111 protein-coding genes, 4 tRNA genes, 1 other RNA gene and 1 pseudogene are annotated in these 107,977 nt (G+C 69.4%); 73 read left to right on the forward strand and 44 right to left on the reverse strand.

Annotation, left to right across the window (positions count from 1 at the left end; genetic code table 11):
• Nucleotides 1-81 precede the first annotated feature (81 nt).
• The 3 genes from FG385_RS23355 to FG385_RS23365 all read right to left on the reverse strand — a co-directional run bounded on the left by FG385_RS23355 (nucleotide 82) and on the right by FG385_RS23365 (nucleotide 2,207).
• A complete protein-coding gene (locus FG385_RS23355; protein ID WP_139098924.1) occupies nucleotides 82-489 on the reverse strand; it encodes a hypothetical protein in 408 nt (135 codons plus the stop codon).
• The gene (locus tag FG385_RS23360) at nucleotides 482-847 is read right to left on the reverse strand and encodes a hypothetical protein (protein ID WP_139098925.1); all 366 of its coding nucleotides are present in this window, start codon (nucleotides 845-847) and stop codon (nucleotides 482-484) included. The genes FG385_RS23355 and FG385_RS23360 overlap by 8 nt, the downstream gene beginning before the upstream one ends.
• Nucleotides 848-935: 88 nt before the next feature.
• Complete coding sequence (locus FG385_RS23365) at nucleotides 936-2,207, reverse strand: hydroxyacid-oxoacid transhydrogenase (protein ID WP_139098926.1); 1,272 nt, start codon at nucleotides 2,205-2,207, stop codon at nucleotides 936-938.
• A 131-nt stretch (nucleotides 2,208-2,338) separates the two neighbouring features.
• Here FG385_RS23365 and FG385_RS23370 point away from each other — a divergent pair, with 131 nt between their 5' ends.
• The 6 genes from FG385_RS23370 (at nucleotide 2,339) to FG385_RS23395 (ending at nucleotide 10,234) form a co-directional block, all read left to right on the forward strand.
• Entirely contained in the window at nucleotides 2,339-3,955 is a 1,617-nt protein-coding gene (locus tag FG385_RS23370) for a thiamine pyrophosphate-binding protein (protein ID WP_139098927.1), read from the forward strand.
• 118 nt (nucleotides 3,956-4,073) lie between these two features.
• Complete coding sequence (locus FG385_RS23375) at nucleotides 4,074-5,012, forward strand: acyl-CoA desaturase (protein WP_139098928.1); 939 nt, start codon at nucleotides 4,074-4,076, stop codon at nucleotides 5,010-5,012.
• A 160-nt stretch (nucleotides 5,013-5,172) separates the two neighbouring features.
• Complete coding sequence (locus FG385_RS23380; RefSeq protein WP_091508143.1) at nucleotides 5,173-5,376, forward strand: cold-shock protein; 204 nt, start codon at nucleotides 5,173-5,175, stop codon at nucleotides 5,374-5,376.
• Between the two features lie 141 nt (nucleotides 5,377-5,517).
• A complete protein-coding gene (locus FG385_RS23385; protein WP_139098929.1) occupies nucleotides 5,518-6,912 on the forward strand; it encodes a hypothetical protein in 1,395 nt (464 codons plus the stop codon).
• Nucleotides 6,909-7,865 carry a glutamate ABC transporter substrate-binding protein gene (locus FG385_RS23390; RefSeq protein WP_139098930.1) on the forward strand — a complete coding sequence of 319 codons (957 nt, stop codon included), beginning with the start codon at nucleotides 6,909-6,911 and terminating at the stop codon, nucleotides 7,863-7,865. The genes FG385_RS23385 and FG385_RS23390 overlap by 4 nt, the downstream gene beginning before the upstream one ends.
• Nucleotides 7,866-7,873: 8 nt before the next feature.
• Nucleotides 7,874-10,234: a serine/threonine-protein kinase gene (locus FG385_RS23395; RefSeq protein WP_139098931.1), complete on the forward strand. Its 2,361-nt coding sequence runs from the start codon at nucleotides 7,874-7,876 to the stop codon at nucleotides 10,232-10,234.
• On the opposite strand, the gene FG385_RS23400 is transcribed toward FG385_RS23395, so the two are convergent.
• A complete protein-coding gene (locus tag FG385_RS23400; protein WP_235022750.1) occupies nucleotides 10,231-10,797 on the reverse strand; it encodes a PaaI family thioesterase in 567 nt (188 codons plus the stop codon). The genes FG385_RS23395 and FG385_RS23400 overlap by 4 nt on opposite strands.
• Before the next feature lie 160 nt (nucleotides 10,798-10,957).
• Here FG385_RS23400 and FG385_RS23405 point away from each other — a divergent pair, with 160 nt between their 5' ends.
• Nucleotides 10,958-12,313: an MFS transporter gene (locus FG385_RS23405; RefSeq protein ID WP_139098932.1), complete on the forward strand. Its 1,356-nt coding sequence runs from the start codon at nucleotides 10,958-10,960 to the stop codon at nucleotides 12,311-12,313.
• 60 nt (nucleotides 12,314-12,373) lie between these two features.
• Here the strand turns inward: FG385_RS23405 and FG385_RS23410 are convergent, their stop codons facing one another.
• On the reverse strand, nucleotides 12,374-12,631 hold the full coding sequence (locus tag FG385_RS23410; RefSeq protein ID WP_139098933.1) for a hypothetical protein: 258 nt from the start codon (nucleotides 12,629-12,631) through the stop codon (nucleotides 12,374-12,376).
• A 39-nt stretch (nucleotides 12,632-12,670) separates the two neighbouring features.
• On the opposite strand from FG385_RS23410, the gene FG385_RS34030 reads away from it, so the two are divergent.
• A complete protein-coding gene (locus FG385_RS34030; protein WP_160148870.1) occupies nucleotides 12,671-12,838 on the forward strand; it encodes a hypothetical protein in 168 nt (55 codons plus the stop codon).
• Nucleotides 12,839-12,842: 4 nt separating this feature from the next.
• On the opposite strand, the gene FG385_RS23415 is transcribed toward FG385_RS34030, so the two are convergent.
• On the reverse strand, nucleotides 12,843-14,048 hold the full coding sequence (locus FG385_RS23415; RefSeq protein ID WP_139098934.1) for a L,D-transpeptidase: 1,206 nt from the start codon (nucleotides 14,046-14,048) through the stop codon (nucleotides 12,843-12,845).
• 387 nt (nucleotides 14,049-14,435) lie between these two features.
• On the opposite strand from FG385_RS23415, the gene FG385_RS23420 reads away from it, so the two are divergent.
• Entirely contained in the window at nucleotides 14,436-14,639 is a 204-nt protein-coding gene (locus FG385_RS23420; RefSeq protein WP_027941311.1) for a cold-shock protein, read from the forward strand.
• Between the two features lie 117 nt (nucleotides 14,640-14,756).
• Here the strand turns inward: FG385_RS23420 and FG385_RS23425 are convergent, their stop codons facing one another.
• A complete protein-coding gene (locus tag FG385_RS23425; RefSeq protein WP_139098935.1) occupies nucleotides 14,757-15,176 on the reverse strand; it encodes a hypothetical protein in 420 nt (139 codons plus the stop codon).
• 729 nt (nucleotides 15,177-15,905) lie between these two features.
• Between FG385_RS23425 and FG385_RS23430 the strand changes: the two genes are divergently transcribed.
• The 4 genes from FG385_RS23430 (at nucleotide 15,906) to FG385_RS23445 (ending at nucleotide 16,613) form a co-directional block, all read left to right on the forward strand.
• Entirely contained in the window at nucleotides 15,906-16,157 is a 252-nt protein-coding gene (locus tag FG385_RS23430; protein WP_139098936.1) for a hypothetical protein, read from the forward strand.
• Nucleotides 16,158-16,347: 190 nt separating this feature from the next.
• Nucleotides 16,348-16,420, forward strand: a tRNA-Glu gene (locus FG385_RS23435).
• 14 nt (nucleotides 16,421-16,434) lie between these two features.
• A tRNA-Asp gene (locus FG385_RS23440) sits at nucleotides 16,435-16,508 on the forward strand.
• Between the two features lie 31 nt (nucleotides 16,509-16,539).
• A tRNA-Phe gene (locus tag FG385_RS23445) sits at nucleotides 16,540-16,613 on the forward strand.
• Nucleotides 16,614-17,157: 544 nt separating this feature from the next.
• Here the strand turns inward: FG385_RS23445 and FG385_RS23450 are convergent.
• Nucleotides 17,158-17,628, reverse strand: a complete 471-nt coding sequence (locus FG385_RS23450; RefSeq protein WP_139098937.1) for an SRPBCC family protein — start codon at nucleotides 17,626-17,628, stop codon at nucleotides 17,158-17,160.
• Nucleotides 17,629-18,008: 380 nt separating this feature from the next.
• Here FG385_RS23450 and FG385_RS23455 point away from each other — a divergent pair, with 380 nt between their 5' ends.
• On the forward strand, nucleotides 18,009-18,566 hold the full coding sequence (locus FG385_RS23455) for a GrpB family protein (RefSeq protein WP_235022751.1): 558 nt from the start codon (nucleotides 18,009-18,011) through the stop codon (nucleotides 18,564-18,566).
• Between the two features lie 14 nt (nucleotides 18,567-18,580).
• On the opposite strand, the gene FG385_RS23460 is transcribed toward FG385_RS23455, so the two are convergent.
• A complete protein-coding gene (locus FG385_RS23460) occupies nucleotides 18,581-18,865 on the reverse strand; it encodes a hypothetical protein (RefSeq protein WP_139098939.1) in 285 nt (94 codons plus the stop codon).
• 211 nt (nucleotides 18,866-19,076) lie between these two features.
• On the reverse strand, nucleotides 19,077-19,244 hold the full coding sequence (locus FG385_RS34035; protein ID WP_160148871.1) for a hypothetical protein: 168 nt from the start codon (nucleotides 19,242-19,244) through the stop codon (nucleotides 19,077-19,079).
• A 285-nt stretch (nucleotides 19,245-19,529) separates the two neighbouring features.
• Here FG385_RS34035 and FG385_RS23465 point away from each other — a divergent pair, with 285 nt between their 5' ends.
• Nucleotides 19,530-20,219, forward strand: a complete 690-nt coding sequence (locus FG385_RS23465; RefSeq protein WP_139099018.1) for a class I SAM-dependent methyltransferase — start codon at nucleotides 19,530-19,532, stop codon at nucleotides 20,217-20,219.
• On the opposite strand, the gene FG385_RS23470 is transcribed toward FG385_RS23465, so the two are convergent.
• Nucleotides 20,144-20,911, reverse strand: coding sequence for an NAD(P)H-dependent oxidoreductase (locus FG385_RS23470; protein WP_139098940.1), 768 nt, complete (start codon nucleotides 20,909-20,911; stop codon nucleotides 20,144-20,146). The genes FG385_RS23465 and FG385_RS23470 overlap by 76 nt on opposite strands.
• 71 nt (nucleotides 20,912-20,982) lie before the next feature.
• Here FG385_RS23470 and FG385_RS23475 point away from each other — a divergent pair, with 71 nt between their 5' ends.
• Nucleotides 20,983-22,011, forward strand: a complete 1,029-nt coding sequence (locus FG385_RS23475) for a GlxA family transcriptional regulator (RefSeq protein ID WP_235022752.1) — start codon at nucleotides 20,983-20,985, stop codon at nucleotides 22,009-22,011.
• A gap of 52 nt (nucleotides 22,012-22,063) precedes the next feature.
• Nucleotides 22,064-22,678, forward strand: a complete 615-nt coding sequence (locus tag FG385_RS23480) for a TetR/AcrR family transcriptional regulator (RefSeq protein ID WP_139098942.1) — start codon at nucleotides 22,064-22,066, stop codon at nucleotides 22,676-22,678.
• Between the two features lie 2 nt (nucleotides 22,679-22,680).
• Here FG385_RS23480 and FG385_RS23485 read toward each other — a convergent pair whose 3' ends face one another.
• Complete coding sequence (locus tag FG385_RS23485) at nucleotides 22,681-25,413, reverse strand: sensor domain-containing protein (RefSeq protein ID WP_139098943.1); 2,733 nt, start codon at nucleotides 25,411-25,413, stop codon at nucleotides 22,681-22,683.
• 192 nt (nucleotides 25,414-25,605) lie between these two features.
• Here FG385_RS23485 and FG385_RS23490 point away from each other — a divergent pair, with 192 nt between their 5' ends.
• The 6 genes from FG385_RS23490 (at nucleotide 25,606) to FG385_RS23515 (ending at nucleotide 31,570) form a co-directional block, all read left to right on the forward strand.
• The gene (locus tag FG385_RS23490) at nucleotides 25,606-26,766 is read left to right on the forward strand and encodes a beta-ketoacyl synthase N-terminal-like domain-containing protein (protein WP_139098944.1); all 1,161 of its coding nucleotides are present in this window, start codon (nucleotides 25,606-25,608) and stop codon (nucleotides 26,764-26,766) included.
• A 98-nt stretch (nucleotides 26,767-26,864) separates the two neighbouring features.
• Nucleotides 26,865-27,986: a 5-methyltetrahydropteroyltriglutamate--homocysteine S-methyltransferase gene (locus FG385_RS23495; RefSeq protein WP_139098945.1), complete on the forward strand. Its 1,122-nt coding sequence runs from the start codon at nucleotides 26,865-26,867 to the stop codon at nucleotides 27,984-27,986.
• 15 nt (nucleotides 27,987-28,001) lie between these two features.
• Nucleotides 28,002-28,778, forward strand: coding sequence for an IclR family transcriptional regulator (locus FG385_RS23500; RefSeq protein ID WP_139098946.1), 777 nt, complete (start codon nucleotides 28,002-28,004; stop codon nucleotides 28,776-28,778).
• A gap of 77 nt (nucleotides 28,779-28,855) precedes the next feature.
• Nucleotides 28,856-30,025 (forward strand): 4-hydroxybenzoate 3-monooxygenase, encoded by a 1,170-nt coding sequence (locus FG385_RS23505; protein ID WP_139098947.1) that lies wholly within the window; start codon nucleotides 28,856-28,858, stop codon nucleotides 30,023-30,025.
• A gap of 83 nt (nucleotides 30,026-30,108) precedes the next feature.
• A complete protein-coding gene (locus FG385_RS23510; RefSeq protein WP_139098948.1) occupies nucleotides 30,109-30,819 on the forward strand; it encodes an RNA-binding domain-containing protein in 711 nt (236 codons plus the stop codon).
• 49 nt (nucleotides 30,820-30,868) lie between these two features.
• Nucleotides 30,869-31,570, forward strand: a complete 702-nt coding sequence (locus tag FG385_RS23515) for a Clp protease N-terminal domain-containing protein (RefSeq protein WP_139098949.1) — start codon at nucleotides 30,869-30,871, stop codon at nucleotides 31,568-31,570.
• A gap of 64 nt (nucleotides 31,571-31,634) precedes the next feature.
• Here the strand turns inward: FG385_RS23515 and gndA are convergent, their stop codons facing one another.
• Entirely contained in the window at nucleotides 31,635-33,074 is a 1,440-nt protein-coding gene (gene gndA / locus FG385_RS23520; protein WP_139098950.1) for an NADP-dependent phosphogluconate dehydrogenase, read from the reverse strand.
• Between the two features lie 202 nt (nucleotides 33,075-33,276).
• Between gndA and FG385_RS23525 the strand changes: the two genes are divergently transcribed.
• Nucleotides 33,277-34,140: a helix-turn-helix domain-containing protein gene (locus tag FG385_RS23525; protein ID WP_139098951.1), complete on the forward strand. Its 864-nt coding sequence runs from the start codon at nucleotides 33,277-33,279 to the stop codon at nucleotides 34,138-34,140.
• Between the two features lie 23 nt (nucleotides 34,141-34,163).
• Here FG385_RS23525 and FG385_RS34040 read toward each other — a convergent pair whose 3' ends face one another.
• Nucleotides 34,164-34,340 (reverse strand): hypothetical protein, encoded by a 177-nt coding sequence (locus FG385_RS34040; protein ID WP_160148872.1) that lies wholly within the window; start codon nucleotides 34,338-34,340, stop codon nucleotides 34,164-34,166.
• Nucleotides 34,337-34,762, reverse strand: a complete 426-nt coding sequence (locus FG385_RS23530) for a hypothetical protein (RefSeq protein WP_235022753.1) — start codon at nucleotides 34,760-34,762, stop codon at nucleotides 34,337-34,339. Before FG385_RS23530 ends, FG385_RS34040 begins: the two co-directional genes overlap by 4 nt.
• Nucleotides 34,763-34,986: 224 nt before the next feature.
• On the opposite strand from FG385_RS23530, the gene FG385_RS23535 reads away from it, so the two are divergent.
• A complete protein-coding gene (locus tag FG385_RS23535) occupies nucleotides 34,987-35,238 on the forward strand; it encodes a DUF397 domain-containing protein (RefSeq protein WP_139098952.1) in 252 nt (83 codons plus the stop codon).
• A gap of 134 nt (nucleotides 35,239-35,372) precedes the next feature.
• Here FG385_RS23535 and FG385_RS23540 read toward each other — a convergent pair whose 3' ends face one another.
• Nucleotides 35,373-35,939, reverse strand: coding sequence for a hypothetical protein (locus FG385_RS23540; protein WP_139098953.1), 567 nt, complete (start codon nucleotides 35,937-35,939; stop codon nucleotides 35,373-35,375).
• A gap of 181 nt (nucleotides 35,940-36,120) precedes the next feature.
• Here FG385_RS23540 and FG385_RS23545 point away from each other — a divergent pair, with 181 nt between their 5' ends.
• The 6 genes from FG385_RS23545 (at nucleotide 36,121) to FG385_RS23570 (ending at nucleotide 43,800) form a co-directional block, all read left to right on the forward strand.
• A complete protein-coding gene (locus FG385_RS23545; protein WP_139098954.1) occupies nucleotides 36,121-36,870 on the forward strand; it encodes a response regulator transcription factor in 750 nt (249 codons plus the stop codon).
• A complete protein-coding gene (locus FG385_RS23550; RefSeq protein WP_139098955.1) occupies nucleotides 36,848-38,389 on the forward strand; it encodes a HAMP domain-containing sensor histidine kinase in 1,542 nt (513 codons plus the stop codon). The genes FG385_RS23545 and FG385_RS23550 overlap by 23 nt, the downstream gene beginning before the upstream one ends.
• Before the next feature lie 41 nt (nucleotides 38,390-38,430).
• Nucleotides 38,431-39,663 (forward strand): bifunctional glycosyltransferase family 2/GtrA family protein, encoded by a 1,233-nt coding sequence (locus FG385_RS23555; RefSeq protein WP_139098956.1) that lies wholly within the window; start codon nucleotides 38,431-38,433, stop codon nucleotides 39,661-39,663.
• Between the two features lie 13 nt (nucleotides 39,664-39,676).
• A complete protein-coding gene (locus FG385_RS23560) occupies nucleotides 39,677-41,569 on the forward strand; it encodes an ArnT family glycosyltransferase (protein ID WP_139098957.1) in 1,893 nt (630 codons plus the stop codon).
• Nucleotides 41,570-41,581: 12 nt separating this feature from the next.
• An RNA gene (ffs, locus tag FG385_RS23565) (signal recognition particle sRNA small type) lies at nucleotides 41,582-41,674 on the forward strand.
• A gap of 215 nt (nucleotides 41,675-41,889) precedes the next feature.
• On the forward strand, nucleotides 41,890-43,800 hold the full coding sequence (locus tag FG385_RS23570) for a DNA polymerase III subunit gamma and tau (protein WP_139098958.1): 1,911 nt from the start codon (nucleotides 41,890-41,892) through the stop codon (nucleotides 43,798-43,800).
• Here FG385_RS23570 and FG385_RS23575 read toward each other — a convergent pair.
• Nucleotides 43,797-44,639, reverse strand: coding sequence for an N-acetylmuramoyl-L-alanine amidase (locus FG385_RS23575; RefSeq protein ID WP_235022754.1), 843 nt, complete (start codon nucleotides 44,637-44,639; stop codon nucleotides 43,797-43,799). The genes FG385_RS23570 and FG385_RS23575 overlap by 4 nt on opposite strands.
• Before the next feature lie 94 nt (nucleotides 44,640-44,733).
• On the opposite strand from FG385_RS23575, the gene FG385_RS23580 reads away from it, so the two are divergent.
• The 9 genes from FG385_RS23580 (at nucleotide 44,734) to FG385_RS23620 (ending at nucleotide 52,949) form a co-directional block, all read left to right on the forward strand.
• Nucleotides 44,734-45,096, forward strand: coding sequence for a YbaB/EbfC family nucleoid-associated protein (locus tag FG385_RS23580; protein WP_139098960.1), 363 nt, complete (start codon nucleotides 44,734-44,736; stop codon nucleotides 45,094-45,096).
• 12 nt (nucleotides 45,097-45,108) lie between these two features.
• Nucleotides 45,109-45,705 (forward strand): recombination mediator RecR, encoded by a 597-nt coding sequence (gene recR, locus FG385_RS23585; RefSeq protein ID WP_139098961.1) that lies wholly within the window; start codon nucleotides 45,109-45,111, stop codon nucleotides 45,703-45,705.
• Nucleotides 45,677-46,312: a uridine kinase family protein gene (locus FG385_RS23590; RefSeq protein ID WP_235022755.1), complete on the forward strand. Its 636-nt coding sequence runs from the start codon at nucleotides 45,677-45,679 to the stop codon at nucleotides 46,310-46,312. Before recR ends, FG385_RS23590 begins: the two co-directional genes overlap by 29 nt.
• A gap of 77 nt (nucleotides 46,313-46,389) precedes the next feature.
• Nucleotides 46,390-48,054 (forward strand): ABC transporter substrate-binding protein, encoded by a 1,665-nt coding sequence (locus tag FG385_RS23595; protein ID WP_200834623.1) that lies wholly within the window; start codon nucleotides 46,390-46,392, stop codon nucleotides 48,052-48,054.
• Between the two features lie 86 nt (nucleotides 48,055-48,140).
• The gene (locus tag FG385_RS23600; RefSeq protein WP_139098962.1) at nucleotides 48,141-49,145 is read left to right on the forward strand and encodes an ABC transporter permease; all 1,005 of its coding nucleotides are present in this window, start codon (nucleotides 48,141-48,143) and stop codon (nucleotides 49,143-49,145) included.
• Entirely contained in the window at nucleotides 49,142-50,068 is a 927-nt protein-coding gene (locus tag FG385_RS23605; RefSeq protein WP_139098963.1) for an ABC transporter permease, read from the forward strand. The genes FG385_RS23600 and FG385_RS23605 overlap by 4 nt, the downstream gene beginning before the upstream one ends.
• A gap of 2 nt (nucleotides 50,069-50,070) precedes the next feature.
• On the forward strand, nucleotides 50,071-51,057 hold the full coding sequence (locus FG385_RS23610; RefSeq protein WP_139098964.1) for an ABC transporter ATP-binding protein: 987 nt from the start codon (nucleotides 50,071-50,073) through the stop codon (nucleotides 51,055-51,057).
• Nucleotides 51,058-51,144: 87 nt separating this feature from the next.
• Entirely contained in the window at nucleotides 51,145-52,245 is a 1,101-nt protein-coding gene (locus FG385_RS23615) for an ABC transporter ATP-binding protein (protein ID WP_139098965.1), read from the forward strand.
• Between the two features lie 50 nt (nucleotides 52,246-52,295).
• Nucleotides 52,296-52,949, forward strand: coding sequence for a DedA family protein (locus tag FG385_RS23620; protein WP_139098966.1), 654 nt, complete (start codon nucleotides 52,296-52,298; stop codon nucleotides 52,947-52,949).
• On the opposite strand, the gene FG385_RS23625 is transcribed toward FG385_RS23620, so the two are convergent.
• Nucleotides 52,898-53,812, reverse strand: coding sequence for an EamA family transporter (locus FG385_RS23625; RefSeq protein WP_139098967.1), 915 nt, complete (start codon nucleotides 53,810-53,812; stop codon nucleotides 52,898-52,900). The genes FG385_RS23620 and FG385_RS23625 overlap by 52 nt on opposite strands.
• A gap of 77 nt (nucleotides 53,813-53,889) precedes the next feature.
• Between FG385_RS23625 and FG385_RS23630 the strand changes: the two genes are divergently transcribed.
• The gene (locus FG385_RS23630) at nucleotides 53,890-54,789 is read left to right on the forward strand and encodes a LysR family transcriptional regulator (protein ID WP_139098968.1); all 900 of its coding nucleotides are present in this window, start codon (nucleotides 53,890-53,892) and stop codon (nucleotides 54,787-54,789) included.
• A 53-nt stretch (nucleotides 54,790-54,842) separates the two neighbouring features.
• Here the strand turns inward: FG385_RS23630 and leuA are convergent, their stop codons facing one another.
• On the reverse strand, nucleotides 54,843-56,621 hold the full coding sequence (gene leuA, locus FG385_RS23635; RefSeq protein ID WP_139098969.1) for a 2-isopropylmalate synthase: 1,779 nt from the start codon (nucleotides 56,619-56,621) through the stop codon (nucleotides 54,843-54,845).
• 223 nt (nucleotides 56,622-56,844) lie between these two features.
• On the opposite strand from leuA, the gene FG385_RS23640 reads away from it, so the two are divergent.
• Nucleotides 56,845-57,231, forward strand: coding sequence for a hypothetical protein (locus tag FG385_RS23640; protein WP_139098970.1), 387 nt, complete (start codon nucleotides 56,845-56,847; stop codon nucleotides 57,229-57,231).
• On the opposite strand, the gene FG385_RS23645 is transcribed toward FG385_RS23640, so the two are convergent.
• Entirely contained in the window at nucleotides 57,228-58,046 is an 819-nt protein-coding gene (locus tag FG385_RS23645; RefSeq protein WP_200834624.1) for a sigma-70 family RNA polymerase sigma factor, read from the reverse strand. The two genes, FG385_RS23640 and FG385_RS23645, sit on opposite strands and share 4 nt — an antisense overlap.
• 67 nt (nucleotides 58,047-58,113) lie before the next feature.
• Between FG385_RS23645 and FG385_RS23650 the strand changes: the two genes are divergently transcribed.
• On the forward strand, nucleotides 58,114-58,605 hold the full coding sequence (locus FG385_RS23650; RefSeq protein WP_160148873.1) for an NAD(P)H-dependent oxidoreductase: 492 nt from the start codon (nucleotides 58,114-58,116) through the stop codon (nucleotides 58,603-58,605).
• Here FG385_RS23650 and FG385_RS23655 read toward each other — a convergent pair.
• Together FG385_RS23655 and FG385_RS23660 are read right to left on the reverse strand one after the other, a co-directional pair.
• A complete protein-coding gene (locus tag FG385_RS23655; RefSeq protein WP_139098973.1) occupies nucleotides 58,590-59,180 on the reverse strand; it encodes a nitroreductase family protein in 591 nt (196 codons plus the stop codon). The two genes, FG385_RS23650 and FG385_RS23655, sit on opposite strands and share 16 nt — an antisense overlap.
• Before the next feature lie 23 nt (nucleotides 59,181-59,203).
• The gene (locus FG385_RS23660) at nucleotides 59,204-59,407 is read right to left on the reverse strand and encodes a hypothetical protein (protein ID WP_139098974.1); all 204 of its coding nucleotides are present in this window, start codon (nucleotides 59,405-59,407) and stop codon (nucleotides 59,204-59,206) included.
• Between the two features lie 229 nt (nucleotides 59,408-59,636).
• Between FG385_RS23660 and FG385_RS23665 the strand changes: the two genes are divergently transcribed.
• The 4 genes from FG385_RS23665 (at nucleotide 59,637) to FG385_RS23680 (ending at nucleotide 64,762) form a co-directional block, all read left to right on the forward strand.
• The gene (locus FG385_RS23665; RefSeq protein ID WP_139098975.1) at nucleotides 59,637-60,899 is read left to right on the forward strand and encodes an aspartate kinase; all 1,263 of its coding nucleotides are present in this window, start codon (nucleotides 59,637-59,639) and stop codon (nucleotides 60,897-60,899) included.
• Nucleotides 60,899-61,936 (forward strand): aspartate-semialdehyde dehydrogenase, encoded by a 1,038-nt coding sequence (locus FG385_RS23670; protein ID WP_139099021.1) that lies wholly within the window; start codon nucleotides 60,899-60,901, stop codon nucleotides 61,934-61,936. The genes FG385_RS23665 and FG385_RS23670 overlap by 1 nt, the downstream gene beginning before the upstream one ends.
• Before the next feature lie 98 nt (nucleotides 61,937-62,034).
• The gene (locus tag FG385_RS23675; RefSeq protein WP_235022756.1) at nucleotides 62,035-64,380 is read left to right on the forward strand and encodes an SdrD B-like domain-containing protein; all 2,346 of its coding nucleotides are present in this window, start codon (nucleotides 62,035-62,037) and stop codon (nucleotides 64,378-64,380) included.
• A 28-nt stretch (nucleotides 64,381-64,408) separates the two neighbouring features.
• A complete protein-coding gene (locus tag FG385_RS23680; RefSeq protein ID WP_139098976.1) occupies nucleotides 64,409-64,762 on the forward strand; it encodes a hypothetical protein in 354 nt (117 codons plus the stop codon).
• On the opposite strand, the gene FG385_RS23685 is transcribed toward FG385_RS23680, so the two are convergent.
• On the reverse strand, nucleotides 64,759-65,304 hold the full coding sequence (locus tag FG385_RS23685) for an AAA family ATPase (RefSeq protein ID WP_235022757.1): 546 nt from the start codon (nucleotides 65,302-65,304) through the stop codon (nucleotides 64,759-64,761). The two genes, FG385_RS23680 and FG385_RS23685, sit on opposite strands and share 4 nt — an antisense overlap.
• A gap of 147 nt (nucleotides 65,305-65,451) precedes the next feature.
• Between FG385_RS23685 and FG385_RS23690 the strand changes: the two genes are divergently transcribed.
• From FG385_RS23690 to FG385_RS23705, 3 genes are all read left to right on the forward strand, one after another.
• Complete coding sequence (locus FG385_RS23690; protein WP_139098978.1) at nucleotides 65,452-66,939, forward strand: DHA2 family efflux MFS transporter permease subunit; 1,488 nt, start codon at nucleotides 65,452-65,454, stop codon at nucleotides 66,937-66,939.
• Complete coding sequence (locus FG385_RS23695) at nucleotides 66,920-67,513, forward strand: acyl-CoA-like ligand-binding transcription factor (RefSeq protein ID WP_139098979.1); 594 nt, start codon at nucleotides 66,920-66,922, stop codon at nucleotides 67,511-67,513. The genes FG385_RS23690 and FG385_RS23695 overlap by 20 nt, the downstream gene beginning before the upstream one ends.
• A gap of 517 nt (nucleotides 67,514-68,030) precedes the next feature.
• On the forward strand, nucleotides 68,031-68,561 hold the full coding sequence (locus FG385_RS23705; protein WP_139098980.1) for a hypothetical protein: 531 nt from the start codon (nucleotides 68,031-68,033) through the stop codon (nucleotides 68,559-68,561).
• A gap of 69 nt (nucleotides 68,562-68,630) precedes the next feature.
• Here FG385_RS23705 and FG385_RS23710 read toward each other — a convergent pair whose 3' ends face one another.
• Nucleotides 68,631-69,677 (reverse strand): alpha/beta hydrolase, encoded by a 1,047-nt coding sequence (locus FG385_RS23710; RefSeq protein ID WP_139098981.1) that lies wholly within the window; start codon nucleotides 69,675-69,677, stop codon nucleotides 68,631-68,633.
• 127 nt (nucleotides 69,678-69,804) lie between these two features.
• On the opposite strand from FG385_RS23710, the gene FG385_RS23715 reads away from it, so the two are divergent.
• The gene (locus tag FG385_RS23715) at nucleotides 69,805-70,353 is read left to right on the forward strand and encodes an NADPH-dependent FMN reductase (protein WP_139099023.1); all 549 of its coding nucleotides are present in this window, start codon (nucleotides 69,805-69,807) and stop codon (nucleotides 70,351-70,353) included.
• A 71-nt stretch (nucleotides 70,354-70,424) separates the two neighbouring features.
• On the opposite strand, the gene FG385_RS23720 is transcribed toward FG385_RS23715, so the two are convergent.
• Nucleotides 70,425-70,988 carry a helix-turn-helix domain-containing protein gene (locus FG385_RS23720; protein ID WP_139098982.1) on the reverse strand — a complete coding sequence of 188 codons (564 nt, stop codon included), beginning with the start codon at nucleotides 70,986-70,988 and terminating at the stop codon, nucleotides 70,425-70,427.
• A gap of 95 nt (nucleotides 70,989-71,083) precedes the next feature.
• On the opposite strand from FG385_RS23720, the gene FG385_RS23725 reads away from it, so the two are divergent.
• Genes FG385_RS23725 through FG385_RS23740 form a run of 4 tightly spaced genes read left to right on the forward strand, consistent with a single transcriptional unit; the run spans nucleotide 71,084 to nucleotide 75,311 of the window.
• The gene (locus FG385_RS23725) at nucleotides 71,084-72,178 is read left to right on the forward strand and encodes an aryl-sulfate sulfotransferase (RefSeq protein WP_139098983.1); all 1,095 of its coding nucleotides are present in this window, start codon (nucleotides 71,084-71,086) and stop codon (nucleotides 72,176-72,178) included.
• Complete coding sequence (locus FG385_RS23730) at nucleotides 72,166-73,494, forward strand: uracil-xanthine permease family protein (protein ID WP_139098984.1); 1,329 nt, start codon at nucleotides 72,166-72,168, stop codon at nucleotides 73,492-73,494. The genes FG385_RS23725 and FG385_RS23730 overlap by 13 nt, the downstream gene beginning before the upstream one ends.
• Nucleotides 73,445-74,836 carry a glutamate decarboxylase gene (locus tag FG385_RS23735; RefSeq protein WP_139098985.1) on the forward strand — a complete coding sequence of 464 codons (1,392 nt, stop codon included), beginning with the start codon at nucleotides 73,445-73,447 and terminating at the stop codon, nucleotides 74,834-74,836. The genes FG385_RS23730 and FG385_RS23735 overlap by 50 nt, the downstream gene beginning before the upstream one ends.
• A 40-nt stretch (nucleotides 74,837-74,876) precedes the next feature.
• Nucleotides 74,877-75,311 (forward strand): hypothetical protein, encoded by a 435-nt coding sequence (locus FG385_RS23740; RefSeq protein WP_139098986.1) that lies wholly within the window; start codon nucleotides 74,877-74,879, stop codon nucleotides 75,309-75,311.
• On the opposite strand, the gene FG385_RS23745 is transcribed toward FG385_RS23740, so the two are convergent.
• The 3 genes from FG385_RS23745 to FG385_RS23755 are packed head-to-tail and all read right to left on the reverse strand — an operon-like array spanning nucleotide 75,286 to nucleotide 79,143.
• Nucleotides 75,286-76,590 (reverse strand): HAMP domain-containing sensor histidine kinase, encoded by a 1,305-nt coding sequence (locus FG385_RS23745; protein WP_235022759.1) that lies wholly within the window; start codon nucleotides 76,588-76,590, stop codon nucleotides 75,286-75,288. The two genes, FG385_RS23740 and FG385_RS23745, sit on opposite strands and share 26 nt — an antisense overlap.
• 2 nt (nucleotides 76,591-76,592) lie before the next feature.
• A complete protein-coding gene (locus tag FG385_RS23750; protein WP_139098988.1) occupies nucleotides 76,593-77,264 on the reverse strand; it encodes a response regulator transcription factor in 672 nt (223 codons plus the stop codon).
• Between the two features lie 43 nt (nucleotides 77,265-77,307).
• The gene (locus tag FG385_RS23755; RefSeq protein ID WP_139098989.1) at nucleotides 77,308-79,143 is read right to left on the reverse strand and encodes a S9 family peptidase; all 1,836 of its coding nucleotides are present in this window, start codon (nucleotides 79,141-79,143) and stop codon (nucleotides 77,308-77,310) included.
• 38 nt (nucleotides 79,144-79,181) lie between these two features.
• On the opposite strand from FG385_RS23755, the gene FG385_RS23760 reads away from it, so the two are divergent.
• Nucleotides 79,182-79,928: a class I SAM-dependent methyltransferase gene (locus tag FG385_RS23760; protein WP_139098990.1), complete on the forward strand. Its 747-nt coding sequence runs from the start codon at nucleotides 79,182-79,184 to the stop codon at nucleotides 79,926-79,928.
• Nucleotides 79,929-80,177: 249 nt separating this feature from the next.
• Here the strand turns inward: FG385_RS23760 and FG385_RS23765 are convergent.
• From FG385_RS23765 to FG385_RS23775, 3 genes are all read right to left on the reverse strand, one after another.
• Nucleotides 80,178-80,251 (reverse strand) — tRNA-Pro (locus tag FG385_RS23765).
• A gap of 29 nt (nucleotides 80,252-80,280) precedes the next feature.
• The gene (locus tag FG385_RS23770) at nucleotides 80,281-81,231 is read right to left on the reverse strand and encodes a metallophosphoesterase (RefSeq protein ID WP_139099024.1); all 951 of its coding nucleotides are present in this window, start codon (nucleotides 81,229-81,231) and stop codon (nucleotides 80,281-80,283) included.
• A gap of 38 nt (nucleotides 81,232-81,269) precedes the next feature.
• Nucleotides 81,270-83,420 (reverse strand): transglycosylase domain-containing protein, encoded by a 2,151-nt coding sequence (locus tag FG385_RS23775; protein WP_139098991.1) that lies wholly within the window; start codon nucleotides 83,418-83,420, stop codon nucleotides 81,270-81,272.
• A 237-nt stretch (nucleotides 83,421-83,657) separates the two neighbouring features.
• Here FG385_RS23775 and FG385_RS23780 point away from each other — a divergent pair, with 237 nt between their 5' ends.
• Nucleotides 83,658-83,945 carry a WhiB family transcriptional regulator gene (locus FG385_RS23780; protein WP_139098992.1) on the forward strand — a complete coding sequence of 96 codons (288 nt, stop codon included), beginning with the start codon at nucleotides 83,658-83,660 and terminating at the stop codon, nucleotides 83,943-83,945.
• Here FG385_RS23780 and FG385_RS23785 read toward each other — a convergent pair whose 3' ends face one another.
• Nucleotides 83,946-85,058, reverse strand: coding sequence for an ArsA family ATPase (locus FG385_RS23785; protein WP_139098993.1), 1,113 nt, complete (start codon nucleotides 85,056-85,058; stop codon nucleotides 83,946-83,948).
• On the reverse strand, nucleotides 85,058-86,062 hold the full coding sequence (locus FG385_RS23790; RefSeq protein ID WP_139098994.1) for an ArsA family ATPase: 1,005 nt from the start codon (nucleotides 86,060-86,062) through the stop codon (nucleotides 85,058-85,060). The genes FG385_RS23785 and FG385_RS23790 overlap by 1 nt, the downstream gene beginning before the upstream one ends.
• Before the next feature lie 109 nt (nucleotides 86,063-86,171).
• On the opposite strand from FG385_RS23790, the gene FG385_RS23795 reads away from it, so the two are divergent.
• The 6 genes from FG385_RS23795 (at nucleotide 86,172) to FG385_RS23820 (ending at nucleotide 90,221) form a co-directional block, all read left to right on the forward strand.
• Entirely contained in the window at nucleotides 86,172-86,333 is a 162-nt protein-coding gene (locus FG385_RS23795) for a DUF4177 domain-containing protein (RefSeq protein ID WP_139098995.1), read from the forward strand.
• Complete coding sequence (locus FG385_RS23800) at nucleotides 86,330-86,782, forward strand: RidA family protein (protein WP_139098996.1); 453 nt, start codon at nucleotides 86,330-86,332, stop codon at nucleotides 86,780-86,782. Before FG385_RS23795 ends, FG385_RS23800 begins: the two co-directional genes overlap by 4 nt.
• Before the next feature lies 1 nt (nucleotide 86,783).
• Nucleotides 86,784-87,404 (forward strand): hypothetical protein, encoded by a 621-nt coding sequence (locus tag FG385_RS23805; protein WP_139098997.1) that lies wholly within the window; start codon nucleotides 86,784-86,786, stop codon nucleotides 87,402-87,404.
• Nucleotides 87,405-87,440: 36 nt separating this feature from the next.
• Nucleotides 87,441-88,601 (forward strand): hypothetical protein, encoded by a 1,161-nt coding sequence (locus FG385_RS23810; protein WP_139098998.1) that lies wholly within the window; start codon nucleotides 87,441-87,443, stop codon nucleotides 88,599-88,601.
• An 85-nt stretch (nucleotides 88,602-88,686) separates the two neighbouring features.
• Nucleotides 88,687-89,457 (forward strand): NUDIX hydrolase, encoded by a 771-nt coding sequence (locus tag FG385_RS23815; protein ID WP_139099025.1) that lies wholly within the window; start codon nucleotides 88,687-88,689, stop codon nucleotides 89,455-89,457.
• Nucleotides 89,454-90,221 carry an MBL fold metallo-hydrolase gene (locus FG385_RS23820; RefSeq protein ID WP_139098999.1) on the forward strand — a complete coding sequence of 256 codons (768 nt, stop codon included), beginning with the start codon at nucleotides 89,454-89,456 and terminating at the stop codon, nucleotides 90,219-90,221. Before FG385_RS23815 ends, FG385_RS23820 begins: the two co-directional genes overlap by 4 nt.
• Here FG385_RS23820 and FG385_RS23825 read toward each other — a convergent pair.
• Entirely contained in the window at nucleotides 90,213-90,728 is a 516-nt protein-coding gene (locus tag FG385_RS23825) for a hypothetical protein (protein ID WP_139099000.1), read from the reverse strand. The genes FG385_RS23820 and FG385_RS23825 overlap by 9 nt on opposite strands.
• On the reverse strand, nucleotides 90,725-91,024 hold the full coding sequence (locus tag FG385_RS23830; RefSeq protein ID WP_139099001.1) for a hypothetical protein: 300 nt from the start codon (nucleotides 91,022-91,024) through the stop codon (nucleotides 90,725-90,727). The genes FG385_RS23825 and FG385_RS23830 overlap by 4 nt, the downstream gene beginning before the upstream one ends.
• Before the next feature lie 361 nt (nucleotides 91,025-91,385).
• Here FG385_RS23830 and FG385_RS23835 point away from each other — a divergent pair, with 361 nt between their 5' ends.
• The 4 genes from FG385_RS23835 to FG385_RS23850 are packed head-to-tail and all read left to right on the forward strand — an operon-like array spanning nucleotide 91,386 to nucleotide 95,076.
• Nucleotides 91,386-92,687 carry a helix-turn-helix domain-containing protein gene (locus FG385_RS23835; protein WP_139099002.1) on the forward strand — a complete coding sequence of 434 codons (1,302 nt, stop codon included), beginning with the start codon at nucleotides 91,386-91,388 and terminating at the stop codon, nucleotides 92,685-92,687.
• 1 nt (nucleotide 92,688) lies between these two features.
• Nucleotides 92,689-93,435: a hypothetical protein gene (locus FG385_RS23840; protein WP_235022760.1), complete on the forward strand. Its 747-nt coding sequence runs from the start codon at nucleotides 92,689-92,691 to the stop codon at nucleotides 93,433-93,435.
• Entirely contained in the window at nucleotides 93,432-94,016 is a 585-nt protein-coding gene (gene dcd, locus FG385_RS23845) for a dCTP deaminase (RefSeq protein WP_200834626.1), read from the forward strand. The genes FG385_RS23840 and dcd overlap by 4 nt, the downstream gene beginning before the upstream one ends.
• Nucleotides 94,000-95,076: a thiamine-phosphate kinase gene (locus FG385_RS23850; protein WP_139099004.1), complete on the forward strand. Its 1,077-nt coding sequence runs from the start codon at nucleotides 94,000-94,002 to the stop codon at nucleotides 95,074-95,076. Before dcd ends, FG385_RS23850 begins: the two co-directional genes overlap by 17 nt.
• On the opposite strand, the gene FG385_RS23855 is transcribed toward FG385_RS23850, so the two are convergent.
• Nucleotides 95,060-95,965 (reverse strand): LysR family transcriptional regulator, encoded by a 906-nt coding sequence (locus FG385_RS23855; RefSeq protein ID WP_139099005.1) that lies wholly within the window; start codon nucleotides 95,963-95,965, stop codon nucleotides 95,060-95,062. The two genes, FG385_RS23850 and FG385_RS23855, sit on opposite strands and share 17 nt — an antisense overlap.
• Before the next feature lie 71 nt (nucleotides 95,966-96,036).
• Between FG385_RS23855 and FG385_RS23860 the strand changes: the two genes are divergently transcribed.
• Entirely contained in the window at nucleotides 96,037-96,870 is an 834-nt protein-coding gene (locus FG385_RS23860) for an oxidoreductase (protein WP_139099006.1), read from the forward strand.
• Here the strand turns inward: FG385_RS23860 and FG385_RS23865 are convergent.
• The 3 genes from FG385_RS23865 to FG385_RS23875 form a co-directional block, all read right to left on the reverse strand.
• Nucleotides 96,856-98,076, reverse strand: coding sequence for an MFS transporter (locus FG385_RS23865; RefSeq protein WP_139099007.1), 1,221 nt, complete (start codon nucleotides 98,074-98,076; stop codon nucleotides 96,856-96,858). The two genes, FG385_RS23860 and FG385_RS23865, sit on opposite strands and share 15 nt — an antisense overlap.
• Nucleotides 98,077-98,593: 517 nt before the next feature.
• Complete coding sequence (locus tag FG385_RS23870) at nucleotides 98,594-99,268, reverse strand: Crp/Fnr family transcriptional regulator (RefSeq protein WP_139099008.1); 675 nt, start codon at nucleotides 99,266-99,268, stop codon at nucleotides 98,594-98,596.
• A 210-nt stretch (nucleotides 99,269-99,478) separates the two neighbouring features.
• The gene (locus tag FG385_RS23875) at nucleotides 99,479-99,730 is read right to left on the reverse strand and encodes a hypothetical protein (RefSeq protein ID WP_139099009.1); all 252 of its coding nucleotides are present in this window, start codon (nucleotides 99,728-99,730) and stop codon (nucleotides 99,479-99,481) included.
• Between the two features lie 172 nt (nucleotides 99,731-99,902).
• Here FG385_RS23875 and nth point away from each other — a divergent pair, with 172 nt between their 5' ends.
• From nth to FG385_RS23895, 4 genes are read left to right on the forward strand one after another with little or no spacing between them, the layout of a single operon-like run.
• Nucleotides 99,903-100,586: an endonuclease III gene (gene nth / locus FG385_RS23880; RefSeq protein WP_139099027.1), complete on the forward strand. Its 684-nt coding sequence runs from the start codon at nucleotides 99,903-99,905 to the stop codon at nucleotides 100,584-100,586.
• Nucleotides 100,583-101,176, forward strand: a complete 594-nt coding sequence (locus FG385_RS23885; protein ID WP_139099010.1) for a TlpA family protein disulfide reductase — start codon at nucleotides 100,583-100,585, stop codon at nucleotides 101,174-101,176. Before nth ends, FG385_RS23885 begins: the two co-directional genes overlap by 4 nt.
• Entirely contained in the window at nucleotides 101,173-101,856 is a 684-nt protein-coding gene (locus FG385_RS23890; RefSeq protein ID WP_139099011.1) for an NUDIX hydrolase, read from the forward strand. Before FG385_RS23885 ends, FG385_RS23890 begins: the two co-directional genes overlap by 4 nt.
• Nucleotides 101,853-103,049, forward strand: coding sequence for a MarP family serine protease (locus tag FG385_RS23895; protein ID WP_139099012.1), 1,197 nt, complete (start codon nucleotides 101,853-101,855; stop codon nucleotides 103,047-103,049). Before FG385_RS23890 ends, FG385_RS23895 begins: the two co-directional genes overlap by 4 nt.
• 2 nt (nucleotides 103,050-103,051) lie before the next feature.
• Here FG385_RS23895 and FG385_RS23900 read toward each other — a convergent pair whose 3' ends face one another.
• Genes FG385_RS23900 through nhaA form a run of 3 tightly spaced genes read right to left on the reverse strand, consistent with a single transcriptional unit; the run spans nucleotide 103,052 to nucleotide 105,712 of the window.
• Entirely contained in the window at nucleotides 103,052-103,987 is a 936-nt protein-coding gene (locus tag FG385_RS23900) for an alpha/beta fold hydrolase (RefSeq protein ID WP_139099013.1), read from the reverse strand.
• A gap of 14 nt (nucleotides 103,988-104,001) precedes the next feature.
• The gene (locus FG385_RS23905; RefSeq protein WP_139099014.1) at nucleotides 104,002-104,487 is read right to left on the reverse strand and encodes a phage holin family protein; all 486 of its coding nucleotides are present in this window, start codon (nucleotides 104,485-104,487) and stop codon (nucleotides 104,002-104,004) included.
• A 37-nt stretch (nucleotides 104,488-104,524) separates the two neighbouring features.
• Complete coding sequence (gene nhaA / locus FG385_RS23910; protein ID WP_268815937.1) at nucleotides 104,525-105,712, reverse strand: Na+/H+ antiporter NhaA; 1,188 nt, start codon at nucleotides 105,710-105,712, stop codon at nucleotides 104,525-104,527.
• A gap of 218 nt (nucleotides 105,713-105,930) precedes the next feature.
• On the opposite strand from nhaA, the pseudogene FG385_RS23915 reads away from it, so the two are divergent.
• Nucleotides 105,931-106,347, forward strand: a pseudogene (locus tag FG385_RS23915) (MFS transporter); the annotation flags it as partial.
• Here FG385_RS23915 and FG385_RS23920 read toward each other — a convergent pair.
• Nucleotides 106,344-107,072: a VIT1/CCC1 transporter family protein gene (locus FG385_RS23920; protein WP_139099015.1), complete on the reverse strand. Its 729-nt coding sequence runs from the start codon at nucleotides 107,070-107,072 to the stop codon at nucleotides 106,344-106,346. The pseudogene FG385_RS23915 and the gene FG385_RS23920 sit on opposite strands and share 4 nt — an antisense overlap.
• A gap of 237 nt (nucleotides 107,073-107,309) precedes the next feature.
• Nucleotides 107,310-107,729 carry a DUF6319 family protein gene (locus FG385_RS23925; protein WP_139099016.1) on the reverse strand — a complete coding sequence of 140 codons (420 nt, stop codon included), beginning with the start codon at nucleotides 107,727-107,729 and terminating at the stop codon, nucleotides 107,310-107,312.
• Between the last annotated feature and the right edge of the window lie 248 nt (nucleotides 107,730-107,977).

The raw sequence follows: 107,977 nt of genomic DNA on the forward strand, positions 1-107,977 counted from the left end.
GCTGTCTCATTGTCAGACACGCAGGCGCCACACAGACCCACTTGACATCAACTCGCAAGCCCTAACTACGCGGCATTGAGGTTAATCCTGCGCCACGCGGGCCGTGCGCCGGAGCCACAGCAGGCCGATCACCGGCAGTACCAGCGGGATGAAGAAGTACCCCTCGCCGTACCCGGACCAGACGGTCGCGTCGGGAAACGCCTCGCTGTCGACGACGCTCAGGGTGCCCACGGTCAGCACACCGAGCAGTTCGATGGACAGGCACACGAGCGCCACCCGCCACGACGTCGAGCCCCGGCGCCCGAGCGCCACCGTCGCGACGATGTAGATCACCCCGGCGACCGCGGATAGGACGTAGGCCAGCGGAGCTTCGTGGAACTTGGTCGCGATCTGCACCGCGGCGCGCGCCGTCGCCGCCAGCGCGAAGATCGCGTACACGGCGACGAGTACACGGCCCGGCCCGGTGGCGGTGTTCTTCCGTTCAGGCACTCGCGCCTCCCCAGATCTCGTGCAGCCGCAGTTCCATCACCGGGATCGCGACGCACGCGACGCCCAGGATCACGGTGCTCGACCGGCTGCGTTCGGCCAGCGCCCACCCGGCCCCGGCCGGGATGATGACCAGCGAGCTGATCAGGTAGGCCAGGAACGTCACGAGATTGCCCGGCCGCCCGCCGGCGATCAGCAGCACGACCCCGATCACCAGTTGCGCGACGAGCAGCACCTCGACGAGCGCGAGCCCGCTCAGCAGCACGCGCCGCGGTTCCCGGTTGCGCGCGGCGAGCAGGAAGCTCCACGCCGCGACGATGAGCGAGGCCACCGCCACGACCACCGTGAAACCCGGAATCACTCGTCGAGACTAGCCCGCACGTCTTCCCGCGGTTCACGCAGCTTCCCCGGCGACCGGCGTCGACATCGCCTGCCTCTGCGCGAGCCGCTCACCAGAGGGAAACCGAACGTCGCATGATCCCGGCGAGATCGTCCGCCGAGGGGGTGCGCGGCGCGGTGGCGAGCAGTCGCTGCTGCTTGAGCGTGCCCTCGACCAGTCCGTCCACATCGGACTCCGAGTAGCCGACCGCACCGATCCCGTTCGGGATCCCGATCCGGTTCATCAGCCGCCGGAGCACGTTCGGCAGGTGGTCGGCGTCGTCGGCGGGACGTTCGGCATCCGGCGCCAGCAACTGCGCGACCCGCAGATGCCGTTCCGGTGCGGCCGCGAAGGTGAACCGGAACGCCTCGGGCGCGGTCAGCGAAACGGCCATACCGTGCGGGACGAGGGCTTCTCCGGGTGGGTAGCCCTCGGGCACGAACTCGCGGACCTGCCCCGCGATCGGATACGCGTTGGCATGCGGGATGTGCACCCCCGCGTTACCGAAGCCGAGGCCCGCGAAGGTCGCGGCGAGCGCCAGATTCTCCCGCGCGTGCACGTCCTCGCCGTTCTCGACGGCGGCCGGCAGCGAGTCGCGCAGCAGCACGAGCGCGCGCTCGGCGAACATGTCGGAGATCGGGTTCGCGCCGCAGTACGGCACCCGCTCCGCAGGCTTCTTGCGCTCGAAGTCGGTGTACGCCTTGGACGTGTAGCTCTCCGCGGCGTGGCAGAGGATGTCCATCCCGCTGGCCGCGGTCACCCCGGCGGGCTGGCTCACGGTCAGGCGCGGGTCGACGACCGCGAGCGTCGGGCGCAGGCGCAGGTGGCTGATGCCGGTCTTCACCTTCAGTGACAGCACGTCCAGCACGCAGACCGTCGTGCTCTCGGATCCGGTGCCGGTCGTGGTCGGCACCGCGACCAGCGGTTTGAGCGGCTTGCCCGGCGCGCGGCCACCCCCGACCGGCGGGTTGACGTAGTCCATCAACTCGCCTTCGTTGCTGGTCAGCAGGTTCACCGCCTTCGCGGTGTCGATTGTGGACCCGCCGCCCACGGCGACGAACGCGTCCCACGGCCCGGTGCCACGCGCGTGGTCCACGGCCTTCGCCATGCTCACGTCCGTCGGCTCGACGTGCACGCCGTCGAAGATCTCCGCCTGCAGGCCGTAGCCCACGAGCCCCCGGGCGATCCGCTCCGGCCAGCCGGTCGCCGCGACGGCCGGATCGGTGAGCACCAGCACCCGCCGGGCATCGGCCTGGATCAGGTCGTATCCGATCTCCTCGCACGCGCCAGCCCCGTACTTGAGCGCGGGCGCGCCATAGGTGAAGACGGTCTCAGTCGCCATATCTCGACGATAGGCGTGCTACTCAGAGGTGATCGGCTCCCACTTCCGATACCACGCCTTCACTTGACCGGGCTAGTGGACGTTGCTTACCTTGATCCATCACGTATCAGCAGGGATGGACCGTAGCGCGGATGGCGGTCCGGGTAATGAGCGATGCCGGGGTGCACCGCGCGTACACCGTCGCCGGTGACTCGTTCCTCGAACTGCTCGACGTGTGCCATTTCGAAGGCCTGCTGACGCTGGTCACCGCCCGTCACGAAGCCGGAGCCGCGTTCATGGCCGAGGCCGAGGGCAAGCTGCGCGACCGGCCGGCCCTGCTGCTGGGCATGCGGGGTCCCGGCATGCTGAACCTGCTGTCCGGGGTGCAGACCGCGTTGCAGGACGAGACCCCGCTGATCGTGCTGCTGGCCGACCGGCCGTCGGTGAACCTCACCGGCGACGAAGCCGACGGGCCGGACCCCGCCGACCTGTTCCGCCCGTTCGCGAAGTGGATCGGGCGCGCCGAGGTCCCCGCCGAGGTCCCGGAACTGCTGGCCGAGGCGCTCGGCGAGGTCCAGCGGGGCCGCCGCGGCCCGGCCGTGCTCACCGTGCCCGACGATTTCTGGGTCGCGCCCTGCGACGGCGCCGTGCCCCAGCCGGAACCACGACCCGACCGCACCGGCGCGCTGCTGCGGTCCGCGGACGAGGTGGCCGCCCTGCTCGCCGACGCCCGCTACCCCGTCGTGATCGCGGGCAGCGGGGTCCGCCCGGCGCGCGAGGAGCTGATCGCCGTGGCCGATCAGCTCGGGCTCTCGGTCTACAACGCCTTCCGCCGCCAGGACGCCTTCCCGGAGAACCACGCCCGCTACGCCGGGCATCTCGGGTTGGGGATCCCCGCCCGGCAGCTCGACGCGCTCGACCGCGCGGACCTCGTCCTCGCGATCGGCGCGCGGCTCGACGAGGTCACCACGCAGAACTACCGCTACCCGTCGCCGAGCCAGACGCTCGTCATGATCGGCACCGGGCTGGTCCCGACCCGCCGCCGCGGCCTGACCTTCCGCATCGAAACCGAGGTCGCGCCGTTCCTGCGCGAACTCGCCGGGATCGCGATCCCGCGCACGCGGCGCAGCTCGGCGGCCAACGCCGCGACGCATACGTTCATGACCCCGCCCGACACGCGCGAGAACGTGCTGGTGCATCCGGCCGAGGTGGTGCGCGCCGTGCGCAAGGTGGTCCCCGAGGACACCATCGTGGTCAGCGACACCAGCAACTTCGCGAGCTTCGTGCATCGCTACTGGTGCTTCACCGAACCCCGGACCCAGCTCGGCCCGGCTGATCGCGTCGTCGGCTACGCGGTGCCGGCCGCCGTCGCCGCGAAACTCGCCGCGCCGACGCGCACGGTCGTCGCGATGGTCGGCGACGGCAGCCTGATGACCAGCGGTCAGGAGCTGGAGACCGCGGTCCGGTGCCACGCGCCGATCATCGTGGTCGTCAGCCAGAACGGGCTGAACGGCGACGTCGCGATGCACCAGGCGCGCACGCACGGGCGGCTGTCCGGAGTGGCCATGGGCACGCTCGACTTCGCTTCGTGGGCGCGGGCGTTCGGGGCGGTCGGCTACACCGTCGAATCGCCGGAGCAGCTGGAACCGACGGTCGGCCGGGCGCTGCGGCACCAGCGGCCGAGCGTGATCGACGTCCGCACCGATCCGGACGTGATCGATCCCGACCTCCGGCTCAGCGCACTGTTCCGGGCGGACCGTTCGTCCTAACCCGCCGTTGTGGGATCGGTGTGTGGTCGATCAAGCCGATCCTCGCCTTTCCGCGCGCCCTCGCGTAGGGTCTGAATTTCCTTGCTATTTCCCAGATTCTGAAAATTGGTACTCCTTTATGGTCACCGAGACCCCTGTCCGTCAACCGAAACCGATCATTTCGGGTACTCGTTCGCTGCCCGAACACGTGCTGGTGAAGGTGTTCGTCCTGCTGCCGCTGGTCGCGCTCGCCGTGGCGGTGCCGTTCGCCTGGGGCTGGGGGTTGAGCTGGCTCGACATCGCGCTCGGTGCCTTCTTCTACGTCGTGTCCGGGCTCGGCGTCACCGCCGGGTACCACCGGCATTTCACGCACGGCTCGTTCAAGGCACACCGCCCGCTGCGGATCGCGCTGGCCATCGCCGGACAGCTGTCCGCGCAGGGGCCGGTGACCACCTGGGTCGCCGATCACCGGCGCCACCACGCGTTCTCCGACCGCGCGGGCGACCCGCATTCGCCATGGCTGTTCGGCACCGGCGCGCGTGCGCTGGCCAAGGGTTTCTGGCATGCGCATATGGGCTGGCTCTTCGAGCGCGAGATGACCAACGCGGAGCGGTTCGCACCGGACCTGCTCGCCGACCGCGACATCCGCGGCGTCGACCGGCTGTTCGCGGTCTGGGTGGCCGCGACCTTCCTGCTGCCGGCGATCACGGGTGGACTGCTCACCTGGTCGGTCTGGGGTGGGGTGACCGCGCTGTTCTGGGCGGGGTTCGTCCGGGTGGCGCTGCTGCACCACGTGACCTGGTCGGTCAACTCGATCTGTCACATGATCGGCGAGCGGCCGTTCGCCAGCCGGGACAAGGCCGCGAACTTCTGGCCGCTCGCGGTGTTCTCCTTCGGCGAGTCCTGGCACAACCTGCACCACGCCGACCCGACCTGCGCGCGCCACGGTGTCCGGCGCGGTCAGATCGACATCACGGCGCGGCTGATCTGGATCTTCGAGAAGCTCGGCTGGGCCTGGCAGGTGCGCTGGCCGACCGAGCGGCGGCTGAACCGGTTGGCATTGGGCGCTCAGGTGTGATTCACTGATCGTGGTCTCAAGCTTTTGTGTTCGTGTTAACCCACGCTCGCAAGACTTCGCGGGCGTAGTGGTTTCCCAGTCGGGAGAGCAAGCCGCCTCGCGTGACCCGGAGCACCGCAGCGGTGCTCCGCTTGCTTTGCTGTATATGGAGATTGTTTTTATGGTTCAGGGCACTGTGAAGTGGTTCAACTCCGAGAAGGGGTTCGGCTTCATCACCCCCGACAACGGTGGCGGCGACGTCTTCGTGCACTACTCGGAGATCCAGGGCAACGGCTTCCGTAGCCTGGAAGAGAACGCGCGAGTGGAGTTCGAGATCGGCCAGGGCCAGAAGGGTCCGCAGGCCACCTCGGTCAGCGTCATCTGAGTTCCGAGTTTCGAAACGAGCCCCCGTCTCGAACCCGAGACGGGGGCTCGTTCGTCCGTCAATCGGCCGGACTCGATGGCGGGGCCCCCGCCCTCTCGGATACCTTCATCCCGGTACGTGAACGCCGAGGGGTGGAAATTCATGACGAGTACCGCGGTGCGGCCGGGGGCGCCGAGCGGGCCCGTGCCGGATCCTTCCGCGTCCGAACCAGGCGGCGACGAGGCCGGGCGCAGCGGTTTCGCCGGTCTGATGGAGCTGCCGGTCACGGCGTGGCGCGGCTTGAGCCGTTCGCTGCGCCGAAGTCCGGGCCGGCTCACCGCGATGGGGGTCGGGCTCGTCGTGCTGGCACTCGTCTTCGGCGTCGTCGGCACCTTCGCGGTGCAGGGTAAGAAGGACACGATCGGCGAACTGATCGACCATCGCGAGCCGCTGACGGCCGCCTCGCAGGAGATCTACCGCGCGCTGACCGACGCGGACGCCACCTCCGCCAACGCGTTCCTGGTGATCGGCGCCGAACCGCCCGCGCTGCGCGACCGGTACAACGTCGACATCGCCCGCGCCGCTGCCGCCCTCGCGAAGGCCGCGTCGGATTCGGAGGGCTACGCGGACGCCGCGGTCAAGGTCGACATCCTCAGCCGGAACCTGCCCGTCTACACCGGAATCATCGAGCGCGCCCGCGCGAACAACCTCCAGGGCTTCCCGGTCGGCGCGTCCTACCTGCGCGAGGCCTCGAACCTGATGCGTACGGTGATCCTGCCCGCCGCCGCGGACCTGTACAACATCGACACCGGCCGGCTGAGCGCCGAGCAGGAGGACGTCAACGGCTTCCCTTGGTTCAGCGCGATCCTGCTCGTAGCCGTGCTCGCCGCACTCGTCGCCACGCAGATCTACCTGACCCGGCGGACTAACCGGCTGCTGAACGTCGGGCTCGTCGTCGCGACCGGCGCGATGGTGGTCGTCCTGCTGTGGGGTGCGGTCGCGCTGATCATCCAGGGTGTCATGGTCGGCGGCGGCCGGGACGACGGCAGCCATCCGGTCGACGTGCTCGTCCGCGCGCGCACCGCCGCGGTCCAGGCCCGCGCCGACGAGCTGATGACGCTGGTCGCCCGCGGCGACGGCGGCAGCTACGAGCAGGACTACCAGCAGGTCGCCCAGCTCTACACCAACGAGCTCAAGCAGGCGCAGTCGCTGCTGTCCGGCCAGGCCGCGCAGGAGATCGACCTCGCGCTGACCAGCGGGAACACCTGGCAGCGGATACACAGGGACATCCGTGCGAAGGACGACAGCGGCAACTACGCCGACGCGGTGCACGACGCGGTCGACACGAGCGCGCCGGACGGTGCGGCGGCTTCGTTCGGCAAGCTCGACCAGGCGCTGGTGACCGCGATCGACGTCGGCCGCCAGAACTTCCTCGACGACACCAACAGCGGCGGTTCGGCGCTGACCCTGCTGGCGCCCGGGGTCGCGGTGCTGTCCGTGGTCGCCGCCGGCGGCGTCACCATGGGGATCCGGGACCGGCTGAGGGAGTACCGGTGATCAGAACGCGTGTGGCCACGGCGCTCGTCGTGGTCGCCCTGCTGGTGACGGGTTGCGGCAGCGCGGGCTCCCCGGCCGACCCGGCGCCGGTCGGTACGGTGCGCGCGCCGGAGCCGGCGGGTGTCGGCGGCGCCGACAAGGTCGGTGCCGGTTCCGCCGGCGCGAACTGTGACACCCGCAGCCTCGCGCCCAGCCCCGGTATCCCGTCCGGGTCCACAATGGCCGATATCCGGCGGCGCGGCAGGCTGATCGCCGGCGTCGACCAGACCACGTACCTGTTCGGCTTCTTCAACCCCGCCAACGGCCAGCTCGAGGGTTTCGACATCGAGATGGTCAAGCAGATCGCCGACGCGATCTTCGGCAGCTGGGAAGGCCACGTGCAGTGGATGACGATCCCGTCGTCCCAGCGGGAGAACGTGCTGCGCACGCACGCGGTCGACATCGTGGTCCGCACCTACAGCATCACCTGCTCGCGGCTGAACGATGTGGACTTCTCGTCCACCTACTACCTCGCCGGCCAGCGGGTACTCGTACCGCGGAACTCCGGCATCACCGGGCTGTCCGGGCTGGGCGGCAAGAAGGTCTGCGCCGCGAAGAGTTCCACCTCGCTGACCGCGATCAAGGACGCGCCGTCGAAACCGATCCCGGTGTCGGTGAACGACTGGTCCGACTGCCTGGTGCTGCTGCAGCAGGGCCAGGTCGACGCGATCTCCACGGACGACGTGATCCTGGCCGGGATGGCCAAGCAGGATCCGAACCTCGCGGTCGTCGGCGAGCGGTTCACCGAGGAGGACTACGGCGTCGGCATCCCGAAGGGTGAGGACGACATGGTGCGGTTCGTCAACTCCGTACTCGAGAACGTCCGCACTGGCGGTGTCTGGCAGCAGAACTACGACAGGTGGGTCGCGCCCGTGCTCGGGCCCGCCGGCCCGCCGCCCGTCTCGTACCGGTGAGGAAACCCATGCCCGACAACGAGCCCATCTCCGGCCGCCTCGACGAGTCCCCGGCCGAGGCGACGCAGTACATCCGCCCGGTCGAACCGCAGGCGACGAGCGTGCTCGCGGCGCCGGCCGCGACGACCAGCATCCGCCCGCCGCAGCCGGCGCCCGAGCCGAGCGGACCGGGTGTGCTACCGGATCCGGGCACGGAAAGCGTGCTGCCCGAGACGTCGAGTGGCCGCCACTCCGGTTCCGGCAGTGGCCCGGGCACCGGCCCCGGCACCGGTTCGGGCTCGTTCCCCGGCACCTCGCGGCGCACCGGCCGCCGGACGTCCCGGCGCGGCCGGCTCGGGCTCGGCCTCGTCGAAGTGCCGCCGGTGCCCTACCGCGACCCGGCGGCCGCGGTGCTGACGAATCCGGTGGTGTCGGAGGAGAAACGCTACTGCGGCAACTGTTCGGCGAAGGTCGGTCGTGGTGAAGCCGGGCCCGAGGGCGGGTGCGAAAGCTGCGGCACACCGTACTCGTTCCTGCCGAAGCTTCGCCCCGGCGACCTCGTCGGCGGGCAGTACGAGGTGCTCGGCGCGCTCGCCTACGGCGGGCTCGGCTGGATCTATCTCGCCAAGGACCACAACGTCAACGGCCGCTGGGTCGTCCTCAAAGGACTGATCGACACCGGCGACGCGACCGCGATGGCCGCCGCCGTCAACGAAACCCGGTTCCTTGCCGAGGTCGAGCATCCGAACATCGTCAAGATCTACAACTTCGTCCAGCATCCGGATGGGCAGACCGGGCATTCGGTCGGCTACATCGTGATGGAGTACGTGGGCGGGCAGTCGCTGCGCCAGCTCGCGCTCGCGCACTACCGCAGGGCGGGCCGGCCCGATCCGCTGCCGATCGGCCAGGTCATCGCCTACGGGCTGGAGATCCTGCCTGCGCTGGGCTACCTGCACAGCCAGAACCTGCTCTACTGCGATCTCAAGCCGGACAACGTGATCCAGACCCATGAGCAGCTCAAGCTGATCGACCTCGGTGCGGTGCGGCGGCTCGACGACTACGAGAGCCCGCTGTTCTTCACCACCGGCTACAGCGCTCCCGAACTGGCCACGCAGGGCGCGTCCGTCGCCTCCGACCTGTACACGGTCGGCCGCACGCTCGCCGTGCTCAGCTTCGAGTTCAACGGCTACACCACGAAGTACAAGGACTCGCTGCCCAGCCCGGACGACATCCCGCTGCTCAAGCTCTTCGGTTCCTACCACCGGTTCCTCAAGCGCGCGACACACCGCGACCCGGACCGCCGGTTCATCGCCGCCGAGGACATGGCGGATCAGCTCGCCGGTGTGCTGCGAGAGATCATGGCTCTGGGCACCGGAAAAGCGCGGCCCGGTGTGTCCACTGTGTTCGGTCCGGAGACCAACACCTTCGGCATGGACATCGTCGTGCCCGAGCCGGGACAGCCGGTCCCGCTGCCCAAGGGGGCGGAGGTCGTCGGGGGGCTCCCGATCCCGCAGGTCGACACGAGTGACCCGGCCGCCGGTGTCCTCGCCACGACGACGGCGCTGGATCCGCAGGGTGCGATCGACGCGCTGACCGGCGCGCCCCGCGAGTCGATCGAGGTGCGGCTGCGCATCGTCCGCGCCCGGATCGAACTCGGGGAACTCGCGGAGGCGAACCGGCAGCTGCAGGCCGCGCAGTACCTCGCCATCCGCGCCGGGTACCCGCACGACTGGCGGATCGACTGGCACCGCGGGCTGATCGAGCTCGCCGGCGGTCGGCAGCGCGTCGCGCAGGTGGCCTTCGAAGCGGTGTACGACGACCTTCCCGGCGAAATCGCGCCGAAGCTCGCGCTCGCGGTGAGCGCGGAGGGCGTCGGAGACTACTTCGCGGCTTCGCGCCTGTACGAGCTGGTGTGGCGAACGGACCGCGGCTACGTGAGTGCCGCCTTCGGCCTGGCAAGGGTGTATCTGGCGCAGGGCGCCAGGGCGAGCGCGATCGAGGTGCTCGAGACGGTGCCCTCGTCCTCGACGCACTACGTCGCCGCGCAGATCGCCGCGATCAAGATCAGGACGCGGACGACGGGCGACGGCTCGGTGACCGAAGGCGACCTCGCGGACGCGAGCGCGCGGCTCGAGCGGCTCAGCCTCGACGCGGAGAGCCACACGACGTTGTCGGCCGAGGTGCTCGAAGCCGCGTTCGGATGGGTGAAGTCCGTGGCGCCGGGGCACACCTCGCCGACGAGGGTGCTGGGTTGCGCGTTGTCCGAACGGGACGTCCGGTTCGGGCTCGAACGCTGTTACCGCACGCTGGCCCGCCTGGCGCACACCTCCGGCGACCGCATCGATCTCGTCGACAGGGCCAACGCCATCCGCCCGAGGACTTTGACTTAGGGGTTGACCTGGTCCGGCGTCTGCCGGAACTTCGCCAGCGCATCCGGGTCGCCGTGCGTCGTGAAGTGCTCGAACGTGACCTCGACGAACAGCGCGCGGGCACGGACCGCGACCGGTCCGTCCTCGGCGTCGAGGCGGCCTTCGGCACTCGCGTAGAGCTTGCGGCCCGCGACGCCGTCGATCTTCGCCGTGATGAACAGCGTCGAGCCGACCGGCACCGGGCGCAGGAAGTCGGTCTCGAGCTTGCCGGTGACCGCCGGGCGGCGCAGCAGGTTACCGACCGTCGAGCCGAGCGCCTCGTCAAACGCGCAGGCCAGTAGTCCGCCGTGGGCGAGGCCGGGTGCGCCCTGATGCGCCTCGGTCACCGTGAACTGGGAGTGCACGAGCGCCTGCTCGCCCATCGCCGAGCGCATGTGCAGCCCGCCGTTCAACTCGCCGCAGCCGAAGCACTGGTCGTAGTGCATCGGCAGCTTCGTGCCGGATGGCGGCGCGTCCGGATGCGGTACCGGCTGCTCCGTCTCGACCGGAGGCCACGGGGCCGACCTGCGGGTTCCCTCGCTCATTCACCCAAGCTAGCCCCTGTTGTCCGGAAAACCGGCAGCACCCCCGTCCTGAACGAGACAAGAAACACCAGTAGCGAGAAAATTACTATCCATGGCGAGTAACCGACTAGGGTCGCAACCTTGACCGCTGGTTACGGAACTGGAGGAGGAGGTCGGGCGCATGACAGAAGCGGCTCAAGCTGCGGACGTTGACCAGAGAACGGTCAAACGGGCAGTGATCGCGTCGGCGATGGGTAACGCGACAGAATGGTACGACTACGGTGTGTTCACCTCCGGGGCGATCGCGACGAGCATCGGCACCGTGTTCTTCCCCGGTGAAGGCAACGCCGTCCTGAAATCGCTCGCATTGGTCGCGATCGGCTTCGTGGTGCGCCCGTTCGGGGGCGCCTTCTTCGGCCCCCTGGGTGACAAGCTTGGCCGCCAGAAGGTCCTGGCGATCACCATCCTGCTGATGTCCGGCTGCACGTTCCTGGTCGGCTGCCTGCCCACCTACGCGGGCGGCTATTCGGCGGGTCTCGGCGCGCCGATCCTGATCCTGCTGCTGCGCCTGATCCAGGGCTTCTCCACCGGTGGTGAATACGGTGGCGCCGCGACGTTCATCGCGGAGTACGCGCCGACCCGTCGTCGAGGGTTCTTCGGCAGCTTCCTCGAGTTCGGCACGCTGGCCGGCTACGTGCTGGGCAACGTCGTCGTGCTCGCGGTGACGCTGTCGTTCACCGCCCAGCAGGTCGACAGCTGGGCCTGGCGGATCCCGTTCTTCGTCGCGCTGCCGATCGGTCTCGTCGGGCTCTACCTGCGCACGAAGCTCGAGGACACGCCCGAGTTCCAGCGGCTGGAAAAGGCCGGCGAGAAGGCGGAGAAGGCGCCGCTGAAGGAGACGCTCGTCGGCAACTGGCGGATGATCCTGAACCTCATCGGGATCGTGCTGCTGCTCAACATCGCGGACTACATGCTGCTGACCACGATGCCGACGTACTTCACGGACACGTTGAAGATCAACGACAACACGTCCACCTTGATCATCATCGGGGTGGAGATCGTGCAGATGGCGCTGATCGCGCCGCTGGGCGCGCTGTCGGACCGGATCGGCCGGAAGCCGTTGCTGCTCACCGCGGCGATCGGGTTCATCGTGCTGAGCTACCCGTCGATCAAGCTGATGCAGAGCGGGAGCCTCGCGCTGCTCATCATCGGGTTCCTCGTGGTGGCGATCCTGCTGGTGCTGATGCTCGCGGTGATCGGCTCGACGTTCCCGGCGATGTTCCCGACGCGCGTGCGCTACGGCTCGTTCGCGATCGGGTACAACGTCTCGACGTCGATCTTCGGCGGTACCTGCGGGGTGGTTGTCACCGCGCTGATCCACGGGACGGGCAACGAAGACTGGCCGGCCTTCTACCTGATGGTCGCCGCCGCGATCGCACTCGTGCCCATCATGCGGATCCCCGAGACCGCCCGGGTACCGATGGCACGGATCGAGGTCCAGGCCGCACCGGCGCAGGGGTTGGCCGCGTCGAGCTGAGGCACTGAGACAACGAAAAGGGCCGCACCTTTCCAGCGGAGGTGCGGCCCTGCCTTTTGCCTACTCGGCCGAGGTCTCGGCGGTGCGAGGAGCGAAGTGGCGTCGCGACCACGCCGCCAGCGCCGCCGCAATACCGAACGCCAGGCCACCCTCCACGAGCAGCACAGTGAACACCATGGACTTCCTCCTCTTCGGATATCGTCCGGCGAGCGCCGGAACGGTGATCGGCTGAACCGTCACGTGGTTCCACCATGTGCATCGTTCACCGACTGTCGGGTATTTCAGGAAAATCTGGCGTTGAGTCGTGATCTCGGCCACGGCAAGATGGGCGGCAGCGCAACTTACGAGAGGGCGGCGATGACCGACCGCAACGAGATCCCCGGCATGGCGGATGCCGCGCGGCTGCTCGACGACATGACCCAGCAACTGACCCCGGTGCCCGCGTTCCTCGACGAGCAGGTGATCACCGAGCGGATCCAGTACACGCCGGCCGCCGAGGAAGACCTCGACGGCCACGCGTTGTAGGAAGTCAGGCGTTCAGGGCGGACAGCTTGGTCCAGTCCTGCCAGGAATAGGTCCAGTCCGAGAAGTCGCCGTCCTTCGGGCCCAGCTGCTGGGTGCTGCCGGTGATCTCCACCGGGTCGCCGATCAGCACGCCGTCGTAGTACTCCTTGGCGCGCGCCGGCGACAGGTTGACGCAGCCGTGCGAGACGTTCTTCTTGCCCTGGGCCCATACCGAGGCGGCCAGCCCGTGGATGAACTCGCCGTTGTTGGAGATGCGCACCGCCCACGGCACGTTCACGTCGGTGTAGCCGTAACGCGGGTTGCTCATCGAGTACGTCGAGTGCTTCGACATCACGACGTGGGTGCCGCTGTGCGTGACCCGGCCGGGGTCGGAGTCGAGTCCGTAGCTGGCCGGGTAGTCCGCGATCTGCTGCCCGTCGCGGAACACCTGCAGCCGGTGGGTGCGGGTGTCGCCCTTGACGATCTGCGAGCGGCCGATCGTGAACGAGGACGAGATGTCCTGCTTGCCGTACGTCCCGTCGCCGATCTTGACGCCGTAGATCTTCGCGTTCACCGTGACCTTGGTGCCCGGCTGGAAGTAATCCTTGGGACGCCAGTGCACCTGGGTGTCGGACAGCCAGGCCCAGGAGCCCTCGGTCTTCGGCGCCGTCTCGACTGAAAGCGCTTTCTCCGCGGCCGCCTTGTCGGTCACCTTGCTGGAGAAGGTGAGCGCGATCGGGATCGCGATGCCGTAGGTCTGCTCGTCGCCGACGTTGAGCCGGCCGGAGATCTGGCGCTTCGGGGTGACGGTGGTGAACTGACCGGTCAGCGGTACCTGCTTGCCGTCCATCCCGGTCGCGGTGCCGGACCAGGTGTAGGTCTTGCCGTAGCCGAGCGGTTCGGTGACCATCCAGCCGTGCTTGTCGGCGGTGAGCTGGCCGGAGACCTGCTTGCCGTCGGTGTTGGTGAGGGTGACCGACTGGAGCACCCCGTTGGCGACGGACACGTTGACCGGGTCGCCGGGGGCGACGTCCGTGGCCCCGGCCGTGGGCCGGGTGGTGAACTTGGCCGGCTGGACCTGCGCCGCGGGGCCGCTGCCGCCAGCAGGGCCGGTGGTAGTGGTGGGGGCCGGGGTGGGATCGCCCGAGCAGGCGCCGAGTCCGAGCGCGGCCGCGAGGCCGAGCGTGATCACTGCGACTGACAGGCGACGTCTGGTCTTGAGTACGCTCACCGGTGGATGCCCCTTCTCCCCGTTTGCCCCGAAAGACGCTCCGTGGCTTCCCCACGTTGACACCCGAACGGGTGACAGCACGCACCTTCGCCCGGGTATCGGCGCAGATGATCAGCGTATCGGGCCGAGCGGCCGCGGGGACAGCATTCGCCGTACGACGTTCCGGTGACATCGAGGAACCGGTGTGGAAGGGCTTTCGATTTCGCCAGATCCCGGTAGGCTGCCTCTAGGCCGTCGTTTTGCGTGTTCGTGGCTTCACACTCGCGGAACTTCTGACGCGAGCCATGAGCCCGGACCCGCGCTCTCGCTCGTCTCGTTGGAACCGCCCGGGGCGGCCCGGGTTCCGTCGCGGCGGTTCCCGATGCGGATGTAACGAGGAGTAAAGCGGTGGCGCAAGGCACTGTGAAGTGGTTCAACGCCGAGAAGGGTTTCGGCTTCATCGCCCAGGACGGTGGCGAGGGCGATGTCTTCGTGCACTACTCGGAGATCGACGGGCGCGGCTTCCGCACCCTCGAGGAGAACCAGCGCGTTGAGTTCGAGGTCGGGCAGGGCCAGAAGGGTCCGCAGGCCCAGAAGGTGCGCGTCATCTGAGACGCTTCCTGCAGAACGTTGCAAGCCCCCGGTGGGTTTTCCCGCCGGGGGCTTGTTCGTTTTCAGGGTCGGGTTTTCCGGAGCGCCGACGGGGGAATCGGCGGCTTTCGGGCGGGGTCAGGCCCAGTTCTTGCTCTTGTCGAAGAAGTGCTGGTCGGTGTGGGCGGTCCCGGTGTGGTCCGCGAACTGCCGTCGCTGGGTGGACGCGGCCTGCGCTTCCCAGGACAGGCGCTCGAGGACCCAGTCGCGGGCCAGCGCCTGCGGAGAGGTGCCGCGCTCGTCGGCGAGCTCACGCAGCTGGGCGCTCGCGACGAGGTTGACGCGGAGCTGGAACACCTGCGCCTCGCCGAAGCGCTTGCCGGTGCCGGTGCTCTCCGGTCCGGTCTCGGGGGCGAGTGCGGCGAGGTAGCTGGTGAGCTCGTGATCTTCGGCCGCGACCTCGGATTCCCGGGACGGGGAGTTCCGGTGGCGCCCGGGGTTGACGGGTTTCATGTCGGTTCTGGTGTTACCGCGACGTCCTAGTGATGGAAGAGGCACCCGGCAACGATAACGGTTGAGTCACGCCCCCATGTCCAATGTGACCCGAACCACACCGTGTCGCCGCCGGAATTACTCCATCCGGGCCACGTCCCCACCCACACATCGCAACGGTCGGTCTACTGCCCGTAATCCTCGCAGCTTATCCGCCAACTCCCAACCAACCGCACTCCCATCACGTAATCCTCCCCCGTCCCACCAAACCCGCACGCGACAAGGGGACCCCGAGCCCGGCGCCGACCGCTGCAAATGCGGTGAGGGTTTGCGGAAGCCCAAGACCGCCGACGCGACCCGAACTCACGCCGGGCCCGGCGCTGGTCATTCGAAAAGGCGCCCACGCTCGCCAACAGAAGGAGCTCGCACCGCGGGGGCCCGGGGGCTCGGCCCCCCGGAAGCAATGAGGTCAACGCGAAACCGCAAAGCGGTGAGTAGGAGAGGAGAGGCCCCCGCGCCAGGGGGAGGAACGCGGGGGCCGGAGGGGATCTCCACAGGCGCTGACCGGGGGTGTGTCAGCACTTCGATTGTTACATGACGGTGGGCTAGTTCGCGAGTGGTGAACGGGAAAAAGTCAGGCGCTGCGTCATCTGGTCGTCGCCGCCTGTTCATCCGGCTTCGTGGCTCTGCGTGGGCACGGCGACTGGGCAGGTTCACTCGGCGGGGGGCTGTGGTGTCGTTATTTCTCTGGCTAGCCTCGCGCCCAGTTGCTGGCACGAAGTCTTTGGAGGAGCTATGAGCGGCTCTGCGGAAGTGCGACAGTTCCTCCTTCGGTGCGAAGGCGGCGACACGGGTTCCGGCGGTCTGGGTGGTGTGCCGTCTCAGCGCGCCGGTCACGCCGATGCGCCGAGGGTGTCCGATGATCAGGTCCGGCGGGCTCGGCTGGCTGTCGCCGCCGGCGCCAGGGATGCCGAGGACTGCGCGCAACTGCTGGACATGCTCGGTCTGGTCCCTGATGACGAAGGCCAGATCCCGGCGCAGCGATAAGTGGCAGCCGGCGTGACCGCGGCCACTACTGCTCGCAAACTCGTTGGCGGGACTGGTGTTTTCGCAGCTCGCCGGGGTTCCGCGAGGTTTGGGGATACCGGGTTGGAGGGCGTTCGGGGTGTGCCCTATGCTGGTATCGCTCCCGGGGGGACCTGAGAGCGCGGTCGGTCGGTTCGCCGAAACCGGCCGAGCTCCCATCGTCCAGCGGCCTAGGACTCCGCCCTTTCAAGGCGGCAACGCGGGTTCGAATCCCGTTGGGAGTACGCAGTGCAAGCAAGGCCCTGTGGCGCAGTTGGTTAGCGCGTCGCCCTGTCACGGCGAAGGTCGCGGGTTCGAGTCCCGTCAGGGTCGCAATAACGTCTGGCACGTAGCCGGCGTTTCCGGCCAGGTAGCTCAGTTGGTACGAGCGTCCGCCTGAAAAGCGGAAGGTCGCCGGTTCGACCCCGGCCCTGGCCACCCTCCACGAAGCCGCTCTGGCCCAGGTCAAGGCGGTTTTTTCATGTCCGGGGTCGAGCATGCTGCTGTCCGGTGTTGACCTTGGTTGACCGCTGAGTGCCGTCCCGTGGGGGCACGGCTCTGCTCCCCTTCCCCACTCGTCCGTGCTGAGGTGATCTCCTTGCGGCGCTGTTTTTCGACCCGGCCACCCGCGAGCTGCTGCGGACCCGGCCCAACCCCCTGGAACCCGGTGAAGCGACCCGGCTCCGACGTCAGCGACCGGTTCGGGCCGGTCCCGCGACCCTCGACCGAGCCGATCACCGTGCAGCGTCGGGCGTCTAACACGGGCGTGATCACCGTGGCCGGCCAGAAGGTCGCTCTCGGCCGGCAACACCAGCACCACACCGTGACCGTGCACGTGTCCGACACGACCATCGCAATCGACCTGCCCGGGGGCGACACCATGCTCAGGTGGCAGACACCGGTCGCACGTCACCTGCCGGATGACAGGCCCGACAGTCGCCGCCGGATGCGTGCGCTGTCCTTGGTCGGTGTCTGGGGTGGGTCAGGTGCTGAGGATGCGGGCGAGGTTGGCCAGTTCGTTGGCGCGCCCGTCGAGGAGGCGTTGGGTCCAGGTCTGATCGTGTAGCGGTTCGACAGACATCACGACACGGGTTCCGCTGTCGGTCGCGGCCAGTTCAACCTCGGTGCCGAACTCGTAGGGTTCGCGGTCGGGCACGAAGTCGACTAGCGAGGCGTAGGCCAGCGTCGTGGGCTCGTCGAGGCGGGTGAAGCGCTTGCGCGACACGGTCGCCAGTGGCATTCCCGCCGATTGCATGAACTCGATCGTCTCAGGTGCGGTTGCGGTCATCGTGTAGACCAGTTCCCCGCCTTCGCTCAGGTCCAGGGAGTCGACGGTGGTGGTGAACCCGTCGGGAGCCCACCAGCGGGCGATCCCGCCAGGGGTGGTCCAGAGCGTCCAGATCGTGGTGGGGTCGGCGGGGTAGGTGCGCTCGAGCCGGTGGGTCGTGGTCATGATCAAGTCTCCCTGTGTTCGGGTTCGGACATAGCCAGGACGGAGCCCCGGACGTCCTTTCGACATCCCATGACGTGATGACCGTCACACAGTATGGTCGTGCTCGGCCACGAGGTGCGCCCGATGCCTCCACCACGTTTTCCTACGCCGTTGAGCGCAAGAACCATGTGCCGTGACCATGCACGTGTCCGACACGACTGGGTCATCGACCTGCCCGACGGCGACACCACGACCGTCCGGCGCACCACCGACCAGGCGGCAGACATCCGTCGCACGTCACCTGTCGGATCACATTTGAATTGAGCCTCGATAGCGGCTTTTGGTGCTTGCGGTCGTGAGCCGCGCTATGTTGGTCTGCTGCCTACTGGAAGGTCGCGATGATGTCCGATGCGCTCGATGACGCCAAGCTGTCCGCGATTCTCGTCCACCCGTTGCGCCCCACGAAGGTCATCCTCGTCGACTACGACCCCGGGTGGCCGAGCCGGTTCGCACGGCGTGCCGCCGAGCTCCGGAAAATTCTGGGCGGCCGTGCTCGGTTGATCGAGCATATCGGGTCCACCTCGGTCCCCGGTCTGGTCGCCAAACCGATCGTCGACATCGTCGTCGGCATCGACGATCCGGACGACGAGCAGGCGTACTTGCCCGATCTCGAAACGGCGGGCTACGACCTGCGCGTCCGCGAACCGGAGCATCGGTGCTTCCGGATCGGCGAGCCCGACGAGCCGGTGAACTTGCACTGTTATCCACCCGACCATCTCGAAACGCGCCGGTACCTCGCATTCCGGAATCGCCTGCGGGCCAGCGAAGCGGACCGGGATCTCTACGCCGCGACCAAGCGGGAGTTGGCGAAACGCGAGTGGCGTGACATCAACTACTACGCCGAAGCGAAGCGGCCGGTGATCGACGAGATTCTGGGGCGCGCAGGCTGGCGGGAGTAGCCCTCGACGGCCTGTCACGGAAACGCGGATCGGTACTTGCCGTCGACGAGCTTGACCCAGTTTTCGGTCCAGCCACTGGAGATGGCGATGTCATCGATCGCGCCGGTGGGCAGGCACAGGATCCTGAACTCTTGGCGCGCCGCCCCGTCGCCGTTGCTGATGCGGCCGCGAAGCTGCTCCAGTTCTGCGACGACCTGGTCGACCGAGTCGAACCGAGTCCAGAGGACATCGTGTTCGCCGACGCGGAGGATGGCCAGCAGGTCGTCTATGAAGTCGCAGAGCCGGTCGTCGCCCGTCATCGCTCGATTGTCGCGGATGGCTCGCTGCTTTTCGCTGTCCTGATTGGATGGCGGACGGGATCGGCCTTAGGCTCGCGCGGTGACCAGCGAGGCTTGGGAAGCGCAAGCGAGGAACTGGGTCGCCTGGGCGCGCACGCCTGGCCTGGACTCCTACTGGCGATACCGGTCCGACTTGTTCGGCCTCGTCCCGGCACCAGGGCAGGCGGACGCCTCACCGACCCTGATCGGCGCCGCACGGGATGCGCACCCGGAGGGTGAGTACGTCGTCGCCGACGCGGCGGACCTCCCGTTTGCCGGGGACTCGTTCGACCTGGGCGCAGTGCGCGAGGCGGGCCGTGTCCTCGTGCCTGGCGGGCGGCTCGTGCTTTCGGTGCTCCATCCCGCGAATACGGGTAACAGGACAGTGGCCACCTCGCGTTCGTCGTCGACCGGTCGCGTTCCACGAGCAGGCGGACGGGGACAACGTTCGCGGATTCGCGCGGGCATAACGGACCGTGGCCACTCGCTCGATGATCCGGCGTGCGGTTCATGACGCTCTCGACCACGGGGTGCTCGTCACCGAGGCCGCCGATCCGCCACCAGGCAGCATGACGCCGTGTCATCGCAGGTGTACGACGACATCGGGCGTGCCTACTCGCACGGTCGGCGCACCGATCCCCGCTGGATGGCGGCGATCGCCGCCGCGCTGGGCGGGGCCGGTTCGGTCATCGACGTGGGAGCTGGAACCGGGTCATACGAACCCGCGGCGACGGTGCTGGCGGCCGAGCCTTCACGGCAGATGCTCGGCCAGCGCCGTCCTGGCGCTCCGCCCGCCGTGCAGGCGGTTGCTGAGCGCCTTCCCCTGCGGGACAAGGCTGCGGACGTCGCGATGGCTGTGCTGACCGTGCACCACTGGCGTGACTGGCGAGGTGGGCTTGCCGAGTTGCGCCGCGTCGCGCACTGCCAGCTCGTGCTGGCTTACGACACGCGCCTGCATGCCGAGTACTGGCTTACGCGCGAATACATCCCGGAAATCGCCCGGCTGGAGCTCGCGCGCCCGTCAGCCGGGGACATCGCGGACGAGCTCGGTGCGGACGACGTTGTCGCCCTGCCCGTGCCGTGGGATTTCCGGGACGGCGTGTATCCGGCCTACTGGCGACGCCCCGGCGCGTACCTCGACCCGGGGGTGCGCCGGAACTGTTCCGCCCTCGCGCAAACCGACCCGGCGGCCGTATCCCGCGGCATCGAGCGGCTGCGCCGTGATCTGGACTCGGGCCGCCGGCGCGTGACAGGCCGGCCCTACCCGCGGGTATGCACTGCCAGCCCGGTTCGGCCTGGCTCCACGTGCGGCTTCAGGACCAGGTCCTCGTCGTAGTCCCCGCCGTTCTGGGGGCGGTACGAGATCGGGTCGTCGGTCGCGAGCGTTTCCAGCCGGGCCCGCAGGCCCTTCGCGGCGGCCTCGAACTCCGGCGCGCCCGCGCGGTCCGAGCTGTGCACGGCGAACGGCGGCAGCGCCGACATCCCGGTGTACCAGAAAGTGCCGTGCAGCAAGGGGAACAGCGCCTCCGGCAAAGCCCCGTTGATGCCGCGCGGGCCGAACGGCATCGCGCGGCTGCCGATGGTGATGGCCGCCAGCGCTCGCTTGCCGGCGAGCTTCCCCTCGCCGTACCGCAGGACCCGCCCGCCGTCGCCGGTGAGCCCGTAGCCGAAGCCCTTGACGAAGACCCGGTCGACCCAGCCCTTGAGGATCGCGGGCAGGCCGTACCACCACAGCGGGAACTGCAGGACGAGCGCATCGGCCCACTCGATCTTCTCCTGCTCCGCCCGGATGTCGGGGCTGAGCTGGCCCGATTCGTACGCCGCCGCGGACTCGCCGGGGACGAGAAGGCGCTCGTCCGGGCCCAGCGCGTAATCCTCGCGGTCGACGACCGGGTTCCAGCGCATCGCGTACAGATCCGACTCCCGGTACTCGTGGCCGAGCTCGGTGAGCGCGCGGAGCCCCTCGTCACGCAGTGAGCCGGTCAGCGACCGCGGTTCCGGATGGGCGTAGATCCACAAAACCTTCATGACCACCATCGTGCGATCTGATTGAGCTCGCAACCAGTGGCTTGAAGGCCATGTTGTGCAAGGATCGGGCCATGCACCGTATCGCGTCTCTTGTCCGGCCCGGGCTGCTGCCGATCGAACTCGGCATCGTGCACCAGCTGTTCGGCAACGCGCGCTCGGCCTCGGGCGCACCCCTCTACGAGATCGTCACCTGCACGATCGTCCCCGGCCAGGTGCCCACGGACGCCGACTTCACGATCGCTGTCGAGCGCGGGCCGGAGGCGCTCGCCGCGGCCGACACGGTGATCGTGCTGTCCTCCAAAGGGGACTACCAGCCGCAGACCGGCGGCCGCTTGGACGGGCCCATGGCCGACGCGTTCGCCCGCATCCGCCCCGGCACGCGGATCGCGTCGATCTGCACCGGTGCCTTCCTGCTCGCGGCGGCCGGGCTGCTCGACGGCCGTCGCGCGACCACGCACTGGCGCTCGGCACCCGACCTCCGGGCGCTGTACCCGGCGGTCGAAGTCGAGGAGAACGTGCTCTACACCGACTCCGGGGACGTGCTGACCTCGGCCGGCGTCGCGGCCGGCATCGACCTGTGCCTGCACATGATCCGCCGTGATCACGGCGCCACCGTCGCGAACGAGGTCGCGCGCGGCACGATCGTCGCACCGCATCGTGAAGGCGGGCAGGCGCAGTACATCTCGCGCCCGGTACCCGAACCCCGCAGTTCCTCCACGGCCGGCGCGCGCTCCTGGGCGTTGCGGCATCTGGACCGTCCACTGTCACTTCGGGAGCTCGCCGCGCGGGATTCGATGAGCGTGCGGACCTTCACCCGCCGGTTTCGCGAGGAAGTCGGCATCTCCCCGCTGCAATGGCTCACCCAGCAACGCCTCGAGCGGGCGCGCCAGCTCCTCGAAGAGACGGATCTGGCGATGGACCGGATCGCCTCGGACGCCGGGTTCGGCACGGCGGCTTCGTTGCGCCAGCACTTCCAGTCCGCGGTCGGGGTTTCGCCGAGCACCTACCGGGCAACCTTCCGGGGCGCTCACGGTAGCGAATGGACAGTTCGCGAAAGCGCTTTCTCGGGGGCCAGTGGATCGCGCGGGCAGCGACGATGATCATTGCGGCACACGGAAATCCCGACTTGCCCGGTACCGATAAAGTGATCGGATGGCTGGCGTTAAGCGGCGCACCCAGGCGGAGCGGCGGGCGGCCACCCGGACAGCGCTGCTGGAGGCGACGGTCGAGTGCCTCGTCGAATTCGGCTACGCCAACGTCACCGCGGCGCAGATAGCCACCCGCGCCGGTGTGACACGCGGCGCCCAGGCGCACTATTTCCCCACCAAGGCGGAACTCGTGGTCGCCGGGCTCGAACACGCCACGGGGCGGATCCTGGCGCAGTTCCGCGCCGATCCACCGCACCGGCCCACCGAGGTGGAAACCGTGATGACGCTGGTGGACCGGTTGTGGGAGCTGCACGACGGCAAGGCGTTCACCGCGCTCGTGGAACTGTGGCTGGGCAGCCGCACCGATCCCGAGTTGCGCCAGCACGTGCACCGGTTCAACAGCGAGCTCACCGAGGGGATGAGCGAGATCCTCAACCAGGCCGTCCCCGATTTCCTCGGCAGACCCAGGGGCGCCGCGGTGATGCTCACCGTGCTCGCGGCGATCCGCGGCGTCGTGCTGATGAGTTTCGTGTCGAGCACCCGGACGACGGCGGCGCTCTGGACGATCACCCGTGGCGAGATCGAGGAGATGGTCGCCGAGGTGATCGGGCGATCGTGACTTCAGCCCCACAGCTCATTGGCGGGCAAGGGTTTTCCCAGGTAGTAACCCTGGGCCTGATCGCAGCCGAGGTCCCGGAGCAGGTCCAGCTGCGTCTCGTTCTCGACCCCTTCGGCGACCACGGTCAGGTGCACCGCGTGCGCCATCGCGATGATGCTCGTCACGATCGCCTCGGCGTCGGCCGATTCGCCGAGCTCCAGCACGAACGAGCGGTCGATCTTGAGAGTGTCCAAAGTGAGCCGTTGGAGCTGGGCGAGTGACGAGTAACCGGTGCCGAAATCGTCGATCGCCAGGCGGACCCCGATCTCGCGCAGCGCGGTCAGAGCTTCGCTTGCCAGCGCCGAATCCCGCATGAGCGCGCTCTCGGTGATCTCCAGGCACAGCGCGTTCGCCGGCAGGCCGGTGGTGCGCAGCGTGCGCTCGACTTCCGGGATGAGCCCGGGATCGTCGAGCTGGCGGGTCGACAGGTTGATCTTGAGGTCGACGTCGAGCCCGCGGGCTCGACGCGCCGCCAGCTCCGCCGTGGTGACCCGCAGCACGTGTGAGCCCAGCTGGTTGATCAGGTCGCTTTCCTCGGCGAGCGGGATGAACTCCATCGGAGGCACGGCGCCGTGCACCGGATGCGTCCACCGCAGCAGCCCCTCGACCGCGACCATCCGGTTCGTGCGCAGATCGACGACCGGCTGGTACGCGGTCCAGAGCTTGCCGAGCCGCACGGCGTCGCGCAGGTCCTGCTCGAGCCGCAGGCGCCGCTGCATCTGGCGGCGCAGCTCCACGTTGAAGAACTCGTACCGGCTGCGGCCCCGCGTTTTCGCTTGGTACATCGCGACATCCGCGTCGCGCAGCAGATCGTCCGCGGCCCGCGGATCGCCGTCCGCGGCGAGCACGATGCCGACGCACGCGTCCACATGCAACTGCCGGCCGCCGACCGTGACCGGCTGGGTCACCGACTCGCGCAGATGCTCGGTCACCGCTCGTGCCTCCGGCTCACCGTGTACCCCGGACGCGATCACGACGAACTCGTCACCGCCGAGCCGACCGACGACGTCCTCGTGGCGCACCGCCCGGCGCAGCCGCTCACCGACGATCTTGAGCACCCGGTCGCCGACGGCGTGGCCGAGGGAGTCGTTGATGACCTTGAACTTGTCCAGATCGATGAACAGCACCGCGGTCGAGGTGCGGCGCCGGCCGCGCAGCCGCGCGGTCAGCTCGTTCAGTACGAGGTTCCGGTTCGCCAGCCCGGTCAGCGGGTCATGCGTCGCGTCGTGTTCAAGGCGTTCGCCGATCGCCCGGCGCTCGGTGATGTCGGTGAAGGACAGCACGTAGGCGCTGAGGTCGCTGTCCTCGGGCGTCAACGCGCGGCAGGAGGCCGAAAGCCAGACGTTGCGCCCATCGCGCCGCAGCACTCGCAGCACCCGGCCGTGCTGGGCGATCCCGGTGCGGCGGACCTGCGCCGACGGGTACTCGCTCGGCGACATCCGCTGCCCGGACTCGTCGTAGATCGGCCATTCATGCGGCGAAGAGCTGATCATCGCCGGCGCCGGCACGCCGAGGATCCGCTCCGCGGCCGGGTTCGCCGCGATCACGAGCCCGCTCGAGCTGATCACGAGCACACCTTCGTCCAGTGCCGCGACCACCGTGCTGTACTGCCGCTCGGCCCTCCGGCGCGCGGTTTCGTCGGCGCATACGAGGACGAAGCCGCCGTCCATTTCGGCCGCCGACACGCGGACGCTCAGCGCCGTCCCGTCCGCCGCGCGGTGCGTCTCCTGGCTCACCCCGCCGTCCCGCAGCACCGCGGCCGGATCCAGCGGGGCACCGACCAGTTCGCCGACGTGGCGGCCCAGCGCACCCGCCGAAGGCAGCCCGTAGATCGCCTCGGCGGCCGGATTCCAGCTGGTCACGAGGCCTTCCGCGTCGGTGGCGACGATCGCGTCACTGACGTGCTCGACGAGCGCGGCCTGATAACGCAGCGCCGCCTCGGCGGCCTTCTGCGGGCGGAGGTCGCGCAGCACCACCTGAAAAGCGGGGCGCCCCTCCCAGGTGGTCCGGACCGAGACGAGCTCCGTCCAGACGCGTGTGCCGTCGGGCCGGACGAGCGTCGCCTCCGCCGGTTCCGAAGTCGCCCCGGGCACCGTCAGGTGCCTGAGCCGGCCGAACATGTCCGCCTGCGACCCGGGATCCACATGATCGACGATCGGGTTGCCCACCAGCGCCGTCGGCGAGTCCCCGCCGGCGAACTTCACCGCGGCGGGGTTGGCGTAGACGATCGCGCCGTCCTGGTGCACGACGATGATGTCCGGGCTCATCTCGACCAGCAGTCGGTAGCGGTCGGCCAGGTCGGCGAGTTCGCGGCGCTCCTCGTGCCGGTCGGTGACGTCGTGCGCGATGCCGAAGAGGCGACCGCCGTCGCGCCTGGCGGTCAACCGGAGCCAGCGTGTCTCGCCGATCTCGGTCAGGTAGGACTTCTCCAGTTCGAGGTCCTCCCAGACGTCCGTGCTGCGGACGGCGACGGCGAACGGGTTGATCAGTTCCGCCAGCCGTGCCCGGATCGCCGCCTCGTCCGAGCCCGGCAGGCCGAGCACATCGTCGAGCCCCTGCCGCCAGGACAGCCGGCCGCTGGCAAGGTCCAGCGACCAGACCACCCCGTGGCCTGCCGACAACGCGAGGTCGATGACCTGCTCCTGTTCGAGCGACACTGTGGCAGGACCCTCCGCGCTGCTGGCGTTTGCGTCCATGGTCCGTCCGATCCGCCGAATTCTCCGAGGTCTGCTGTTGCTCCGTTCGGGGTACGACTGTGGACCGAAAGCACCCTTCCCGTCGCTTCCAGCTTGCCACGGCAAGTGAGGTGAAGCCGCTGGTCGTTGGCCCTGTAGGTCCGTTCTGCTCCGAACGGATCGTAGAGGTAACGAACAGGAGGGGCGAGTGTGATGAATTCGCGAGAGATCGGTATCTGTGGAATCGGAGCGGTCACCGGCTACGGCTGGGGACGCGAACTGTTATGGGAGGGTCTCGCCGACGGCAAGCACGCGGCCAGTCTGTTGGGTGGTTACGGGCCCAACCGGGACGAGGCGGCCTGGGTCGCGAGAGTCCCGGAAGGGGGCGACCCGGCCGACGGCCCGAGCCGCTTCGCGCGCGCGATGCGAGCCGCCGCGCGGGAGGCGATCGAGGACGCGCATGAGCGGGGCTGGACCCCGGGCAGGCAGGTCGGCCTGCTGCACGCCGTGGTGCTGGGTGAGGTGGACCTGTGGCGGGAGTTCTACCTGACCCGCAACGGTGACCTGACGCCACGGGAGTACCTGGCGCTCATGCCCTCGACGCCGATGTCGACGTTCATGCAGGACCACGACTTTCACGGTCCCGCGATGAACGTGTCGGCGATGTGTGCCTCCGGCAACGCGGGTCTGCTCACCGCGAAGGCGTGGCTGGACGCCGGGATCGTCGACGATGTGGTGTTCGTCGCGACGGACCTGTCGCTGGTGCCGGAGAACGTGCTGCACTTCGTCCGGCTCGGGGTCGCGATCACCGACGTCGACCCGCTCGACGCCTGCCGCCCGTTCCAGCAGGGCAGCCGCGGGTTCTGCATGGGGGAGGCCGCGGTTTCGTTCGTGCTGTCGAAGCGCGCCGACCGGCCCTACGCGTTGACGCTCGGTGGCGCGATGTCCCATGACGGGCACCACGTGACGTCGATCGAACCGGGGTTGGAGCACGTCCGCGGCTGCTTCCGCGATGCGCTCGCCAACGCGGGCGTGCCCGCTTCGGCCGTGCGCTACCTCAACGCGCACGGTCCGGGCACGAAGCAGTGTGACCGGGCGGAGGCGACCATGCTCGAGGAGCTCTTCGGCTCCGAGACGGGCATCTACTCGATGAAGCCGCTGGTCGGGCACTGCCAGGGTGCCGCGTCAGCGGTCGAGATGGCGACGGCCGCGCTCGCCTACGATCGCGGCTATATCCCTGCCCCGCCGACCGTGGCGCCGGGACACCCGCAGTTGCTGAACGGCCGGACCCCGATCGGGGACGGGCTGACGGTGAAGTCCTCACTCGGGATGGGCGGGCACAACTCCGTCGTCGTCCTTGCCCCGCCGTCGTGATGCTCGGCCGTGAAGGATCTCGCCGGGGCGGAGGTCCTTCACGGCGCAGCGCCGGCGAAGAGTTGCCTTCCGGCGGTGTCAGACACCAGGATCGAAGCATGACTCCGCGCACTACACCTCCGTACCGCGCCGACCATGTCGGTAGCCTGCTGCGCCCCGCGAAGCTGCACGAGGCGAGGGAGAACTTCGCCAAGGGAGTGATCGACGCCGACGGGCTGCGCGCCGTCGAGGACGAGGCCATCCGTGGTGTCGTCGAACTGCAGCGATCCGCCGGCCTGCAGTCCGCCACCGACGGAGAGTTCCGTCGCGCGTCCTGGCATATGGATTTCATCTACCAGCTGCGCGGCATCAGCAAGAGCGACGAGAAGCTGCATGTGCGGTTCCACAACGCCGCCGGGGACATCGAGTTCAACCCGGCCGGGCTGAAGGTGGACGCGAAGGTGGGCCTCGACGGCGTCATCTTCGGGCGGCACTTCGAGTTCCTGAAGTCTATTGTGGACGCTCGGATCACGCCGAAGCAGACCATCCCCTCGCCCAGCATGATCTACTACCGGGGCGGGCGGGCCGCGGTCAGCGAGTCGGTGTACCCGGACCTCGAACAGTTCTACGAGGACCTCGCCGCGGCGTACGCCAAGGAGATCGCGGGCATGGCCTCCCTCGGCTGCACGTACCTGCAGCTGGACGACACGAGCCTGGCCTACCTCAACGACCCCGAGCAGCGCGCGATGGTCGCGAAGATGGGCGGCGATCCGGACAAGCAGCACGTGCGCAACATCAAGACGATGAACGCCGCGCTTGCCGGCAAACCCGCCGGCATGACCGTCACGACGCACCTGTGCCGCGGCAACTTCCGCTCTTCGTGGGTCGCGCAGGGCGGGTACGACTTCGTCGCGGACGCGCTGTTCAACGAGCTCAACGTGGACGGGTACTTCCTCGAGTTCGACGACGAGCGCTCCGGCGGGTTCGAGCCGCTGCGTTTCGTGCCCAAGGGGAAGTACGTCGTGCTGGGCCTGGTCACCACGAAGCGCGGCGAACTGGAGAGCGTCGACTCGCTGCGGCAGCGCATCGAGGCGGCGTCGAAGTACGTCGACATCGACCAGCTCTGCCTTTCGCCGCAGTGCGGGTTCTCCTCGACGGAGGAGGGCAACGACCTCACCGAAGACCAGCAGAAGGCGAAGCTGGAGCGCATCGTCGAAACGGCGGCTGTGGTCTGGGGCTGACCGTATGCTGGTCTGATGCGGCACACCTCGGCAAAGGCGCCTTCGGTCGTCGACCGGGTGCTCGACGTCTTCGGCGCGTTCACCCCGGACAGGCCGTCGCTGAGCCTGTCCGAGCTGAGCCGCCGGACCGGCCTGCCGCTGTCCACGACGCACCGGATAGTCGGCGAGCTGGCCCGGCGCGGCGCGCTGGAGCGGCAGGAGGACGGGCAGTACCGCGTCGGCCTGTGGTTGTGGGAGATCGCGTCGCTCTCGCACGGGATGGGCCTGCGTGAAGCCGCGATGCCGTATCTCGAAGACCTGTACGAGGCGACCCACGAGAACGTGCAACTCGCCGTGCTCGACGCGCCCGAGGTGGTCTACGTCGAGCGGATCTCCGGGCGTAACGCGGTCAGCATCCTGTCGCGGGTCGGGAGCCGGCTGGACGCGCATGCCACCGGGGTCGGGCTCGTATTGCTGGCGCACGCCCCGGCCGAGGTGCAGGAGAAGGTGCTCGCCGGACCGTTGAAGGCGTACACCCCGAAGACGATCTGCGCGCCGGAACAGCTGCGCCGGGTGCTGGCCGACGTGCGGCGCGACGGGTTCGTGATCAGCGACCGGCAGGTCGAGCTGGTGTCGCTATCGGTCGCGGCGCCCGTATACGGGCACCAGGACAGTGTCGTGGCGGCGATCTCGATCGTCGTGCCGGCGGCAGGTACCGAACCGCGCACCCTGGTGCCGGCGGTCCGCGCGGCCGCGCGCGGGATCTCCCGCAGGCTCGGCGCGCCGAGGGCGACGCGCCAGCCGGACTTCTAGCCAGTGGAAGGGCGACTGCGTTTTCGGCGCTCGCAATCCATGCTGGGGGCCGGACGACGAGGCCAGGGAGGTTGCACGTGGCGCGGACACAGGTGGGCATCATCGGCGCGGGGCCGGCGGGCTTGCTGCTGTCGTACTTGCTGCACTCCGAGGGTATCGACGCCGTCGTCATCGAGGCGCGCAGCCGTGAGTACGTGGAACGGCGCGTGCGTGCGGGGGTGTGCGAGCATCCGACGGTCGAGTTGTTGCGGGAGATCGGGGTCGGCGCCCGGCTCGATGCGGAAGGGCTGCCGCATCACGGTTTCTCGCTCCGGTTCGATCGCGAGGACCACCGGATCGCGCTGTCCGAACTGACCGAAAAGACGATCACGGTGTACGGCCAGCAGGAGATCGTGAAGGACCTCATCGCCGCACACGAGGCGAAGGGCTATCCGGTCGAATTCGAAGTGTCCGATGTGGAGCTTCACGGGATCGAAGATCGGCCGCGGGTGACCTATCGCGACGCGGACGGTGTGTCGCGCGTGCTGGACTGCGACGTGATCGCGGGCTGCGACGGGTTCCACGGGGTGAGCCGGCCGTCGATGCCCGGGCTGAAGGCGGTGGATCGCGAGTACCCGTTCGCCTGGCTCGGCGTGCTGGCGCGGACTCCGCCCTCGCACGAGGAGCTGATCTACACCTACCATGAGCGTGGCTTCGCCCTGCACAGCATGCGTTCCCCGGAGATCACGCGGCTGTACCTGCAGGTTCCGGTCGACGAGAAGATCGAGGAGTGGTCGGACGACCGCATCTGGTCGGAGCTCTCGGCGCGCCTCGAGACCGCCGGTGGTTTCTCGTTGAGCGAGGGCCCGATCCTGGACAAGGGCATCACGCCCATGCGCAGCTTCGTCGCCGAGCCGATGCAGTACGGCCGCCTCTTCCTGGCCGGCGACTCGGCGCACATCGTCCCGCCCACCGGGGCGAAAGGCATGAACCTGGCCGTCGCGGATGTGCGGGTGCTGTCCCGGGCGCTCGTGGACCTGTTGCAACACGGGCGAAGCGAGCTGGCTGAGTCCTATTCGGACACTTGCCTGAGGCGGGTGTGGCGTGCCGAGCATTTCTCCTGGTACATGACCTCGATGCTGCACATCGACCCCGACGGCGGCGACTTCCAGCGCCGTCTCCAGCTCTCCCAACTGCGGTACACGGCGTCATCGCGAGCAGCGGCGACCAGCCTGGCGGAGAACTACGTCGGGCTGCCGTTCGGCTGAGCGCGAGGCGCGTGGCCAGCATGCTCACCAGAGCATGCTCACTGTGCCATGATGAGCATGTTAGTGAGCATGTAGGAGTGGCAGTGCTGGACGAGGAGCTCGGGGACGTCGTCAAGAACCTGCGCGCGCTCGGGGCGGACGATGCGGACGTAGAAGCGAAACGGGCCGAGGACAGGCTGCCTCGATCGGTCCGCGATACCTTGTCCGCGTTCGCCAACACACGCGGCGGGATGCTGATCCTCGGTCTTGACGAGATGTCCGGGTTCCGGGCGTCCGGCGTCCGGAACGCCGCCAAGATGGTTGCGGATCTCGGTGCGGTCTGTGCCGGCGAAATGGATCCGCCACTTCGGCCTCTGATAAGGACGCATCGGTTCGAAGGGGTGGACGTGATCGTCGCGGAAGTGCCTGCGCTCGATCGCACGCGAAGGCCCTGCTTCGCTCGCGGAGCCGACTCGCGCCAGGCCACTGCCGAGTTGGGTGATCTGGTGGCACGGGGTCTGGTGGTGCAAACGGGGAGCCGTCGCTGGGCCCGCTACGAACTCGTTTCCTCTTCCGCGCTGGGAGCCGCACCGGGAGCCAGGGCTGATCGTCGCCGGGAAGTGCTCGAAGCGCTGGGTGCCGCTGAGTTGACCAGAGCTGAAATCGCAGAACGGCTTGGCATGTCCGGAAAAACGGTCGCGCGCTGGCTGCGCATCCTGCGGAATGAAGGCACGGTGGATGTTGTCGGCGAGTCGATCAGAAGCCCTAAGGTCCGTTATCGCCGGACGGGTAAGGCCATGCTCGGCGACGAATGATCGTCAACTCTAGGTTGACGCAACCGGATCGTCAACCTAGAGTTGACGCATGACCAATCCCGTCAAACTCGACGATCTGATCGAGTCCGTGAAGAACCAGCACCCGGGGGCGGGCGCCCTCCAGCAGTTGTCCGACGCGATGCTCGTGGCCGAGCAGGTCGGCGAGGTCGCCGATCACCTCATCGGCCATTTCGTCGACCAGGCAAGGCGATCCGGTGCGTCCTGGTCCGAAATCGGTACCAGCATGGGCGTTTCGAAGCAGGCGGCACAGAAACGCTTCGTCCCCAGGAGTTCCGACGAGGTGGATTACAGCCGTTTCACCGTGCGCACCCAGCGGGCCCTCGAGACGGCCGGGAAAGCGGCCCGCGGAGTGGGCAACGACGAGATCGGCCCCGCCCACATCCTGCTCGGCCTGATCGGTGAGCGCGAGAGCCTCGCGCAGAGGATCATCGAGAAGCTGGGTGGTTCCCCCGCCGCGCTCGGTGAGCGGGTCACGGCTGTGCTGCCGCCGCCCGCCGGGACCGTGCCCGAGCGCATCCCGTTCAGCGCGGCCAGCCGTAAGGCGCTCGAACTCACCGTCCGGGAAGCCCTGCGGCTGGGCCACAACTACATCGGCACCGAGCACATCCTGCTCGGCCTGCTCGAACAGGCCGAAGGCCCGGCCTACGAGGTGCTCACCGGCCTCGGCATCACCAAGGCCGCCGCCGAGGACGAACTCAAGGCGATACTCAGCACGCTGACCGCGCCGTGAGGGGGCCCCTCATGCCCTTTACGGCTGTGGGGGACCCCCTCACGGCAAGGCCCCGCAAGACCCATCAGGCTGGGGACTCCGGGCGGTCCGAGGTTGCCCACGCGGTGTGGAACGAGCCCTCCCGGTCGACGCGGCGGTAGGTGTGCGCGCCGAAGAAGTCGCGCTGCCCCTGCACGAGTGCGGCCGGGAGCCGTTCCGCGCGGAGACCGTCGTAGTAGGCCAATGCGGTCGAGAACCCGGGCGCCGGGATGCCCAGCCGGACCGCCGTCGCGACCACCGAACGCCACGAGTCCTGCGCGTCCTCGACGGCCTTGCGGAAGTCGCCGGAAGTCAGCAGGGTCGGCAGGCCCGGCTCGGCCGCGAACGCGGCGGACACGTCGTCGAGGAACTTCGCGCGGATGATGCAGCCGCCGCGCCAGATCTTCGCCACCGCACCGAGGTCGATGTCCCAGCCGAACTCGGCGCCACCGGCCTGGATCTGGTTGAAGCCCTGCGCGTACGCGACGATCTTCGACGCGTACAGCGCGCGCTCGACGTCGTCGGCGAAGCTCTCCGCCGCCGCACCGGTCAGCGGCGCGCGGGACGGGCCGGGCAGGCCTCGGCTGGCGGCCCGCAGGTCGGCACTGCCGGAAAGGGAACGCGCGAAGACAGCCTCGGCGATCCCGCTGACCGGCACCCCGAGATCCAGCGCGGTCTGCACCGTCCAGCGGCCGGTGCCCTTCTGCTCGGCCTGGTCGGTCACGATGTCCACGAACGGCTTGCCGGTCGCGGCGTCGGTGTGCGCGAGCACCTCGGCGGTGATCTCGATCAGGTACGAGTCGAGCCGGCCGGTGTTCCACGTGCGGAACACGTCGGCGATCTGCGCCGGCGAGTGGCCGAGCGCGCCGCGCAGCAGGTCGAAGGACTCCGCGATCAACTGCATGTCCGCGTACTCGATGCCGTTGTGCACCATCTTGACGAAGTGCCCGGCGCCGTCGGGGCCGATGTGCGTGCAGCACGGCTCACCGTCCACTTTGGCCGAAATGTCCTCGAACAGCGGGCCGAGGGACTCGTAGGACTCCTTGGAGCCACCGGGCATGATGCTCGGCCCGTGCAGCGCACCCTCCTCACCGCCGGAGACGCCGGTGCCGACGAAGTGCAGCCCCCGCTCGCGCAGCGCCGCTTCACGGCGGCGCGTGTCCGCGAAATGTGCGTTGCCGGCGTCGACGATCACGTCGCCCTTCTCCAGCAGCGGGGCGAACTCGTCGATGACGGCGTCGGTCGGGGCGCCGGCCTTGACCATGATCACGATCTGTCGCGGCCGCTCCAGCGCGTCGACGAACTCCTGCGCGGAGTAGGCCGGGATGAAGTCGCCTTCGTCGCCGAACTGCTCGACCAGGTCGCGCGTGCGCTGCTCGGAACGGTTGTGCAGGGCGACGGTGTGGCCGTGCCGGGCCAGGTTCCGGGCGAGGTTGCGGCCCATGACCGCAAGCCCGGTGACCCCGATACTTGCCTTCTTGCTCATTGTCCGCCTTCCGTTTTCGCCTACTTCGAACCCTAGCGCGGCCGGGGCCCGCCCCGGCGAACGCGCGAGTAACTGGCGTTCGGCGCGATTTCCTGCCATCCTTGGCGGCTGTCACTGTGACAATCCGGTGTGTGATCACGGACCGTCAACGGCCTATGATCGTAGCTTGGAGTGAAAGGTCGAGGGGCCCCGGAAGTGAGCGATGGCTAGCACCGTTACCTCGCGGCGCAAGCAGCTCGGTAACGAGCTTCGCCATGCCCGTACCGCGGCCAAGATGACGCAGCAGCAGGTGGCCGAGGTGCTGGGCTGCACCCAGGGCAAGGTCAACAAGATCGAATCGGGCGCCGTCGGCGTCAAGCTCGGCGACGTGCGGACGATGCTGGATGCGTTCGGCGTCAACGGGGACGAGTCCGAGGCGCTGATGAACCTGGCCCGTGCGGCGGCCGGGCAGCGCGGGCACTGGTCCGGTTACCGGTCCGTGGTGCCGCACTGGTTCCGCACTTTCACCGATCTCGAACCGGCTGCCGCGGAGATCATGACCTGGCACGGCGAGCGCGTCCCGGGGCCGCTGCAGTCCGAGCACTACATGCTCAAGCAGTTCACCGAGTTCGGCGCCACGGACGTGACTTCCCTGGTGCGCAACCGGCTCGACCGCAAGGCGGTGTTCGACCAGCCGCAGCCGCCCTACTACCGGTTCATCCTGAGCGAGGCCGCGTTGCGGCGCGCGCCGGGCGGCAAGGCGCCGGCCGTGATGCTCGACCAGATCGAGCACCTGATGGAACTCGACCGGCGCCAGCGGGTGTACATCCACGTGCTGACGTTCGAGGCCCGCCTGGCGGCCGTGCCCAACGACTTCACCATCATGCGTTTCCCTGACCGCACAAGGGATTTCGTCTACATCGAGCATTCCGCCGGCGGTATCTACCTGGACGACCAGAAGGACTTCCAGCTCTTCGTCGACGGCTGGGACAGGCTTCGCGGCGCCGCGCTGGAACGCCAGGAGACCCGCGAGTTCCTCAAGGAAATGGCCGAGTCCTATCGCGCGGAGATGGGCCAGCGCTTCTGACGTACCTTGCCCAGCCGGGATTCTCAGGCGTGGGACTTCAGCAGCGCGAATTCGAGGTGGTACCACCAGCTGTGCCGTTGCCGCCGGAGGCCGCCGGTGATCGTCGGCCTGGGCCGGTCCGCGAACCCGGTGCGGGCTTCGTCCTCGTCGCGGTCGCGTCGCCGTTTCACCGTGGTCACGTCACCGATCCTGACGGTCATCGGCCCATCCTTCCCAGTTCGTGCCGGGCACCCGTGACGAGACAGCACTCGCACGGCATTCCGGCGCCAAGGCGCAGCCATTCGATGTCGGTGAGCGAGAGTTCGGTTCCGCACCGCGCCGTGATCGAGCCGTGCAGTGCGACGCCGGGACGCACGTGGAACAGGTGAGCACTGCGCCGAGTCTCCCCGACGACACCGCTCGCCGGCCGGCCGATCAGCGTCACCGGCTCGGGCCAGTCCTCTCGCAGATACCAGACGAACGCGGCGTTCGCGTCCGTGCGGAGCCAGTCGAGCATCTGGGCGAGCGCTTCGGCCGGCGTGGCGACGCCGACCGCCTTCTCGTGCCCGTCGATCCGGCCGACGACCATGAAGGGGGCCGGTGGCGACACCGTGAGCGTGCTGCCCGCGGCTGCTCCGAACACGATGAACCTCCCCGCAAGGATGGCTGCCCGGCCTGGTGAGGCAGGAGCTCGGTCACAAGGGCTTGTACCCCCGGTTGACGTGATTAATCCTACTCCTGGAATAATCCCGGTGTCGAGTGGTCAATCCTTGGCTCACCCGACTGGACCTGCCCAGGTCCACAAGCACCAGGCGCCTAGGCCGTTTGCGCAGGCCGGTGCCGGAAGAACGCACGGAGGTAAGACCCATGGCGGAATACCCGCGCCCCCTGGCTTACGACCCGGAGACGGCCGCAGCGCTGTTCGATGAGGGCCGGTGGGAGAAATCTTTCGCGAGCGAGCCCAATGGCGGCAACTGTGTCGAAGTCAACCTGGGCAGTAGCGGTCTGGTGGGCGTGCGCGACACGAAGTTGCAGGCCAGCCCGGTTTTCGTGTTCGACGTGGGCGAGTGGGACGCCTTCCTCGCCGGCGTGAAGGCGGGCCAGTTCGACCTCGCGTAACCAACGCGATTATTGACGTTCGTGTGTTATTGACCACAGTGGACCCAGAGTTCCCGGGCGCGAACCGGTGACCATGCCGGTGCCCGCTTCCGCTGGACACGGAAGCGGGCACCGTCCGGTCAGTTCGACGAACCCTACGGTTGCCGCGGACCGCCGCCCTGCTGGCCGCCGCCGGGGAAGCCGCCCCGCTGCGCCTGGCTACCGTCGGTGATGCTCATCGCCGTCGCCGAGCCGCCGGACACCTTCGCCACCACGGTCACGGTCGAACCAGTGGCCAGGTTGCTCGCCTTGTCCGTGGCCGAGTCGATCGCGTAGGTCTGCGTGTAGGAGTCGGCGCTCTTCACCGTGATCGACGTGGCGCTCAGCGCGGTGACCTGACCGGTCTGCATCCGCTCGGTGACGTAGCTGCCGTTCTGCTCCACGGTGAAGTCGCCGTGGAGCGCGTCTCGCAGGGCCTCCAGCCCGGCCATCGCGCCGCCGTTGAACATCACGCGGCCGCCGCCGGGGCCGCCGAAGCCCTGCTGCGCGCTGTTGCCGGCGCCGGAGGTGCCGGCGTAGATCGCGACCCCGCCGGCCGCGGCGATCACGACGGCGACGGCCACCGCGATCGCGGTCTTCTTGCCGGACCACTTCGGCGCGGGCGGCTGCGGGTCTCCCCAGGCCGGAGGAGCCTGCTGGGTGGTCGTCGGCTCGGTAGTCATCGTGTCCTCTCCCGAAGTTCGGCGCCCGGTTCACGGGCAAGCTCTCACGGCGGCCAGGTTCGGCACCCTTTCTGTGTGCGGCCTGTGTACGAGGTGGGCGCACGCTGTGCACCCGCGCGTTCACAGCGAACGCACAGATCGCGCACAGGCACGGCTCACACCGGCACCGCATGATGGGACCATGACCAGCATGAACGCGATGGCGTCCGGCCCCGCCAAGGCCGATCTGCGGCACGCGGACGGCTCGGCCGTACGCGTCCTCGTCGTCGACGACGAGGAGACGCTCGCCGAGCTGATGTCGATGGCGCTGCGCATGGAAGGCTGGGAGATCCGCAGCGCGGGCAACGGAACCGAGGCCGTCCGCACCGCGCGTGACTTCCGCCCGGACGCCGTCGTGCTCGACGTGATGCTGCCCGACCTCAGCGGTCTCGAGGTGCTGGCCAGGCTCCGTGCCGAGGCGCCGCACCTGCCGGTCCTGTTCCTCACCGCACGCGACGCCGTCGAGGACCGGATCGCCGGCCTGACCGCGGGTGGCGACGACTACGTGACCAAGCCGTTCAGCCTCGAGGAGGTCGTGCTCCGGCTGCGCGCGCTCCTGCGCCGCTCCCACGTCGTCGCGGCTCGCGAGGGGTCCCTGCTGGTCGTGGGCGAGCTGACGCTCGACGAGGACAGCCGCGAGGTGCATCGCGGGAGCGGGCCGATCTCGCTCACCGCGACCGAGTTCGAGTTGCTCCGCTTCCTCATGCGCAACCCCAAGCGGGTGCTGTCCAAGGCCCAGATCCTGGACCGCGTGTGGAGCTACGACTTCGGCGGGCAGGCGAACATCGTGGAGCTCTATATTTCGTACCTGCGGAAGAAAATCGACGCAGGCAGGGAGCCCATGATCCACACCATGCGCGGCGCGGGGTATGTCCTCAAGCCCGCAACCTAGGCGTCGGTTCGTCCCCTCCTCGCTGCGCGGAAAGCTGATCGCGCAGCTCATCGTGTTGCTCGCGGTCGTCTGCCTGGTGGTCGGCGTGGTCACCGAGGTCGCGCTGCGCAGCTTCCTCCTCCACCAGCTCGACGCCCGGCTCACCGCAGCGAGCGACCGGGGCACGCGGGGCCCGCCCCCGGGCACCCCGTCGTTCCCCACGGGGCCACGGCCGCCGGACTCGTTGCGCGTGCCCGGCCAGGGCATCGGAACCCTCGGCGTGCTGATCGAACGGGATGGCGTGGTCCGCGCGGGCGTGCTGCTCGGCGGGGTGCCGCCGAGCCCGGAGGACCCGTTCCCAAGTAAGCCGGTGCCCGAGGCTGAGCTCGACGAGCTGCTCAAGCTGCCGTCCAACGGCCATTTCCACAGTGTCTCCCTCGGCAACCTCGGTGAATATCGCGTCGTGTCGGTGCACACCCCCGCCGGCACGACGCTGATCACCGGCCTGCCGCTGGTCGACGTGACCGCGACGCTGTGGCAGCTCGGGCTGATCTTCGGCGGGGTCGCGCTGGGTGGGTTGCTGCTCGCCGGTGCCATCGGCGCGGCGACCGTGCGGCGGACGATGCGGCCGCTCGACCGGCTCGCGCACACCGCGTCGCAGGTGTCGGAGTTGCCGCTGGACCGCGGTGAAGTGGCCCTGCCGGTGCGGGTGCCCGACGCCGACACCGACCCGCGGACCGAGGTCGGCAAGGTCGGCGCGGCGTTCAACCGCATGCTCGGGCATGTCGCGGCGGCGCTCGCGGCGCGGCAGGCGAGCGAAAGCCGGGTGCGCCAGTTCGTCGCCGACGCGAGCCACGAACTGCGCACGCCGCTGGCCGCGATCCGCGGGTACGCGGAGCTGACCCGGCGAAGTGCGGACGAGGTGCCCGCGGAGATCGCGTTCGCGATGGGCCGCGTCGAGTCCGAGTCCGCGCGCATGACCACGCTCGTCGAGGAGCTCCTGCTGCTGGCACGCCTGGACTCCGGGCGGAACCGGGTGCACGCGCCGGTGGATCTGACCCGGCTGGTGGCCGACGCCGTCGCCGATGCGCATGCGGCAGGTCCGGACCACCGGTGGCTGCTGGACGTCCCGCCCGAACCGCTGCTCGTCGTCGGCGATTCGGATCAGCTGCACCAGGTCGTGCTCAACCTGTTGAACAACGCGCGTACGCACACCCCGCCCGGCACCACGGTCACCACCCGACTGTCCACTGAGGATGGACAGGTGGCGCTCACCGTCGCCGACAACGGTCCAGGAATTCCCGAAACCGTCCTGCCCGAGGTGTTCGAGCGGTTCGCCCGCGGTGACACGTCGCGTTCGCGCGAGGCGGGCAGCACCGGGCTCGGGCTGGCGATCGTGGCCGCCGTCGTCGCTGTGCACCAAGGAGAAGTGAGTGTCCGAAGTCAACCGGGACGAACGGAGTTCCGGGTTCGCTTCCCGGTGGTGATCATCGCCAAGGGTCGCCCATCGGTGCCGGGCTCACAGCGTCCGCACAGCTAGGCCACATGGTCGGCACAACGGCCGGGGCCACCGTTGTCGCCATGACCTCCGCAGACGCTTCTCCCGCAGCGGCGCGGGCCATTCCCCCGATAGTCACCACTTCTCCGGTGCTCGACGTGGTCATCCCCGTGTACAACGAGGAGATCGATCTCGCGCCATGTGTACACAGACTGCGTGCGTACCTCAGGGACGCCGTGCCCTACCGGTACCGCATCACGATCGCGGACAACGCGAGCACGGACGGCACGCTCGCTGTCGCCACTGGACTCGCCGGCGAGATCCCCGAGGTCGAGGTCGTCCACCTCGACGAGAAGGGTCGTGGACGCGCGCTGAAGGCCGTCTGGTCCGCCTCCGACGCGCAGGTGCTGGCCTATATGGATGTCGACTTGTCGACTGATCTTGCGGCGCTGCTGCCGCTCGTCGCGCCACTCATCTCCGGGCATTCCGATCTCGCGATCGGTTCGCGGCTCGCCCGCGGCGCGCGCGTGGTGCGCGGCCCCAAACGGGAGCTGATTTCCCGGTGCTACAACCTGATCCTGCGCGGCACGCTCGCCGCCAGGTTCTCCGACGCGCAGTGCGGGTTCAAGGCGATCCGCGCGGACGTCGCCAGGCAACTGCTGCCGCTCGTCGAGGACACCGGCTGGTTCTTCGACACCGAGCTGCTGGTGCTGGCCCAGCGCGCCGGCCTGCGCACGCACGAGGTGCCCGTCGACTGGATCGACGACCCGAACTCCTCGGTCAACATCCCAGCCACGGCCACCGCCGACCTGAAGGGCGTGGCCCGCATGATCCGCGCGTTCGCGAGGGGCGCACTCCCCGTCAGCGAGATCCGCGCCCAGCTCGGACGGGAGCCGATCGGCGTGTCCACACCCGGGGTACCACCGAGGCTCGCCACGCAGCTGGTGCGGTTCGCGGTGATCGGCGTCGGCAGCACGCTCGCCTACCTCGCGCTGTTCGTGCTGCTGCGGCTCGGAATGGGCGCGCAGGCGGCGAACCTCGTCGCGCTGCTGCTGACCGCGATCGCGAACACCTCGGCCAACCGCCGCTTCACCTTCGGTGTCCGGGGTGCCCGCGGCGCCGGGCGGCACCAGTTCGAGGGGCTGATCGTGTTCGGCCTCGGGCTGGCGCTCACGAGCGGTTCGCTCGCACTGCTGCACGCCGGCGGGGAACCGGGCAGGTTCGCCGAGCTGGCCGTGCTGGTGCTGGCCAATCTGGCTGCCACGGTGCTGCGTTTCCTGCTCTTCCGCAACTGGGTCTTCCGTAAAAACCGATAGGAGAATCTCGCCGATGACGACCGCGTCCGCCGCTCCGCGCCACGCCGTGGGGTCCGGCCCCGTCGCAGCCACGCGCGCCCCCGACCGGCCACGGTGGGTCCGGCCGTCGGTGGCCGTGCTGCTGCTTGCGACGGCCGGGCTGTACCTGTGGAACCTCGGCGCTTCCGGCTACGCCAACGACTTCTACGCGATGGCCGTCCAGGCCGGCACCAAGAGCTGGGAGGCGCTCTTCTTCGGGTCGCTCGACCCGGGCAATGTGATCACCGTCGACAAGCCTCCCGCCTCGATCTGGCTGATGGCACTGTCCGGCCGCGTCTTCGGCTTCTCCAGCTGGAGCATGCTCGTGCCGAACGCCCTGTGCGGCGTCGGTTCCGTCGGGCTGCTCTACCTTGCCGTGCGGCGCACCAACGGCCCGGCCGCCGGGCTGCTTGCCGGTTCGGTGCTCGCGCTCACCCCCGTCGCGGCCATGATGTTCAGGTTCAACAACCCGGACGCGCTGCTGGTCCTGCTCATGACGCTCGGGGCCTGGTGCACCGTCCGCGCGCTGGAAAAGGCGAGCACCCGGTGGCTGGTGCTCGCCGGGGTCGCGATCGGGTTCGGTTTCATCGCCAAGATGCTGCAGGCGTTCGTGGTGCTGCCCGTGTTCGCGCTGGTGTACCTGGTGGCCGCGCCGACCACGCTCCGCAACCGGATCCTGCAGGTGCTCGCCGCGGGGCTCGCCGTCGTGGTGTCCGCGGGCTGGTACGTCGCGGTCGTCGCGCTGTGGCCCGCATCGAGCCGGCCGTACATCGGCGGTTCGACCAACAACAGCGCGCTCGAACTCGCCCTGGGCTACAACGGCCTCGGCCGGATCTTCGGCGGGGACGGGAACCCCGGGGGCAGCGGCGGTCCCGGCGGCGCCGGAGGTGTCGGCGGCGGCGGGTTCGGCGGTGCGACCGGCATCACCCGCATGTTCGGTGCGTCGTTCGGCTCGGAGATCTCGTGGCTGCTGCCGGCTGCGCTGATCGCGCTCGTCGCCGGGCTGTGGTTCACCCGGTTCTTCCCGCGCACGAACCCCACCCGCGGCGGCCTGCTGCTGTGGGGCGGCTGGACCGTCGTCACCGTGCTGGTGTTCAGCTACATGAGCGGCATCATCCACCCCTACTACACGGTGGCGCTCGCGCCGGGCATCGCCGGCCTGATCGGCATCGGCGCGCTCGAACTGTGGCGCGGCCGGCACAACTTCCCCGCCCGCATCGCGCTCGCCCTGATGCTCGCGGCGACCGGCATCTGGGACTTCATCCTGCTCGACCGGGTGCCCTCGTGGCAGCCGTGGCTGCGGTACACGATGCTCGTCCTGACCGCGATCGTCGTCGCGGGCCTGCTGTTCGGCGTCGACCGGGTGCGCCGCGCGGGCGTGGTGCTCGGAGTCAGCGCGCTGATCACCGGCATGCTCGGCACCACCGCGTACGCCGTGGTCACCGCGGCGACACCGCACACCGGAGCCATCCCGGCGTCCGGGCCCGCAACCGCCAGCAGGAGCGGGTTCGGCGGTGGGATGGGCGGCGGGCCCGGTGAGGGCAGTCAGACCAACAGCCAGGTGATCGCGATGCTGAAGGCCACCACCACGAAATGGGCCGCCGCGGCCGACGGCTCCCAGTCCGCCGCGGGTCTCGCGCTCAACTCCGGCAAGGCCGTCATCGCGATCGGCGGCTTCAACGGCGGGGACCCGGCGCCCACGCTCGCACAGTTCAAGCAGTACGTCGCCACCGGGGAGATCACGTACTACGTCTCCGGTGGCGGCATGGGAGGTATGGGCGGCCGGGGCGGCAGTTCGATCACGACCTGGGTCGAGCAGAACTTCCACTCCACCACGGTCGGCACCACCACCGTGTACGACCTGACGAAACCCCTGTCCTCGTCTTGACCTACACTGGGCAACGGACCCCCGCGGCGTCCATCCTGTGAACCTCCCCAGGGCCGGAAGGCAGCAAGGATAAGCAGGCTCTGACGGGTGCGGGGGTCCCCTGTTCGGTGGCTTTCTGCCACCATCCCTCTTGCCGCACCCTTCATTGTTTCCGGTGGCCGAGCCCCCGGACCCCACGGTGCGGGCTTCTTGCGTTGGCGGGCGTGGTTGCGTGTTGGTTGGACCAGCGCGAGTCCGGCTTTCGCCGCGGGTGAGTTGGGGTTCGGGGTTGGCGAGTTAGGGGTTCGTTGGGTGTCGGTGCGGGGCGGTAGTCTCGCGACGTGGCTTTGGCTCTTTATCGGAAGTACCGGCCGGCGACCTTTGCCGAGGTCGTCGGCCAGGAGCATGTCACCGAGCCGTTGCGCACCGCGCTCGCCGCGGGGCGGATCAATCACGCGTACCTGTTCTCGGGGCCGCGAGGCTGCGGGAAGACGTCCAGCGCGCGGATCATGGCGCGGTCGCTCAACTGCGTCGAGGGGCCCACGCCGGACCCGTGCGGCAAATGCGATTCGTGCCGGGCGCTGGCGCCGGAGGGATCCGGCAGCATCGACGTCACCGAACTCGACGCGGCCAGCCACGGCGGCGTGGACGACGCGCGTGAGTTACGCGACCGGGCCTTCTACGCGCCCGCCGAATCACGCTACCGCGTGTTCATCATCGACGAGGCGCACATGGTCACCACGCAGGGTTTCAACGCCCTGCTCAAGATCGTGGAAGAGCCGCCGGAACACCTGATCTTCATCTTCGCCACCACCGAACCCGACAAGGTGCTGCCGACAATCCGCTCGCGCACCCACCACTACCCGTTCCGGCTCATCCCGCCGAGTTCGATGCGCGAACTGCTGGAGCGCAACGTCGCCGCCGAAGGCGTCGATGTCGAGCCGGCGGTGTATCCGCTGGTGATCCGCGCCGGCGGCGGTTCCGCGCGCGACACGCAGTCGGTACTCGACCAGTTGCTCGCGGGCGCCGGGCCCGAGGGCGTGACGTACCAGCGCGCGGTATCCCTGCTCGGCGTCACGGACGTCGCGCTGATCGACGACCTGATCGACGGGCTGGCGGCGGAGGACTCGGCGGCGGTGTTCGGCACGGTCGAACGGCTCGCCGAAGCCGGCCACGATCCGCGGCGGTTCGCCTCGGACCTCCTGGACCGGCTGCGTGACCTCGTGCTCGTCCGCTCGGTGCCCGACGCGGCGGCGCGAGGGCTGGTCACCGCGCCCGAGGACGAGGTCACCCGGATGACCGCCCAGGTCGAGCGCATCGGGCTCGGCACGCTGACCCGTTACGCCGAGATAGTCCATAATGGACTGCTCGAGATGCGCGGTGCGACGGCGCCGAGGCTGTTGCTGGAGCTGCTCTGCGCACGGATGCTCCTGCCGTCCGTTTCGGACGGTGAAGCGGCCTTGCTGCAACGCCTGGAACGCCTCGAACGAGGTGGCGTGACAGCTGCCGCGCCGGCCCTTGCCCCCGAACGGTCCTTTCAGCGGCCGTCGCAACGCGCGCCAGAAGCGGCGCGCCCACCCGAGCCGGCCCCGCGTCCCGCAGCCGAACCCGCGCCGCGTCCGGTCGCCGAACCCAGCTCCCCGGTAGCGGAACCCGTTGCGGTGCAAGCGGAACCGGTGTCCGACGGCTTCGATGCGGCGGAGATCCGCCGCGTCTGGCCGGATCTGCTCGCCGCGATCCGCAAGACGAGCCGCAGCACCGAGGCGATGCTCACGCACGCCACCGTGCAGAGCGTCGAAGGTTCGACGGTCGTGCTCTCGCACACCGCGGAACCGTTGGCGCGCAGGCTTTCCGAGCCGCGCAACGCCGATTCCGTCGCTTCCGCGCTGCACGAGGTGCTGGGCGGGACGTGGCAGGTCCGGTGCGTGCACGGCGGAAGCGGTGGCGGCGGCTCGCCGCGGCCGAGCGGTCCGAGCCCGCGGCCGCAGCCGGGCCCGCCGCAGCGGGAGGCGCCGCAACAGCAGCAGCGCACCTTCCAGCGCCCGACCCAGCAGGCCCAGCCGGCCCCGCAGGTCAAGCCCCGGCCGGCCGAACCGGATATCCCACTCCCGCCGGAGCCGGACGAGGACGAAGCCGAGATCCTCGCCGAAGATTCGGTGATGGCAGGCTCGGCCCCGGCCCCCGTGATCGACCCGGACGAAGCCGCCCACCAACTTCTCTCCGAGCATCTCGGTGCTCGCCGCCTCGACTAGCCGTTCAGGTAGTGGAGGATCGCCGCCACGATCGCGTCGGCGTAGTGCTGGCGGCCCGCTGCTGAAGACATCGCCGCGGCCTCGGCCGGGTTGCGCATGTTGCCGCATTCGACCAGGGCCGCCGGGCGGGTCGAGAGATTCAGGCCCGCCAGATCGCGCCTCGGGTAGATGCCGTTGGCGCCCAGGTAGTTCGACGTGGGAAAGCCCGCGCCGCCGAATGCGTCGCGGAGGTCGTCTGCCAGCGCGATCGACGGGGTGCGCTGCGCGGCGTTCAGCGGCGGGCTCGAATACGACACGTGGAAGCCCCGGGCCCCCGGGGAGTCCGACCCGTCCGCGTGGATCGACACCACGGCGGCGGCGCCGGCCTCGTTTCCGATGGCCGCGCGCCTGTCCACGCACGGACCGACGCCCGTGTCGCTGTCCCGCGTGTAGACGACCCGCACGCCTTGCGCGGCCAGCGCGGCTCCGACGCGCTGCGCGACGTCCCAGGTGAACGCGTGCTCGGCGTAGCCCGCGCTGGTCGAGGTCCCGGTGGTGTTACACGGCTTGGTCGCGCCACGCCCGGCCGGGACTTGCTTGTTGATCTCGGCGGGATGGCTCGCGTTCCCGCCGTTGTGCCCAGGATCGAGCACGACCACCGCCTTCGCCTGACGCGACGTGGCCGGGGGTTTGGCGGCGACCGTCGACGGGGTGGTGGTCGGCGGCGCCTGGGACGGGGAAACCGACACCGACCGCGTCGCCGGATCCGGGGCGGGCGCGGCGGCGCCGCCCGAACATGCCGCGAGCAGCAGCAAGCCCGCGAGCGCTCCCGCACCAAGACCCCTTCGCACGGCGAACACGGTGTCACACCCGCCGCGCCTGAGCCACACCAGCCGGTTCGCGCGGCTAGGCTGGTGGCACGTGCAGGCCCCTCGAAGATGGGAAACCCGAACCATGGTTCAACCCGGCGGTGGAATGCCCGACATGCAGGCGATCCTCCAGCAGGCGCAGCAGATGCAGCAGCAGCTCGTCGCCGCGCAGGAGGAGCTCGCGCGCACCGAGGTCACCGGCAGCGCGGGGGGCGGGCTCGTCACCGCGACCGTCTCCGGCGGCATGGAGCTCAAAAGCCTCAAGATCGACCCGAAGGTCGTCGACCCCGAGGACACCGAGACGCTGGCCGACCTGATCGTCGCCGCGGTGCGGGACGCCACCAAGAACGCCCAGAAGCTCACCGAAGAGAAGCTCGGCCCGGTAGCCGGCGCAATCGGCGGCGGCATGCCCGACCTGGGCAACCTCGGTCTGCCCGGGCTCGGCTAGAAGGCGCGTCCGTTGTACGAAGGGGTAGTCCAGGATCTGATCGACGAGCTGGGCCACCTGCCTGGCATCGGTCCGAAAAGCGCGCAGCGGATCGCGTTCCATCTGCTGGCCACGGATCCCGCCGATATCGCGCGGCTGCAGGACGTGCTCGGCAAGGTCCGCGAGGGCGTGCAGTTCTGCGAGATCTGCGGCAACGTCTCCGAGCAGCAGCAGTGCCGCATCTGCCGCGACGCGCGCCGCGACACGTCGCAGATCTGTGTGGTCGAGGAACCGAAGGACGTCCTCGCCGTCGAGCGGACCCGCGAGTTCAAGGGCCGCTACCACGTGCTCGGCGGCGCGCTCGACCCGCTGTCCGGGGTCGGCCCGGACCAGCTCCGCATCCGCGAGCTGCTGACCCGGATCGGCGGGGAGGAGGTCACCGAGGTGATCATCGCGACCGATCCGAACACCGAGGGCGAGGCCACCGCCACGTACCTCGTCCGCATGCTGCGCGACTTCCCGGGTCTCACCGTCACGCGCCTCGCCTCCGGCCTGCCCATGGGCGGAGACCTGGAGTTCGCCGACGAGCTGACCCTCGGCCGTGCCCTATCCGGCCGCCGGGCTCTCTGAGCTCGCCGCGGCGGTGCTCGCCGCGCCGCCCCGGCTCGGGCAGGTGCGGCTGGTCGCGGTCGACGGTCCGTCCGGGGCCGGCAAGTCCACCTTCGCCGCGAAGCTGAGCGCCGCACTCGGGTCCGCGACGATCATCAGCACGGACTCCTTCGCCACCTGGGCAGACCCCGTCGGGTGGTGGCCGCGCCTGGCCGAGGGCGTGCTCGAACCGCTCGCCCGCGGCGAGCCGGGCCACTACGTCAAGCTGGACTGGACCAGCGGAACTCCCGAACCTGGCGAACACGTCACCGTCCCGCCACCGGAAATCCTGATCCTGGAAGGGGTATCGGCTGGCCGGGCATCGGTGCGGCCACTGCTCTCGGCACTGGTCGTGCTCGATGGTCCGGGCCCTGCCGAGCGTCTCGAACGGGCTGTGCGGCGAGACGGCGAGGCCGCCCGTCCGCATCTGGAGAGGTGGCAGGAGTTCGAACGCGGCTGGTTCGCCATCGACAACGCCCTTAACCCATTCGGGGGAGAGCGAGTGGGCAAACGGGCGGGATCGTTGACGCAACGCGACGACATAGCCCCAGGGTGCGACAGCTTCACCCTTTACGTAGCGCGATCGTAACCTCGCATGGTTAGCAAACCGCCCGGATCCGGTTAGGGTCGTCGATCACAAACTGGAACGTTCTCCTAGGAGTTCACATGCTCCCTCAGCGGGTGGCTCGTCTGCGCCGACTCGCCCTGATCGGGCTTACCGGCGCGCTCGCCTTGGCCATGTCGGCCTGCGCCTCCGAACGCGGTTCGGGCGGTGGCGCGAACGACACCTTCGTCTTCGGGGCCGCGGGCGCGCCGAAGAACTTCGACCCCATCTTCAACGACGACGGGGAGAGCTTCCGTCCGGCGCGCCAGATGTTCGACACGCTGGTGACCTACAAGCCCGGCACCACCCAGCTGGTGGGCGACCTGGCGACCGCGTGGACGCCGAGCAACGACGCCAGGACCTGGACCTTCACCCTTCGCCAGGGCGTCAAGTTCCACGACGGCACCCCCTTCAACGCCGCCGCGGTCTGCTTCAACTTCGACCGCTGGTACAACATGAAGGGCGCCGCCGCGCAGAGTCAGATGATCTACTACGGCGACGTGTTCGAAGGCTTCGCGCACAACGAGGGTGACGCCACCGGCAGCCCCGTCTACAAGTCCTGCGAGGCCAAGGACGACTACACCGCCGTCCTCAACCTGAACAAGGCGAAGGGCGCGTTCCCGGACGCCTTCGGGTTGACCTCGCTGTCGATCTCCAGCCCGGACGCGCTGAAGAAGTACGACGCCGACGCCGTGACGCAGAGCGGCGACTCGTTCACCTACCCCGCGTACGCGAACGAGCACCCCACCGGCACCGGCCCGTACAAGTTCGAAAGCTACGACAAGACGAACAAGACGATCACCCTCGTCCGCAACGACGACTACTGGGGTGAGAAGGCCAAGACCTCGAAGCTCATCTTCAAGATCATCGAGGACGAGAACGCCCGCAAGCAGGAGCTGGCCGCCGGCACCATCGACGGCTACGACTTCCCGAACCCGGCCGACTACGCCTCGCTCAAGGCCGCCGGCGACCAGGTGCTGATCCGCCCCGCGTTCAACATCCTGTACCTGGGCATCAACCAGAAGAACAACCCGAAGCTGCAGGACGTGCGCGTCCGCAAGGCGATCGAATACGCGATCAACAAGGACCAGCTGGCGAAGAACAAGCTGCCTAGCGGCGCCTACGCGCAGACGCAGTTCCTGCCGAACAACGTGCCCGGCTACACCGACGCGGTGGAGAAGCACAGCTACGACCCGAACCAGGCCAGGGCGCTGCTGCAGCAGGCCGGGGCGACCGGGCTGACGCTGAACTTCTACGTGCCCACCGAGGTCACCCGCCCGTACATGCCGAACCCGGTGGACATCGGCGGCGCGATCGCGGACGACCTCAAGGCCGTCGGCATCAACGTCAACATCGTCCAGGAGCCATGGAACGGCGGCTACAAGGACGACGTGCAGAAGGCCGGTAAGCAGGACCTGCACCTGCTCGGCTGGACCGGCGACTACGCGGACGCGGGTAACTTCATCGGCACGTTCTTCGGCCGGCAGAAGGCGGAGTTCGGGTTCAACAACCCGCAGATCTTCTCCGCACTGTCCAATGCGGACGCCCAGACGACGCCGGAGGCCAAGAAGACCGCCTACGAGCAGGCGAGCGTGCTGATCTCGCAGTACGTGCCCGCGGTGCCGCTGACCTCGTCGCCGCCGGCGATCGTGGTCAAGAACAACATCCACAACCTCATTCCGACCCCGCTGACCGACGAGCGTTTCTACACGGTCACGAAGGGCTGACAGAGCTTCTCGCGGAAGGTACCCCGCCACGGCGATCCCGGGCGGGGTACCTTTCCGCAGAAGGAATCCGTTAGGGCACGAACCATATGCTGAGATTCATCCTTCGCCGGCTGCTGCAGGCGGTGCCTACCCTTCTCGTGCTCTCCATCCTGGTGTTCGCCTGGCTGCGGCTGCTGCCCGGCGGACCGGCGGGCGCGCTGCTCGGGGACAAGGCGACACCGCAGAAGCTGGCCGATCTCAACCATCTGCTGGGGCTGGACCAGCCGATCTACATCCAGTACTTCAAGTTCCTCGGCCGGGTCCTCACCGGCGACTTCGGCAGCTCGCTGATCAGCGGTGACTCCGTCCTGGCCGAGATCGGCCGCGCGTTCCCGGCGACGGTCGAACTGTCGCTGTTCGCGCTCGTGCTGGCGATCGCGTTCGGGATCCCGCTCGGCTATGTGGCCGCCCGCTTCCGCGGCCGACTGATCGACAACGCGACCGTGCTCACCACGCTGATCGGGGTCGCGGTCCCGGTGTTCTTCTTCGGCGTGCTGCTGAAGTACGTCTTCGCGCAGAAACTCGGGATCCTGCCGCCGTCCGGGCGCCAGGACGTGACGATCGACGCCACGCACGTCACCGGGTTCTTCGTCCTCGACGGTCTGCTGACCGGTGAGTTCGACGCCGCGTGGGACGCGATCAAGCACCTGATCCTGCCCGCGATCGCACTGGCCAGCATCCCGTTCGCGGTGATCGTGCGGATCACCAGGGCTTCCGTACTGGACGTCCAGCAGGAGGATTTCGTGCGTACCGCGGAGTCCAAGGGCCTGACCACGCCGGTGATCCGCCGCCGGCACATCCTGCGCAACGCGCTGCTGCCGGTGTCGACGACGATCGGCCTGCAGACCGGCCTGTTGCTGGCCGGCGCGGTGCTGACGGAGAAGGTGTTCAACATCCCCGGTCTCGGTTACATGCTCGCGCAGGGCATCGAGCGGCGTGACTACCCGCGGCTGCAGGCCTTGCTGCTGCTGGCCGCGTTCGTGTACGTGCTGGTCAACCTGCTGGTGGACGTCTCGTACGCGATCATCGACCCGAGGGTGCGGGTGCGATGACCACGAACCTGTTGAGGCGCAAGAAGGACCGCATCGACGACCTCGCCTCGGGCGGGACGAGCCTCGCGGCGGACGCGTTCAAGCGGATGTCGCGCAGCCCGATCGCCATCATCGGCGCGGTGATCACGGCGTTGTTCGTGCTGCTGGCGATCCTGTCGCCGTTCCTGGCACCGAAGAACCCGCACATCCCGTACGACGCGCTGAAGAACCACCTGCGGCCGGACTCCATCCCCGGCCCGATGCCGGGATTCCTCCTCGGCAGCGACCAGAACGGCTACGACTTCTTTTCGCGCCTGCTCGTCGGCTCGCAGCAGACCCTCATCGTGGGCGTCGTCGCGACGCTGATCGGGGTGTGCGTCGGCATGCTCATCGGTGGCGTCGCCGGCGCGTTCGGCGGCTGGGTGGACACGCTGCTCATGCGGTTCACCGACATCCTGCTCGCGATTCCCTCGCTGCTGCTGGCGATCTCGATCGCGGCGCTGTTCTCTCACGGTACACAGTGGACGGTCATCATCGCGGTCGCCGTGGTCAGCGTGCCGATCTTCGCCCGGCTCCTGCGGGGCGCGATGCTCGCGCAGCGGTCGAGCGACCACGTGCTCGCCGCGACGGCGCTGGGCGTGCGGCGGGGCACGATCGTGTTCCGGCATATGCTGCCGAACTCGGTCGGGCCGGTCATCGTGCAGGCGACGCTGACGCTGGCGACTTCGATCATCGACGCGGCGGCGCTGTCCTTCCTCGGCCTCGGCGATTCGGACTGGACCCGCGCCGAATGGGGCCTGATGCTGGGCAAGTCGCAGGACTACCTGGACGTGAAACCGGAACTCGCGTTCTACCCGGCGATCGCGATCATCGTCGTGGCGCTGGGCTTCACGCTGCTCGGTGAGTCGCTGCGCGAGGCGCTCGACCCGAAGAACAGGCGGTAGTAGTGGCACTGCTGGAGATCCGGGACCTCTCGGTCACCTTCAAACGCAAGGGAGTGCGCCCGTTCACCGCGGTGGACGGGGTCGGTTTCGAGGTCGAGCCCGGACGTACGGTCGGCCTGGTCGGTGAGTCGGGCAGTGGCAAGTCGGTGACCGCGCTGGCGATCATGGGCCTGCTGCCCAAACGCGGGGCCGAGGTGAAAGGTTCGGTCCGCTTCGAGGGCACCGAACTGCTGACGCTGTCGGACAGGCAGTTGCGTGACAAGCGCGGCCGCGATCTGGGCATGGTGTTCCAGGATCCGCTGTCCTCGCTGAACCCGGTTATCCCGATCGGCCTCCAGATCACGGAGGTGCTCGAGCGGCACCGCGGGATGCGCCGCAGGCAGGCGAGCCTGGCGGCGAAGGACCTGCTCGATCGGGTCGGCATCCCGGACCCGGCGCGGCGGCTTTCCGAGTACCCGCACCAGCTTTCCGGCGGGATGCGCCAGCGCGCGCTGATCGCGATCGCGCTCGCGTGCAAGCCCCGGCTGCTCATCGCGGACGAACCGACCACTGCGCTCGACGTGACGATCCAGGCGCAGATCCTCGCGCTGCTCTCGGAACTCGTGCGCGACACCGGCACCGCGCTGATCATGATCACGCACGACCTCGGGGTCGTCGCGGGGCTGTGCGACGAGGTCAACGTCATGTACGGCGGGCGCGTGGTGGAACGGGCCGAGCGGCATGCGCTGTTCGCGACGGCACGGCATCCGTACACGCACGGCCTGCTCGAGTCGATCCCGCGGCTGGACGCGCCGCGGGGCGAGAAACTGGTGCCGATCAAGGGTTCCGTGGCCGACAACATCCCGTGGGACCACGGGTGCGCCTTCGCGCCCCGGTGCCCGAACGCGCTGGACCGCTGCCGCGAGGTGACCCCGGAACTGGTGCCGGACAACGGCGGGATGCTCCGGTGCCACAACCCGGTAGGCGCGATGCAGGGGGTGCGCGCATGAACGGTTGTGCCGTGAGGGACCCCCTCATGCCCATATATGCCGTGAGGGGGTCCCTCACGGCATGCAAGCAGAGGGTGGGGGTGCTGCATGAGTGAGCCGCTGGTGCGGGTGGAAGGCATCGAGGTGCACTTCCCCATCAAGCGCGGGGTGGTGCTGGACCGGACGGTCGGCTACGTGTACGCGGTCGACGGGGTGGACCTGGAGATCCGGCGTGGCGAGACCTACGGCCTCGTGGGCGAATCGGGCTGCGGCAAGACCACGCTGGGCCGCGGCCTGCTCCGGCTGGTCGAGCCGACCGGCGGCCGGGTCGTGTTCGACGGGACCGACCTGTCGAAGCTGAAGGGCGAAGCGCTGCGCAAGATGCGGCGGCGGATGCAGATGGTCTTCCAGGACCCGCTCTCCAGCCTCGACCCGCGGCAGTCGGTCGAGTCGATCCTCGTCGAGGGCATGCGCGCGCACGGCCTGGACAAGGGACGGGAGAGCACCCGCAAACGCTTGCGGGAACTGCTGTCCGCCGTCGGCCTGCCGGAGGACTCGCTGCGGAAGTACCCGCACGAGTTCTCGGGCGGGCAGCGCCAGCGCATCGGCATCGCGCGGGCGCTCGCCGTGGAGCCGGACCTGATCGTCGCCGACGAACCGGTGTCCGCGCTCGACGTGTCCGTGCAGGCCCAGGTGATCAACCTGCTCGAAGAGTTGCAGGACACGCTCGGCCTGACGTACCTGGTGATCGCGCACGACCTCGCCGTGGTGCGGCATATCTCCGACCGGATCGGCGTGATGTACCTGGGCTCGCTGGTCGAGGAGACCGACTCCGAAACCCTCTACGCCGAGCCGCTGCACCCGTACACGAGGGCGCTGCTCTCGGCGATCCCGGTGCCGGACCCGCAGGTCGAAGACACCCGCGAGCAGCTCCTCCTCGCCGGGGACCTGCCTTCGCCGGCGGCGCCGCCTTCGGGCTGCCGGTTTCATACGCGCTGCCCGTGGCGGCAGGAGACCCGGTGCGACACCGAGCGCCCGGAACTGCGGCAGATCGGCGCCGGGCACCGGGTGGCCTGCCACTGGGCGGAGGAGATCCAGGCCGGGCGGATCACCCCGCACGAGGTGCGGGCGGAACTGGTCGAAGTCGAGGCGGCGAGCGGGCCCGCGGTGCCGCACGCCGCGTCGGTCACGGAGATGCTCGAGCCGTGACGCGGGTACCCTGGCGATCCGAGCGACACGCCACAGAGGGAGCCTGAACAGTGCACATCGACCAGTGGCTGGAAATGATCCCGCCGCTTCTGGTGTACATCGCGGTCGGCGTGGTGATCGGCCTCGAGAGCCTCGGCATCCCTCTTCCCGGTGAAATCGTGCTCGTCAGCGCCGCCCTGCTGTCGGCCAGCCACGCCGGTCTCAGTCCCTGGCTCATCGGGATCGTCGGCAGTGCCGGCGCGATCGTCGGCGACAGCACGGGTTACCTGATCGGCCGCAAGGGCGGACAGCGCCTGTTCGACTGGGCCGGCCGGAAGTTCCCGAAGCATTTCGGGCCCGATCACGTCCGCAACGCCGAACGCATCTTCGCCCGGCGTGGGGTGTGGGCGGTGTTCTTCGGCCGGTTCGTCGCGATCCTGCGGATCCTGTGTGGTCCGCTCGCCGGTTCATTGCATATGCACTACTGGAAGTTCCTCGCGGCGAACGCGCTGGGCGGGATCGTGTGGGCCGGCGGCACCACGGCGCTGGTGTACTCGCTCGGGGTCGTCGCGGAGCAGTGGCTCTCCCGGTTCTCCTACATCGCACTGGGCGCCGCCATCCTGGCGGGCGTGATCATCAGCCTGGTGCTCAAGAAGCGCATGGGCCGTCGCCATCACGAGGACGAGACGGCGACTTCGTCCGAAACGGCCGCCGCCGAACGCTGACGGCGGGGCAGCGAGCCCAGCAGGACGCCGCCGACGATCACGACGCCCGCCAGGATCTCGGTCAGGCTCTGTCGCTCGCCCAGCAACAGGAACGAAGCGGTCATCCCGACCACCGGCACCAGCAGGGAGAATGGCGCGACGGTTGCGGCGGGGTTGCGGCGCATCAGCGTCGTCCAGATACCCCCGCCGACGAGAGTGCCCGCGAGCACGACGTAGGCCAGGCCACCGAGGCCGGTCCAGCCGTTCGCGGTGCCGAGCGTGGCGAAGGATTGCCACTGCGCGCCCGGGCCTTCGAAGATCAGCGAGAGCAGGAGCATCGGGATCGGCGGCACGACCGACATCCACAGCGTGAAGTGCAGCCCGTTCTCGGGCCGGGCCTGCCGCGCGCAGACATTGCCGATGCCCCAGCTCAGCGCGGCGAGCAGGGTGAGCGCGACCGGCAGCAGCGCGGCATGCTCGGCCTGGTGCCAGGCGATCACGGCCATCCCGCCGACGGCGAGCACGATGCCGGTCACCTGCCGCGCCGAAAGCCGCTCCCGCAGGAAGGCGCTGCCGAGCACGACGGTGAACGGCGCCGACGCCTGCAGTACGAGTGACGCGAGCCCGGTCGGCATACCGATGCGCATCGCGATGAACAGGAAGGCGAACTGACCGGTGCCGAAACCGAGGCCGAACCCGATCAGCCAGCGCGCCTTCACCTTGGGGCGCGGGATGAACAGCACCGTGGGGATCGCGATCACCAGAAACCGGAGCGCGCCGGCGAACAGCGGCGGGAAATGTCCGAGCAGGTAGTGGATCGCGAGGAAGTTGCAGCCCCACAGCACGGCTACGAAGACAGCAAGGAACCGGTCGCGAACACCCACCGGTCTAGCTTGCTGCGACTAACTTTGAAGGACAATGGAGATTATTTTCAAGGAATCTTCAGCTATTCTTCATAGTTGTGGAAATCGGCAGGTTACGGGTGCTGCGCGAGTTCGCGGACCGGGGCAGCGTGACTTCCGCCGCACGGGCCCTGCACTGCACTCCCTCGGCGGTTTCGCAGCAGTTGCGCGCGCTGCAGGCGGAGGTCGGACTCCAGCTCACCGAGCCCGCCGGCCGCGGGCTCCGGCTCACCGATGCCGGGCGCGCGCTGGTGGCCAGTGCCGATGAAGTGCTCGCGGCGCTGGACCGGGCCGAAGCCGAGTTGGACACGTACCGCAGCGAGCCGCGCGGCCGGGTGCGCGTGGCGATCTTCCCGTCGGCGGCGCTCATGCTGCTGCCGGGCCTGCTGCACCGGCTCGCCGGGTTTCCCGCGCTGGACCTCGAGGTGCGTGACGTGGACATGACCCCGTCCGAGGTGCCCTCGCTGATCGCCGATTTCGACATCGTGGTGACCCACCGCGACGAGCAGGCCGATCCGTTCCCCACCGAGCGGTTGGAGGTCGTGCACCTGCTGCGGGAACCGCTGGACGTCGCGCTCCCGCCGGGGCACCGGCTCGCGGGCCAGGATCGGGTCGAGCTCACCGAACTCGCCGGCGAACGCTGGATCGGCGTGAACGTGGGCTTCCCGGTGGACGACGTGCTGCGCTCGCTGGCCGTGCGCACCGGGGTCCGGCCGCGGCTCGTCCACCGCATCAACGATTTCCGCGTGATCGAGGCGCTGGTCTCCGCCGGGCACGGCATCGCGCTGCTGCCGCGCTACACGATGTCGCCGTCGATGCTCAGCCGCCCGCTCGCCGGCCTCCGCGCGGCACGGCATGTCGAAGCGGTGCTGCGCACCGGCACCGCCGGCCGGCCCGCGGTCATGGCGGTGCTCGAAGCCCTGCACGCGGAATCGGCCGCGCTGGTGGAGGTGGGTTGACGCGCCGGGCACCCGAGTGACCCGGCCTCCGCGGCGGAGGCCGGGCCGGGCACTCAGCGGTGCGAGCGGTTGACGGCTGATACGACGGCGCGTAGGGATGCGGTGACGATGGAGGGGTCGATGCCGACGCCCCAGTAGACCTTGTCGCCGACGGCGCATTCGATGTAGGAGGCGGCTTTGGCGTCGTCGCCCGGGGTGAGGGTGTGTTCGCTGTAGTCCAGCAGCCGCAGGTCGTAGCCGACGGTGGACAGGGCGTCGAAGAACGCGGCGATCGGGCCGTTGCCGCTGCCGGTGATCTCCTGTTGTTCGCCGTCCACGCGGACGGTCGCGGCCAGCCGGTAGTCGCCGCCTGAGGTGACGTGCTGGCTGACCAGCTTCAGCGGTGCCTCCGACTCCAGGTACTCGGCCGAGAACGCGTTCCACATCGTGGCCGGGTCGACCTCACCGCCCTCGGAGTCGGTGTGCCGCTGCACGACTTGGGAGAACTCGATCTGCAGCCGGCGCGGCAGGTCGAGTGAGTGCTCGGTGCGCATGATGTAGGCGACCCCGCCCTTGCCGGACTGGGAGTTGACCCGGATGACGGCCTCGTAGGTGCGGCCGACGTCCTTCGGGTCGATCGGCAGGTAGGGCACCTCCCACGGGTACTCCTCGACCGGCACGCCCTCGGACTCCGCGGCGCGGCCCAGCGCGTCGAAGCCCTTGTTGATCGCGTCCTGGTGGCTGCCGGAGAACGCGGTGAACACCAGGTCCCCGCCCCACGGGCTGCGTTCGTGCACCGGCAGCTGGTTGCAGTACTCGACCGTGCGCCTGATCTGGTCGATGTCGGAGAAGTCGATCTGCGGGTCGATGCCCTGGCTGAACAGGTTCATGCCCAGCGCGACGAGGTCGACGTTGCCGGTGCGCTCGCCGTTGCCGAACAGGCATCCCTCGATCCGGTCCGCGCCGGCCTGATACCCCAGCTCCGCGGCGGCCACCGCGGTACCGCGGTCGTTGTGCGGGTGCAGCGACAGGATCACCGAATCACGGCGGTCGAGGTTGCGGCCCATCCATTCGATCGAGTCGGCGTACACGTTCGGCGTGGCCATCTCGACGGTCGAGGGCAGGTTGACGATCACCGGCCGCGACGGCGTCGGTGACCAGATGTCGGTGACCGCGTTGCACACCTCCGCCGCATACGACAGTTCGGTGCCGGTGTAGGACTCGGGCGAGTACTGGAAGCGGAAGTCGGTGTCGGAGTACTTCGAGGCGTACTCCACCACCAGGTCCGCCGCCTGCAACGCGATCTTCTTGATGCCCTCGCGCTCCTCACGGAACACCACGCGCCGCTGCAGGATCGAGGTCGAGTTGTAGATGTGCACGATCGCCCTCGGCGCCCCCTCCAGCGCGGCGAACGTGCGCTCGATCAGCTCCGGGCGGCACTGGGTCAGCACCTGGATACGCACGTCGTCGGGGATCGCGTCCTCGTCGATGATCTCGCGCACGAAATCGAAATCGGTCTGGGACGCGGCCGGGAAACCGACCTCGATCTCCTTGTAACCCATGCGCACCAGCAACTCGAAGAACTTGCGCTTACGAGCCGGCGACATCGGGTCGATCAACGCCTGGTTACCGTCACGCAGATCCACCGCACACCACAACGGCGCGCGATCGATCCGCCTGGCCGGCCACGTGCGATCGGGTACATCGATGTCCTCGACCAGCCGATACCAGGGCTTGTACCGATGCACCGGCATCGACGAGCCCCGCTGCGGATTCCACACCGGCTGATCAACCGGCGCCGGCCGGGAGGGCGTGCGAATGTGGTTCGTGCTGGCGGATTCGGAGGTGGTCATGCCGGGGTTCTCTCCTGCCGGGATTCGGATCGGGCGACCGGCGGCATCACGAAGCCCCGCGACGGGGGGCCGGTCCGATCAGGCCCCGTCGCGGCAGCGAAGCAGGAGAGCACGCGCCACGAAGTCCACTCTAGCCGTGTCGAGTTGATGATGGAAATGGGGTGCGAAACCTATCCGTTACCGGTGAGTAGCAATCGATCGCCGGACGTGCCACACTTCCGGCATGGCCGAGCACGCCGAGAGAAGTGACAGCGACGTCGTCGACGACGACGAGCCTCGCCAGAGGCGTCGCCCCGACTTGGACTGGCGCCGCATCAAGGACACGAGCGTCGGGCTCGTCGCGGGCCTCGTGCGCTGGGCCGGTCTGGTCATCGCGGTCGTCCTCGTCCTGCATGTGATCTTCACGATCGGCTCCGCGAACCCGGACAACGGCATCGTGTCGTGGATCCGAGGCTGGGCGGACAGCCTGTCGATCGGCTTCAAGGACCTGTTCGAGCCGTCCGACGGGAAGCTGCGGGTGCTGGTCAACTACGGCATCGCGGCCCTGTTCTGGCTGATCGTCTCGTCGATCGCGGCGCGCCTGATCCGCCGCATCGGCGGCGCCTCCTAGAGCAGGCTGATCGAGAGCTCGCGGATCCGGCTGCGGCCGGCGATCACCTCGTACTCGGTGATCTGGTCGCCGGAGATGGTGAACAACAGGGCGATCGTGACGCGCCCGTGCGGGGCGACGACGGCGCCCGGCCGCCCGTTGATCAGTGCGGGTTCAGCGTACCGCGCGCGCTCCCGCGAGAGCAGCTTCGCCTCCTCGGCCACGTTCCGCGCGCCTCGAAGTTCCGCCGCGGGATGGGGGCGGCGGCGAACGACGTCCGGTGCGAGCACCGACAGCAGTCCTGGCACGTCGCCGTCGCGGACGGCCTCGAGAAACGTGGAGATCACGCGGCGATGCCTTGCCAGGTCGGCGGAAGGCGTCGCGCCGCGGACCTTGCGCCGGGCCCGCCCGGCGAGCTTCTTCGTCGCCTCCGGCGACCGGTCGAGGACCGGCGCGATCTCGGCGAAGGGCACGGCGAGCACGTCGTGCAGCACGAACGCGATCCGTTCGGCCGGCGCCAGCGTCTCCAGCACCACCAGCAGGGCGCGGCCGACCGCGTCCGCGAGCACCGCTTCGTGCTCGGGATCGGCGCCGGACGCGGGCACGTCTTCGAGCGGCTCTTCGCGCCGAGAACCCCGTGCGCGCAACATGTCCAGGCAGATCCGGGCGACCACGGTGGTCAGCCAGCCGCCGAGGTTCCCGACCTCGCCGGTGTCCGCGCGGTGGTAGCGCAGCCAGGTCTCCTGCACCGCGTCGTCCGCTTCGGACAGCGAACCGAGCATCCGGTACGCGACCCCGCGCAGCCGCTTGCGGTGCGCCTCGAACTCGTCAGCCATGTGTCCCCTCCGCGCTTTCCTGTCCGTCATGGGGTTGACGGATCGGACCCGGATGAAGGGACATGAGATGAGCGTGTTGCGGGTGGACTCGAGTATTCGCTACGAGGGGTCGGTCAGCCGCGAGCTGACCGCGAAGTTCGCGGGCGACGACGCCGTGCATCGCGATCTCACGGCGATGCACGAGTTGAACGAAGCCTGGCGGCGGGCGGCGCTGGGCGAACCCGGCCCGCTCGTGCGGGAACTCGCCGACGAGGTCGCGGCCGCCGACGCGATCGTCATCGGCGCGCCGGTCTACGACTTCGGTATCTCCGCCGCGCTGAAGTCGTGGCTCAACCTGCTGATCGTCGACCCGCGGTTCAACCCCCGAAGCACGTGGGGCACGGCGCTGGCGAGCGTACCGGTGACGCTTGTGGTGGTCAGCGGCTGGCGCTACGGGCCGGGCAGCCCGGTCGAAGGCTGGAATCACGCCATTCCTTACCTGCGGCGGATCTTCGAGGATCTGTTCGGCGCCGACGTCACACTCGAGGTCGTCGAGGGCACCGTTCAGAACGCGGCCTGACCCCACGTGCCGGTGTAGGCGAACTCGCCGAGCGGGAGGCGGCGCCGGGGCATGCGTTCGCGCTCGACGGCGCGCTCCTCCCCGAGCACCTCGGGCGTGCCCTGCGTGCCGACGGCGATCGCCACCCGCGGCGTCGCTTCCTCCGGTACCGCGAACTCACGCCGCACGGCGTCCGCGTCGAAACCCGCCATCTGGTGCGCGACCAGCCCGTCGGCGACGGCCTGCAGCACCAGGTTCTGCCCGGCGAGACCGAGCCCGTACTCGGCGTACGGGATCTCGCCCTTTTCGTTGCGCGTCACCATGATCGCGACCAGCAGCGCGCCTGCCCGGTGCGCCCAGGACTGATTGCGCGGCGTGAGCGTGCCGAGAATGCGGTCGAACGTGTCGTCCCCGCGGCGGCCGACGAGGTACCGCGCCGGCTGGGTGTTGCCGAACGACGGTGCCCATCGCGCGGCTTCCAGCAGTGCGCGGAGCTGGTCCCAGGTGATCTCCGCGGTGTCGTCGAGCGCACGCGGACTCCACCGCTGCGCGATCAGGTCCGCGAGTGGCGCGCTGCTGTCCGCTGGTTTCCGCATGGCCGCTGATGCTTCCACACCGCTCACCGGCGCGCGCACCGGTCGCAGACGGGTTCGGGGTGCCAGGCGTCCGCCTGCTCGCGCAGCTCACGCCGGATGCGCCGGCGCGTCTTCGGCAGACCCGACTCGTCGTCACGGTCGGTACCGAACACGCGCATCTCGGTCCGGCGCTCTCCGCACACCGGGCACACCACGCGCCGGAACACCCGGCGGGTCGCGACATCCATACACCCTCCCCGGTAACGATTGTATGGCGAGCACAATCACACCGAATGCGTGATTGCCGCGGTAACCCGTCGCGGGAAAACCGCCCGTTCAGGTGTCGGTGCACGGGAAACCTTCTCCCGTATTTGACTACCGACCGTGACCAGAGTGGCCGGGGCCACACAACCGGGTGGCCGGGAGCGCGAGCACCGGTAGGCTTCACAAAAAGCGCACTTAGGAGGTCCGGTAACAGTGGCGCTCGTAGTCCAGAAGTACGGCGGTTCGTCGTTGGAGAGCGCTGATCGGATCAAGCGCGTGGCCGAGCGGATCGTGGCCACCAAGAAGGCGGGCAACGACGTGGTCGTCGTGTGCTCGGCGATGGGCGACACCACGGACGAATTGCTCGATCTTGCCCAGCGGGTCAATCCGGTGCCGCCGGAGCGCGAGATGGACATGCTGCTCACCGCGGGCGAGCGCATCTCGAACGCGCTGGTGGCCATGGCGATCTCCGCGCTCGGCGCGGAGGCGTGGTCGTTCACCGGTTCGCAGGCCGGGGTCGTCACGACGGCCGTGCACGGCAACGCGCGGATCATCGACGTCACGCCGAGCCGCGTCACCGAAGCCCTCGAGCAGGGCTACGTCGCGCTGGTCGCCGGGTTCCAGGGAGTGGCACAGGACACGAAGGACATCACGACGCTGGGCCGCGGCGGATCCGACACCACCGCGGTGGCTCTCGCCGCCGCGCTGAACGCCGCCGCCTGCGAGATCTACTCCGATGTGGACGGTGTCTATACCGCCGACCCCCGGATCGTGCCGGACGCGCGCAAGCTGGACACCGTGCCGTACGAGGAGATGCTCGAACTCGCCGCGAGCGGTTCGAAGATCCTGCACCTGCGGTCGGTCGAGTACGCCCGCCGGTATGGCGTACCGATCCGCGTCCGTTCTTCCTACAGTGACAAACCGGGTACGACGGTGGCCGGCTCGATTGAGGAGATCCCCGTGGAACAGGCGTTGATCACCGGAGTGGCGCACGACCGTTCGGAGGCCAAGATCACGGTGACCGGGGTGCCCGACCACGCGGGTGCCGCGGCGCGGATCTTCCGGGTCATCGCGAGCGCCGAGATCGACATCGACATGGTGCTGCAGAACGTGTCCAACACCGCCGGCCGCACCGACATCACGTTCACGCTGTCGAAGGCCAACGGGCCCAAGGCGGTCGGTGAGCTGGAAAAGCTCAAGGCGGAACTCGAGTTCGACTCGGTGCTCTACGACGACCAGGTCGGCAAGGTCTCATTGGTCGGCGCGGGCATGCGCTCGCATCCGGGCGTCACGGCGACGTTCTGCGAGGCGCTGGCGAAGGTCGGCGTGAACATCGAGATCATCAACACCTCGGAGATCCGGATCTCGGTGCTGATCCGCGACGCGCTGCTGGACGACGCCGTGCGCGCGATCCATGACGCATTCGAACTCGGCGGCGACGAAGAAGCCGTCGTCTACGCGGGGAGTGGCCGGTGATGGCGGGCGGTTTGCGAGTAGGCGTGGTCGGCGCCACCGGTCAGGTCGGTGGCGTGATGCGGAAGCTGCTGGCGGAGCGGAACTTCCCGATAGCGCAGATCCGCTTCTTCGCCTCGTCGCGCTCGGCGGGCACGAAGCTTCCCTGGCAGGACACCGAAATCGAAGTCGAGGACGCCGCGACGGCAGATCCGTCCGGTTTGGACATCGCGCTGCTCTCGGCCGGTGGCGCGACTTCCCGGGCGCAGTCGCCGCGGTTCGCCGAGGCCGGGGTGACGGTCATCGACAACTCCTCCGCCTGGCGGCTGGATCCCGACGTGCCGCTGGTGGTCAGCGAGGTCAACCCGCAGGCGGTCAAGGACGCGCGCAAGGGCATCATCGCCAACCCGAACTGCACCACCATGGCCGCGATGCCGGTGCTCAAGCCGCTGCACGACGAGGCAGGCCTGGTCCGCCTGATCGCCAGCACCTACCAGGCCGTCTCGGGCAGCGGGCTGGCCGGCGTCGAAGAACTGGCGGCGCAGGCGAACGCGGTCGCGTCACGGGCGGCCGAGCTGACGCACGACGGCTCGGCGCTCACGTTCCCGGCGCCCGCGAAGTACGTCGCGCCCATCGCGTTCAACGTGCTACCGCTCGCCGGATCCATTGTGGACGACGGCTCGTTCGAGACGGACGAGGAGCAGAAGCTGCGCAACGAGAGCCGTAAGATCCTCGACATCCCGGGCCTGTCGGTGTCGGGCACCTGCGTGCGGGTGCCGGTCTTCTCCGGGCATTCACTGTCGATCAACGCGGAGTTCAGTGAGCCGCTTTCGCCGGCACGGGCGAAGGAGTTGCTGGCGAACGCGCCGGGCGTGGAGCTGTCCGACGTGCCGACTCCGTTGCAGGCGGCGGGGAAGGATCCGAGCTACGTCGGTCGCATCAGGACGGACCCGACCGTACCGGGCGGGCGCGGCCTCGCCTTGTTCGTTTCGAATGACAATCTGCGCAAGGGAGCCGCGTTGAACACTGTGCAGATCGCGGAGATCATCGCCCGCGGGTAGCTTTTCACTCTTTCGTGCAGCGGCATGCTCCCGAAGATCGTCTACCCCCGCTTTTAGTGTGGGCGCAGTCTTTCAGCAGGTGAGTCGGGGAGCTGTCGGTGAGGCACGTGTTCGTCGCCGTGGTGGCGCTGCTCATGGTGAGCGTGCTGCCCATGCCCGCGACGGCCGACACCACCGACGGTCCGCTGACCGTGCATGTCGTACGCCCGGACCAGAACGGCGCCGGTGTGCCCGGGATCCTCGTCGTCGCCACCGATCCGTCCGGGGCGAGCGCGAGCGGCACCACCGGTCCGGACGGCACGGTGGTCATCCCGACGACCGCGCTTTCCGGTGGCCGGTACCGGGTCGACGCGTCGATTCCCCCGACGATGAGCGGTGTGGAGCCGGCCCCGGAGGCGCCCGGCCTGTCCGGGCTGACCGAGTTCGCCGACGTCTCCGGCGGCAAGGCGGCGAACGTCACGATGGCGGTCGGCGGCGGCTCCGGCGATGTGCAACTGGGCGACCGCGCGTGGTTCGACACCGACGGCGATGGCGTGCAGGACGGCGACGAGCCACCGCTGCCCGGCGTCCACGTGCTGCTGCTGCCCTGTGACGGCAACGGCCCGCCGCTCGCGGACAAGACGACCGACGCGAACGGGCGCTACCTGTTCGGCCCTGGCGACGGTCTGCGGCCGAACACCTGCTACACGGTCAAGTTCGACTATTCGCAGGTGAACACCGCCGGCCTGCCGGGCGCGCCGCCGGTCGACGGTCTCAAGTGGACGGCCCCGTTCGCCGGTGTCTCGCCGGGCGCCGACTCCAATGTGGATCCGGCGACGGGGACGGTCAGGGTGACCGTCGGGCCGCCCGGCTGGGTCGACGACACGGTGGACGCCGGCGTGGTCGGCGGGCTCAACGAGGTCGGTGACCGGGTCTGGGCGGATGTCAACCGCAACGGGTTGCAGGATCCCGGCGAGCCGGGGGTGGCCGGGGTGCCGGTCGCGCTGCAGCATGCCGACGGCTCGCCCGTCGCCACGACAACCACCGGCCCGCACGGTCAGTACACGTTCTCCCACCTGCCGGACGGCAGCTACAAGGTCTGTTTCGACGTGACGAAGCTGCCCGTGCAGTACGCCGACTACCAGCTGACCAAGCCACGGGCGGGCAACCCCGGCCAGGATTCGGCGCCCGACCCCGGCTCCGGCTGCACGGCACCGGTCGAGTTGAAGGCGGGTCACACGCAGGACGGCACGTTCGATGCCGGTCTGGCGCCGCCGGTGAACCGCATCGCCGCGCGGGTCTGGTCGGATCTGAACGCCGACGGCGTGCCGGATCCGAACGAGCCGGGAATCGCGGGCGTCCCGGTGAAACTGCGCGGCGACGACGGCAACCAGTTGGCGCTGACCACGACCGGTCCGGACGGTTCCTACTCCTTCGACGACGTGCCCAACGGCTCGTACCAGGTGTGTTTCGACCTGGGGAACCTGCCGCCCGCGGTCGCCGACTTCACGCCGGCCAAGTACGTCAACGCCTCCGCCGCGAACCCGGCGACGGGCTGTACCCGCACGGTGACCGTCGGACTCGGCAAGCGGGAGGACACGTCGCTGAGCACCGGGCTGGCCGCCCCGCCCAACAAGATCGGTGGCCGGACGTGGTTCGACAGCAACCGCAACGGTTTGCAGGATCCGGTGGAGGGCGGTATCGCGGGGGTGCCGGTCAGGCTGGCCAAGGCCGGCGGCGGTGACGTGGCGACCACGACGACCGGGCCGGACGGGGTGTATTCGTTCGAGGGTGTGCCCGACGGCGCGTACCAGGTCTGTTTCGACCCGCAGCGGTTCCCGGCCGCCTACGCCGGTGGCCAGTGGTCCAAGCCGCATGCCGGTGACGTGACGAAGGATTCCGATGTCGGTCTCGGCACCTCGTGCACGCAGACGGTGACGGTCGGCGTCGGGCATCGCGACGAGTCCGACTTGGACGCCGGTGTGGTCGCGGCGCGCAACCGGGTGGGCGACCTCGTCTGGTTCGACCGCAACGGCAACGGCGCGCCGGACCCGGGCGAGCCCGGCGCGGCCGGCCTCACGGTCACGATGAAGGACGCCGCCGGCCACGTCGTCGCCACCACGCGGACCGGCCAGGACGGCGGTTACCTGCTCGACGATCTGCCGGACGGTTCGTACCAGGTGTGCGTCGATCTCGCGCACCTGCCGCCGGAGTTCGCGAATTTCCGCGTACCGGGTACGGACAACGGGTGCACGGCTCCGCTGCAGGTCGGGCCGAAACCGCGCGAGGACCTGACGGTGAAGATCGGCCTGGTCCCGCCGTCCACGGCGGTCGCGCCCGCCGCGGAGAGGTCCACCACCGGTGGCGGCGGGGGCTTCCCCGTCGGCTGGGCCGTCTTCACGGCCGTGATCGTGGTGGCCGGTGTGGCGTTCACCTTCCGCTGGTGGAAGACCGTCGACCAGTAGCCGGCCGGCAACCCGGTAGCTTGACCGCATGAAGATCGTGCATGTGCTCGCCGCAGCCGTGGTCGCGCTCTCGCTGACCGCCTGCGATCAGGTCGGTTCGGCATCGGACAAGGCGAGCGCGTGCGGGGAGGCGCTGGGCCTGGCCAACCTGAACCCGAACCTCGACCCCGCGCAACTGGCCGCGCAGGCGACGGACAAGGCCAACCGGCTGCGCGAACTGGCGAACAAGGTCTCGGACTCCGATCTCAAGCAGAACCTGCTCACGATCGCCGACTCCTACGTGTCGCTCGAGCAGCGGAAGGCCGGCGGCCTGAGCAACCTGAACGACTGGGTGCAGCGGAACGCCGACAATGTCGGGAAGTTGAAGGCCGCCTGCCTCTAGGCGCTCCGCCCGGCCTCACCCACCACGAGCCGCAGGCCCCGACCAGCCTCGTCGCGGTCGAGGACCCGAGTGGTCGTCCAGCCGCGCGGGCCCGAACGGAGGGCGGCGCGCAGGCGCGGCAGCCTCCGGACGTGCCGCTGAAACGACTCGCACCGCAGTACCCTGCCGCGGGCTCGCTGCCCGATGACGGCTTCCGCCGGACTGCACTCCACCCAGACGAAATGCCTGCGCCGCCCGGAAAACCGGCCGAGCAACATCAGCCAGGTACGCGTCGCGGCCCCGGTCGCCGGGTCGTGCACCACGACCGGACCCGCCCTCGAAAAGGCGCTGGCCGTCACCCGCAACCGGTGCAGCACGTGCACCACGGGCCGGTACCGCGCGTACGGTGTGCCCGCCGGAACGCAGGCCGACACCCGGTCGCGCAAGTCGTCGGAGTCCAGCACGGTGACCGGCGCGTCGGACTCGGTCCGCCGTAGCAGGGTGCTCTTGCCCGAGCCCGGCAGGCCGGCGATCACGACCAGGGACCGGGGCTCGACAGCCATCCACAGCATGTCCGGACAACGGATGATCTGCCTGGTCGCGTTCCGTGCATATCACGCGAATCAGACATGCGCAGGTCGCCAGGTCTGGCGTGCGGGAAAAAGTGAGAGTAGCTTTCAAAAGAAAGTTACTCTCGAAAGTAGGCGGAGATGAACGCTTCCGACCCGCGCCGGTGGTGGGCGCTCGGCGCGCTCGCGGTGGCGCTGCTGGCCTTCGGGCTCGACGTCACGGTCCTGTCGGTCGCGCTGCCGACGCTCGCGGTTGACCTGCATGCGTCCACCAGCCAGCTGCAATGGTTCTCGAACGCCTACACCCTGGTCCTCGCCGCGGGCCTGCTCCCGGCCGGCCTGCTCGGCGACCGGTTCGGCCCGAAGCGGCTGCTGCTCGGCGCGCTGGCACTGTTCGGCCTCGCCTCGGTCGCCTGCGCGTACTCGGGCTCCGCCGCGCTCCTCATCGCGTCCCGCGCGCTGCTGGGGGTCGGCGGCGCGTTCCTGGTGCCGATGTCGGTGTCCGTGCTGTCGGTGCTGTTCCCGGGCAAGGACCGCGCCCGCGCGATCGCGGTCTGGGCGGCGGCGATGGCGCTCGGCATCCCCCTGGGACCGGTCGTCGGCGGCTGGCTGCTGGACAACTTCTGGTGGGGCTCGGCCTTCCTGGTCAACGTGCCGTTCATCGTCGTGGGCATGGCACTGCTGGCGCGGCTGCTGCCCGACATCCCGGGAAACCCGCGGCAGCGCATCGACTTCCCGGGCATCGTGCTGTCCAGCCTTGGGCTCGTGGCACTCACCTACGGTCTCGTCGAGGCGGGCGACCGCGGCTGGGGTTCGGGGCGGTCGCTGGTCCCGATCTTCGCCGGTGTGGTGCTGCTGGCCGCGTTCGCCGGCAGGCTCGGCCGGGCCCGTGACCCGCTCGTGGACCCAAAGTTGTTCGCCTCCAACGGTTTCCGCTGGGGTGCGGTGCTCGCGACCCTGGCGTCCTTCGCGCTGATGGGCGCGATGTTCGTGCTGCCGCAGTACTTCCAGGCGGTGTTCGGGACCGACGCGCTCGGCACCGGGCTGCGCCTGCTGCCGGTGGTCGGCGGGTTGCTCGCCGGGGTGCAGATCGCGGACCGGATCCGCCCGCGGCTCGGGGCGAAGGTCGTGGTCGGGTTCGGGTTCGTGCTGCTCGCCGTCGGACTCGGCGTCGGGGCCGGTACCGGCGTCGGGACCGGGTACGGGTTCGTCGCGGTGTGGGTCTCACTGGTCGGGCTGGGGCTCGGCTTCTCGCTGCCCCCGGCGATGGACATCGCGCTGGGCGCGCTGAGCCCGGCCCGCAGCGGGGTGGGTTCCGGGCTGCTCCAGGCGCTGCGCCAGGTCGGCGGCACGCTCGGCGTCGCGATCCTCGGCACCGTCCTCAATGCCGGTTACCGCGGCGCCCTGCCTGCCGGAACCCCGGACGCGGCAAGGGAAAGCGCCGCGGCCGGGGTGCGCGTGCCGGGGCTGGCGGAGGCGGCGCAGCGCGCCTTCGTACACGGTATGAGCGGAACGCTCTGGGTCTGCATGGCGTTCAGCGTGCTCGGGGCGGCGCTCACCGTCGCGTTCCTGCCGCGAGCCGCCGAGGATGTCGAGGCAGAATCGGGGCATGAGTTCGTCGCCGGGTGAACCCGGGCTCCGGGAGCGCAAGAAGGCCAGGACCAGGGCCGCCATCCAGGATCACGCCCTGCGCCTGTTCATCGAGCAGGGTTACGCCGAGACCACGATCGAGCAGATCGCGGCGGCCGCCGACGTCTCCCAGAGCACCTTCTTCCGATATTTCCCGACGAAAGAGGACACCGTCCGGTACGACCGGCTGGACCCGGTGATGATCGAGGCCTTCGTGGCCCAGCCCGCCGGGCTCTCCCCGGCCGCCGCCGTGCGCGCGTCGTTCAAGCAGGTGCTCGACAGCCTGCCGGCGGAGGAGTCCGAATTGGAGCGGGCGCGGCAGCGGCTCATCTTCTCGGTGCCGGAACTGCGCGTGCGGCTCGTGGACCAGCTGAGCGAAGGCATCGCGATGTTCAACGACGGGGTCGCGCGGCGCCTTGGCCGGGACCCGGACGACATCGCCGTGCGGACGTGGACCGGCGTGATCATCGGCGTGGTGATGTCGGCATACTTCGCGTCGCCTGAGGATCCGGACCGGTGGATGGTCGAACTGGACGAGCGCCTCGCCTGCCTGGAAGGCGGCCTGCCGGAGTGATCTTCCCGGTTCTTTCTTGACTCATTCCAGAAAGCGCGGCGCCCTGCGCCGAACCCGGCAGGGCCGGTGGGTTCGCCGTCGATCGGGCGGAGGTCGTGTTCTGGGGATGGTGTCCCGATTGCGCGTCCGGTGTGCCGCAGGTCGCTGACGCTTTCGAGTAGCCGGAGTCCCGGGCGGCGGTGCGGCCAAACGTGAAAAGGATTAGCCCTGAAGGGGTTTCTCATTTGCCATCACTGCGGAGTGATGAAGGGGACAGATCACCGAATACATCGAATCGGGTGAGCAAAAGGTTTGATCGAGTGAACGGAACACGTACCGCGATCTCGACTCTCGGGTTTCATGATCATCGGGCGAAGGGTGAGCGACCCCCGTTCATCATTCAGGTGGGATTTCCCGTTATTCGAATCCGGCACGTAAGGGTGACGATCGCCCCCCATCGAGTGGTCGACTGGTGAGTGATCGACACCGGAGGTACCCATTAATGCCTGTTAGGTCCCAGAGGCCAGGAGGTTAGGGAATGAAAGGCAAGTTCGCCCGGATCATCGCGGTCGCGGTGGCCGGAAGCGTGCTGGCGATGACCGGAGCCGGCGTCGCGTCGGCCGAGGGCAAGGGCACGTCCAGCACGGAGGCGGTCGGCCAGCAGGTCCTCCAACTTCGCGATCAGCTGACCCGGTCGGCCTACGGCGCCGACGTGGCCGGCACCGAGCGCTCGCTCGGCCAGCTCAGCCCGGTCCTCGGCGACCTCGCCGCAGGCCAGAAATACTCGATCCAGGCCGACACGCAGCGTCAGGCGGCCGACGCGCACAGCGTCTCGACGGAGACCAGCCGTGTCCTCGCGGACCCGTCACAGGCCCAGACCGCGCGCCAGTTGCCGTCGGTGCCGAACCTGCCCGACCTGCCGCCGCCGCTGAACATCGTCAGCAACCTGCTCAAGAGCCTGCTGTCGCTGGTCACCGGCCTGCTCGGTGGCCTGCTCGGTGGCGGGGTGCCGGCGCTGCCGGTGCCAGGCGTGCCGTCGTTGCCCACGCCGCCGGTGCCGGGCGCGTAAAAAGCAGTAACGAATAGGGGGGCCTGGGGCCCGGCGTGCTGGCACGCCGGGCCCCGGCTTATTTCCGGGTCACTTGGCGAGGCCCAGCCGGAGCGCACCCGCGGCTTCCGCGGCCGCTTCCCGGAACCGGTGGCCGACACCGAGGAAATTGATGTACCCGTGAATGAGGTCGGACTGCCGGCTCGCCGCGACCGGCACCCCGGCGGCGTGCAGTTTCTCGCCGTAGGCCTCGCCTTCGTCACGGAGCGGATCGAACCCGCTCGTCGCGATGTACGCGGGCGGCAGGCCGGAGCAATCCTCGGCCAGCAACGGGGAGAGGCGAGTGTCGGTGCGGTCGACCCCGTCCGGCGCGTAGTGGTCGAGGAACCACGTCATATCCGTTTCGGTCAGGAAGAAGCCGCTGCCGAACAGGTCCCTCGACCGGCGGCGCTGCGAACCGTCGACGCCGGGGTAGAGCAGGAGCTGGAACGCCGGCGCCGGTCCGCCCCGGCGGGTGGTCACCTGCGAGACGACGGCGGCCAGGTTCCCGCCCGCGCTGTCCCCTCCGACGGCGATGCGTTCGGGATCGGCACCGAGATCCATCGCCTTGGCGTAGGCGTACTCGAACGCCGCCACCGCGTCGTCCACCGCCGCCGGGAACGGGTGCTCGGGCGCGAGCCGGTACTCGATCGACAGCACCCGGACGCCCGCGTACTTCGCGAAGAATCGAGCCGCGTTGTCGTGGCTCGCGCGGGTGCCGATCACCCAGCCGCCACCGTGGTAGAAGACGAGCAGGCCCGAGTTCTCGGGCAGGCCGCCCGGCGTATACAGGGTCGCCGGGATCCCGCCGTTTTCGTCGGGGATGGTCAGCTCGCGCGTGGCGACCGGGCCGATCGGCCTGCCGCTGACCAGATGGCTGGACTGGGCGAGCGTCGCTCGCGCGAGCTGAGGGGATTCCTTCGCCATCGACACGCCGGACAGCTGCTGGAGCCGCAGGAGGAGCTGGGCGTCGAGCGCGAGTTCCTGCCCGTCGAGGCGGATGGGTTTGCCCGCGACGAGGCGGCGCAGCGGGCGCGGGAGCGCGAAGATCAGCTGTGCCCCGGCTGCTTCGATGCGGGTCCGGAGAGTTTTCGCCATGATCGGTGATGTTACCGGCGAGTAGCCAAGAAGGCCAGATGTGACCGGAACCTCCGGCCCGAATCCTGGTCCTCCAGTTAAGTGGAGGGGTTAGCCTCGAATGGTGACTTCCTCCTCGGCGATCAACGTGGTCGGCATCGGCGGTTCCCTGCGCGAAGGCTCCCAGTCCGAACGTGCCCTGCGGATCGCGCTCGCGGGTGCGGAAGAGGCCGGCGCGCGGACGAGGGCGATCACCGGCAGTGAGCTCGTGTTGCCGTTCTACGACATCGCCATCCCCGACCGCACTCCCGAGGCCGAACGGTTCGTCGAGGCCATCCGGAGCGCGGACGGGCTGATCATCGTTTCGCCCGGGTATCACGGAGCGCTGTCGGGCCTCATCAAGAACGCCCTCGACTACCTCGAGGATCTGCGGCCCGACGTCCGCCCGTACCTCGACGGGCGCGGAGTCGGGCTGGTCGCGGTGGCCTACGGCTGGCAGGCCGCGGTCACCACGCTCGACCAGATGCGCACCATCGCCCACGCCCTGCGCGGCTGGCCGACGCCGCTCGGCGGATCGATCAACACCGCGGAGGTCAAGTTCGACGAGGCCGGCGGCGCTTCGGACGAGAAGGCCGTCAACACGCTCCGTCTGATCGGGCGGCATGTGGCCGAGTTCGCCCTCAACCGCCGCGCCTGAACGGTTGCGGCCGCCTCCACCGGGCATCCCGGGACTCTCCGAGGTCACCGGAGGCCCAGCAGGCCTGATGGTCAGTCGCCGAGGGTGACGCGGGCGTCTTCGGTGACCGCGACCAGCAGGACCTTCGTGTCCTCGGTCAGCGGTTGCCAGCTGTGCCGGACGCCGCCGGTGCAGTAGAGCGCGTCGCCCTCGGCGAGCTTGTGCTCGGCACCGGCCGCCACGGCGCGGACCGAGCCCCGCACGACGTAGAGCAGTTCGTCGTTGCGGTGCACGAACTCGCGGTCGCCGTGCGGCCCGCCCGTGAACTCCAGCGCGTGCAGCTGGCGGCGGCCGCGGACGAGCGGCCGGACGGCGCCGCTGGTGTCCTTTTCGGACGGTGCCAGCGTGGCCCTTTCGTTCGCGCGCACGACATCTACGTGCCCGGCCTCTTCGGCTCGCGCGAGCAGCCGCACCGCCGTCGTGTCCAGCGCGTCCGCGACCCGCTGTAAGGAGCTCATGCTCGGCTTGGCGCGGTCGTTCTCGATCTGGCTCAGGAACGGCGCGGACAGGCCACTCAGCTCGGCGAGTTCGGCCAGCGTCCGGCCCAGCTCCTTGCGGCGCGCCCGGATGACGCGTCCGAGCAGTGGTTCCGTCATTTCACACGTCCGTAACGCGGGATGGTCTTCCCCTGGCCCGCACTCCTGTTATCAAATATTTGATACCAGCAAATCTTTGACAATGAGGGTAGCCCATGGACCAGAACACGCTCCGCCGGCGCGGCACCGGACTGATCGGTGTCGACCGGGATCTCTCCTTCGGCGGGTACACCCTGTACGCGCCGCTGACCAGCCCCGGCGTCGTCCATCTCGTCGATCTCGACGGGAACGAGGTACATCGCTGGCGACTGCCGTACCGGCCTGGACGTCATGCCTGCATCCTTCCCAACGGCAACCTCGCCTACAACGGTGCCCTGCCCGGGGTGCCGGCGCCCTTCGACATGTGGCACAAGTACCGTGGCGGGGTCATGTGCGAGGTCGATCCGCACGGCACCGTCCTGCGTGAGCACCGCGACCCGTGGGCGCATCACGACGCGAACCACCTGGGCGACGGGCGCATCCTGTACACGAGCGTCGAACCGGTCGATCCCGGCGAGGTGTGCGGCGGTGTCGCGGGCACCGAAGCCGGGGGCAAGGTCTACGCGGACGTGGTCAAGGAGGTCGACGCCGAGGGGAACCTGCTGTGGTCCTGGCACGCCATCGAGCACCTGCGTCCCGAGGACTACCCGCTGCAGCCGCACTACTGGCGCGAGCACTGGCCGCTGATCAACAGCGTGGCCGAGCTTTCCGACGGCAATGTGGTGGCCAGCCTGCGCAGCGTGTCGGCGGTGATCGTGATCGAGCGGACGAGCGGAAAGGTCGTGTGGCGCCTCGGTTCCGACTTTCTCGCGCAGCAGCACTGCGTGTCCGAACTGGACAACGGGCACCTGCTGATCTTCGACAACGGCACGTTCCGCCCCCGCGAGAGCATCACCTACTCGCGGATCGTCGAGGTCGACCGGGCGACAAGTGAAATCGCCTGGGAGTACACCGACTCGACCCGCGAGGCGTTCTTCACCCCGTTCATGGGCAGCGCGCAGCGCCTGGCCAACGGCAACACGCTGGTCACCGAATCCGCGTTCGGCCGGATCTTCGAGATCACCGCGGCCGGCGAGGTGTGCTGGGAGTTCGTCGTCCCGCAGTTCGCGAAGTACGGCGAACCCGAAGCGGCACAAGTGTTTCCCGTCGAGTCGAACGCGCTGTTCCGCGCGTACCGGTACGCCCCGGAGGAGCTCCCATGGCTGTCGTGAACCCGGCTGACGAGCGGATTCCGATCCGGACCCTGGCGCCACTCGCCGTGCAGCATCTGCTCGTGATGATCACCGGCCCGATCTCCTCGGTCTTCCTCGTCGCGCACGCGCTGAAGCTCGACGCCGGCACTTCGGCGAAACTGCTGGCCGCGTTCTTCCTCGTCTCAGCGATCGGCACCGCGCTGCAGTCGACCGGCCGGCTCCGCGTCGGCGCCCGGCTGCCGTTCGTGATGCTGCCCGGCGGTGCGGCGGTCGTGCTGTTCATCCAGATCGCGCAGGAGACCGGCGCCCGCACCGCGACCGGCGCGGTCCTGCTCACCGCGGTGGTCACTTTCGCGCTGGTACCGGTGTTCCTCCGGATCGTGCGGCTGTTCCCGCCGCTGGTGCTGGGCGTGATGGTGATCGTGATCGGCGTGAACCTCCTGCGGATCACCGCGAAGCTCGTGCTCGGTCCGGACGGCACGGCCACGAGGTCTTCGCTCTGGCTGATGGTCGCGACGATCGTGGTGACGGTGCTGCTCTTCCGGTTCCTGCGCGGCGGCTGGCGGCGAGTGGCGATCCTGCTCGGCATGGTCGTCGGCGCGCTGCTGGGGCTCGCGACCGGGCAGATGGGCGCCGTCGCGGGCGGCCCGGCGTTCGCCTGGCCGCAGCCGTTCGTGTTCGGTGCACCGCGGTTCGACGTGCTCGCCACGCTGCCCCTGCTCGTCTTCGCGATCGGGGCGATGGCCGAGGCCACCGGCCAGACCGTGCTGAACACCGAAGCGGTCGGTAAGAAACTCGACCGCAAGCGGGATATCGGCGGTGTGCTTCGTGGTGACGCGGTCACTTCGCTGGTGAGCGGGTTGTTCGGCGGCCCGGTGATGGTGACCAGCGGGGAGAACATCGGGATTGTCCGGATCACCGGGGTGCGCAGCCGGTTCGTCACGCTCGGCACCGCCGTGCTGCTGGCCGTGATCGCGTTCCTCGCGCCGGTCGCGCGGCTGATCAACGCCGTGCCGGCGGCCGTCGTCTGCGGGACCGGCCTCGTCGTGTTCGGCATGATCACCGGCCTCGGCATCAAGATGCTGCACGAGGTCGACTTCGGCGCCGACCCGAACCTCATGGTGGCGACCGCCGCACTCGTCGCGGGCCTGCTGCCGGTCGTCGCGCCGAACATCTACCAGTCGCTGCCCACCTCGCTGAGGCTCGTCCTGGGCAGCGGGGTCACGATGGCGGCACTCGTCGGGGTACTCGGCAATCTTCTGTTCCACCGGCTAAGTTCCCAGCATGGTCCTGCACTCCGGAGAGACGAAACGGCCGAACCGGCGCGGCGGTAGTAATCCGTTGCTGGACGGGATGAATCCGGCATTGGCGGCAACGCTGACCCTGCCGCACCACCGGCTCGGCGACGAGCCGCTGCCGGCCGACACGGCCCTGCAACTGGTTCGCGACGAACTGCTCCTCGACGGCAACGCGCGGCTCAACCTCGCCACGTTCGTCACGACGTGGATGGAGCCGCAGGCGCGCGAGCTGATGGCCGAATGCGCCGACAAGAACATGATCGACAAGGACGAGTACCCGCAGACGGCCGAACTGGAGCGCCGCTGCGTGTCCATCCTCGCCGATCTGTGGCGCGCGCCGGATCGGGACGCCGTGATCGGCTGCTCGACGACCGGCTCGTCGGAGGCCTGCATGCTCGCCGGAATGGCGCTGAAACGGCGGTGGTCCAAGCTTGGCCGAACCGGGAAACCGAACCTGGTGATGGGCGTGAACGTCCAGGTGTGCTGGGAGAAGTTCTGTGAGTACTGGGAGGTCGAGCCGCGGCTGGTGCCGATGGACGGCGACCGGTTCCACCTGTCCGCCGAGGAGGCGGTGGCCCGCTGCGACGAGAACACCATCGGCGTCGTCGCGATCCTCGGGTCCACTTTCGACGGTAGCTACGAGCCGGTCGCCGAGATCTCGGCCGCGCTGGACGAGGTGCAGGAGCGCACGGGCTGGGACATTCCCGTGCATGTGGACGGCGCCTCGGGCGCGATGATCGCGCCCTTCCTCGACCCCGAACTCGAATGGGACTTCCGGCTGCCGCGGGTCGCGTCGATCAACACCTCGGGCCACAAGTACGGCCTGGTGTACCCGGGTGTCGGCTGGGTGCTCTGGCGCCACCGGGACGCGCTGCCCTCGGAACTGGTGTTCAACGTGAACTACCTCGGCGGGGAGATGCCCACGTTCGCGCTGAACTTTTCGCGACCGGGAGCGGAGGTCGCGGCGCAGTACTACACGTTCGTCCGGCTCGGCCGCGAGGGCTATCGCGCGGTGCAGCAGGCTTCCCGGGACGTCGCGACCGGCCTGGCGGAGCGGATCGGTGAACTCGGCCCGTTCCGCCTGCTCACCCGCGGCGACGAGCTGCCGGTGTTCGCGTTCACGACCAAGCCGGAGGTCACCGCGTTCGACGTCTTCGACGTGTCCCGCCGGTTGCGCGAGCGTGGCTGGCTCGTGCCGGCGTACACCTTCCCGGACAACCGGACGGACCTCGCGGTGCTCCGTGTGGTGTGCCGCAACGGTTTCACGCACGACCTGGCGGATCTGCTGATCGAGGACCTGCGGCGGGCGCTGCCCGAGCTGGAGGCGCAAACCGGCCCGTCGCACGATCCGAAGGCGAGCACCGCGTTCCATCACTGAGCTTCAGCGCGCCTTCAGCTTCGGCCGTCAGGCTGGAGGTATGCGCAAGAAAACCAAGATCCTCATCGGCGCCGGTGTGACGGCGCTGGTCCTCGGCGGTGCGGGCAGCGGCATCGCACTCGCGGACACCAGCTCGCCGGCCCCGCAGCCGTCCACGCCGGCACCGGCCAAGCACAAGAAAGCCTTGCTGGGCCGAGTCGCGCACGGTGAGTTCACCTTGAACGGCAAGAAGCATCAGGTGATCGACGTGCAGCGCGGCCAGGTCCAGTCGGTCGGCCCGGACGCGATCACGGTCAGGAGCAACGACGGTTTCACCGCGACGTACACCGTGGACAGTGGCACGAAGGTCAAGAAGGCGAAGCAGGCGTCCGCGATCGGGCAGGTGGCGGTCAACGACCACGTTTTCGTCCTGGCGGACAAGTCGGGCAGCACGGTCACGGCGAAACGCATCAACGATTCGGGAGCGCCGAAGTAAGCGGCAGGACCAGCCGGAAACGGCCGCCGGGACCACCGGCCGGCACGTAGGCCAGGTCCCCGCCGTGCGCTCGGGCCAGGCCGCGGGCGATGGGCAGGCCGAGCCCGGAGCCGCCGGCCCGGCGGTCCCGGGCGTCGTCCAGGCGCACCAGGCGGTCGAAGATCCGCTCCTGCTCGCCGATCGGAACCCCGGGGCCGGTGTCGGCGACCGTGATCTCCGCGGCGCCGCCGGACCGGCCGATCGCCACGGAGACACGACCGCCCGGGGGTGTGGCCTGGCATGCGTTGTCGACGAGGTTCGCGACGATCTGGGCCACCCGGTCCGGGTCCGCGTCCGCGATCACGTCCTCGCCGGTGAGTTCCACCGTGCGCCCCGGATGTTGCAGTCGCGCCCGGTCGACCTGCGTCGCGGCCATCGCGCGCAGTTCGACCGGCTGCCGCTGTAGTTCGATACCCGCGTCGAGCCGGGCCAGATCGAGCAGATCGTCGACGAGCTTGCCGGCGCGCCGCGCTTCGCGGCCGAGCAGCATCTGCAGGCGCTCGCGTTCCTCGCGCGGGGCGTCGGGGCTTTGCTGGAGCATCGCGTCCGCGACGGCCTGGAGCCCCGCGATCGGGGTCCGCAGTTCATGTGCGGCGTCCGCGACGAACCGCTGGGTGCGCTGTTCGGACCCTTCGAGCGCGTCGAGCATCTCGTCGAACGCCTGCGCCGTGCGGCCCAGTTCGGTGTTCGCCGGCAACGGCGACAACCTGCGCCCACGGCCGCCGCGCGCGATCGACCGCGCCAACCTGGTCATCGCGTCCAAAGGGGACAGTGCGAACCGGACGCCGAAGACCAGGATCACCGCGGTGACGAGCAGGGCAACGGCGCCCGCCAGCGCCGAGAGGCGGACCAGGGTCGATCGCGCCCCCGACAGCAGGCCCGCATCCGCCTGCAGCGTCAGCGCCGCGCCCTTCACCCGGCCCGTCTCCAGACGGATGGTCCGGGCCTCCGGTGCATTCGCGCGGTCGGTGGTCAGGCTCCCGAAGGCCGTCCCGTCCGGCATGACGAGCAGCGCGCGGACGGAACGGGCGTCCACCCGGCGGATCAGCGCGGCCGGACCGACCCGCTGCGCGGCGAGTTGCCGGGCGAGTTGGACGCGGTCGGAGAGGATCGCGTCGACCGTGCGGTTCGTGGCGACCGTGAACAGCAGTTGGACCGCGAGCAGGACACCGGCCAGGACGACGGCGACCACGCCGAGCGCGGTGAGGGTGACCCGTCGCCGCAAGGAAACGGTTCGCACCCTCACTCCTCGGCCCGCAGCACGTATCCCAGGCCACGCACGGTGTGCAGCAGCCGCGGCCCGTGGGCTTCGAGCTTGCGCCGCACCGCGCTGACATGCACTTCGACGACGTTCGGATCGTAGTACTCGTAGCCCCACACCGCCGCCAGGATCTGGGTCTTGCCGACGACCCGGCCCCGCTGCGCGGCGAGGTAATCGAGCAGTTTCAGCTCGGTGGAGGTCAGTTCGATCTTCTGATCGCCCCGGACGACCACCCCGGACTCGGGGTCGAGTACGAGGTCACCGACCTGCACTGTGGACGGCGCCCGGCCCAGCCTCCGCAGCACGGCCTGCACGCGCGCGACCAGTTCGGCCAGGGCGAACGGCTTGACCACGTAGTCGTCCGCGCCGCCGGACAGCCCGCGCAGCCGGTCGGACACGGCGTCGCGGGCGGTCAGCATCACCACACCGGCCGCCGACGTCCGGCGCAGGACCGTGAGCAGGGCGAAGCCGTCGCGTCCCGGCAACATCACGTCGAGAACGACCAGATCCGGCCGGAACCGCACGAGGTCCTGCTCGAAACTCTTGCCGTCCGCCCGGCCGAGTACCTCGTGCCCGGCGTCGCGCAGCGCCGATTCCACCGAGGCACGGATGGCCTCGGCGTCCTCGACGATCAGTATCCGTGGCGCGCCCATGTGCCCATCATGAGGGCATCCGGGGTGTGCGTGCCCGGTATCTTCAGCTCTTCCTCAGCCTGAGCGCCCGCAGCGCGAAGTACACTTCGGCGGCCGACTGCCTGATCGTCTCCGCGATCACGAGCGAGCCGTGGCCGGCGTCGTACCGGTAGAACTCGTACGGCACCTCGCGCGTGGCCAGCCGTTCGAGGTAGTTCTCGATCTGCCGGATCGGGCAGCGCGGGTCGTTGTCACCGGCCAGCACGAGCACGGGCGCGCGCACCTGGTCGATGTACGTGACCGGTGAACACGCCCGGTACACCTCGGGTTTCGTGTCGGGAGAGCCGCCGAAGAGGGCGCGGTCGAAGGAGCGAAGCTGCTCCATCTCGTCCTCGTAGGCCGCGACGTAGTCCGCCACCGGCACGCTCGCCACGGCCGCCGCCCAGCGCGCCGGCTGCGTACCGGCGGCGAGCAGGGTGAGGTAGCCACCCCAGGAAGCGCCGGTCACCACGCATTTCGCTGGGTCGGCGAGTCCACTCTCGACGGCCCAGTCGTGCACCGCGGCGACGTCCTCGAGTTCGGTCAGGCCGGGCCTGCCCTCGATCGCGTCCCGCCAGGCCGAGCCGTAGCCGGTCGAGCCGCGGTAGTTGACCTCGATCACGCCGAAACCGGCGTCCAGCCACAGTGCCCGGTACGCCGAGAACCGGTCCTCGTCGGCGGCATGCGGACCGCCGTGCAACGTGAACACGACCGGGATGGGCCCCTCCGGCGCGTCGCCCGGCCGCGCGACCAGCGCGTGGATGCGACCGCCGGGCCCCTCGACGAACGCGTCGACCACCGGCGCCGAACCAGGAGCCCGTTCGCCGGGCGGGGTCAGCAGCACCGAGTCCGTGCCGCCGGCCGCGCGGGAGCGGATCACCGTCGGCTCCGCCGCGCTCGACCACGAGTACTCGACCGTGCCGTCCGGGCGGGCGCTCGCCCCGCCGATCCGGCCCTTCGGCGTGTCCAAAGAGGACAGATTGGCCGAGGTGAGGTCGTAGCGGTACAGCGAACTGCGGCCCTCGTGGAAGTGCACGACCAGCAGCGCGTCTGCCTTCGGGTACCAGCCGGCGGCGACCTCCCCCGGCAGGTCGAGCGACAGTTCGGTCTCGGTGTCCCGCTCGACGTCCCAGATCAGCAACTCCTCGCGGCCGCGGCGTTCGTGCAGGACGAGGAGACGCGGGTCGCCGGCGACCGGCGAGAACTCCAGCGGGGTCAGGCCCTTGCCCTCGCCGTCCCACTTGTCGGCCACGGTGGTGAAACCGTCGCTGGCGAGTACCCGGACCGCGGGGTGGCGCGAGTCGCCGTGCTCGGAGTGCGAGATGGCGATCAAGCGCTCGTCGCGGGACAGCGCGGCGACGCCCGCGTCGTCCTTGCTCGCGTAGAAGCGTTCCGTCTTGCCACCGGCGTGCACGAACAGTTCACTGCCGTCGTCGGTCGAAACGCCGACCGCGGTCAGCCGCTGCCCGATCTCGAGCCCGGCGGAGTACCCGTCGTGCACGTCCGGCAGCGCGGGTTCGGCCTGGCCACCGGCGAACGGCTCGCGCTTCCAGGAGCCGAACTCGTCGCCGTCGGTGTCGTCGAACCACCAGATCGACGTGCCGTCGCGTGAGGTCGTGGCGGACAGGGTGCCGTTGGGACGGTCGGTGACCTGGCGGTGTTCGCCGGTCGCGCGGTCCCATGCGTAGACCTCCCAGACGCCGCTGGAGTTCGAGACGTAGATGTTCTTGTCCGGCGCGTCGAGGGCCCAGTCCGGGACCGACATACGGGGCGCGTGGAAGCGGGCCCGCCAGCGGGCCTCGGCGGCGGCGTCGTCGAAGAGTCGGTCGGGGATCACGGCGGGCGGGTGCTCAGTGGTCACCCCTCGATCCTGCCAGGTGCTGCCCGTACGGTGGACGTGTGCTGGAGGGATACGCGCCCGGGTTCGCCGATGACGCGCTGTCGATGATGTCGGCACGCACCGCGAGCGACCGGGCCGGGTTCGTGCTGCGGACGCTGGAGCCGGGGATGCGGGTGCTGGACGCCGGTTGCGGTCCCGGCAGTATCACCCGCGGTTTCGTGCCGATCGTCGGCGCGGGGCGGGTCCTCGGGGTGGACACCGAACCGCGGCAGTTTCCCGCGGAGTCCACAGTGGACTTCGTGGCGGGATCGGTGTACGCGCTGCCCGTTCCGTCGGAGAGTATCGACCTGGCCTTCGCGCACGCCCTGTTCGAGCACCTGAACCGCCCCGCCGAGGCGTTGCTGGAGCTGCGGCGGGTGCTCAGACCGGGCGGCGTGCTCGCTCTGTCCACATCGGACTGGAGCCGGGCGCGCCTGCAGCCGAAGACGGTGAACGTGGTGGCCGCGCTGCGCGGCCACCACCTGCTGCGCCGCCGGGCGGGCGGTGATCCGTTCGCCGGAAAGCACCTCGCCGGTTCGGTCCGGGAGGCGGGCTTTCGTGAGGTGCGAACCCACGCTCGCTTCCGCCCGGATATGCCTTATCGGGACCTGGCCCGGTACGTCGAGTCGCGCCTGGACGCAGCCCTTTCGGCATCTCCGGCGGATCGGGACCAGCTGGCCTCGGCCGCTCGGTCGGCCTGGGCCTGGTCACATGGTGGGGATGGGTCGTTCCACCAGTGCTGGGTGGAACTGGTGGCGGTTAAGTGACGTGGCGGGTCCCTCCTCGCTCGAGTGCAAGGAATCGCAGGAGAAGGGGAAACCCCCGGACTGGCCCCACCCCCCCGGCTTTCCGACCCCGTCTCGCCACGCGGGGTGACCTAACCACCAAACCGGCACCGGCGTGGGGGTGCAGGGGGGCGAAGCCCCTCCTGCCGGGGGTTTGGGGGTTCGACCCCCAATGCAATAACGAAAGATCCCCGTCTGCGCGTCGCAGACAGGGATCTCCCAGATCTTTCGTCGGGGTGGCGGGATTTGAACCCACGACCTCCTCGACCCGAACGAGGCACGCTACCAAGCTGCGCCACACCCCGAGGTACTGCTTAACGGGCCGAGTAGGAGTCTAGCGGACGGTGCTACCGGCTTTGCGGCGGGTCTCCTCGGCCGTTGCCGGGCCCGGTCCGCTTCGGGGGACGAGGGTCAGCAGGCTCGCCTCGGGCGGGCAGGCGAAGCGGGCCGGTGCGTACGGTGACGTGCCCAGGCCCGCCGACACGTGCAGCCACATGTGCGCGCCCCAGCGGGAGACTCCGCGGGCGCGGGAGCGATCCAGCTCACAGTTGGTCACCAGTGCGCCGACGCCCGGGATGCGCAGTTGGCCGCCGTGGGTGTGGCCGGCCAGGACGAGGTCGTAGCCGTCGGCGGCGAAGGGGTCGAGGATGCGGGGTTCGGGCGAGTGGGTGATGCCGACGCGCAGGACGGCGTCCGGGTCGCCTGGGCCCGCGATCTCGCCGTAACGGTCGCGGCGCAGGTGCGGGTCGTCGATGCCGGCGGCGAACACCGGTTGGCCGGCGATCCGGAGGCTCCGGCGGGTGTGGGTGAGGTCGAGCCAGCCGTGTTCGATGAACGCGGCGCGCAGGTCCCGCCACGGGAGATGCCTGCCGTGGATGCGCTTCTTCTTGCCACGCGGCATCAGGTAGCGAGCCGGGTTCTTGGGTTTGGGCGCGTAGTAGTCGTTGCTGCCGAAGATGAACACGCCTGGCCGGTCGAGCAGGCTGCCGTACGCCCTCAGCACATACGGCACGGCCTGCGGGTGCGCGAGGTTGTCGCCGGTGTTGACGACCAGGTCGGGCTCGTGTTCGCCGAGCGCGGCGATCCAGCGTTGTTTGGACTTCTGGCCGGGCAGCATGTGCACGTCGGAGATGTGCAGCACCCTGATCGGCTTCGAACCGGGCGCGAGCACGGGCAGTTCGGCCTCGCGGAGCGTCCAGTGCTGCCGTTCGATGCCCACCGCGTACCCGAGCGCCGCCGCGCCGAGCGTCGCCGTGCCGGCCGCGAGGCGGGCCGCCGTGCTCATCCTGCCGCCGTCAGTACCCACACTTTCGAGGATACGGCTCAGTGTTCGTACGCCGGATCCGACGGGGGTAGAGGGATGACCGGCTGCCCGTTCATGATCTGGGTCATCGCGCCGAACCAGGTACGCGCGGGGGCCTTGCCGCCGAACATGTTGCCGTCGCCGCAGGGGGTCACGTTTCCCGCGCCGTCGCACAGGCCGCCGACCGGGTTGTCCGGGCGGAACACCATCGCGGCGCCGGCCATCTGCGGGACCGCACCGATGAACGCGGCCGAACCGCTGTCCTGCGTGGTCCCGGTCTTGCCGATCATCGGACGGGTCCACCCCGCGCTCTGGGCCGCCTGCCGTGACGTGCCGTCGGTGTCGTCCCTGCTCATGCCGACGGCCAGACTGTTCGCCATGCCCTCCGGCACGGCCTGCTCGCACGCGGCTTCCGACACCTTCACCGGTTTCCCGTTGCGGTCGGTGACACCGGCGACCGGCGTCGGCGGGCACCAGACGCCACCGCTCATGATCGTCGCCGCGACGTTGGCCATTTCAAGGCCGCTCGTCGGGCTCACGCCGAGCGTGAACGCGCCGAGGCCGGCCTGTGCCACACCCCCGGGCCCGAAATACTGCTGCTGCGGCATCCGGTAGGCGACGTTGGAGTTGCCCGGGTCGACCGCGCCGCCGTTGGCCGCGTTCGAGGCCATCGTGGTGCGCATGCCGAGCCGGCGTGCCATGTCCAGCACCGGCCCCATCCCGGCCTGCTCCTCGAGGATCACGAACCCGGTGTTCGGTGAGGTCGCGAGCGCCTGCTGCAACGACATGGACGGACCGTAGACGTCCTCGCCGTAGTTGCTCAGGCAGTACGCCCACGTCCCGCGCGCGACCTGCGGGCAGCCGGGTTTCCGGCCGCTGATGAACACCTTCGACGCATACGACTGCGGCGTCTGGATGGTCGAGTAGATGCCGACCTTGTGCTGTTCCAGGGCCGACGCCGCGGTGAAGATCTTGTAGCTCGACCCCGCACCGGTCACATTGGACACATCCGATGGCAGCGCGTACGTCGTCTGACCCTGGCTCGCGTCCGGCCCGTAGTCACGGTTCGCCGCGAGTGCCACCACCTCGTGCCGGTCCTTTCCCGGCCGCACCAAGGACAACGTGTTCGCCACGTTCTTCTGCGTCTTGTGCACCTGCGCCTCGGCCGAGATCTTCGCCTGGTGCTGCGCGTTCTGGTCCATTGTGGTCCGGATCGTGTAGCCGCCGGTGTACAGATCGTCCTTCGTCATGCCGTTCGTGAGCAGGTAGTCCTGCACGTACTGGCAGAAGAACCCGTTCTCCGGCCCGGCGCCGGTGCAGTTCGAGGCCGGCTTGGCCGGCCCGCCAGGAACGACACCGAGCGGCTCGGTCTTGAACTTCGCGGCGTCCTCGGGGGCGAGTTTCTGGTTCTCCACCATGCGGTCCAGCACCAGGTTCCGCCGCTCGGTCGCGCGCTCCGGATGGCTCCACGGATCGTAGAACGGCGGGTTGTTCACCATCCCGGCCAGCAGCGCGGCCTGCGGCACGGTCAGCTTGTCCGCGGTGGTGTCGAAGTACGTCTGCGCGGCCGCCCCTACCCCGTACACCTTCCGTGAGAACTCGACGACGTTCAGGTAGCTGGTAAGGATCTGGTCCTTGTCCATTTTGGTCTCGAGCTGGATCGCGATGCGCGCTTCCTTGAGCTTGCGGGCGACCGACTGCTCCTGCGCCTTCTGCTGCCCGACCGGATCGTTCCGGTAGATGACGTTGATCAGGTAGTTCTTGACGTACTGCTGGGTCAGCGTCGAGGCGCCCTGCGTGTCCCCGCCGGTGCTGTTGGAGAGCGCCGCCCGGAACGTGCCCTTCCAGTCCACCCCGTGGTGGTCGTAGAACCGTTTGTCCTCAACGGACACCAGCGCCCACTTCATCGCCGGGTTGATCTGCGCGGACGCGGTGGGGATGCGGTACTGGTCGTACAGCGTGGCGATCGGGTGGCCCGCCGAGTCGGTGATCGTGGTGACCAGCGGCGGCGGGACGTTCGCCAGTTCGGCGGACATGCTGTCGACCGTCTCGCTGGCCTTGTTCGACGCGACACCGGCGGCACCGACGACGGGGAAGAGGATCCCGGCGACGAGGATCCCGGCGAGCAGGCACAGGCCGAGCAGCTTGAACAGACCATCCGTCTTCCGCACGAGTGCCAGCCTAGTAGGACGAGCGGCGCACTCGCTGACAAGCAGGACAAAACTCGCCGGTAACCGGGACAGATACCACGTCTGGTCCGCCAATGCGACGTGTTCCGGTAACGAATCATCGACGGGATCTTGGCGAGCGGAACCGGTTGGCTCTACAGTCCGTCAACGTCTCACGTGAAGGCGCCAGGGGAGCGCTGGGTGATCCACCGACGTGAGCCGAGGGTTAGGAGCTGGGGGATGGAATCCACTGAGCGGAGCTGGCGAGCGGGCGCGTTGTGCCGCGACACCGACCCGGACGAGCTGTTCGTGCGGGGTGCGGACCAGAACCGGGCGAAGGTCGTGTGCATGGGCTGTCCCGTGCGCACCGAATGCCTCGCCGAGGCGCTGGACAGCCGGATCAGCTTCGGTATCTGGGGTGGGATGACCGAACGAGAGCGGCGCGCCCTGCTGCGCCGGCGCCCGGACGTCACGTCGTGGGCGGAGCTGCTGGAATCGGCCAAGCGGGACTACGTCAGAGTGAGCTAGTCAGTCGGTGGGGGCGAGCCGGTCTCCGATGTCGCGGAGGCCGGCCACGTCGTGCACGTCGCTGGGCAGTGCGGGCACGCGCACGATCGGCACCTCCGGATGCGCCCGGGTGAACCGCGCGAGCAGCCGTTCCTCGCGCTCGGCCAGCGCGACCCGGTCGGCGTGCAGTTGGAGCACGGCCGCGGCGAGCGGAGCGCGGGACTCGGCCCGTTCGGCCGCCGTGATGGCCGCGTTCGCCGGCACGTCGGCCAGTACGGGATGCGTGCGGTTGGCGACGAGCCCGGAAAGCGGCATCGACTCGGCCGAGAGCCGGTCCACGAAGTAGCTCGCTTCGCGCAGCGCGTCGGGTTCGGGCGACGCCACGACGAGGAACGCCGTGCCCTTCGAGCGCAGCAGCTCGGCGGTCTTGCGTGCCCGCTCGCGGAACCCGCCGAACATCGTGTCGAAGGCCTGCATGAACGCCGAAGCGTCCGCGAGCAACTGGCCGCCGATGATCGTCGACACGGCCTTGGCGAACATCGTGAACCCGGCGGACACGACCTTGCGCAGGCCCCAGCCGCCGGCCTTCGCCGGCGCCGTGAGCAACCGGATCATGCGCCCGTCGAGCGCGCTCGACAGCCGCGTGGGCGCGTCCAGGAAGTCGAGCGCGGAGCGGCTCGGCGGGGTGTCGACGACGATCAGGTCCCAGTCGCCGGTCGCCGCGAGCTGGCCGAGCTTCTCCATCGCCATGTACTCCTGCGTACCGGAGAACGACGTGGAAATGGTCTGGTAGAAGGGATTCGCGAGCAGCTGCTCGGCACGATCCGGCCCGGCGTGCGCGCGCACCATATCGTCGAAGGTGCGGCGCATGTCGAGCATCATCGCCCACAGCTCGCCCTTCGGGTCGAATCCCTCGACCTTCACCTGACGTGGATGGTTACCCAGTTCCCGCAGCCCGAGCGCCTGCGCGAGCCGGCGCGCGGGGTCGATGGTCAGGACCACCGTCTGGCGGCCGCGCTCGGCCGCGCGCAACGCGATCGCCGCGGCGGTGGTGGTCTTGCCGACCCCACCCGAACCGCAGCACACGATGACTCTCGTTTCCGGGTCGTCGATCAGGTCGTCCACGTCGAGCATCAGCGCACCCCCTGCTCGACGAGGATCTCCGCGATGTCGTACAGCGCCGCGACGTCGACGCCGTGCGGGAGATCCGGGATCTCCAGTGACGGCAGGTCGGCCTCCGCGAGCTGCTCGCGGGCGCGCTGCTCGGCGGCGATCCCGATCGCGTGCTCGATGGTTTCGGCGACCAGCGCGTCCACGGTCGCCTCCGGCAGGTCCAGCCCGGCCGCGGCGATCCCGGTCCGCACGCGGGAGGCATCGACCCGGCCGTCGGCCGCCGCCTGGAGCGAGCGGGCCGGCAGCCGCGGCGGGCGCATCCGGTTGACGATCACGGCACCCGGCCGCAGGTCCGCGCCGTCGAGTTCGGCGACGGCGTCGACGGTTTCGCGCACCGGCATCTCCTCCAGCAGCGTGACCAGGTGGACCGCGGTCTCCCCCGAGTGAAGCAGCCGCACGACCCCGTCGGCCTGCCCACGGATTGGTCCGGTGCGGGCGAGGTCGGTCAATGCCTTCGTGACGTCGAGGAACTTCACCACGCGACCGGTCGGCGGGGCGTCGACCACGACGGCGTCGTAGGTGTGGCGGCCGTCGGACTCGGTGCGCCCGACGCATTCCTTGATCTTGCCGGTGAGCAGCACGTCCCGGAGGCCGGGCGCGAGCGTCGTCGCGAACTCGATCGCGCCCATCCGGCGCAGCGTGCGGCCGGCGAAGCCGAGGTTGTAGAAGAGATCGAAGTACTCGAGCAGCGCCGCTTCGACGTCGATGTGCAGCGCGCGCAGCTCGCCGCCTCCGGGTGCGGAGGCGACACGCTGCTCGGCATACGGCAGCGGTTCGGTGTCGAAGAGCTGGGCGAACCCTTGCCGGCCCTCGACCTCGATCAGCAGCACGCGGCGGCCGCCGCGGGCGAGCGCGAGCCCCAGCGAAGCGGCGAGCGTCGTCTTGCCGGTGCCGCCCTTGCCGGACACGAAGTGCAGTCGAACGCGGGCGAGCTCGTCGGTCCAGCCGGCCAGGGGTGTGCTCACTCCAGCAGGGTAATTCACCCAGGACGGGCGGGTGGGTCCTCGGTAACGCAAAGTGAGACTTCTCGGGTGGGTGGGTCACGGCTTGATCGGGTGGCTAGTCTCGGGCCCCATGAGCACCACAAAGTGGGAGTACGCCACGGTTCCGCTGCTGGTTCACGCCACCAAGCAGATCCTGGACCAGTGGGGTGAAGACGGCTGGGAGCTGGTGACGGTGCTGCCGAACCCGAGTGGTGAACAGCACGTCGCCTACCTCAAGCGGGTCAAATCGTGAGCTGGCGGCAGCGGCTGACCGAACTGGGCATCGAACTGCCGGCGGTCGCGGCGCCGGTCGCCGCGTACGTGCCGGCGGTTCGCAGCGGTTCGCACGTGTTCACCGCGGGGCAGTTGCCGTTCGTGGACGGCAAGCTCGCCGTCACGGGCAAGGTCGGTGGCGAGGTGAGCCCGGAGGAGGCCAAGGCGCTCGCGCGCACCTGCGTGCTCAACGGGCTCGCCGCAGTGGACGCGCTGGTGGGCCTCGACTCGGTGGTCCAGGTGGTGAAGGTCGTCGGGTTCGTGGCCTCCGCCGAGGGCTTCACCGGGCAGCCCGCGGTGATCAACGGGGCGTCCGAGGTGCTCGGCGAGATCTTCGGGGAAGCGGGCGCGCACGCGCGTTCGGCCGTGGGGGTGGCCGAGTTGCCGCTTTCTTCGCCGGTCGAGGTCGAACTGATCGTGGAGGTCTGACATGGATCCGGACATCGAAGCCGCTTGTCACGAGCTGCTGCTGCGCCTGGCCGGCCGGATGCCGGACCAGCTGCTGTGGCGCTACCGCGACTGGCTGGGCGAGGGCGCGATGACGACATTGGCGCGCACCCTGCCGAGGACTTTGCTAAAGCACAATATTGACCTCGACCAGCCGGAGTATCGCCTGCTGGTCGCCGGGCTCGTCCCGCATGGGGCGGATTGGCACCAGGTGAGTTCGACGCTTGGGGTGGACGAGGCTCCGGAGAACCGGTACACATTCACGGTGAGTGCACCCGATTGGGTGAACTCCGTAGACTCAGTGTCCGCGTTGGTGCACGCAACGTTGCGTGGTCGGCCGGACGTGGGCGAGGTGCGGGAGAGCTGGCGGCACGGTGATGGCGGGGAGCCGAAGCGCGTGCTGCTGATCACCGCGCAGGCCGGCCTCCCGAGGCTGACCGGTGAACTGCAGCGGGTCCTGCGGGTGCTGGGCGACGAGGAACCCAGCGTCGAGGTGATGCCGCCGCGGTTCGAGCTGCCCGCGTACCACCGTGCCGCGCTGGCGAGTTCCGAGCTGGTCTGTACCGGAGCAGTGGACACCGGGCACCGCCTCGCCGCTGCGTAACGGTCCGCTCACCTCGAGCGGGCTGCTGGGAGGAGAATCGTGGAGGTCCACAGTGACGCCGCTGGGCTGGGAACCGACGGGTTCGCGGTTCCGCTGCGGCTGCACAATCTGCTGCTCGCGCTGGCCGGAAGGCTGGACGACAGCGCCCTTTCCGAAGCGCGGGAGCTGACGGCCAGGGCGCGCCTCGACGAGGCCGCCGAGCTGACCACGGGCGCGCTGATCGCCGGCAAGCTGCCGGTGCGCGAGTCGGAACAGCACGAGCTGGGGCTCGTGCTCGAACTGAGCCGCTCCGATGCGACGCTTGCCGAGCACCTCACGGTCAACGACGCCGAGGCGGACAACGGGGTGCTGCACCATTTCACGGGTGACAACCAGCCCGAACGTGGCATCGCCGACGCGCTGGACCGCACCCTGCAGGTGCTGCCCGACGTGCGCTCGGTGCACGCGGTCTGGCGCAACACGCCGGCCGGCAGCGTGCCGGGGCCGCTGCCGCAGCGCGTGGTGCTGGTGGAGATCGGCCCGGAGGGCAACCCGCCCGCGGCCGCCTACCGGGTCGACGCGGCCTTGCGCCGCGCCGGTATCCGGGCGGTCGTCGAGGTTTCCGGTCCGGGCGCGGAGCGCGCCCGCTATCACGACCAGGCCCTCGACTCGGCCGTCGCGGTATGGCTCGCGAGCGGGGTCAAGGGTGTGACCCCGCCGAGCAGACCGGCCCCGGCGAAAGCTTCGGCCGTCGCGCGGGAGAAGGCGGGACGGCACGTCGCCGCAGACGCGAACAAGGCCGAAGAGCCGAAGCCTCAGGCCGTGCCCGAGCCCCCGGCCGCGCCCGAACCGCCTGCCGTGCCGGAGCCCGCCAAGGGTCCGGGGCACAAGTTCGGTCCGCGTGAAGAGCCGCCGGAGGCACGCGCCGAGGCCACCACGGACCTGTCTTCGGCCGAGGTCGCGCAGCTGCGTGCCGCGCTCGCCGAGGATCCGGAGAAGGGCAAGGCCATCGCCTCCGCGGTGATCGGTCCCGGCGAGGTCGTCGAGATCCCCGAACTCGACCTCAACGACCCGCAGCTGTCCGAGCGCGACCGCCAGCTGCTGCGTGAACTGCACGCCGAGCTGGCCGAGCGGGAGCGCGCGGAGGCGTCCAAGGTCCGGTCCAACGGCTCGGGCGAAGAGAACCCGCGCTGGGTTGACGGGTTCTCCGGAGCCTGACGGCTGCCGACGGTGTCCGCCTTCTTTCGGTCGGATTGGTAAATTCGTTGGCGTGGCTCAATTGAATTTCCGGTTCCCGGGCGGCATGCGGTTCTCCGACGTGCCGCCCGAGCAACCGGCGGTGCCGCGCGACGCCGCCACCGTGATCCTGCTTCGTGACACCGACGAGGGTCTCGAAGTGTTCCTGCAACGGCGCGTGGCCGCGATGGCGTTCGCCCCGGGCGTGACCGTGTTCCCCGGCGGCGGGGTCGACGAGCGCGACGCGGACGCTTCGGTTCGCTGGACGGGCCCGGCGGCGAGCGAGTGGGCGGACTGGTTCGGCGGTACCGAACCGATCGCCCGGTCGCTGGTGTGCGCTGCCGTGCGGGAGATGTTCGAGGAATCCGGCGTGCTGCTGGCCGGTACGGACGTCGGTGTGATCGGCGACGCGGCACGGTACGCCGGCGAGCGGCGCGCGCTCGAATCGCGCGAGCTGTCGCTGGCCGCTTTCCTGGCCGGCGCCGGGCTGACCCTGCGCGCCGATCTGCTCCGGCCGTGGGCCCACTGGATCACCCCCGTTCAGGAGGAACGCCGGTACGACGCCAGGTTCTTCGTCGCGGTCCTGCCCTCCGGGCAGCATGCCGACGGCGCCACCACGGAGGCGGCGTCCTCGGGCTGGCAACGGCCGGAGGACGCGCTCGCCGACGCGGAGGCCGGGCGCAGCATCCTCATGCCGCCCACCTGGCACACGCTGAGCGAGCTCACCGGGTTCGACACCACCGCGGAGGTGCTCGACGCGGAACGGACGGTGGAGACGATCATTCCGAAGCTCGTCCGCGAAGGCGATCAGATCCGGGTAATCGTGGGGGACGAATGACGCATCCGGCCTACGGCGAGTTCCGGCAGGTGTCGCCGGCCGCTTCGGTGCTGCTGGAGAACAACCCGTCCGCGATGACGCTGGAGGGCACGAACACCTGGGTGTTGCGGGCCCCCGGCGCCGCCGGCTGCGTCATCGTCGATCCCGGCTATCACGATCTGGACCATTTGCCGAAGCTCACCGAGACCGGGCCGGTCGAACTGATCCTGCTGACGCATCACCATCCCGACCACAGCGAGGGCGCACCGTGGCTGGCCGAGCAGGCCGGCGCGCCGGTGCGCGCGCTGGACCCGGCGCTGTGCCGCGCGGCGGAGGCCTTTGTGGACGGTGAGGTGATCTCGGCTGCCGGGCTGGAGATCGAGGTGCTGCACACGCCCGGCCATACCGAGGACTCGGTGTGCCTGCGCGTCGGGGATCACGTGCTGACCGGTGACACGATTCTCGGCCGCGGCACGACCGTGCTGAGCGACCTCGGGTCCTACCTCGGTTCGCTCCGGCGGCTGCTGGAGCTGCCCGCGGGGCTGAGCGGGCTGCCCGGGCACGGCCCCGAGCTCGCCGAGCTCAAGACGATCGCGCAGGAGTATCTGGACCACCGCGAGGAGCGGCTGAACCAGGTGCGTGCGGCGCTGGAAGTGCTCGGTGAGAACGCCACACCGAGGCAGATCGTCGAGCATGTGTACGCCGACGTCGACCGGGCCCTGTGGGCCCCGGCCGAGCACAGCGTTCGTGCTCAGCTCGGGTACCTGCGCCCTGGGTCAGGATGATCTGATGGTGAGGATGGCGAGGTGCGCGTACTTCGGGTGCGGCCGCACCTCGGCGTCGGCGGCGAAGCACGCCGAGGCCAGTAGTCTCCGCTGGTCGTCGATCCGGTCGACGTCCACGCCGGCGGGACAGAACAGCAGCACGTGCACGTCCTTGCCGCGAGGTTTCGTCCACAGGATGGCCGGCCGCCGGCCGTCCACCGAACACACTCTCGCCGCGGTGAACGCGGTGCGGAGCCGGTGCTGCACCACCACCGCCCGCAGCCGGGCCCAGATGAACCGTTGCGCGGCGGGCCAGTAGTACAGCGCGCCACTGGTGATCACCAGTGCGACCAGTGACCAGACGAGCCCGAGCTCGCGGTCGAGCTCGATCAGGCCCCACGGCACCAGCGCTAGGACCGCGATCTCGTAGCGCCACCGGTAGACGGCCAGCATGGGATTGGCGCGCGGGGGCTGCCTGAGCTCGCGAGCCAGTTCCGTCATCTGGTGCTCGGTGCGCCGGGAGGTCATCGCGTCACCTCCGGCACGTACACCGGTACCTGTCGTGTTTCCTCGGGCACGTCCCGGATCACGCCGACGCCTTGGCAGGCGGCGCACGTGCGACCCGCGCCGTCGCAGAATTCGCAGCGGCGGATGGCATCCCAGCGGGGATCCCGGTAGGCGCGGCCGCCCTTGCGGCGGCTCACCTGCCAACCACGTGCCCTGGCTTTCGCGTCCTCACGTGCGAACAGCCAGTCGTCGAAACGCTCGGCCAGGCCGGCGAACCAACCTGGCCGGGCGCGGTCTTGCGGACTACTCTTCGTCATGGGTGCTCCGCAATACAGCTGTCAAGCTCGGATTTCGGAAAGGCGCCTCGAGATGCCGGTGGTGACGCACTGGCATGCCTGGCGCATGAGCGGCCTCGGGCCGCTGGTGAGCCGGGGTGCGGGAGGCGTCGTGGTACTGCGTTGCAGCGCGGTGTCACGGCGCGTCCGCACGTCCGGTCTGTCGCCGGTCAGCGGCGGGGATCGGGCGGAGAACGCTCGCTTGGACCGGTCAGTCCCGGTGAGGGCCGGGAGAACACGCCGGGGCCGCCCCCGCGGCCGGGTGACCAGGAGTTGCGGTAAGGTTCGCGTCGTGCAAGCATGGCACCGCCCTACATCGACCTACACAAAGTAGGTTCCTGTCATGTCGCGCCCTTACTCTGATCCTACATCGCCTGACCGAAAGGCGGTAGCCGTCGGCCTCGAACCGGTCACGGTCGCCTTCGTCGGGCGTGAGCTGAAGCGGCTGCGCCGCGAGGCCGGCGAGACGCAGGCGCAGACAGCGGCGATCGTCGGTGTGGCCAGGGCGAACCTCGCGCAGTGGGAAACCGGCAAGCACCTGCCTTCCCCGCAGAACGCGAGGCAGCTCGATACCCACTTCGGCACGGCAAACGCCCTGGTAGAGCTGGTGGAGGCGGCGCGATCGCCGCGGGACTGGGAACGCCCGGTCATCACCCCCACGGTCGTCACGAGTGATTCGCTGGGGAGTGTCTTCCTTCGTGTCGGCCGCAGCCTCGCCCACCACCTCGTCACCGGTGAGGACGGCAGGCCCATCGGCTGGCGGCACAACCTCCAGCAGAGCAAGCACCCGACAGCGCTGAGCACCGCCTACGGTCTCTCCGCGATGGTGCTGGTAGGCGAACCCTACATCGACCTACAGGCGCTCGCGGAGAGCCTACTTTCGATGCGCGCGCACGACGGCGGCTGGCAGGGCCGGTCCGGCTCGCCCCGGCCCGAGATCACCGCGGCGGTCATCGACGCGCTGTTCCGTGTCGGCACGTCGATGCCGGTGGACCAGGCGCTGAACCTGATCGCCGATTCGTTCGTTCCGGACAGCGCCGCGCGCCCGTATCTGCTGTCGACCACCGTGCACACGGTCGCCCGGTTGCGGCCGGATGGAGCACTGGCCGACCGGTTGGTCGACGAACTGCTGGCCGCCCGCCTCGACTTTCCCGGCAAGGGAAAGCTGTGGCCGGAGAAGAACGAGCCTGGTCTGGTGGCGCCCGAGGCGTCGGTCGCGCACACCGCCCGTGCCGTATGCGCGCTGAACGACTTCCGCCGCCGGCGCGATGACAGGCCCGAGGTGGAGGACGCGGTCGAGGAGGCGGTGCGATGGCTCGTCAGCCGGCAGCATCCCGATGACGGCGTTTACGAAGAACTGATCAGACCACGACCGGACGGGAACGGCACGACCCGGGTTCTCATCCGGCATTTCACGGCGGCTTGGGTGAGCCAAGCACTCGCCACTTCCCCCCATTTCCCGCTCGCGCGAATGCAGAAAGCACTCGACGTACTGTGGAAACGATACGATCGTGACAACGGATTGTGGGCATGGGGTTCGGGTGACCTCCCGATCTGGATGACGCTCGACGCGGTCGCCGCGCTGCGTGAAGCTGCGTACGCAACGTCAGCGCTGGGGCCTCCTGGCATGAGAAATCAGGGATAAATTGGGGAACGAGTCGGGTTCCGAACTGGCCGCCGGTAGCGGCGGCCGGCTTTTTTCGACCGAACTGGCCGGGGTCCTGGGCGCGGGACCGGCCGATACGGCCACGTTGCTGCGAGGCGCCCGCCGGGTGGCCGAGCAGCCGGGCCGGTTCATTTCGTGGTTGCGGAATTCCGGTGCCGACGAGAAATGGGTGCGCGAGACGGTGGCGCGCTCGTACTGGCACCCCAATGGTTTCGCCAAACTCGCCGTGCATGTTTCCGGCGAACCGCAATTCCGGTTGCGTTTGCATGTGTGGCCGGCGGTACCCGGAGCGCCGGCCGGTGAATCGAATCCGCACAGCCATCGCTGGGATTTCGCGTCCACGGTGCTGGTGGGTACCGGTATGCACATGGTCGAATACGCCGAATCCGCGAACGGCCGGCCGTACGACCGTTACCGCTACGGTGAGGATCCGGCCGATCCCGCGGCATTGCGGGCAGACGGCCACGCCCGGCTGAAGAAGACGGGGGCGCCCCATGTGTGGCGGGGCGGGTTGTACACGTGTAATACGAAGGTCGTGCACACCGTGGTGCCGGTCGACAATGGACTGACCGCGACCGTGGTGGTGCAGGGGCCGCACCTGACGCGGTCGACAGTGGTCTATCGCGAACCTGGCCAGAGCGACGACCAGCCGAACCGGCCGCTGACCGAAGGCGATTTCCACCTCCTGGTCAAGGAGGTCATCACGGGTTGGGAGAACGGCGCGTGAACCTGCCATCCGGCGGGGTGCTGACGGACCGCGAAATCCGTCGGGCATACGAAGGCGGCGAACTGGTCGTCTCGCCGTGGGAAGACGGCATGGTGCGTCCGGCCGCGCTCAGCCTGCGATTGGGCGAGCACGCCTTCGTCCTGGAGAGCGACCAGTCCGTGGACGTGGCGGATCGCCGGACGTACCCCAAGATGCTGGAGCGGCTCCCGGACGAACGTGGCCGGCTGCGCCTCGAGCCGGGCGAGGTGCTGCTGGCACCGACCCTGGAGAAGGTCGGGCTGTCCGAGCGGCTCGCCGGGCTCGTCGACGGGACGAGCGACTACGCGCGCCTGGGGATCGGCGTCGTGCTGAGCGGCCAGGTCAGCCCGGGCTTCGGCCGCCGCAAACCCGGTGTGCTCACCCTCGAGATCGTGTCCCATCTGCGACACCCCGTGCTCTTGCGTCCGGGAGCGCGGATCTGCAATCTGATGCTGTTCGCCTCTACCGGCAGTGCCCGCGCGTACGACGAAATGCCGCACAACTATTCGAGCGATCAGGCGGTCGCTCCGTCCCGATTGGCAGACCATGTCCGGCCGGCCTGACGGCGAAGAGTGCCTCGGTGATCTCGGGGAGCGGCAGATCCTCGAGAAGGTGCTGAGGCCGCGCTACGCGGGCGTCGCCGGCTTCGGTGACGACGCCGCCGTCCTCGGCGTACCGATTGCGGACCGGGCGGGCGGTGAGCTGGTGGCCACCACCGACAGTTGCCCCACGCCGCTCGTCACCGTCCTCGGCGAGGCCGACCTGTTCCACACGGGCTGGCTGCTGGTCACGATCAACCTGTCCGATCTGGCTGCCGCCGGGGCGAGCCCGCTCGGCCTGGTGGTGAACTACACGCTGCCGGCCACGACGACGGTGCGCGAGTTCCAGCGGCTCCTCGACGGGGTCGATGCCTGCGTCGCCGAGCACGGCACGCGCGTGGTGGGCGGGGATCTGCGCGACGGCGGCACGATGCAGCTGTCCGCGACGGCGATCGGGCAGTGCCTGCCCGATCGGCGGCTGGGGCGCGCGGGGGCCTCGGCCGGGGACAGGCTGCTGCTGATCGGGCAGCCGGGCTACCTGTGGGCCTGGGCGTTCGTGGTGGCGGGGCGGGCGCGGCTGCCCGAGGCGCAACTGCGGCAGGTTCGCGATCGTGCCTTCCGGCCGACCGCGCAGCTGACCGCGGGGCGCGTGCTGGCCGAAAGTGGCGCCGTGCGCGCGACGATGGACGTCTCCGACGGGCTTTTCGCGACCGTGCGCACCCTGTGCGAGGCCAACGATCTCGGCGCCCGCATCGACGAGGACATCCGGCTCGACCCAGCCGTCGAATCGGTCTGTGAGCAGGCCGGTGTCCGCCCGTTCGATCTCGCGCAGACCTGGGGCGACTGGAGTCTCGTGGCGGCGGTGCCCGCCGGGAGTGTCGAGGCGGTCATCGCCGCGCTGGCGGCGGAGGCGGTCCCGGCGCGCGAGATCGGTGAACTGGCCGCGGCCGGTGGGGGCTACGTCCTGACCGGCCCCGGCGGCGAAAGGCCGTGGCAGGGCATCGCGCAGGAACGGTTCTCGTCGAGTTCCTGGCACGGCGACGGGCTGGACCGGATGTTGAGCGATCTCAGCCGGACCGGGTGAGATCGGTACTGGCCGCCAGTTCGGCGACCACCTCGAGCAGCCGCCGCAACGCCGGTTTCTCCATTTGTGGCAGCCAAACCACCTCTGTGCGCGCGGAATCTCCGTCGAGCGGCACGAACTCGACCCCGCTACGGCGGATGCTGTTCGCCGATTCGGCGAGACGCGTGACGCCGATTCCGGCCGCGACAAGGCCGAGGAGGTTCTGCACGCTCGACGCACGCTGTACGATCTGCGGCTCGAATCCGGCGGCGCGAAAGTCCTCGTCGTACTTGAGATGCCAGGGCGGCCACGAAGCGCGTTCGGTCAGTACCCACGGTTCGTCCGCGAGATCGGCGAGCGTCAGCCGGTCGCGGCGAGCGAGCGGATGGCCCGCCGGCAGCACCGCGCACACGCGCTCGGTGAGCAACGTGCGCGACGTCAGGTCGTCCACGAGCGGCGGCCGGGTGAACCCCGCGTCGTACCGGCCCGATCGCAGCCCGGTGACCAGACCGCCGATCGAAACGTCCTCTGTGGACAGCTCGACGTCGGGGTAGCGTTCGCGGAACGCCCGCACGATCGGCGGCAGCAGGTAGTTCGCGGTGGAGGCCAGGAACGCCAGGCGCAGGCGGCCGGTCTCCCCACGGGCGGCGCGCTGCACCTGCCGCACCGCCTGCTCGGCGCGAGCGATGACCGCGCGGGCCTCGGGCAGGAACTGGGCACCGACCTCGGTGAGCCGCGTGCCGCGCGTGTCCCGGTCGAACAACCGCACGCCCATCGCCCGCTCGAGCGCGGTGAGCTGCTGGGAAAGCGACTGCTGCGCGATACCGAGCCGCGCCGCCGCGTTCGTGACGCTCAGCTCTTCCGCGACCGCGACGAAGTAGCGCAGTTGCCGCAGCTCAGGCACCCTCACAGGAACCGACTGTAGCCGCCGCAGGAAGCCGGTGTTGGACACGCCGGAGCCCGCGGTCGGAGGCTGGAACTATGACAGGGAAACCTCGCGTCTGGCTGATCACCGGCTGCTCCTCCGGGTTCGGCAGGGAACTCGCGCTCGCCGCGCTCGCCGCCGGCGACTCCGTGATGGCGACCGCCCGCCGTCCCGAACAGCTCTCCTACCTCTCCGGCGACCGTGTCCGCACGTACGCGCTCGATGTGACGGACCCGGCGTCGGTCGAGGCAGCGGTCGACGCGACGCTGGCCGAGTTCGGGCGCATCGACGTCGTGGTGAACAACGCCGGGCATGGTTCGGTCGGCGCCGTCGAGGAGCTGACGATGGACGAGCTGCGGGCGCTGATGGAGGTCATGTTCTTCGGCGCGGTCTCGGTGACCAAGGCCGTCGTACCGCATCTGCGCGAGCAGGGCAGCGGGGCGGTCGTGCAGATGAGTTCGATGGGCGGGCAGCTGACCATGCCCGGATTCGGTGCCTACAGCGCGGCGAAGTTCGCGCTGGAAGGGCTTTCCGAGGCGTTGTCCGCGGAACTGGCGCCGTTCGGGGTGCGAGTACTGATCGTGGAACCCGGCGCGTTCCGCACGGAGTTCGGTGGCGCGCGCATGCACCGTTCACGCGAAATCGAGGCCTACCGGATCGCGACCGGCGGCACCCGCGCGGCCGTCGACACCATGGACGGCACCCAGGAGGGCGACCCCGCGAAGGCGGCGGCCGCGATCCTGCGGGTCCTCGACAGCGACGAGCCACCGCTCAGGCTGGCTCTGGGCGGGGACGCCGTCGACGGGATCCGTGCTCACCAGGACCGGCTCCGCCAAGAGCTCGAAACCTGGGCCCCGGTGAGCACGGCGACCGCGTTAGACCAGGACTGACTCCCGCACCGGCGACCGGACGGTGCCACGCAACGTCCACACGACCGCGGCGACCGCGAGAGCGGCGGCGCTGGCCGCGAGAAACGAGGCGGGCGGGCCGAATCGCTCCACGAGGTAACCGCTCACGGACTGCCCGAACGCCAGCCCGAGCGTGACCGCGGTGAGCACCCAGCCGAAGGCTTCGACGGCCGTGCCCTCGGGCGCGACGAGTTCGATCGCCGCCGAATGCGTGGCCGACTGCGGGGTGATCACGGCTCCGGCCACGAGCATCGCCACCGCCAGACCCCACAGCGTCGACGGCCAGGCGAGCAGGGCGACGAGCAGGCCGAACGCGGCGAGCAGCACCGGCAGCCGTCGCGACATCGCGCGCGGCCACGGGCGCAGGCTGAACGCGATACCGAACCCGACCGAACTGACCGACCAGACCGAAAGCAGCACGCCGCCGATCGCGGGCTGCCCGGCCTCGGTCGCCGCGGCCGGGGCGGCGACCTCGACGAACCCGATCACGATGCCGAAGCCCAGCGCCGCGAGCGCAAGGGTGCGCATACCGGGACTGGCGAGCGCCCCGAGCAGCGGACGGTGCGCCGCCGGCGCCGGGCCCCAGGCGCGGACCGCGGGGCTGAGCGCGAACATCGTCGCGCCGGTGATCATGCAGAGCCCGCCCGCGACCATGCCGGTGCCCGGCCAGGGCGCGGTGACCAGCAGCCCGGCGATGCCGGGGCCGAGGATGAAGAACACCTCCATGCTGATCGCCTCGTAGGAGAAGGCGGCGTTCTTCGCGGTCTCGTCCGTGACGAGCCGCCCCCACAGCGCGCGCGAGGCGGAGCCGACCATCGGTTCGGTGATGCCGATCCCGCTGCCGAGCAGCACGAGCACCGGGGTGGCCGCATGTGCCTCGATCGCGAACGTGAGGGCGGCCATCGCGAGCGCGAACAGCGCGACCACGACCAGCAGCGGGCGCGTCGGGCCGAGGCGGTCGATCAGGCGGCCCTGGACGATCGCGCCGACCGAGACGCCGACGAGTGAACCGGCCGATACCAGCCCGGCGACGGCGAACGATCCGGTCTCACGCTGCACGAACAGCAGGGCCGACAGGCCGATCATCGCGATCGGCAGGCGCGCGAGCAGCGAGGCCGCCAGCGGGCGGCCCGAGCCGGGCGTGGTGAGGGCGGCACGGTAGTCGGCAAGAGACACGGACTGGGACATGAGTACCAGTATGCCGGACTCTGGTACGGCGGTACCATTTATTTTCCCGCCTGGGACCGGCAGGGTCTCGGTTAGGTAACGACTATCGGATTTTCCCCGAACTCGCGCAACGAACCGGCCGCGACAGCGTCCTTCGGGGTGAACGGCCTTGAATTTCGGGGTAGGGGCCGTGGCATGGTTGACATAACAGAAGAACTCCCTCCGGACATCGGGTCGGGGCCTAAATTCCGGAGGGCGGGGAGCGCGGTCCGTCGGGGGATGGCCCGCGCAAAGCGAAGGACCGGTGCGCCACGTCGGGGGTGGCGCCCGGTCCTTCGTTCGGAGTGAGGCCTGCTCGCTGCGCTCGCCGGCTCACTCCGCCAATCACCTTGGGGGTCGAACCCCCAAACCCCCGGCAGGAGGGGCTCCGCCCCCCTGCACCCCCTGGTTGGGGGCTTCGCCCCTTGCCCCCTCGCCGGTGCCGGTTGGGGGCGGGCGCCGGGTTGGGTGTTGGGGGTCGGTTGGGGTGTGGGGCTGGTTAGCGGGCGCGGCGGGCTAGGCGTTCTGGGTCCAGGATCAGGACGCTTTTGCCTTCCAGGCGCAGCCAGCCTCGGTGGGCGAAGTCCGCGAGCGCCTTGTTGACGGTCTCGCGGCTGGCGCCGACGAACTGGGCGATCTCCTCCTGGGTCAGGTCGTGGGTGACCCGCAGGATGCCCGCTTCCTGGCTGCCGAAGCGCTGGGCCAGTTGCAGGAGCGCGCGTGCCACGCGGCCCGGCACATCGGTGAAGATCAGTTCCGCGACCATGTTGTTGGTGCGGCGCAGCCGCCGGGCGATCACGCGCAGTAATTGCTCGGCGATCTCCGGACGTGTCGAGATCCACTTGCGCAGGGACGGGCGGTCCATCGTGACCGCCCGAACTTCCGTCACCGTCGTGGCGCTGCTCGTGCGCGGGCCGGGATCGAAGATGGACAGCTCGCCGAACATGTCCGACGGGCCCGCGATCCACAGCAGGTTCTCCCGGCCGTCCGGCGACTTGCGGCCGATCTTGACCTTGCCGGCCAGGATGATGTACAGCTTGTCGCCCGGCTCGCCCTCGGTGAAGATCACGTGACCCCGGGGGAACTCCACCGTCTCCAAGGTCTGCGCGAGCGCCTCGGCCGCGGCCGGTTCCACCCCCTGGAAGATGCCCGCCCGGGCCAGGGTCTCGTCCACCTCGTGCCTCCTCATCGGTGGCGACCGCGGCCCCCAGTCGAGGGCGTGTCGCCGATCACTTGCGTGCAGTCTAGGCCGTTCAGGCGAGAACGCCGCACGGCTCGCCGCCGGGCGCGCTTCCGCCGCCCATGCGAGTGTTGGCGATCTCGTCCGATCGCCCAGCTTAATGGCCGCTGGAGGGGCGTCTGAGGTGGGGAGACAGGTGCGGTCTCAGGGGCGGGCCCGCTTGGTCCTCAGCCTGGCCGCCCTGCCGCCGAGCCGGCGCAGCCGGAACAGCTCCAGCGCGCGCCCGATCCCATGCCCGTAGAGCGCCTTGACCTCGTTGGGACGCGCCTGCTCGAGGAACTCCTCGACCTCTTCTTCCTGCACGGCGACATGTTTCAGGCGATTCTCGACGCGCTCCATCGCGAGCGCGAAGAACATCATGACGAGCGGCACAGCTACTACGAACAAGACGGTCATCGATCCCAGATCCTCGCTTGTGTCGGCTCGGTTCCTGCGCCAGGCCGTGTCGGCCACTCCGAAGTGCTCGTGGTGCCTTCCGTAGGCTATCGGGGTGCCACCCGCTGTTCGTTACGCCCCCCGGCAGGGTGACGGGGAGAGCCGGCTCGCGCTCGTGAGACGCGCCCGGCGGATGTTGCGTTGCCTCGGGGACGAGTTTCCCGACGCTCGCGCCGAACTCGACTTCACCAACCCCCTGGAACTGCTCGTCGCCGTGGTGCTTTCCGCGCAGACCACGGACGTGCGGGTCAACGAGGTCACCCCCGCCCTGTTCGCGAAGTACAAGACGGCCGCCGACTACGCGGGCGCGAACCGGACCGAGCTCGAGGAATTCCTCCGCCCCACCGGCTTCTTCCGCGCGAAGGCGAACTCGGTCCTCGGGCTCGGCGCGGCGCTGGTGGAGCGCTACGGCGGCGAAGTGCCGAACAAGCTCCAAGACCTGGTCACCTTGCCCGGTGTCGGCCGCAAGACCGCGAACGTCGTGCTCGGCAACGCCTTCGGCATTCCGGGGATCACGGTGGACACCCATTTCGGGCGGCTCGTGCGCCGCTGGGGCTGGACGTCCGAAGAGGACCCGGTGAAGGTCGAGCACGCCGTCGGTGAGCTGATCCCGCGCAAGGACTGGACGCCGCTGTCCAACCGGGTGATCTTCCACGGCCGCCGCGTCTGCCATTCGCGCAAACCGGCCTGCGGCGCGTGCCCGCTGGCGAAGGACTGCCCGTCCTACGGCACCGGCCCCACGGAGTTCGAGGAGGCCGCGAAGCTCGTCAAGGGCCCGGAACGGGAGCACATCCTGGCGATGGTGTCCGATCCGTGACGACCGCGACGAAATGGGCACTGGCGGTGGGTGTGCTGGTCATCGGCGTGATCATCGCCGTGCTGCCCCGCGACCACGGCACCCCGGCCAAGAACACCCCCGGTCCCGATCTGTCGGCGGCGAGGGCCGCGGCGGCGCTGGCCCCGTGCCCCACCGGCACCGGTGAGGTCGCGCAGCTCAAGGGCGTTTCCGCGCAGTGCCTCGGTGACGGGTCCACGGTGGACCTCGGCAGCGCGCTCGCCGGGCACACCACGCTCGTGAACATCTGGGCGACCTGGTGCGAGCCGTGCAAGACCGAGCTTCCCGTGCTGAGCCGGTACGCCGCGGAGCCGGGTGCCGCGAAGGTCCTGGAGGTGCAGGTCGCCAGCACGGAGGCGGACGGCCTTGCGTTGCTGACCAAGCTCGGGGTGCACCTGCCGAGCGTCTTCGACGGGCAAGGATTGTCGGGCCCGGTGCGCACGGCGCTCAAACCGCCGCCTTCACTGCCGGCGTCGTACCTGGTCACGCCGGACGGGCAGGTGCGTTTCATCCAGAACCCACGCGTGTTCCACAACCCTGACGAGGTGCGAAAAGCCGTGGAGGGTTCGTGAACGGCCCGCTTGTCGAAGCGGGTTCCGCGCCCGCATGGCTGCGCCCGCTGATCGAGATCAGCGGTGAGCTCGACTCGGACACGTTCACCCGCTTCGCTCCTCCCGAGGACCAGTTCACCCGCTCGGCCGCCGTGCTCATCCTCTTCGGAGAGGGTGCGCGCGGCCCTGACGTGCTGCTCCTGCGCCGCGCGGAAACCCTCGGCTCGCATGCCGGTCAGGTCGCGTTCCCCGGCGGCAGCGTCGACGAGGACGATGGCGGCGTGATCGAGACGGCCCTGCGCGAAGCGGAAGAGGAGACGGGAGTCGACCCGTCCGGGGTGCGGCCGGTGGCCGTGCTGCCCGAACTTTTCGTGCCGGTTTCGCGATTCGCCGTGACGCCGGTGCTGGCGCACTGGCAGACTCCGTCGCCGGTACGCGCCGTCGACCCGGCCGAGACCGCGACGGTGGCGCGGGTGGCCATCGGCGATCTGGCCGATCCGGGGAACCGCTTCCAGGTGCGGCGGCCGGGCACCGGTTACCTCGGGCCGGCGTTCGCGGTGGACGGCCTGTTCGTCTGGGGGTTCACCGCCGGCGTGCTTTCGGTCCTGCTCTCACTGGGCGGCTGGGAGCGCGACTGGGACCGCGGGGACGTACGAGATCTGGATGCGGCATTGCATGAGCACGGATGGGAGCGGCGATGAACTGGGTCGATGTCCTGGTGATCGTACTGGCGTTGCTAGCGGCGATCTCGGGCGCGCGCCAGGGCATCGTGATCGCGTTGCCCGCGCTGGTCGGGGTGGTCGGCGGGGCGATACTCGGCATCCGCATCGCGCCGCTGATCGTCGATCTGTTCCAGAATCCGGCGGCCAAGGTGGCCTTCGCCGTCGCGGTCGTGGTGTTCCTGGTCGCCCTGGGCGAGACGCTCGGGGTGTGGGCCGGCCGCCGGATCAAGCACGCGGTGAAGAGCCGCGTCAACACCAGCAAGCTCTCCGGGATCGACCAGACGCTCGGCGCGATCGTCCAGGCGCTGGTGGTCTTCGTCGTCGCCTGGCTGATCGCGGTGCCGCTGACCGCGGTCGCGTCGATGCCGGGACTGGCCAAGGCGATCAACAGCTCGGCCGTGCTCGGCGCGGTGGACAGGGCGATGCCCGCGGCCGCCGAGGGACTGCCCGCCGATCTGCGCAAGCTGCTCGACGTCTCCGGCTTTCCGTCCATTGTGGACCCGTTTCAGCAGACGCAGATCAACGAGGTCGCACCGCCGGACCCGAGCCTGCCGAGCAGCGCGGTCGCGGCGCAGTTGCGCGGCAGCGTGCTGAAGATCCGGGGCACGGCCCCGTCGTGCTCGCGCGCGCTGGAGGGCAGCGGTTTCGTGGTCGCTCCGCAGCGGGTGATGACCAACGCCCACGTCGTGGCCGGCACCGACGAGACCGCGGTCGAGACCCCGCAGGGCCGGTTGCCGGCGAGGGTCGTGTACTTCGATCCGGAGGTCGACATCGCCGTCCTCGCCGTGCCACGGCTGCAGGCCCAGCCGCTGACGATCGCTCCGACGCCGGGCAAGGCCGGCGACAGCACGATCGTGCTCGGCTACCCGCTCGACGGGCCGTACACGGCGACCGCGGGCCGCATCCGCAACGAGATCACCTTGCAGGGCCCCGACATCTACGACTCGCGTACGGTGCGGCGGGACGTGTTCACCGTGCGTGCGCAGGTGCGCAGCGGTAACTCGGGTGGTCCGATGGTGAACCCGCAGGGCGAGGTCGTCGGGGTGGTGTTCGGCGCTTCGGTCCAGGATCCGGACACCGGGTTCACCCTCACCGTCAAGCAGGTCCGTTCGGCGATCGACGCGGCGCCGTCGCTCAGCGCCCAGGTCGGCACCGGCGCCTGTGCGGCCTGAGGCTAATGCGCCAGGAAGCCGCTGAGTGCATTGCCGGTGCGCGCCGGGTCCTCCAGGTGAGGGAAATGGCCGATTTCCGGCAGCACCTCGAACCGTGAGTGCGGACCCTGCCACGGTGCGGACGCGCGCGCGGTCTCGATCAGCACGCATGGGTCGGCGGCGCCGTGGATCTGCAGTACCGGAACGGCCACCCGCGCGCCGACGGCGCTGGTGAAGCGGCGGCCTTCGCCGCGGAACTGCGCGCGGAACGCCCAGCGGTAGTACTCCAGCGCGCTGTGCGCGACGCCGGGGACGAGCATCGCCTGCCGGAACCTGTGCACGGTCTGGGGAAAGTCCTCGGCGTGAGTCCACTTAGGACCGGACCAGGCGTGGAAGAGCCGGGCTACGTACTCCGCCTCGTCGGCGACGAGCCTGCGCTCGGGGGCGATCGGCACCTGGAAGCCGAACAGGTGCGCGAGCGCCCGCGTCTGGTTGCGTTGCCTGCGCCGCAGAGCCGTGCCGGCGACGCTCGCGCGCAACGCCAGCGGATGGGCGCCGCCCAGCACGCTCACCGACGAGACGAGCCGCGGGTGGAGGGTGGCGGCGGTCCAGGCGAGCATGCCGCCCCACGCGTGCCCGACGAGATGCGCGCGGCGTTCGCCGAGCGCGCGGACGAGCCCGGCGACGTCACCGGCGAGAGTCCACGCGTCGTAGCCGCGCGGCGGCTTGTCCGAATCGCCGTAGCCGCGCAGATCGGCCGCGACCACCCGGAACCCGGCCTCGGCGAGCGACACCAGCTGATGCCGCCAGGCCCACCAGAATTCGGCGAACCCGTGGAGCAGCAACACCATCGGCCCGCTGCCCGCCTCGGCCACATGCAGCCGGATGCCGTTGGCGGACACATCGTGGTGCGTCCACGGGCCGTCAATCCGGACGGTGGACGGATCGGGCGGCTGCACAGGTCCTGGCCGGGTCAGCCTTGCTCGGCGACGGCCTCCCGCCGGGGCTTGAGCGCCGCGGCGGTGTCCTTGACGCTGGTGATCGTTCGTTCCGGCGCGCGGAGCTTCTTGAGCTTGCGGAAGCCGAGGAAGCCGAAGAACCCAGCGACCAGCAGCATCACGCCGAACACGATCAGGAACGCGGCCCAGCGCTTGAGCCATTCCGACAGAAGTTCGCCGAGGAAGAAAAAGAAGAAGAACGAGCTGTAGAGCGCAACCACGCCGGCGATGATGAAGAAGACGCTGCCTTTGATGCCCTTCTTGACCTCGCCCGTGACCTCCGACTTCGCCAGCTCGACCTCGGCGCGGACCAGCGTCGAAAGGTGCTGCGTGGCTTGGCTGACGAGGCTGCCGACGGACTGCCCGGCGGCTTCGCCGACGCCGTCGTCGCTCGACAAGGGGATGTAGGGCACGGCCCCGAGGCCGTCTGGGCCGTTGCGTTCGTGCTCCTGGCTGCTCACGGGGCCATCGTGCCATGCGCCGCCTGGCCCGGCTCGGTCAGTCCTCCCGTGCGGCGTGCACCTTGTTGCGATGGATGAGTAAACCGGCCCCGCCGAGCGACGCGATCGCCGACGCCAGCAGTACGGCCGCCTTCGCCCGCTCACTGGCCTCACCGGTCAGCGCGAGTTCGGAGATCAGCAGGCTCACCGTGAACCCGACCCCGCCCAGCAGCGACAACCCGACCAGGTCTCGCCACCCGGTGCCGCGCGGCCGTTCCGCGATACCGGACGCGACGGCGAGTGCGGAGGCGCCGAGGATGCCGACCGTCTTGCCGACGACCAGCCCGATCAGCACCGCGAGCGGCAGCGCCGTGGTGAACACGTCGGTGAGCGATTTGGCGTCGAGTTCGATGCCAGCGGCGAACAGGGCGAACAGCGGCACCGCGACGGCGGCCGACCACGGCTGCAACCGGTGCTCGAGCCGGATCGCGGGCGTCTCCTCCTCACCGGAGTCCGGCCGGACGCGGGTGAGCAGACCGAGTGCGACACCCGCGATCGTCGCGTGGATCCCGGCCGTGTGCACCGCGATCCAGGTGACGGCGGCGAGCGGAACGTAGAGCCAGGCGGTGCGTACCCGGCGGTGCTGAAGCCAGGCGTACAGGGCCAGCGCCGCCGCCGCGACGGCGGCCGCGATCAGGTTGAAGTGCGAGGTGAAGAGCACCGCGATGACGAGGATCGCGCCCAGGTCGTCGACGACGGCCAGCGAGAGCAGGAAGACCCGGGCGCTGCTGGGCAGGTTCGATCCGGTGAGCGCGAGAACGCCGAGGGCGAAGGCGATGTCGGTCGCCACCGGGATCGCCCAGCCGCGATCGATGCCGGGCGTGCCCCAGGCGATACCCAGGGCGACGAGCGCGGGCACGATCATGCCCCCGATCGCGGCGACCACCGGCAGCACCGCCTGTTTGAACCGGGAAAGCTCGCCGACGACGAGTTCGCGCTTGAGTTCCAGCCCGGCGACGAAGAAGAACAGCGCGAGCAGCCCGTCCTTCGCCCAGTCACCGATCGACAGGTTCAGGTGCAGGAAATGCGGGCCGAGGTGGAAATCGCGGACGGTGCGATAGATCTCGCCGAGCGGGGAGTTCGCCCACACCAGCGCGACGGCGGTGGCGGCCAGCAGGATCATCCCGCCGGTGGTTTCGGTACGGAGGAAACGGACGAACTCGGCGGCAGCACGAGGTTTCTGCACGGGCGGCTCCCTTGGTCGGCTCGGTCAGCTTTGCCGACCAGCCTTCCCGGCGCACCTGGTAACCAGCTTACCTACCAGCCGCGCTGCAACAGTACGCGCGTCCTAGTATGTGAATTGCCAACAATATCCAGATCACAAAGGACCGTCGGCATGGCAACCTCTACCGAGGTCAAAGCGGACACCAGGTTCTTCGGGCACCCACTAGGGCTCGCGAACCTTGGACGAAGCTTGCCGCCCGCCAGCCCTCGACGCCGATCAAGTTCGCGTTCGGCACCGGCATCATGGGTTTCGCGTTCCTGCTGTTCATGCTGATGCCCGCCGGCTCGAACACCGCGCCGCTGCTGGGCCTGGTCGGCATCCTGCTCGCGTTCACCGTCGCGGAACTGATGCTCTCGCCGGTCGGCCTTTCGCTGTCGACGAAGCTCGCGCCCGAGGCGTTCCGCACGCAGATGGTCGCGCTGTTCTTCCTGTCCGTCTCGCTCGGCACCGCGCTGTCCGGCTCGCTCGCGGCGTACTACAGCCCCGACAACGAGGCGCCGTACTTCGGGATCATCGGCGGGGTCGCCGTCGTGATCGGTGTGCTGCTGGCCCTGGTCAGCCCGTTCGTGCGGAAGCTGATGTCCGGCGTGCGCTAGTGCACGGCGACGCCGAACAGCGTCCCGACGTAGTACGTCACGAGCATCGTCAGCAGCCCGACCCCGACATTGCGCGCGATCGCCCGGCGGGCGCGCGCGTTGCCGAGGCGGGCGCTGACGTAGCCGGTGAGGAACAGCCCGGCGCCCACCGCGATCACACAGGCCCACACCCGCCACGACAGCGGCGGAAGCGAGATCGCCAACAGCGGCAGCAGAGCGCCGACCGCGAACGACAGCAGTGAGGCCCAGGCAGCCTGCCACGGGCTGGTCAGTGCACCGGGATCGATGCCGAGTTCGGCCTCGGCGTGGGCCTGCAGCGCGTCCTTCTCGGTCAGCTCCCTGGCGACGCGGGCCGCGAGTTCGGGGGAGAGCCCCTTCTCCTCGTAGATCTCGGCGAGCTCGCGCTCCTCGGCCTCCGGCATCGTTTTCAGCTCTTCTTTTTCCAGCCGGAGCATGGCTCGTTCGGTATCGCGCTGGGTGCTCACGGACACATATTCGCCGCCGGCCATGGAAAGGGCGCCCGCGACGAGTCCGGCGATTCCGGCCATCAGCACCGCGGTGTGATCGGTGGTGGCGCCCGCGACACCGACCACGAGGCCGGCCACCGACACGATCCCGTCGTTGGCCCCGAGAACCCCGGCGCGCAGCCAGTTCAGCCTGCTGCCGAGATCGTCGCGATGCGGCTCGTGGCCGTGCGTCGAAGTGGTGCTCTGAGTTTCCGTCACACCATTATTGAAACACAGGATGGGCGCAATTGTTTATGCGGTCGAAATAGGTTTGCCTCACTTAGATTCGGCTATCCTAAGCGAATTTCCGCTGCCGTTTCACGGCAAACAGAACGCCGGGGGCCGATGCCTGATCGAGTGGACATCGACCCCCGGCGAGCCTCGGTGGAGACGACTCTAGGCGGTGCGCCGCCGGTTGGCCAGACCACCGAGCGGGGCGGTCCCGGCCATGAGCCGTCAGGCGTCGAGGTCGGCGAGCGCCTGCTTTGCCTGCTCCAGTTCGGCCTCGAGCTGGGCGACCTTCGCCTTCTGCTGCTCGCGGGCCTCGTTGATGACCTCGTCGATCGGCGTCGACAGGTCGCCGTGCAGTTCCTTCGCCGCGCGGGACACGGCCGAGGCCGAGATGACAAGGCCGCGCGCCACCCAGGTGCTGCCGTGCTTCAGTTCCGCCTGCCAGTCGCCGTCAGCCGAACCGGTGACGGTCAGCGTGAGCTCGACGGTGCGGGTCTTGCGGGCCACGCCCTTCGGGCGGCCCCGCTTCGGCTTCGCTTCCTCGGCGGCGGGGTCCGTCGCCTTTTCCTCGGCGGCAGGGGCGGCCTTGGGGGCCTCCTCGTCGGTCACCTGCTCCTGCGGGGCGGTGGTGGTGTCCAAGCTCATGCGGGTGCGGTCTCCCTCTTCGTGGGGTACGACGGCCAGATCCTAGAACACGTGTTCGACAGTGGGAACACCGGGTTCCGGCGCTCGATTGTGCCGGGTCGTGCCGACAGGCGCGAGGCCCCCTTCCCGAACGCTCCGGGAAGGGGGCCTCGTCGTGCGCCAGCGGTTACTCTTCGGATTTGCCGGTTTTGAGTCCTGCGGAGATGAGGTCCATGACGCTGCTGTCGGCGAGGGTGGTGACGTCGCCG

Source organism: Amycolatopsis alkalitolerans (assembly GCF_006152065.1).
Taxonomy (GTDB): Bacteria; Actinomycetota; Actinomycetes; order Mycobacteriales; family Pseudonocardiaceae; genus Amycolatopsis_E; species Amycolatopsis_E alkalitolerans.

Excerpts from the sequence above, each read along its gene's own strand:
- FG385_RS23455 (WP_235022751.1), top strand. The coding sequence starts at position 18,009 with ATGTCCGATGCGCTCGATGACGCCAAGCTGTCCGCGATTCTCGTCCAC.
- FG385_RS23645 (WP_200834624.1), bottom strand. The coding sequence starts at position 58,046 with ATGGCTGACGAGTTCGAGGCGCACCGCAAGCGGCTGCGCGGGGTCGCG.
- FG385_RS23925 (WP_139099016.1), bottom strand. The coding sequence starts at position 107,729 with ATGAGCTTGGACACCACCACCGCCCCGCAGGAGCAGGTGACCGACGAG.
- FG385_RS23615 (WP_139098965.1), top strand. The coding sequence starts at position 51,145 with ATGAGTGAGCCGCTGGTGCGGGTGGAAGGCATCGAGGTGCACTTCCCC.
- FG385_RS23680 (WP_139098976.1), top strand. The coding sequence starts at position 64,409 with ATGAAGATCGTGCATGTGCTCGCCGCAGCCGTGGTCGCGCTCTCGCTG.
- FG385_RS23385 (WP_139098929.1), top strand. The coding sequence starts at position 5,518 with ATGACGAGTACCGCGGTGCGGCCGGGGGCGCCGAGCGGGCCCGTGCCG.
- FG385_RS23895 (WP_139099012.1), top strand. The coding sequence starts at position 101,853 with ATGAACTGGGTCGATGTCCTGGTGATCGTACTGGCGTTGCTAGCGGCG.
- FG385_RS23730 (WP_139098984.1), top strand. The coding sequence starts at position 72,166 with ATGGCTGTCGTGAACCCGGCTGACGAGCGGATTCCGATCCGGACCCTG.
- FG385_RS23490 (WP_139098944.1), top strand. The coding sequence starts at position 25,606 with ATGAATTCGCGAGAGATCGGTATCTGTGGAATCGGAGCGGTCACCGGC.
- FG385_RS23535 (WP_139098952.1), top strand. The coding sequence starts at position 34,987 with ATGGCGGAATACCCGCGCCCCCTGGCTTACGACCCGGAGACGGCCGCA.
- FG385_RS34040 (WP_160148872.1), bottom strand. The coding sequence starts at position 34,340 with ATGACCGTCAGGATCGGTGACGTGACCACGGTGAAACGGCGACGCGAC.
- FG385_RS23380 (WP_091508143.1), top strand. The coding sequence starts at position 5,173 with ATGGTTCAGGGCACTGTGAAGTGGTTCAACTCCGAGAAGGGGTTCGGC.
- FG385_RS23660 (WP_139098974.1), bottom strand. The coding sequence starts at position 59,407 with ATGGATGTCGCGACCCGCCGGGTGTTCCGGCGCGTGGTGTGCCCGGTG.
- leuA (WP_139098969.1), bottom strand. The coding sequence starts at position 56,621 with ATGACCACCTCCGAATCCGCCAGCACGAACCACATTCGCACGCCCTCC.
- FG385_RS23850 (WP_139099004.1), top strand. The coding sequence starts at position 94,000 with ATGTCCGGCCGGCCTGACGGCGAAGAGTGCCTCGGTGATCTCGGGGAG.
- FG385_RS23685 (WP_235022757.1), bottom strand. The coding sequence starts at position 65,304 with ATGGCTGTCGAGCCCCGGTCCCTGGTCGTGATCGCCGGCCTGCCGGGC.
- FG385_RS23820 (WP_139098999.1), top strand. The coding sequence starts at position 89,454 with ATGACGCATCCGGCCTACGGCGAGTTCCGGCAGGTGTCGCCGGCCGCT.
- FG385_RS23560 (WP_139098957.1), top strand. The coding sequence starts at position 39,677 with ATGACGACCGCGTCCGCCGCTCCGCGCCACGCCGTGGGGTCCGGCCCC.
- FG385_RS23875 (WP_139099009.1), bottom strand. The coding sequence starts at position 99,730 with ATGACCGTCTTGTTCGTAGTAGCTGTGCCGCTCGTCATGATGTTCTTC.
- FG385_RS23805 (WP_139098997.1), top strand. The coding sequence starts at position 86,784 with ATGGATCCGGACATCGAAGCCGCTTGTCACGAGCTGCTGCTGCGCCTG.
- FG385_RS23400 (WP_235022750.1), bottom strand. The coding sequence starts at position 10,797 with ATGAGCGAGGGAACCCGCAGGTCGGCCCCGTGGCCTCCGGTCGAGACG.
- FG385_RS23495 (WP_139098945.1), top strand. The coding sequence starts at position 26,865 with ATGACTCCGCGCACTACACCTCCGTACCGCGCCGACCATGTCGGTAGC.
- FG385_RS23430 (WP_139098936.1), top strand. The coding sequence starts at position 15,906 with ATGAGCGGCTCTGCGGAAGTGCGACAGTTCCTCCTTCGGTGCGAAGGC.
- FG385_RS23640 (WP_139098970.1), top strand. The coding sequence starts at position 56,845 with ATGGCCGAGCACGCCGAGAGAAGTGACAGCGACGTCGTCGACGACGAC.
- FG385_RS23470 (WP_139098940.1), bottom strand. The coding sequence starts at position 20,911 with ATGAAGGTTTTGTGGATCTACGCCCATCCGGAACCGCGGTCGCTGACC.
- FG385_RS23500 (WP_139098946.1), top strand. The coding sequence starts at position 28,002 with ATGCGGCACACCTCGGCAAAGGCGCCTTCGGTCGTCGACCGGGTGCTC.
- FG385_RS23720 (WP_139098982.1), bottom strand. The coding sequence starts at position 70,988 with ATGACGGAACCACTGCTCGGACGCGTCATCCGGGCGCGCCGCAAGGAG.
- FG385_RS23515 (WP_139098949.1), top strand. The coding sequence starts at position 30,869 with ATGACCAATCCCGTCAAACTCGACGATCTGATCGAGTCCGTGAAGAAC.
- FG385_RS23365 (WP_139098926.1), bottom strand. The coding sequence starts at position 2,207 with ATGGCGACTGAGACCGTCTTCACCTATGGCGCGCCCGCGCTCAAGTAC.
- FG385_RS23770 (WP_139099024.1), bottom strand. The coding sequence starts at position 81,231 with ATGAGCACGGCGGCCCGCCTCGCGGCCGGCACGGCGACGCTCGGCGCG.
- FG385_RS23825 (WP_139099000.1), bottom strand. The coding sequence starts at position 90,728 with ATGACCTCCCGGCGCACCGAGCACCAGATGACGGAACTGGCTCGCGAG.
- FG385_RS23600 (WP_139098962.1), top strand. The coding sequence starts at position 48,141 with ATGCTGAGATTCATCCTTCGCCGGCTGCTGCAGGCGGTGCCTACCCTT.
- FG385_RS23465 (WP_139099018.1), top strand. The coding sequence starts at position 19,530 with ATGGCGGCGATCGCCGCCGCGCTGGGCGGGGCCGGTTCGGTCATCGAC.
- FG385_RS23780 (WP_139098992.1), top strand. The coding sequence starts at position 83,658 with ATGGAATCCACTGAGCGGAGCTGGCGAGCGGGCGCGTTGTGCCGCGAC.
- FG385_RS23545 (WP_139098954.1), top strand. The coding sequence starts at position 36,121 with ATGACCAGCATGAACGCGATGGCGTCCGGCCCCGCCAAGGCCGATCTG.
- FG385_RS23785 (WP_139098993.1), bottom strand. The coding sequence starts at position 85,058 with ATGCTCGACGTGGACGACCTGATCGACGACCCGGAAACGAGAGTCATC.
- FG385_RS23695 (WP_139098979.1), top strand. The coding sequence starts at position 66,920 with ATGAGTTCGTCGCCGGGTGAACCCGGGCTCCGGGAGCGCAAGAAGGCC.
- FG385_RS23650 (WP_160148873.1), top strand. The coding sequence starts at position 58,114 with ATGAGCGTGTTGCGGGTGGACTCGAGTATTCGCTACGAGGGGTCGGTC.
- FG385_RS23705 (WP_139098980.1), top strand. The coding sequence starts at position 68,031 with ATGAAAGGCAAGTTCGCCCGGATCATCGCGGTCGCGGTGGCCGGAAGC.
- FG385_RS23595 (WP_200834623.1), top strand. The coding sequence starts at position 46,390 with ATGCTCCCTCAGCGGGTGGCTCGTCTGCGCCGACTCGCCCTGATCGGG.
- FG385_RS23655 (WP_139098973.1), bottom strand. The coding sequence starts at position 59,180 with ATGCGGAAACCAGCGGACAGCAGCGCGCCACTCGCGGACCTGATCGCG.
- FG385_RS23865 (WP_139099007.1), bottom strand. The coding sequence starts at position 98,076 with ATGTCCCAGTCCGTGTCTCTTGCCGACTACCGTGCCGCCCTCACCACG.
- FG385_RS34030 (WP_160148870.1), top strand. The coding sequence starts at position 12,671 with ATGACCGACCGCAACGAGATCCCCGGCATGGCGGATGCCGCGCGGCTG.
- FG385_RS23670 (WP_139099021.1), top strand. The coding sequence starts at position 60,899 with ATGGCGGGCGGTTTGCGAGTAGGCGTGGTCGGCGCCACCGGTCAGGTC.
- FG385_RS34035 (WP_160148871.1), bottom strand. The coding sequence starts at position 19,244 with ATGGAGCACCGAAAGCACGAGCCGCCCGCCAGGCACGAGGACACGGCC.
- FG385_RS23370 (WP_139098927.1), top strand. The coding sequence starts at position 2,339 with ATGGCGGTCCGGGTAATGAGCGATGCCGGGGTGCACCGCGCGTACACC.
- FG385_RS23450 (WP_139098937.1), bottom strand. The coding sequence starts at position 17,628 with ATGACCACGACCCACCGGCTCGAGCGCACCTACCCCGCCGACCCCACC.
- FG385_RS23710 (WP_139098981.1), bottom strand. The coding sequence starts at position 69,677 with ATGGCGAAAACTCTCCGGACCCGCATCGAAGCAGCCGGGGCACAGCTG.
- FG385_RS23690 (WP_139098978.1), top strand. The coding sequence starts at position 65,452 with ATGAACGCTTCCGACCCGCGCCGGTGGTGGGCGCTCGGCGCGCTCGCG.
- FG385_RS23395 (WP_139098931.1), top strand. The coding sequence starts at position 7,874 with ATGCCCGACAACGAGCCCATCTCCGGCCGCCTCGACGAGTCCCCGGCC.
- FG385_RS23835 (WP_139099002.1), top strand. The coding sequence starts at position 91,386 with ATGTCGCGCCCTTACTCTGATCCTACATCGCCTGACCGAAAGGCGGTA.
- FG385_RS23815 (WP_139099025.1), top strand. The coding sequence starts at position 88,687 with ATGCGGTTCTCCGACGTGCCGCCCGAGCAACCGGCGGTGCCGCGCGAC.
- FG385_RS23475 (WP_235022752.1), top strand. The coding sequence starts at position 20,983 with ATGCACCGTATCGCGTCTCTTGTCCGGCCCGGGCTGCTGCCGATCGAA.
- FG385_RS23860 (WP_139099006.1), top strand. The coding sequence starts at position 96,037 with ATGACAGGGAAACCTCGCGTCTGGCTGATCACCGGCTGCTCCTCCGGG.
- FG385_RS23795 (WP_139098995.1), top strand. The coding sequence starts at position 86,172 with ATGAGCACCACAAAGTGGGAGTACGCCACGGTTCCGCTGCTGGTTCAC.
- FG385_RS23550 (WP_139098955.1), top strand. The coding sequence starts at position 36,848 with ATGTCCTCAAGCCCGCAACCTAGGCGTCGGTTCGTCCCCTCCTCGCTG.
- FG385_RS23540 (WP_139098953.1), bottom strand. The coding sequence starts at position 35,939 with ATGACTACCGAGCCGACGACCACCCAGCAGGCTCCTCCGGCCTGGGGA.
- FG385_RS23725 (WP_139098983.1), top strand. The coding sequence starts at position 71,084 with ATGGACCAGAACACGCTCCGCCGGCGCGGCACCGGACTGATCGGTGTC.
- FG385_RS23735 (WP_139098985.1), top strand. The coding sequence starts at position 73,445 with ATGGTCCTGCACTCCGGAGAGACGAAACGGCCGAACCGGCGCGGCGGT.
- FG385_RS23750 (WP_139098988.1), bottom strand. The coding sequence starts at position 77,264 with ATGGGCGCGCCACGGATACTGATCGTCGAGGACGCCGAGGCCATCCGT.
- FG385_RS23405 (WP_139098932.1), top strand. The coding sequence starts at position 10,958 with ATGACAGAAGCGGCTCAAGCTGCGGACGTTGACCAGAGAACGGTCAAA.
- FG385_RS23605 (WP_139098963.1), top strand. The coding sequence starts at position 49,142 with ATGACCACGAACCTGTTGAGGCGCAAGAAGGACCGCATCGACGACCTC.
- FG385_RS23375 (WP_139098928.1), top strand. The coding sequence starts at position 4,074 with ATGGTCACCGAGACCCCTGTCCGTCAACCGAAACCGATCATTTCGGGT.
- FG385_RS23555 (WP_139098956.1), top strand. The coding sequence starts at position 38,431 with ATGACCTCCGCAGACGCTTCTCCCGCAGCGGCGCGGGCCATTCCCCCG.
- gndA (WP_139098950.1), bottom strand. The coding sequence starts at position 33,074 with ATGAGCAAGAAGGCAAGTATCGGGGTCACCGGGCTTGCGGTCATGGGC.
- FG385_RS23830 (WP_139099001.1), bottom strand. The coding sequence starts at position 91,024 with ATGACGAAGAGTAGTCCGCAAGACCGCGCCCGGCCAGGTTGGTTCGCC.
- FG385_RS23580 (WP_139098960.1), top strand. The coding sequence starts at position 44,734 with ATGGTTCAACCCGGCGGTGGAATGCCCGACATGCAGGCGATCCTCCAG.
- FG385_RS23740 (WP_139098986.1), top strand. The coding sequence starts at position 74,877 with ATGCGCAAGAAAACCAAGATCCTCATCGGCGCCGGTGTGACGGCGCTG.
- FG385_RS23460 (WP_139098939.1), bottom strand. The coding sequence starts at position 18,865 with ATGACGGGCGACGACCGGCTCTGCGACTTCATAGACGACCTGCTGGCC.
- FG385_RS23485 (WP_139098943.1), bottom strand. The coding sequence starts at position 25,413 with ATGGACGCAAACGCCAGCAGCGCGGAGGGTCCTGCCACAGTGTCGCTC.
- FG385_RS23480 (WP_139098942.1), top strand. The coding sequence starts at position 22,064 with ATGGCTGGCGTTAAGCGGCGCACCCAGGCGGAGCGGCGGGCGGCCACC.
- nth (WP_139099027.1), top strand. The coding sequence starts at position 99,903 with ATGTTGCGTTGCCTCGGGGACGAGTTTCCCGACGCTCGCGCCGAACTC.
- FG385_RS23525 (WP_139098951.1), top strand. The coding sequence starts at position 33,277 with ATGGCTAGCACCGTTACCTCGCGGCGCAAGCAGCTCGGTAACGAGCTT.